The organism is Streptomyces sp. NPDC050704 (genome assembly GCF_040654355.1).
GTDB lineage: Bacteria > Actinomycetota > Actinomycetes > Streptomycetales > Streptomycetaceae > Streptomyces.
Genome location: NZ_JBFAHW010000024.1, coordinates 1 through 115,343, shown reverse-complemented (window position 1 = coordinate 115,343; position 115,343 = coordinate 1). Strand labels below are relative to the sequence as shown.

Annotated in this window: 91 protein-coding genes, 1 pseudogene and 1 riboswitch; of the genes and pseudogenes, 68 read left to right on the top strand and 24 right to left on the bottom strand. The window is 70.7% G+C overall.

Translation table 11 applies throughout. The features are described from left to right. Positions 1 to 110 precede the first annotated feature (110 nt). From rpsP to AB0I18_RS16930, 16 genes are all read left to right on the top strand, one after another. Complete coding sequence (gene rpsP / locus AB0I18_RS17005; protein ID WP_363106268.1) at positions 111 to 530, top strand: 30S ribosomal protein S16; 420 nt, start codon at positions 111 to 113, stop codon at positions 528 to 530. A gap of 2 nt (positions 531 to 532) precedes the next feature. Continuing rightward, positions 533 to 772 carry an RNA-binding protein gene (locus tag AB0I18_RS17000; RefSeq protein ID WP_003973401.1) on the top strand — a complete coding sequence of 80 codons (240 nt, stop codon included), beginning with the start codon at positions 533 to 535 and terminating at the stop codon, positions 770 to 772. Positions 773 to 907: 135 nt separating this feature from the next. Beyond that, positions 908 to 1,525 (top strand): ribosome maturation factor RimM, encoded by a 618-nt coding sequence (gene rimM / locus AB0I18_RS16995; RefSeq protein ID WP_363106267.1) that lies wholly within the window; start codon positions 908 to 910, stop codon positions 1,523 to 1,525. Further along, positions 1,525 to 2,358 (top strand): tRNA (guanosine(37)-N1)-methyltransferase TrmD, encoded by an 834-nt coding sequence (gene trmD / locus AB0I18_RS16990; protein ID WP_363106266.1) that lies wholly within the window; start codon positions 1,525 to 1,527, stop codon positions 2,356 to 2,358. The genes rimM and trmD overlap by 1 nt, the downstream gene beginning before the upstream one ends. A gap of 138 nt (positions 2,359 to 2,496) precedes the next feature. Next, a complete protein-coding gene (rplS, locus tag AB0I18_RS16985) occupies positions 2,497 to 2,847 on the top strand; it encodes a 50S ribosomal protein L19 (protein ID WP_363106265.1) in 351 nt (116 codons plus the stop codon). A gap of 44 nt (positions 2,848 to 2,891) precedes the next feature. Further along, positions 2,892 to 3,608, top strand: coding sequence for a signal peptidase I (gene lepB, locus AB0I18_RS16980; RefSeq protein WP_363106264.1), 717 nt, complete (start codon positions 2,892 to 2,894; stop codon positions 3,606 to 3,608). Further along, on the top strand, positions 3,601 to 4,692 hold the full coding sequence (gene lepB, locus AB0I18_RS16975) for a signal peptidase I (RefSeq protein ID WP_363106263.1): 1,092 nt from the start codon (positions 3,601 to 3,603) through the stop codon (positions 4,690 to 4,692). The genes lepB (AB0I18_RS16980) and lepB (AB0I18_RS16975) overlap by 8 nt, the downstream gene beginning before the upstream one ends. Next, positions 4,577 to 5,539 (top strand): signal peptidase I, encoded by a 963-nt coding sequence (gene lepB, locus AB0I18_RS16970; protein WP_363106262.1) that lies wholly within the window; start codon positions 4,577 to 4,579, stop codon positions 5,537 to 5,539. The genes lepB (AB0I18_RS16975) and lepB (AB0I18_RS16970) overlap by 116 nt, the downstream gene beginning before the upstream one ends. Before the next feature lie 81 nt (positions 5,540 to 5,620). Then, positions 5,621 to 6,367: a signal peptidase I gene (gene lepB / locus AB0I18_RS16965; RefSeq protein ID WP_363106261.1), complete on the top strand. Its 747-nt coding sequence runs from the start codon at positions 5,621 to 5,623 to the stop codon at positions 6,365 to 6,367. Between the two features lie 100 nt (positions 6,368 to 6,467). Beyond that, a complete protein-coding gene (locus tag AB0I18_RS16960; RefSeq protein ID WP_363106274.1) occupies positions 6,468 to 6,944 on the top strand; it encodes an NUDIX hydrolase in 477 nt (158 codons plus the stop codon). 55 nt (positions 6,945 to 6,999) lie between these two features. After that, positions 7,000 to 7,308 carry a DUF2469 domain-containing protein gene (locus tag AB0I18_RS16955; protein WP_003993268.1) on the top strand — a complete coding sequence of 103 codons (309 nt, stop codon included), beginning with the start codon at positions 7,000 to 7,002 and terminating at the stop codon, positions 7,306 to 7,308. 151 nt (positions 7,309 to 7,459) lie between these two features. Continuing rightward, positions 7,460 to 7,831: a YraN family protein gene (locus AB0I18_RS16950; protein ID WP_363106260.1), complete on the top strand. Its 372-nt coding sequence runs from the start codon at positions 7,460 to 7,462 to the stop codon at positions 7,829 to 7,831. Continuing rightward, positions 7,831 to 9,456 (top strand): YifB family Mg chelatase-like AAA ATPase, encoded by a 1,626-nt coding sequence (locus tag AB0I18_RS16945; protein WP_363106259.1) that lies wholly within the window; start codon positions 7,831 to 7,833, stop codon positions 9,454 to 9,456. The genes AB0I18_RS16950 and AB0I18_RS16945 overlap by 1 nt, the downstream gene beginning before the upstream one ends. After that, positions 9,453 to 10,601, top strand: a complete 1,149-nt coding sequence (dprA, locus tag AB0I18_RS16940) for a DNA-processing protein DprA (protein ID WP_363106258.1) — start codon at positions 9,453 to 9,455, stop codon at positions 10,599 to 10,601. The genes AB0I18_RS16945 and dprA overlap by 4 nt, the downstream gene beginning before the upstream one ends. Before the next feature lie 271 nt (positions 10,602 to 10,872). Beyond that, positions 10,873 to 11,709, top strand: coding sequence for an RNA polymerase sigma factor WhiG (gene whiG, locus AB0I18_RS16935; protein ID WP_363106257.1), 837 nt, complete (start codon positions 10,873 to 10,875; stop codon positions 11,707 to 11,709). 182 nt (positions 11,710 to 11,891) lie between these two features. Then, complete coding sequence (locus AB0I18_RS16930; protein ID WP_363106273.1) at positions 11,892 to 12,449, top strand: helix-turn-helix domain-containing protein; 558 nt, start codon at positions 11,892 to 11,894, stop codon at positions 12,447 to 12,449. A 23-nt stretch (positions 12,450 to 12,472) separates the two neighbouring features. On the opposite strand, the gene AB0I18_RS16925 is transcribed toward AB0I18_RS16930, so the two are convergent. After that, positions 12,473 to 13,099 carry a M23 family metallopeptidase gene (locus AB0I18_RS16925; protein WP_363106256.1) on the bottom strand — a complete coding sequence of 209 codons (627 nt, stop codon included), beginning with the start codon at positions 13,097 to 13,099 and terminating at the stop codon, positions 12,473 to 12,475. Between the two features lie 281 nt (positions 13,100 to 13,380). On the opposite strand from AB0I18_RS16925, the gene rpsB reads away from it, so the two are divergent. The 10 genes from rpsB (at position 13,381) to AB0I18_RS16875 (ending at position 24,228) form a co-directional block, all read left to right on the top strand. After that, positions 13,381 to 14,340: a 30S ribosomal protein S2 gene (rpsB, locus tag AB0I18_RS16920; RefSeq protein WP_363106255.1), complete on the top strand. Its 960-nt coding sequence runs from the start codon at positions 13,381 to 13,383 to the stop codon at positions 14,338 to 14,340. Between the two features lie 150 nt (positions 14,341 to 14,490). Beyond that, a complete protein-coding gene (gene tsf / locus AB0I18_RS16915; RefSeq protein WP_363106253.1) occupies positions 14,491 to 15,327 on the top strand; it encodes a translation elongation factor Ts in 837 nt (278 codons plus the stop codon). A gap of 199 nt (positions 15,328 to 15,526) precedes the next feature. Continuing rightward, positions 15,527 to 16,297: a UMP kinase gene (pyrH, locus tag AB0I18_RS16910; RefSeq protein WP_363106252.1), complete on the top strand. Its 771-nt coding sequence runs from the start codon at positions 15,527 to 15,529 to the stop codon at positions 16,295 to 16,297. A gap of 120 nt (positions 16,298 to 16,417) precedes the next feature. After that, positions 16,418 to 16,975: a ribosome recycling factor gene (gene frr, locus AB0I18_RS16905; RefSeq protein WP_363106251.1), complete on the top strand. Its 558-nt coding sequence runs from the start codon at positions 16,418 to 16,420 to the stop codon at positions 16,973 to 16,975. Then, positions 16,975 to 18,120: a phosphatidate cytidylyltransferase gene (locus tag AB0I18_RS16900; RefSeq protein ID WP_363106250.1), complete on the top strand. Its 1,146-nt coding sequence runs from the start codon at positions 16,975 to 16,977 to the stop codon at positions 18,118 to 18,120. Before frr ends, AB0I18_RS16900 begins: the two co-directional genes overlap by 1 nt. A gap of 113 nt (positions 18,121 to 18,233) precedes the next feature. Beyond that, positions 18,234 to 19,340 (top strand): 23S rRNA (adenine(2503)-C(2))-methyltransferase RlmN, encoded by a 1,107-nt coding sequence (rlmN, locus tag AB0I18_RS16895; protein ID WP_363106249.1) that lies wholly within the window; start codon positions 18,234 to 18,236, stop codon positions 19,338 to 19,340. Positions 19,341 to 19,371: 31 nt separating this feature from the next. Further along, a riboswitch (TPP riboswitch) is annotated at positions 19,372 to 19,503 on the top strand. A 79-nt stretch (positions 19,504 to 19,582) separates the two neighbouring features. Further along, positions 19,583 to 20,674 (top strand): thiamine ABC transporter substrate-binding protein, encoded by a 1,092-nt coding sequence (locus tag AB0I18_RS16890; RefSeq protein ID WP_363106248.1) that lies wholly within the window; start codon positions 19,583 to 19,585, stop codon positions 20,672 to 20,674. Between the two features lie 116 nt (positions 20,675 to 20,790). Next, positions 20,791 to 22,392 carry an iron ABC transporter permease gene (locus AB0I18_RS16885; RefSeq protein ID WP_363106247.1) on the top strand — a complete coding sequence of 534 codons (1,602 nt, stop codon included), beginning with the start codon at positions 20,791 to 20,793 and terminating at the stop codon, positions 22,390 to 22,392. Next, positions 22,392 to 23,426 (top strand): ABC transporter ATP-binding protein, encoded by a 1,035-nt coding sequence (locus tag AB0I18_RS16880; protein WP_363106246.1) that lies wholly within the window; start codon positions 22,392 to 22,394, stop codon positions 23,424 to 23,426. Before AB0I18_RS16885 ends, AB0I18_RS16880 begins: the two co-directional genes overlap by 1 nt. A 10-nt stretch (positions 23,427 to 23,436) precedes the next feature. Continuing rightward, positions 23,437 to 24,228, top strand: a complete 792-nt coding sequence (locus AB0I18_RS16875) for a maleylpyruvate isomerase family mycothiol-dependent enzyme (protein WP_363106245.1) — start codon at positions 23,437 to 23,439, stop codon at positions 24,226 to 24,228. Positions 24,229 to 24,363: 135 nt separating this feature from the next. On the opposite strand, the gene AB0I18_RS16870 is transcribed toward AB0I18_RS16875, so the two are convergent. The 7 genes from AB0I18_RS16870 to AB0I18_RS16840 all read right to left on the bottom strand — a co-directional run bounded on the left by AB0I18_RS16870 (position 24,364) and on the right by AB0I18_RS16840 (position 31,739). Then, on the bottom strand, positions 24,364 to 25,041 hold the full coding sequence (locus tag AB0I18_RS16870; RefSeq protein ID WP_363106244.1) for an LAETG motif-containing sortase-dependent surface protein: 678 nt from the start codon (positions 25,039 to 25,041) through the stop codon (positions 24,364 to 24,366). A gap of 135 nt (positions 25,042 to 25,176) precedes the next feature. After that, a complete protein-coding gene (locus AB0I18_RS16865; RefSeq protein ID WP_363106243.1) occupies positions 25,177 to 26,313 on the bottom strand; it encodes a Rossmann fold nucleotide-binding protein in 1,137 nt (378 codons plus the stop codon). 97 nt (positions 26,314 to 26,410) lie between these two features. After that, the gene (locus tag AB0I18_RS16860) at positions 26,411 to 26,818 is read right to left on the bottom strand and encodes a VOC family protein (protein WP_363106242.1); all 408 of its coding nucleotides are present in this window, start codon (positions 26,816 to 26,818) and stop codon (positions 26,411 to 26,413) included. A 145-nt stretch (positions 26,819 to 26,963) separates the two neighbouring features. Then, the gene (locus AB0I18_RS16855; protein ID WP_363106241.1) at positions 26,964 to 28,676 is read right to left on the bottom strand and encodes a hypothetical protein; all 1,713 of its coding nucleotides are present in this window, start codon (positions 28,674 to 28,676) and stop codon (positions 26,964 to 26,966) included. After that, positions 28,658 to 29,395 (bottom strand): ATP-binding cassette domain-containing protein, encoded by a 738-nt coding sequence (locus tag AB0I18_RS16850; RefSeq protein WP_363106240.1) that lies wholly within the window; start codon positions 29,393 to 29,395, stop codon positions 28,658 to 28,660. The genes AB0I18_RS16855 and AB0I18_RS16850 overlap by 19 nt, the downstream gene beginning before the upstream one ends. 422 nt (positions 29,396 to 29,817) lie before the next feature. Next, positions 29,818 to 31,221, bottom strand: coding sequence for an aspartate aminotransferase family protein (locus AB0I18_RS16845; protein ID WP_363106239.1), 1,404 nt, complete (start codon positions 31,219 to 31,221; stop codon positions 29,818 to 29,820). After that, positions 31,206 to 31,739: an Lrp/AsnC family transcriptional regulator gene (locus tag AB0I18_RS16840; RefSeq protein ID WP_363106238.1), complete on the bottom strand. Its 534-nt coding sequence runs from the start codon at positions 31,737 to 31,739 to the stop codon at positions 31,206 to 31,208. The genes AB0I18_RS16845 and AB0I18_RS16840 overlap by 16 nt, the downstream gene beginning before the upstream one ends. 163 nt (positions 31,740 to 31,902) lie before the next feature. Between AB0I18_RS16840 and AB0I18_RS16835 the strand changes: the two genes are divergently transcribed. Further along, positions 31,903 to 33,342 carry a gamma-aminobutyraldehyde dehydrogenase gene (locus AB0I18_RS16835; RefSeq protein WP_363106237.1) on the top strand — a complete coding sequence of 480 codons (1,440 nt, stop codon included), beginning with the start codon at positions 31,903 to 31,905 and terminating at the stop codon, positions 33,340 to 33,342. Between the two features lie 114 nt (positions 33,343 to 33,456). Here the strand turns inward: AB0I18_RS16835 and AB0I18_RS16830 are convergent, their stop codons facing one another. Next, complete coding sequence (locus AB0I18_RS16830; protein WP_363106236.1) at positions 33,457 to 34,068, bottom strand: hypothetical protein; 612 nt, start codon at positions 34,066 to 34,068, stop codon at positions 33,457 to 33,459. 267 nt (positions 34,069 to 34,335) lie between these two features. Between AB0I18_RS16830 and AB0I18_RS16825 the strand changes: the two genes are divergently transcribed. Together AB0I18_RS16825 and AB0I18_RS16820 are read left to right on the top strand one after the other, a co-directional pair. Then, on the top strand, positions 34,336 to 34,989 hold the full coding sequence (locus tag AB0I18_RS16825; RefSeq protein WP_363106235.1) for a response regulator transcription factor: 654 nt from the start codon (positions 34,336 to 34,338) through the stop codon (positions 34,987 to 34,989). A gap of 8 nt (positions 34,990 to 34,997) precedes the next feature. Further along, positions 34,998 to 36,323: an ATP-binding protein gene (locus tag AB0I18_RS16820; protein ID WP_363106234.1), complete on the top strand. Its 1,326-nt coding sequence runs from the start codon at positions 34,998 to 35,000 to the stop codon at positions 36,321 to 36,323. Between the two features lie 33 nt (positions 36,324 to 36,356). Here the strand turns inward: AB0I18_RS16820 and AB0I18_RS16815 are convergent, their stop codons facing one another. Continuing rightward, positions 36,357 to 37,526: a serine hydrolase domain-containing protein gene (locus AB0I18_RS16815; protein ID WP_363106233.1), complete on the bottom strand. Its 1,170-nt coding sequence runs from the start codon at positions 37,524 to 37,526 to the stop codon at positions 36,357 to 36,359. 265 nt (positions 37,527 to 37,791) lie between these two features. Between AB0I18_RS16815 and AB0I18_RS16810 the strand changes: the two genes are divergently transcribed. Beyond that, complete coding sequence (locus AB0I18_RS16810) at positions 37,792 to 39,072, top strand: alginate lyase family protein (protein WP_363106232.1); 1,281 nt, start codon at positions 37,792 to 37,794, stop codon at positions 39,070 to 39,072. After that, positions 39,069 to 40,805 (top strand): sigma-70 family RNA polymerase sigma factor, encoded by a 1,737-nt coding sequence (locus AB0I18_RS16805; RefSeq protein ID WP_363106231.1) that lies wholly within the window; start codon positions 39,069 to 39,071, stop codon positions 40,803 to 40,805. The genes AB0I18_RS16810 and AB0I18_RS16805 overlap by 4 nt, the downstream gene beginning before the upstream one ends. A 51-nt stretch (positions 40,806 to 40,856) precedes the next feature. On the opposite strand, the gene AB0I18_RS16800 is transcribed toward AB0I18_RS16805, so the two are convergent. Beyond that, the gene (locus AB0I18_RS16800) at positions 40,857 to 41,540 is read right to left on the bottom strand and encodes a glycerophosphodiester phosphodiesterase (protein ID WP_363106230.1); all 684 of its coding nucleotides are present in this window, start codon (positions 41,538 to 41,540) and stop codon (positions 40,857 to 40,859) included. Between the two features lie 17 nt (positions 41,541 to 41,557). After that, a pseudogene (locus tag AB0I18_RS16795) lies at positions 41,558 to 42,650 on the bottom strand (adenosine deaminase). A gap of 112 nt (positions 42,651 to 42,762) precedes the next feature. On the opposite strand from AB0I18_RS16795, the gene AB0I18_RS16790 reads away from it, so the two are divergent. After that, a complete protein-coding gene (locus AB0I18_RS16790; protein ID WP_363106229.1) occupies positions 42,763 to 43,659 on the top strand; it encodes a DUF4190 domain-containing protein in 897 nt (298 codons plus the stop codon). A 99-nt stretch (positions 43,660 to 43,758) separates the two neighbouring features. Here AB0I18_RS16790 and AB0I18_RS16785 read toward each other — a convergent pair whose 3' ends face one another. Next, positions 43,759 to 44,325, bottom strand: coding sequence for an NADAR family protein (locus tag AB0I18_RS16785; protein WP_363106228.1), 567 nt, complete (start codon positions 44,323 to 44,325; stop codon positions 43,759 to 43,761). A gap of 221 nt (positions 44,326 to 44,546) precedes the next feature. On the opposite strand from AB0I18_RS16785, the gene AB0I18_RS16780 reads away from it, so the two are divergent. From AB0I18_RS16780 to AB0I18_RS16750, 7 genes are all read left to right on the top strand, one after another. Then, positions 44,547 to 46,085 carry a gamma-aminobutyraldehyde dehydrogenase gene (locus tag AB0I18_RS16780; protein WP_363106227.1) on the top strand — a complete coding sequence of 513 codons (1,539 nt, stop codon included), beginning with the start codon at positions 44,547 to 44,549 and terminating at the stop codon, positions 46,083 to 46,085. A gap of 77 nt (positions 46,086 to 46,162) precedes the next feature. Continuing rightward, entirely contained in the window at positions 46,163 to 47,407 is a 1,245-nt protein-coding gene (locus AB0I18_RS16775; protein WP_363106226.1) for a spermidine/putrescine ABC transporter substrate-binding protein, read from the top strand. A 159-nt stretch (positions 47,408 to 47,566) separates the two neighbouring features. Continuing rightward, positions 47,567 to 48,718, top strand: a complete 1,152-nt coding sequence (locus AB0I18_RS16770; RefSeq protein ID WP_363106225.1) for an ABC transporter ATP-binding protein — start codon at positions 47,567 to 47,569, stop codon at positions 48,716 to 48,718. After that, positions 48,718 to 49,647 carry an ABC transporter permease gene (locus AB0I18_RS16765; protein ID WP_363106224.1) on the top strand — a complete coding sequence of 310 codons (930 nt, stop codon included), beginning with the start codon at positions 48,718 to 48,720 and terminating at the stop codon, positions 49,645 to 49,647. The genes AB0I18_RS16770 and AB0I18_RS16765 overlap by 1 nt, the downstream gene beginning before the upstream one ends. Further along, entirely contained in the window at positions 49,648 to 50,448 is an 801-nt protein-coding gene (locus AB0I18_RS16760) for an ABC transporter permease (protein ID WP_363106223.1), read from the top strand. Beyond that, positions 50,445 to 51,848, top strand: a complete 1,404-nt coding sequence (locus AB0I18_RS16755; protein WP_363106222.1) for an FAD-dependent oxidoreductase — start codon at positions 50,445 to 50,447, stop codon at positions 51,846 to 51,848. Before AB0I18_RS16760 ends, AB0I18_RS16755 begins: the two co-directional genes overlap by 4 nt. Positions 51,849 to 52,005: 157 nt before the next feature. Then, entirely contained in the window at positions 52,006 to 52,458 is a 453-nt protein-coding gene (locus AB0I18_RS16750) for a hypothetical protein (protein ID WP_363106221.1), read from the top strand. A 244-nt stretch (positions 52,459 to 52,702) separates the two neighbouring features. On the opposite strand, the gene AB0I18_RS16745 is transcribed toward AB0I18_RS16750, so the two are convergent. The 4 genes from AB0I18_RS16745 to gabT all read right to left on the bottom strand — a co-directional run bounded on the left by AB0I18_RS16745 (position 52,703) and on the right by gabT (position 58,803). Next, positions 52,703 to 53,977 carry a hypothetical protein gene (locus AB0I18_RS16745; RefSeq protein WP_363106220.1) on the bottom strand — a complete coding sequence of 425 codons (1,275 nt, stop codon included), beginning with the start codon at positions 53,975 to 53,977 and terminating at the stop codon, positions 52,703 to 52,705. A 4-nt stretch (positions 53,978 to 53,981) separates the two neighbouring features. Then, complete coding sequence (locus AB0I18_RS16740; protein WP_363106219.1) at positions 53,982 to 56,468, bottom strand: AAA family ATPase; 2,487 nt, start codon at positions 56,466 to 56,468, stop codon at positions 53,982 to 53,984. Positions 56,469 to 56,503: 35 nt separating this feature from the next. Continuing rightward, the gene (locus AB0I18_RS16735) at positions 56,504 to 57,181 is read right to left on the bottom strand and encodes a phosphatase PAP2 family protein (RefSeq protein ID WP_363106218.1); all 678 of its coding nucleotides are present in this window, start codon (positions 57,179 to 57,181) and stop codon (positions 56,504 to 56,506) included. A gap of 287 nt (positions 57,182 to 57,468) precedes the next feature. Next, positions 57,469 to 58,803, bottom strand: a complete 1,335-nt coding sequence (gene gabT / locus AB0I18_RS16730) for a 4-aminobutyrate--2-oxoglutarate transaminase (protein WP_363106217.1) — start codon at positions 58,801 to 58,803, stop codon at positions 57,469 to 57,471. Between the two features lie 362 nt (positions 58,804 to 59,165). Between gabT and AB0I18_RS16725 the strand changes: the two genes are divergently transcribed. From AB0I18_RS16725 to rpmF, 4 genes are all read left to right on the top strand, one after another. Further along, positions 59,166 to 61,289 carry an ATP-binding protein gene (locus AB0I18_RS16725; protein ID WP_363106272.1) on the top strand — a complete coding sequence of 708 codons (2,124 nt, stop codon included), beginning with the start codon at positions 59,166 to 59,168 and terminating at the stop codon, positions 61,287 to 61,289. Positions 61,290 to 61,472: 183 nt separating this feature from the next. Beyond that, positions 61,473 to 63,296, top strand: coding sequence for a PucR family transcriptional regulator (locus AB0I18_RS16720; RefSeq protein WP_363106216.1), 1,824 nt, complete (start codon positions 61,473 to 61,475; stop codon positions 63,294 to 63,296). 323 nt (positions 63,297 to 63,619) lie between these two features. Next, a complete protein-coding gene (locus AB0I18_RS16715; RefSeq protein WP_363106215.1) occupies positions 63,620 to 65,065 on the top strand; it encodes an aldehyde dehydrogenase family protein in 1,446 nt (481 codons plus the stop codon). 133 nt (positions 65,066 to 65,198) lie between these two features. Beyond that, entirely contained in the window at positions 65,199 to 65,369 is a 171-nt protein-coding gene (rpmF, locus tag AB0I18_RS16710; RefSeq protein WP_363106214.1) for a 50S ribosomal protein L32, read from the top strand. Between the two features lie 126 nt (positions 65,370 to 65,495). Here the strand turns inward: rpmF and AB0I18_RS16705 are convergent, their stop codons facing one another. Then, on the bottom strand, positions 65,496 to 68,351 hold the full coding sequence (locus AB0I18_RS16705; RefSeq protein ID WP_363106213.1) for a glycoside hydrolase family 3 C-terminal domain-containing protein: 2,856 nt from the start codon (positions 68,349 to 68,351) through the stop codon (positions 65,496 to 65,498). A 372-nt stretch (positions 68,352 to 68,723) separates the two neighbouring features. On the opposite strand from AB0I18_RS16705, the gene AB0I18_RS16700 reads away from it, so the two are divergent. The 7 genes from AB0I18_RS16700 (at position 68,724) to AB0I18_RS16670 (ending at position 79,895) form a co-directional block, all read left to right on the top strand. After that, positions 68,724 to 70,415 carry an extracellular solute-binding protein gene (locus AB0I18_RS16700; protein WP_363106212.1) on the top strand — a complete coding sequence of 564 codons (1,692 nt, stop codon included), beginning with the start codon at positions 68,724 to 68,726 and terminating at the stop codon, positions 70,413 to 70,415. Positions 70,416 to 70,419: 4 nt separating this feature from the next. Continuing rightward, complete coding sequence (locus AB0I18_RS16695; RefSeq protein WP_363106211.1) at positions 70,420 to 71,526, top strand: ABC transporter permease subunit; 1,107 nt, start codon at positions 70,420 to 70,422, stop codon at positions 71,524 to 71,526. Continuing rightward, positions 71,523 to 72,473 (top strand): carbohydrate ABC transporter permease, encoded by a 951-nt coding sequence (locus tag AB0I18_RS16690; protein WP_363106210.1) that lies wholly within the window; start codon positions 71,523 to 71,525, stop codon positions 72,471 to 72,473. Before AB0I18_RS16695 ends, AB0I18_RS16690 begins: the two co-directional genes overlap by 4 nt. Positions 72,474 to 72,620: 147 nt before the next feature. Continuing rightward, on the top strand, positions 72,621 to 74,855 hold the full coding sequence (locus tag AB0I18_RS16685; protein WP_363106209.1) for a 1,4-beta-glucanase: 2,235 nt from the start codon (positions 72,621 to 72,623) through the stop codon (positions 74,853 to 74,855). Further along, positions 74,855 to 76,852 carry a beta-galactosidase gene (locus tag AB0I18_RS16680; protein ID WP_363106208.1) on the top strand — a complete coding sequence of 666 codons (1,998 nt, stop codon included), beginning with the start codon at positions 74,855 to 74,857 and terminating at the stop codon, positions 76,850 to 76,852. Before AB0I18_RS16685 ends, AB0I18_RS16680 begins: the two co-directional genes overlap by 1 nt. Then, entirely contained in the window at positions 76,849 to 79,137 is a 2,289-nt protein-coding gene (locus AB0I18_RS16675) for a glycoside hydrolase N-terminal domain-containing protein (protein ID WP_363106207.1), read from the top strand. Before AB0I18_RS16680 ends, AB0I18_RS16675 begins: the two co-directional genes overlap by 4 nt. 44 nt (positions 79,138 to 79,181) lie before the next feature. Next, positions 79,182 to 79,895, top strand: a complete 714-nt coding sequence (locus AB0I18_RS16670) for a hypothetical protein (protein WP_363106206.1) — start codon at positions 79,182 to 79,184, stop codon at positions 79,893 to 79,895. Between the two features lie 50 nt (positions 79,896 to 79,945). On the opposite strand, the gene AB0I18_RS16665 is transcribed toward AB0I18_RS16670, so the two are convergent. After that, the gene (locus AB0I18_RS16665; protein WP_363106205.1) at positions 79,946 to 81,136 is read right to left on the bottom strand and encodes a sulfotransferase; all 1,191 of its coding nucleotides are present in this window, start codon (positions 81,134 to 81,136) and stop codon (positions 79,946 to 79,948) included. Between the two features lie 321 nt (positions 81,137 to 81,457). Here AB0I18_RS16665 and AB0I18_RS16660 point away from each other — a divergent pair, with 321 nt between their 5' ends. Further along, positions 81,458 to 83,323 (top strand): rhamnogalacturonan lyase, encoded by a 1,866-nt coding sequence (locus AB0I18_RS16660; RefSeq protein ID WP_363106204.1) that lies wholly within the window; start codon positions 81,458 to 81,460, stop codon positions 83,321 to 83,323. Positions 83,324 to 83,398: 75 nt separating this feature from the next. Here AB0I18_RS16660 and AB0I18_RS16655 read toward each other — a convergent pair whose 3' ends face one another. Together AB0I18_RS16655 and AB0I18_RS16650 are read right to left on the bottom strand one after the other, a co-directional pair. Then, positions 83,399 to 85,468, bottom strand: coding sequence for a glycoside hydrolase family 31 protein (locus AB0I18_RS16655; RefSeq protein ID WP_363106203.1), 2,070 nt, complete (start codon positions 85,466 to 85,468; stop codon positions 83,399 to 83,401). Between the two features lie 158 nt (positions 85,469 to 85,626). Next, positions 85,627 to 86,646: a LacI family DNA-binding transcriptional regulator gene (locus tag AB0I18_RS16650; RefSeq protein WP_363106202.1), complete on the bottom strand. Its 1,020-nt coding sequence runs from the start codon at positions 86,644 to 86,646 to the stop codon at positions 85,627 to 85,629. 281 nt (positions 86,647 to 86,927) lie between these two features. On the opposite strand from AB0I18_RS16650, the gene AB0I18_RS16645 reads away from it, so the two are divergent. From AB0I18_RS16645 to AB0I18_RS16585, 13 genes are all read left to right on the top strand, one after another. Further along, positions 86,928 to 89,111: a serine/threonine-protein kinase gene (locus AB0I18_RS16645; RefSeq protein WP_363106201.1), complete on the top strand. Its 2,184-nt coding sequence runs from the start codon at positions 86,928 to 86,930 to the stop codon at positions 89,109 to 89,111. Positions 89,112 to 89,225: 114 nt separating this feature from the next. After that, complete coding sequence (locus tag AB0I18_RS16640; RefSeq protein WP_363106200.1) at positions 89,226 to 91,643, top strand: PQQ-binding-like beta-propeller repeat protein; 2,418 nt, start codon at positions 89,226 to 89,228, stop codon at positions 91,641 to 91,643. Between the two features lie 5 nt (positions 91,644 to 91,648). Then, entirely contained in the window at positions 91,649 to 93,862 is a 2,214-nt protein-coding gene (locus AB0I18_RS16635) for a protein kinase (protein WP_363106199.1), read from the top strand. 113 nt (positions 93,863 to 93,975) lie between these two features. Further along, positions 93,976 to 94,782: an endo-1,4-beta-glucanase gene (locus tag AB0I18_RS16630; protein WP_363106198.1), complete on the top strand. Its 807-nt coding sequence runs from the start codon at positions 93,976 to 93,978 to the stop codon at positions 94,780 to 94,782. A 124-nt stretch (positions 94,783 to 94,906) separates the two neighbouring features. After that, positions 94,907 to 96,853 (top strand): acyl-CoA dehydrogenase family protein, encoded by a 1,947-nt coding sequence (locus tag AB0I18_RS16625; RefSeq protein WP_363106197.1) that lies wholly within the window; start codon positions 94,907 to 94,909, stop codon positions 96,851 to 96,853. A gap of 219 nt (positions 96,854 to 97,072) precedes the next feature. Continuing rightward, positions 97,073 to 97,441, top strand: coding sequence for a hypothetical protein (locus tag AB0I18_RS16620; RefSeq protein WP_363106196.1), 369 nt, complete (start codon positions 97,073 to 97,075; stop codon positions 97,439 to 97,441). A gap of 35 nt (positions 97,442 to 97,476) precedes the next feature. Further along, complete coding sequence (secA, locus tag AB0I18_RS16615; RefSeq protein ID WP_363106195.1) at positions 97,477 to 100,245, top strand: preprotein translocase subunit SecA; 2,769 nt, start codon at positions 97,477 to 97,479, stop codon at positions 100,243 to 100,245. A gap of 100 nt (positions 100,246 to 100,345) precedes the next feature. Further along, entirely contained in the window at positions 100,346 to 101,626 is a 1,281-nt protein-coding gene (gene dxr, locus AB0I18_RS16610; protein WP_363106194.1) for a 1-deoxy-D-xylulose-5-phosphate reductoisomerase, read from the top strand. Then, positions 101,623 to 102,927: a site-2 protease family protein gene (locus AB0I18_RS16605; RefSeq protein ID WP_363106193.1), complete on the top strand. Its 1,305-nt coding sequence runs from the start codon at positions 101,623 to 101,625 to the stop codon at positions 102,925 to 102,927. Before dxr ends, AB0I18_RS16605 begins: the two co-directional genes overlap by 4 nt. Before the next feature lie 166 nt (positions 102,928 to 103,093). After that, positions 103,094 to 104,251: a flavodoxin-dependent (E)-4-hydroxy-3-methylbut-2-enyl-diphosphate synthase gene (gene ispG, locus AB0I18_RS16600; protein WP_363106192.1), complete on the top strand. Its 1,158-nt coding sequence runs from the start codon at positions 103,094 to 103,096 to the stop codon at positions 104,249 to 104,251. Between the two features lie 326 nt (positions 104,252 to 104,577). Beyond that, positions 104,578 to 105,426 (top strand): GNAT family N-acetyltransferase, encoded by an 849-nt coding sequence (locus AB0I18_RS16595; RefSeq protein WP_363106191.1) that lies wholly within the window; start codon positions 104,578 to 104,580, stop codon positions 105,424 to 105,426. Positions 105,427 to 105,456: 30 nt separating this feature from the next. Further along, positions 105,457 to 106,023, top strand: a complete 567-nt coding sequence (locus AB0I18_RS16590) for a GNAT family N-acetyltransferase (protein WP_363106190.1) — start codon at positions 105,457 to 105,459, stop codon at positions 106,021 to 106,023. Positions 106,024 to 106,127: 104 nt separating this feature from the next. After that, the gene (locus AB0I18_RS16585) at positions 106,128 to 107,825 is read left to right on the top strand and encodes a proline--tRNA ligase (RefSeq protein ID WP_363106189.1); all 1,698 of its coding nucleotides are present in this window, start codon (positions 106,128 to 106,130) and stop codon (positions 107,823 to 107,825) included. Positions 107,826 to 108,008: 183 nt separating this feature from the next. Here AB0I18_RS16585 and AB0I18_RS16580 read toward each other — a convergent pair whose 3' ends face one another. Genes AB0I18_RS16580 through AB0I18_RS16570 form a run of 3 tightly spaced genes read right to left on the bottom strand, consistent with a single transcriptional unit; the run spans position 108,009 to position 109,996 of the window. Further along, a complete protein-coding gene (locus AB0I18_RS16580) occupies positions 108,009 to 108,902 on the bottom strand; it encodes an aminoglycoside phosphotransferase family protein (RefSeq protein ID WP_363106188.1) in 894 nt (297 codons plus the stop codon). Between the two features lie 27 nt (positions 108,903 to 108,929). Continuing rightward, positions 108,930 to 109,421: a ferritin-like domain-containing protein gene (locus AB0I18_RS16575; RefSeq protein WP_363106271.1), complete on the bottom strand. Its 492-nt coding sequence runs from the start codon at positions 109,419 to 109,421 to the stop codon at positions 108,930 to 108,932. A gap of 11 nt (positions 109,422 to 109,432) precedes the next feature. Then, positions 109,433 to 109,996 carry a hypothetical protein gene (locus tag AB0I18_RS16570; RefSeq protein WP_363106187.1) on the bottom strand — a complete coding sequence of 188 codons (564 nt, stop codon included), beginning with the start codon at positions 109,994 to 109,996 and terminating at the stop codon, positions 109,433 to 109,435. A gap of 205 nt (positions 109,997 to 110,201) precedes the next feature. On the opposite strand from AB0I18_RS16570, the gene rimP reads away from it, so the two are divergent. The 4 genes from rimP to infB all read left to right on the top strand — a co-directional run. Further along, on the top strand, positions 110,202 to 110,720 hold the full coding sequence (gene rimP / locus AB0I18_RS16565) for a ribosome maturation factor RimP (protein WP_363106186.1): 519 nt from the start codon (positions 110,202 to 110,204) through the stop codon (positions 110,718 to 110,720). Between the two features lie 2 nt (positions 110,721 to 110,722). Next, entirely contained in the window at positions 110,723 to 111,745 is a 1,023-nt protein-coding gene (nusA, locus tag AB0I18_RS16560) for a transcription termination factor NusA (protein ID WP_363106185.1), read from the top strand. 102 nt (positions 111,746 to 111,847) lie between these two features. Next, the gene (locus AB0I18_RS16555; protein ID WP_363106184.1) at positions 111,848 to 112,129 is read left to right on the top strand and encodes a YlxR family RNase P modulator; all 282 of its coding nucleotides are present in this window, start codon (positions 111,848 to 111,850) and stop codon (positions 112,127 to 112,129) included. Positions 112,130 to 112,291: 162 nt separating this feature from the next. Then, on the top strand, positions 112,292 to 115,343 hold a 3,052-nt coding region (infB, locus tag AB0I18_RS16550; protein ID WP_363106183.1), incomplete at its 3' end, for a translation initiation factor IF-2.

Below are 115,343 nucleotides of genomic sequence, written 5' to 3'. Positions count from 1 at the left end.
AGGACCCCTCTCTCCTCCGGCTGACGCGTCCATCGGGCACTCGGGTACCGCAACCCCACGCGGCAATCTCGCCGTGCCCACCCACGTCAAGACCAGGAGACACCACTTCCGTGGCAGTCAAGATCAAGCTGAAGCGTCTGGGCAAGATCCGTTCGCCTCACTACCGCATTGTCGTCGCCGACTCCCGTACCCGCCGTGATGGCCGGGCCATCGAGGAGATCGGCCTGTACCACCCGGTGCAGAACCCGTCGCGTATCGAGGTCGACTCCGAGCGTGCGCAGTACTGGCTGGGTGTCGGCGCGCAGCCGACCGAGCCGGTTCTCGCCATCCTCAAGCTGACCGGCGACTGGCAGAAGCACAAGGGCGAGCCCGCCCCGCCGCCGCTGCTCGTGGCCGAGCCGAAGGCCACGCGCCCGGTGTTCGACGCCCTGGGCGGCGAGGACGAGGGCAAGGGTGAGGCCATCACCCAGAAGAAGAAGGCTGAGAAGAAGGACGAGGCTGCCGCCGAGTCCGCGTCGACCGAGGCCTGAGCATGCTCGAGGAGGCTCTCGAGCACCTCGTGAAGGGCATCGTCGACAACCCGGACGATGTGCAGGTCGCCTCGCGCAACCTGCGCCGTGGGCGCGTCCTCGAGGTCCGGGTTCACCCCGACGACCTCGGCAAGGTGATCGGCCGCAACGGCCGCACCGCGCGCGCCCTGCGTACCGTCGTGGGTGCCATCGGCGGCCGTGGTGTCCGCGTCGACCTCGTCGACGTGGATCACGTCCGCTGACGTAGAACGCAGCACCGGCTCGGGCCGGGGAGGGCCATTGGGCCGTCCCCGGCCCGTAGTCGTCCCCCGTGGTTCTCCACGAAGCAGTCCTCCACGAAGCAATGCCGGTAGGCACATGACAGGAGATCAGGCGAAGTGCAGCTGGTAGTCGCGCGGGTGGGCCGCGCCCACGGCATCAAGGGCGAGGTCACCGTCGAGGTACGTACCGACGAGCCGGAGCTGCGGCTCGCGCCCGGCGCCGTGCTGGCCACGGACCCCGCCTCGGCCGGTCCGCTGACCATCGAGACGGGCCGGGTGCACAGCGGCCGCCTCCTGCTGCGTTTCGAGGGTGTACGGGACCGCAACGCCGCCGAGGCACTGCGCAACACCCTGCTGATCGCCGACGTCGATCCGGAAGCGACGCCCGAGGACCCGGACGAGTACTACGACCACCAGCTGATGGACCTGGACGTCGTCACGAAGGACGGTGCCGAGGTCGGGCGGCTCACCGAGATCTCCCACCTGCCCTCGCAGGACCTCTTCGTGGTCGAGCGGGCGGACGGGACCGAGGTGCTGATCCCGTTCGTCGAGGAGATCGTCGTCGAGATCGACCTGGAGAAGCAGCGGGCGGTCATCGACCCGCCGCCCGGTCTGATCGACGACCAGGCCGTAATCGCGTCCTCCAGGGACGACGAGGACGAGGACGTGGACGGAGATGGGGGCGGGGGCGGGGACGACAAGGGCACCGGGTCCGGCTCGGGAGCCGACGCCTGATGCGGATCGACGTCGTCACGATCTTCCCGGAGTACCTGGAACCCCTGAACGTCTCCCTGGTCGGCAAGGCACGCGCGCGTGGACAGCTGAATGTGCACGTGCATGATCTGCGGGAGTGGACCTACGACCGGCACAACACGGTCGACGACACCCCCTATGGCGGCGGCCCCGGGATGGTCATGAAGACCGACCCCTGGGGCGACGCGCTGGACTCCGTCCTCGCGGACGGCTACGAGACAGGCTCAGACGGGCCCGTACTGGTCGTGCCCACCCCCAGCGGGCGCCCCTTCACCCAGGAACTCGCCGTCGAGCTCTCCGAGCGCCCCTGGCTGGTCTTCACGCCCGCCCGCTACGAGGGCATCGACCGCCGCGTCATCGACGAGTACGCGACCCGGATGCCCGTCTACGAGGTCTCCATCGGCGACTACGTCCTGGCCGGCGGCGAGGCGGCCGTCCTCGTCGTCACGGAGGCCGTGGCCCGGCTGCTGCCCGGTGTCCTCGGCAACGCCGAATCGCACCGGGACGACTCCTTCGCCCCGGGAGCCATGGCCAACCTCCAGGAGGGGCCGGTGTACACCAAGCCGCCCCGGTGGCGCGGCCGCGAGATCCCGGACGTGCTGCTCAGCGGCCACCATGGGAAGATCGCCCGGTGGCGCCGGGACGAGGCACTGAAGCGCACGGCGGCCAACAGGCCGGACCTCATCGAGCGCTGCGACCCCTCGGCCTTCGACAAGAAGGACCGCGAAATGCTCTCCATCCTGGGCTGGGCACCGGACCCGGACGGGGTGGCCCACGGCCGATTTTGGCGCAGGCCAGAGGGCATGGAAGAATAGGCCGCTGTTGTACGTCGTCCGGCGTGCGCCCCTGCCACAGGGGGACACGACGCCCGCCCCGACGCGGACAGCCTCCCTTTTTTTGGAACACCGACTTCCGTTGATGACCTGTGGCATCAGCGAAGAAAGCAGACGATCATGCCCAACCTGCTCGACACCGTCGATGCCGCGTCGCTGCGCAGCGACGTCCCGGCCTTCCGCCCGGGTGACACAGTCAACGTCCACGTCCGCGTCATCGAGGGCAACCGCTCCCGTGTGCAGCAGTTCAAGGGCGTAGTCATCCGTCGCCAGGGTGCCGGTGTCCGCGAGACCTTCACGGTCCGCAAGGTCTCGTTCTCCGTGGGCGTGGAGCGCACCTTCCCGGTGCACACCCCGATCGTCGAGAAGATCGAGCTCGTCACCCGCGGTGACGTGCGTCGCGCGAAGCTGTACTACCTCCGTGACCTGCGCGGCAAGGCCGCGAAGATCAAGGAGAAGCGCGACAACTGAGCTTACGCCGGGTCCACATGAGGGCCGGATAGCATCTGGCCCACATGGACGCCGAAGCACAGCAGACGGAGCGCGACCGCTCCTCCCACCCCGCCGCGTCCGAGGAGATCTCGGACACAGGAGGGGCGGAGGGGCGGTCGCGTTTCGCGTTGGTGGACCGGGTCGCCGCCTGGTTGCCCGGCGGCCGGATCAGCCTGACTCTGCTGTTCTGTCTGGTTTGTCTGCTGCTGCTCAGTCGCTTCGTGATCCAGCCGTTCCAGATTCCCAGCGGTTCGATGGAGCCCGGATTGAGGATCGGGGACCGCGTTCTCGTAAATAAGTTGGCGTACCGTTTCGGTGCTGAGCCGAGGCGCGGTGACGTCGTCGTGTTCGACGGCACCGGTTACTTCGGCGACGCCGACTACATCAAACGTGTCGTCGGCGTGGGGGGAGACCATGTGGTCTGCTGCGACAGGCAGGGGAGGATCGAGGTGAACGGCCGGTCGGTCGACGAGTCGACGTTTCTGTACCCCGGGAACAAGCCGTCCGAGGTGTCGTTCGATGTTGCCGTACCCGACGGCACCCTGTTTGTCCTCGGCGACCACCGCGGCGACTCCAGCGACTCCCGCGACCACCTGGGCTCCCCGGGTGGCGGCATGATCCCCCTCGGTGACGTGATCGGCAGAGCCGACTGGATCGCCTGGCCCGTCGGCCACTGGACCCGCCTGGAGCGCGCCGACGGCTACGCGCGCGTGCCGGCCGCGGATGGTGTCCATGGGTAACCGCGGCAAGCCCCGCGGCGCCCACAGCGCCGCCGAGGACCTTCTGCCCACGGGCACCCGGCGCACCGGCGGCCCCACCCTGCCGGGCCGCGCCGAGCGGCGCAAGCTCGCCCGCAGGGTCAAGCGGCGCAGGCAGCGTTCGGCGATCAAGGAGATACCCCTCCTGATCGGGGTCGCCCTGCTCATAGCGCTTGTCCTGAAAACGTTCCTCGTCCAGGCCTTCGTGATCCCGTCGGGCTCCATGGAGCAGACGATCAAGATCGGTGACCGGGTCCTGGTCGACAAGCTCACACCGTGGTTCGGCTCGAAGCCCGCGCGCGGTGACGTCGTCGTCTTCAAGGACCCCGGGGGATGGCTGGAGGACGAGCAGCCGACGACGCAGAAGGAAGACCCGATCGTCGTCAAGCAGGTCAAGGAGGGGCTGACCTTCATCGGCCTGCTGCCCTCCGACAACGAACGGGACCTGATCAAGCGGGTCGTCGCGACCGGCGGTGACACCGTCAAGTGCTGCGACGCCCAGGGCCGGGTGACCGTCAACGGCATGCCGCTCAACGAGCAGTTGTACATCCACCCCGGCAACAAGCCCTCGTCGTTCGCGTTCGAGGTGAAGGTCCCCGCGGGACGCCTCTTCGTCATGGGCGACCACCGGGCCAACTCCGCCGACTCCCGCTTTCACCGCACCGAGAAGTTCAGCGGCACCGTGTCCGAGGAGGAGGTCGTGGGCCGCGCCATGGTCATCGCCTGGCCCATCGGCCACTGGACCCGCCTCAAGGAACCGGACACCTTCGCGTCCGTGCCCGACGCGCCCGGCGGGGCGCCCACCGCCCTCGGCGCGTCGCATAGGGTGGCCACCGCGGATCGATACGGATTGATCCCGCTCCCGACCCCTGCGGAACTCCCGCTCGTTATGGGAGTGGTGGGCCTGCGTCGTATCCGTCGCAGGCGGCGGCACGGAGTGAGGAGTGGATGTGGGGGATTTGGCGGTCGGCGCACGATCCGGACACGAGGGCCCGGAGGAGCGACCGGAGCGACCCGACGACACGGTCCCCCCGGCCGTAGAGGACGTCGCGGTCTCCGGGGGTGACTCCGGTGGCGACGACGGCACGGACGAGCGGGACGAGCGGGGCGGTGACGACGACGCCCCCCGGCAGAAGAAACAGCGGTCCTTCTGGAAGGAACTCCCGCTGCTCATCGGCATCGCGCTGATTCTCGCGCTGCTGATCAAGACCTTCCTGGTGCAGGCGTTCTCGATCCCCTCGGACTCGATGCAGAACACCCTCCAGCAGGGTGACCGGGTCCTGGTCGACAAGCTGACCCCATGGTTCGGTTCGGAGCCGGAGCGCGGCGAGGTCGTCGTCTTCCACGATCCCGACAAGTGGCTGGCCGGCGAGCCGACCCCGAACCCGAACGCGCTCCAGAAGGGCCTCAGTTGGATCGGCCTGATGCCGTCCGCCGAGGAGAAGGACCTGATCAAGCGTGTCGTCGCGGTCGCCGGTGACACCATCGAGTGCAAGGGCACCGGCCCGCTGAAGGTCAACGGCAAGGCGCTGAACGAGACGTCCTACGTCTACGAAGGGAACACTCCCTGCACCGTGGACGACCTCGGCGGCCAGTTCAAGCTGAAGGTGCCCGAAGGCAAAATCTGGGTCATGGGTGATCACCGGCAGAACTCGCTGGACTCCCGCTACCACCAGCAGGACAAGTACAAGGGCTTCGTGCCCGTGGACAACGTCGTGGGCCGCGCCATCGTGGTCGCCTGGCCGCCGACCCGCTGGTCCACGCTGCCGGTGCCGGACACCTTCGACCAGAACCTCGGTGCCGCCGCTCCGGGTGCGCTCGGTCTCGCGGGTGCGGTGCCCCTGGTGCTGTGGCGCAGGCGCCGTCTCACCATCGGAAACACGAGGGTTTCTGGGTCGGGTACCGCCGGGTAGGGTGCCGTCCCAGATCGCCGATCTTCCGCGGCCCGGACCTGGGGCCGCGCGGTCGATTCTCCGAGTTGGGGGAGCACTGGGATGAGCCGGACAAGTCGTACGGAAGAGGGCCGCGGGCGGCTCGGCAGCGTGCTGTCGGGAGTGGCCGTGGCCCTCGGCTGTGTGCTCTTCCTCGGCGGCTTCGCCTGGGGCGCGATCGTGTACCAGCCGTACACCGTGCCGACCGACTCGATGTCGCCGACCATCGCGGCCGGGGACCGGGTGCTCGCCGAGCGGATCGACGGCTCCGAGGTCGAGCGCGGTGACGTCGTCGTCTTCAAGCAGGCCAGCTGGGGCAATCTCCCCATGGTCAAGCGGGTCGTCGCGGTGGGCGGCGACACCGTCGCCTGCTGCACGGACGGCAAGCTGACCGTCGACGGCAAGAAGATCGACGAACCGTATCTCCCCAAGGGCGCCGAGGCCGAAAGCACCACGATCCCGGCCATCGAGGTCCCGAAGGACCGGCTCTTCCTGCTCGGTGACGAGCGCAGCGGTTCCCTCGACTCCACCGCCCACCTCACGGAGGCCGGCAGCGGCACGGTGCCGCGCGGTGCGGTGAGCGCCCGGGTCGACGCGGTGGCGTGGCCCATGAACGGCATGCTGGCCCGCCCCACCGGCTTCGAGACGCTCGGCGGCATCTCCGACCCGGGCCCGCTGCGCCTGGTCCTCACGGCGGTCGTGGTAGGCGGGGTACTCGTCCTGGGCGGGGCGGCGTACGGGCCGATCGCCAACCGGGCGGGACGGCGGCGGGGGCGCACGGGAGCGAGGGAGCAAGCTCTTGCCGGCTGAGGCAGCAGGGGCAACAGAGGCAGCTGGGACCGGAGAGACAGCTGCGGCGGCTGAGGGAGCGGGCGAGCGGACGGCCGCAGGGCCCGAGACGCTCGGTGAGCTGCGAAAGGTCGCCCGGGTGGTCCTGCTCGACCCGCGGGACCGCATCCTGCTGCTGCACGGCCACGAGCCCGAGGACCCGTCGGACGACTGGTGGTTCACACCCGGTGGCGGCGTGGAGGGCGACGAGACGCGCGAGGAGGCCGCCGTGCGGGAACTCGCGGAGGAGACCGGCATCACGGAGGTCGAACTGGGTCCGGTGCTGTGGCGGCGGACCTGTTCGTTCCCCTTCGCGGGCCGCCGCTGGGACCAGGACGAGTGGTACTTCCTGGCCCGTACGACACAGACGGCGACCGAGGCCACCGGGCTGACGGAGCTGGAGCGGCGCAGTGTCGCCGGAGCGCGCTGGTGGACGTGCCGGGAACTTAACCAGGCACATGAGACGGTGTATCCGACCAGACTCGCCGAGCTGCTGCGCAGGCTGCTCGACGAAGGGCCCCCGGCCAGGCCCGAGACCCTCGACACGGAAATCGTCTAGGGGCTCGCGGGGCTGGCGCACAATAGGGGGACGCACGGCTGAAGGGGAACATGCCATGAGCGCCGAGGACCTCGAGAAGTACGAGACCGAGATGGAGCTGAAGCTCTACCGGGAGTACCGCGATGTCGTCGGTCTGTTCAAATATGTGATCGAGACCGAACGGCGCTTCTACCTCACCAATGACTACGAGATGCAGGTGCACTCGGTCCAGGGCGAGGTGTTTTTTGAGGTATCCATGGCAGATGCCTGGGTGTGGGACATGTACCGGCCTGCTCGGTTCGTCAAGCAGGTGCGCGTACTCACGTTCAAGGACGTGAATATCGAGGAGCTGAACAAGAGCGACCTCGAACTGCCGAGCGGCTGATGGGTTCGAGCGGTTGATGGGTCCGAGAGGCTGATGGATCGAGGCGGCCGCTCGTGTGGGTGACTGGGTTGTCCACAACGGAGCGGCTGTCCACCAAGATCCACAACTGAGCCGCCGCGGGCCCAGTGTTGGCGCCGGAGGTGGTGCCGACATGACTACGACCAAGGCACGCAGCGCACTCGGCAGGTACGGCGAGGACCTGGCCGCACGACGGCTGGGCGAGGCCGGAATGACGATCGTGGAGCGCAATTGGCGCTCCGGCAGGACCGGCGAGATCGACATCGTGGCCCGGGACGGCGACGCCCTCGTCATCTGCGAGGTCAAGACCCGCCGCGCGGGCGCTTTCGAACACCCGATGGCCGCCGTCACACCCATCAAGGCCGAGCGGCTGCGCGGCCTCGCCGAGCGCTGGGTGCAGGAACACGGCGGAGCCCCGCCCGGCGGCGTCCGCATCGACGTCGTCGGTGTCCTCCTGCCCGACCGCGGCGCCCCCGTGGTGGAGCACGTGCGGGGGGTGGCCTGATGGGATTCGCGCGTACGTGCTCGGTGGCACTCGTCGGTGTGGAGGGCGTCGTCGTCGAGGTCCAGGCGGACCTGGAGCCCGGGCTCGCGGCGTTCACCCTGGTCGGACTGCCCGACAAGAGCCTGACGGAGAGCAAGGACCGGGTGCGGGCGGCCGTGGTCAACTCCGGCGGCGACTGGCCGCAGAAGAAGCTCACGGTGGGGCTGAGCCCGGCCTCGGTGCCGAAGGGCGGCAGCGGATTCGATCTGGCCGTTGCCTGTGCCGTGCTCGGGGCTTCCGAGCGGATCGATCCACGGGTGCTCTGCGACATCGTGATGATCGGGGAGCTCGGCCTGGACGGGCGGGTGCGGCCGGTCCGGGGCGTACTGCCGGCCGTGCTGGCCGCTGCGGACGCGGGGTACGTACAGGTGGTGGTGCCCGAGTGCGCGGCCGCCGAGGCCTCACTGGTGCCCGGCGTGTCGGTGCTCGGTGTGCGCACCCTTCGACAGCTGATCGCCGTCCTCACGGACGAGCCGGTGCCCGATGAGGAGCCGGACGAGCAGGGCCGCCCCGATCCGCTGCTCGCCGGCCTGCGCATGCCCGGCACGGGCGCGGCCACCGGCATCCACAGCATGGGCGCCGCTCAGTACGACCAGGGACACGACCTCGCCGATGTCGTCGGCCAGCTCTCGGCCCGGACCGCCGTGGAGGTCTCCGCGGCCGGCGGCCACCATCTGTTCCTCGAAGGGCCACCGGGAGCGGGCAAAACGATGTTGGCCGAGCGGCTGCCGGCCATCCTGCCGCAGCTCAGCAGGGGCGAGTCCCTGGAGGTCACAGCCGTCCATTCGGTCGCGGGCCTGCTGCCACCGGGCAAACCGCTGGTCGACGTCGCCCCCTACTGCGCCCCGCACCACTCGGCGACCATGCAGGCGCTCGTCGGCGGCGGACAAGGGGTCGCACGGCCGGGCGCGGTGTCCCTCGCGCACCGGGGCGTGCTGTTCCTCGACGAGACACCGGAGTTCAGCAGCCAGGCCCTCGACGCGCTGCGCCAGCCCCTGGAGGCCGGGCACGTGGTGATCGCGCGCAGCGCCGGTGTTGTGCGGTTCCCGGCGCGGTTCCTCATGGTGCTTGCGGCGAATCCCTGCCCCTGTGGCCGCTTCTCGCAGCGGGACGAGCTGTGCGAATGCCTGCCCTCCGCGGTCCGCCGCTACCAGGCCCGGCTCTCAGGCCCGCTGCTCGACCGGGTCGACCTGAGGGTCGAGGTGGACCGAGTCACCCGCAGCCAGCTCACGGAGCGAGGTGCGCGGGGCGAATCCACCGAGGCGGTCGCCGACCGGGTGCGAGCGGCCAGGGAGCGGGCCGCCGCGCGGCTGACCGGCACCCCCTGGCGGACGAACAGCGAAGTTCCGGGACGGGAGCTGCGCAGCCGGTGGTACGCGTCCGTGGGCGCGATGGACGAAGCGGAACGGAGCCTGGAGCGCGGGGCACTGACCGCCCGCGGCCTCGACCGTGTCCTGCGTGTCGCCTGGACCGTCGCGGACCTCGTGGGGCACGACCGGCCCGGCGCGACGGACGTCGCGCTGGCTCTGCAGCTGCGCACCGGGGTCCCTCGGGGGGTGCCGATGGCGATCGGGGCGTTGACGTGAGTGAGGACGAGGAGCGACTGCACCGAGCCTTCCTCGCCCGTGTCGTCGAACCCGGCGACGAGGTCTGCGGGCGCTGGCTCCGCGAGATCGGGGCCGCCGAAGTGGTCCGGCGGCTCGTCGGAGGCGGGGAGCAGCTGGCGGGAGTGACGGACAAGAGGTGGGCAGGCCTGCGGGCCCGGGCCGAGCGGGCGGACCCGGAGCGGGACCTCGCGGTCGGACGGGACGCCGGCACGAGGTTCGTGTGTCCCGGGGACGCCGAGTGGCCCGCCCAGCTGGACGACCTGGGGGATGCGCGGCCCACCGGGCTGTGGGTACGAGGGCGGCCCAGCCTGCGGATATGGGCACTGCGATCCGTCGCGGTAGTGGGGGCCCGGGCCTGCACCGAGTACGGCGCCCACATGGCGGCCACGCTCGGTGCGGGGCTCGCGGAGCGAGGGTGGGTGGTGGTCTCCGGGGGCGCCTACGGGGTGGACGGCGCGGCGCATCGCGGGGCGCTCGGCGCGGGCGGGGCCACCGTCGCCGTGCTCGCCTGCGGGGTCGACCGGCCCTACCCGCGCGGGCACACGCAGTTGATCACCAGGATCGCAGAACAGGGTCTGGTAGTCGGGGAGTTGCCGCCCGGCGACCATCCGACACCGAGCAGATTCATCCTTCGCAACCGGGTCATCGCGGCGTTGACGCGCGGCACGGTGGTCGTCGAGGCGGCGTACCGGAGCGGCGCGTTGGTGACCGTCCGCGCGGCCCAGCGGTTGGGCCGCCACGCGATAGGAGTGCCGGGGCCGGCCACGAGCGCACTCTCAGCAGGCGTGCACGAACTCCTGCGCCAGGACGCGGTGCTCGTCACCGATGCCGCGGAAGTCGCCGAGCTGGTCGGCGACATGGGCGAGCTGGCACCGGACCGACGAGGGCCGGTGGTGCCACGCGACCTCCTGGACCCGGCTGCCGCGCGCGTGCTGGCCGCGCTGCCCGCCCAGGGGACCGCGTCGGCGGAGGAAACCGCCAGGGGTGCGGGGACCACAGGGGACGACGCGGTCGCGAGACTGTACGAACTCCGCTCACTTGGGTTCGTCGAACGACACGGCGACGGCTGGAAGTTGACACGCCAGGCGACGATGTCCGTCGGCACGGATCGGAGGCCGTGCTGACCGAGAGTGTTCGGCCGTCCGGGGGACCCCCGACAGCCTTGGTGTTTCCCGCAGTTGGCGTCCCGCGGAAGTTACGCACAGCGACTGTCGTGACCCTGAGGGGCGCTCAGCGGAACGTATCTGCGCACGGTCCATCCTCTACTGTTCGCACACTGCGACGCTTCAGTCACGCTACGCTCACAAGGATTCCGACTCAGACAGGCAACTCGACATCAGACCGACAGCTCACTCAGGTACCCACAGTTCACAGCAGAACGGCACAAGGCGACGAATGCCCCAGCACACCTCCGGGTCCGACCGGGCGGCTGCTCCCCCCGCTGCCCGCGGCGGCGTGCGGCCGCCCGCCCCCTCGACGCTCGACGAGCTGTGGAGGTCGTACAAGACCACGGGCGACGAGCGGCTGCGCGAGCAGCTGATCCTGCACTACTCACCGCTGGTGAAGTACGTCGCGGGCCGGGTGAGCGTGGGCCTGCCGCCCAACGTCGAGCAGGCGGACTTCGTCTCCTCGGGGGTGTTCGGGCTGATCGACGCGATCGAGAAGTTCGACATCGAGCGGGAGATCAAGTTCGAGACGTACGCGATCACGCGGATCCGGGGCGCGATGATCGACGAACTGCGGGCGCTGGACTGGATCCCGCGGTCGGTGCGGCAGAAGGCGCGGAATGTCGAGCGGGCCTACGCCACGCTGGAGGCGCGGCTGAGGCGCACGCCGTCGGAGGGCGAGGTGGCTTCCGAGATGGGCATCGGGGTGGACGAACTCCACGCGGTGTTCAGTCAGTTGTCGCTGGCGAACGTGGTGGCCCTGGAAGAGCTGCTGCATGTCGGGGGTGAGGGCGGTGACCGGCTGAGCCTGATGGACACCCTTGAGGACACCGCGGCCGACAACCCTGTGGAGGTCGCGGAGGACCGGGAGCTGCGGCGATTCCTGGCGCGGGCGATCAACACGCTGCCCGAGCGCGAGAAGACCGTCGTCACGCTCTACTACTACGAGGGACTCACGCTCGCGGAGATCGGCAACGTGCTCGGGGTGACCGAGAGCCGGGTCAGCCAGATCCACACGAAGTCCGTGCTCCAGCTGCGGGCGAAGCTCGCCAGTTTCGGGCGCTGACCTCGCTGAATCGTGTCTGGCTCCAGCCGGGCCGCCTGCCCGGACCCCTCGTGGTCGGAGGACCTTTCCTCGGGCTCCGGGCCGGCCCGGAGCCGCGGACCAAGCCCTGAAGGGCCGGGAGACTCCCCTCTTGGGCGGGGCATCCGTAAAGTGGGGGCGTGCCAAGGATTCGAGCGGCCTCCGTGGCCGAGCACCGGTCGATGCAGCGAGCCGCCCTGCTGGACGCGGCGCGGTCACTGTTGTCCGAGGGCGGGACGGAGGCGCTGACGTTCCCGGCCCTCGCCGAGCGGACGGGTCTAGCGCGGTCCTCCGTGTACGAGTACTTCCGGTCGCGGGCGGCCGTCGTCGAAGAGCTCTGCGAGGTCGACTTCCCCGTCTGGGCGGCCGAGGTCGAGGCGGCGATGTCGCTGGCCGGGACCCCCGAGGGCAAGGTCGAGGCGTATGTCCGGCAGCAGCTCGGGCTCGTGGGGGACCGGCGGCACCGGGCCGTTGTCGCGATCTCCGCGAGTGAACTCGACGCGGGCGCACGCGAGAAGATCCGCGCGGCGCACGGCGGCCTGGTCGCGATGATCGTGGAAGCGCTGAGGGACATGGGGCAGGAACAGCCGCGTATGGCGGCGATGCTCCTTCAGGGCATCGTGGACGCCGCGGTGCGAAGGATCGAGCTGGGCGCGGCCGAAGATCCCGACGTGATCACTGATGCGGCGGTTGCCATGGCTTTGGGGGGCGTACGGGGCTGAGGTGTTTTGCGGGCGTCCTGTCGCTACGGCAGGCTCGCGCTTCCCTCCGGCACACCGATCACCGGCAACAGTCGTGACGGTCCCCGGTTGAGCAGCCACGGGGGCAGCAGGGACAGCGGGTCCAGGTAGGTGTCCCCCCTGCGTAGGCCCCAGTGCAGGCAGGTTGTCGGGCAGTGGGCGGCCGTGGGTTCCAGTACGCCGATCACCTCGCCCGCCGTTACCTCCGCACCCTTCTTCAGCGTCGCCCGCACCGGCTCGTACGTCGTGCGCAGTGGGGGGTCCCCCGTGCCGTTCAGTTCCACCGAGACGACTCCGCGGCCCGCCACCCGGCCGGCGAAGGAGACGCGGCCCGGGGCGACGGCGCGGACCGGGGTGCCGGGAGCCGCGACGAGGTCCACGCCGCGGTGGCCGGGGCCGTAGGCGGTCGCCGGGGGTTCCCAGCCGCGTACCACTGATGGACGTAGGCCGACGGGCCAGGCGCGGCCGACGGCCGGCACAGGTGTGTCGGTGGGCGGGGACGGGGCCGCGGTGCCGTCGCGGGCGGTGGCCGAGGGCAGGGCCACGCCGAGGACGGTCACCGTCAGGCACCACAGCACCGTCCGGCACAGCAGCAACGTCGGCCACGTACGAAGAGATCGTTCAGCTCGCATGCGAGAACGGTCCCGTGAACGGCGCGAAAAAGTGGATCATGGCCGGGATCTGTGGAGTACCGATCGGTTGTGGACAGCGGCGTCACCCGGCGCCTCGCGGGTCCCGTACACTTCTTGTGGCGATCCGGGTCACCGGGTCGACTTCGCACGCCCCGACACCAGGCCATCAAACAGCCGGTGTCAGCGCCCCTCGGTCCCTAGTGGCAAGGCGCACAGCGGGCGTCAGGCGCGAGTGCCATCCGGCGCGCGCGGCACAACCGAGAACACCAAGGAGTACGGCCATGGCCGTCGTCACGATGCGGGAGCTGCTGGAAAGCGGCGTCCACTTCGGTCACCAGACCCGTCGTTGGAACCCGAAGATGAAGCGATTCATCTTCACGGAGCGCAACGGCATCTACATCATCGACCTGCTCCAGTCGCTGTCGTACATCGACCGCGCCTACGAGTTCGTCAAGGAGACCGTCGCCCACGGCGGCACGGTCATGTTCGTCGGCACGAAGAAGCAGGCGCAGGAGGCGATCGCCGAGCAGGCGACCCGCGTCGGCATGCCCTACGTCAACCAGCGCTGGCTGGGCGGCATGCTCACCAACTTCTCGACCGTCTACAAGCGTCTGCAGCGCCTCAAGGAGCTCGAGCAGATCGACTTCGAGGACGTCGCGGCGTCGGGTCTCACCAAGAAGGAGCTTCTCGTGCTCTCGCGCGAGAAGGCCAAGCTGGAGAAGACCCTCGGTGGTATCCGCGAGATGCAGAAGGTGCCCAGCGCCGTCTGGATCGTGGACACCAAGAAGGAGCACATCGCGGTCGGTGAGGCCCGGAAGCTCAACATTCCGGTCGTCGCCATCCTCGACACCAACTGCGACCCCGACGAGGTCGACTACAAGATCCCGGGCAACGACGACGCGATCCGCTCCGTCACCCTGCTCACCCGCGTGATCGCCGACGCCGTGGCCGAGGGCCTCATCTCCCGCTCCGGTGCCGGCAAGGCCGAGGGTGACAAGGCCGCGGGCGAGCCGCTCGCCGCGTGGGAGCGCGACCTGCTCGAGGGTGGCGAGAAGAAGGCCGACGAGGTCACCGAGGTTGCCGCCGAGGCTCCCGCGGCTGACGAGGCTCCGGTCGCCGAGGCCGCTGCCGAGGCCCCCGCCGCCGAGGCTCCGGTCGCCGACGAGGCGCCCGCCGCTGTCGAGGCTCCGGCCGCCGCTGAGGCCGAGGCCGAGAAGCCGGCCGACGCCGAGCAGGCCTGACGCTCTCCGTACGGCTGAAGTGACGGCGGGCGGCGCCGACCGCGCCGCCCGCCGTTCACCCATAGACCGTAGATCTTCGGTGGACGCCCGCCCGATCAGCGGCGGACGCCGACTTCGAGACTTCGACCTCCGAGAAGAGATTCACAGATCATGGCGAACTACACCGCCGCCGACGTCAAGAAGCTCCGTGAGCTCACGGGCGCCGGCATGATGGACTGCAAGAAGGCGCTGGACGAGGCCGACGGCGACGTCGACAAGGCCGTCGAGGCCCTGCGCATCAAGGGCCAGAAGGGCGTCGCCAAGCGCGAGGGCCGCTCCGCCGAGAACGGCGCCGTGGTCTCCGTCATCGCTGACGACAACACCTCCGGCGTCCTCGTCGAGCTGAAGTGCGAGACGGACTTCGTCGCCAAGGGCGACCGGTTCCAGGCCGTCGCCAACACGATCGCCGAGCACGTCGCGAAGACCTCCCCGGCCGACCTCGAGGCGCTGCTCGCCTCCGAGATCGAGTCCGGCAAGACGGTCCAGGCGTACGTCGACGAGGCGAACGCGAACCTGGGCGAGAAGATCGTCCTGGACCGCTTCGCCCAGTTCTCCGGCGCCTTCGTCGCCACGTACATGCACCGCACCATGCCCGACCTGCCCCCGCAGATCGGTGTCCTGGTCGAGCTGGACAAGGCCGACGCCGAGCTCGCCAGGGGCGTCGCTCAGCACATCGCCGCCTTCGCGCCGAAGTACCTCTCCAAGGAGGACGTACCGGCCGAGGTCGTCGAGACCGAGCGTCGCGTCGCCGAGGAGACCACGCGCGCCGAGGGCAAGCCGGAGGCCGCGCTCCCGAAGATCGTCGAAGGCCGCGTCAACGGCTTCTTCAAGGACGCCACGCTCCTTGGCCAGCCGTACGCGCTCGACCCGAAGAAGTCCGTCCAGAAGGTCCTGGACGAGGCCGGTGTCACCCTGAAGCGCTTCGTGCGCATCAAGGTCGGCATCTGAGTCCGTACCGCGATCGACGCTCGACCCCGCTAGGGTCGACAGCAGTCGTCCGTGTTGGTTGCGTATGCCGCCACGCACGTGTGCGTGTCGGACGACAGCAGATCTGACGAGGAGGCCATTGCCGCGCATGGGATGCGAACAACACCCCACCGGCAATGGCCTTCTTTGTATGTGCGACACGTAAAGAGGCGAGATCTCCATGACCACCACCAGGGCCGACAAGGACGACAAGAGCGATCACGGCAAGGGCGCCGGGCGCTTCATGCTGAAGCTTTCCGGTGAGGCGTTCGCCGGTGGCGGGGGACTCGGCGTGGACCCGGACGTGGTGCACGCCATCGCCCGGGAGATCGCCGCGGTGGTCCGCGGCGGTGCCCAGATCGCCGTCGTCATCGGCGGCGGCAACTTCTTTCGCGGCGCCGAGCTCCAGCAGCGCGGCATGGACCGGGCCCGCTCCGACTACATGGGCATGCTCGGCACGGTCATGAACTGCCTCGCCCTCCAGGACTTCCTGGAGAAGGAGGGCATCGACTCGCGCGTGCAGACCGCCATCACCATGGGGCAGGTCGCGGAGCCGTACATTCCGCTGCGCGCCGTACGGCACCTGGAGAAGGGCCGCGTGGTCATCTTCGGCGCCGGTATGGGCATGCCGTACTTCTCCACCGACACCACCGCCGCTCAGCGCGCCCTGGAGATCGACGCCGAGGCCCTGCTGATGGGTAAGAACGGCGTGGACGGGGTCTACGACTCCGACCCGAAGACCAACCCCGAAGCGGTGAAGTTCGACTCGCTCGGCTACGGCGAGGTCATCACGCGCGACCTGAAGGTCGCCGACATGACCGCGATCACCCTGTGCCGTGACAACAAGCTTCCGATCCTCGTCTTCGAGCTTCTGGCCGAGGGCAATATCGCTCGGGCCGTCAAGGGTGAGAAGATCGGCACGCTTGTGGGTGACCAGGGCGGTCGGGCCTGACCGGGGGATGGACAATGTCCTGCCGGTCGGGAACCGTGCAGGAATAAGACGCGACGCAGCCGGCCGCCGACGCCGACAGGAACAGCAGCCGGGCCTACTCAAGACACGCAGGAGCAAGTGGTGATCGAAGAGACCCTCCTCGAGGCCGAGGAGAAGATGGAGAAGGCCGTCGTGGTCGCCAAGGAGGACTTCGCCGCGATCCGCACCGGTCGTGCGCACCCGGCGATGTTCAACAAGATCGTGGCCGACTACTACGGCGCGCTGACGCCGATCAACCAGCTGGCCTCGTTCTCGGTGCCCGAGCCGCGCATGGCCGTGGTGACCCCGTTCGACAAGAGCGCGATGCGCAACATCGAGCAGGCGATCCGCGACTCCGACCTCGGCGTCAACCCGAGCAACGACGGCAATATCATCCGGGTGGTGTTCCCCGAGCTGACGCAGGACCGTCGCAAGGAGTACATCAAGGTCGCCAAGAGCAAGGCCGAGGACTCCAAGATCTCGATCCGCTCAGTCCGCCGCAAGGCCAAGGAAGCCATCGACAAGGCGATCAAGGACGGCGACATCGGCGAGGACGAGGGCCGCCGTGCCGAGAAGGAGCTCGACGACACCACCGCGAAGTACGTCGCCCAGGTGGACGAGCTGCTCAAGCACAAGGAAGCAGAGCTGCTCGAGGTCTGATGAACGACTCTTCCTGGGGGGCGCCGCCGCAAGCCGGGTACTGGGGGCCGTCCGACCAGGGGCCTGTCCAGGGGGCTGCCCCGGCGGGTCCCGCATACGATGCGCATGACGCGCAGCAGACTCGCCCCATGCCCATCGTGCCCGACGTACCCGCGCATGGCGGAGACCAGGATGACGACCGGGGGGCTGCTCGAACGGGCGGCCCCCTGTTCCGCGACGAGACGCCGCCACCGCCGCCGTACCGACCTTCGTCGCAGAACGCGCACAACGCGCAGAAGCCGCAGGAGCCCATGTCCAGCGCCGCACAGCCCGCACCCGCGCCGCAGAAGAAGAGCGCGGGCCGCGATCTGGGCGCGGCCATAGGGGTCGGGGTCGGTCTCGGCGCGGTGATCGTCGCGTCGCTGTTCGTCGTCAAGGCCGCCTTCGTCGGCGTGATAACGGTCGCCGTCGTGGTCGGTCTCTGGGAGCTCACCTCGCGGCTCGCGGAGCGCAAGGACATCAAGGCGCCGCTCGTGCCGTTGGCGCTCGGCGGTGCGGCGATGGTCGTCGCCGGATACGTCCGGGGTGCCGAGGGCGCCTGGGTGGCGATGGCGCTCACCGCGCTCGCGGTCCTGGTCTGGCGGATGACGGAACCACCGGAGGGCTACCTCAGGGACGTCACGGCCGGGGTCTTCGCGGCCTTCTACATCCCCTTCCTCGCCACCTTCGTGGCGCTGATGCTCACCGCCGACGACGGCGCGTGGCGGGTGCTGACGTTCCTGGTGCTGGCCGTCGTCAGCGACACCGGCGCGTACGCCATCGGCTGGCGCTTCGGCACGCACAAGCTCGCCCCGCGCATCAGCCCCGGCAAGACCCGCGAGGGCCTGCTCGGCGCGGTCGCCTTCGCGATGGTGGGGGGCGCACTGTGCATGGAGTTCCTCATCGACGACGGCACTTGGTGGCAGGGCCTGCTCGTCGGCTTCGCGGTCGCGGTCACCGCCACGCTCGGCGACCTCGGCGAGTCCATGATCAAGCGCGACCTCGGCATCAAGGACATGGGCACGCTGCTGCCGGGGCACGGCGGGATCATGGACCGCCTCGACTCGCTTCTGCCGACGGCTCCGGTGGTGTGGTTGTTGATGGTGATCTTCGTGGGGTCCGGCTGACCCGGCTGACCCATCGACCGGCTGACCGGTTGACCTGCATAAACGTACGTGAGGGGCCCGTTGTCCACAGGGTGGCGGGTCCCTCTTCGTATGTCTGCGACACTTGTATGGCTATGCCTAAGCCCGGAGAACTCACTTTCGTCGCCCCGCGCGGAGCCAAGAAGCCGCCGCGGCACCTTGCCGATCTCACGCCCGCCGAGCGTAAAGAGGCGGTTGCCGCGATCGGTGAGAAGCCGTTTCGCGCCAAGCAGCTCTCGCAGCACTACTTCGCGCGGTACGCGCACGATCCGGAGCAGTGGACCGACATCCCCGCGGGGTCGCGCGCCAAGCTCCAGGAGGCGCTGCTGCCCGAGCTGATGACGGTCGTGCGGCACCTGTCCACCGACGAGGGCACCACCCGCAAGACCCTGTGGCGGCTCTTCGACGGCACGCTCGTCGAGTCCGTGCTGATGCGGTACCCGGACCGGGTCACCATGTGCATCAGTTCGCAGGCCGGGTGCGGGATGAACTGCCCGTTCTGCGCCACCGGACAGGCCGGTCTCGACCGGAACCTGTCCACCGGCGAGATCGTGCACCAGATCGTGGACGGGATGCGGGCACTCCGGGACGGTGAGGTCCCCGGTGGCCCGGCGCGGCTGAGCAACATCGTGTTCATGGGTATGGGCGAGCCCCTCGCCAACTACAAGCGGGTCGTCCAGTCCATCCGGGCCCTCACCGACCCCGAGCCGGACGGGCTCGGGCTGTCGCAGCGCGGGATAACCGTGTCGACGGTGGGGCTTGTCCCTGCCATCAACCGGTTCTCCGACGAGGGCTTCAAGTGCCGCCTCGCCATCTCCCTGCACGCACCGGACGACGAGCTGCGCGACACCCTCGTCCCGGTCAACACGCGGTGGAACGTGCGTGAGGTCCTGGACGCCGGATGGGAGTACGCGGCCAAGTCGGGCCGTCGGCTCTCCATCGAGTACGCGCTCATCCGGGACATCAACGACCAGGCGTGGCGCGGTGACCGGCTCGGCCGGATGCTCAAGGGCAAGCCCGTGCACGTGAACCTGATCCCGCTGAACCCGACGCCCGGCTCCAAGTGGACCGCCTCGCGGCCCGAGGACGAGAAGGCGTTCGTCGAGGCCATCGCGGCGCACGGCGTGCCGGTGACCGTCCGGGACACCCGCGGCCAGGAGATCGACGGGGCGTGCGGGCAGCTCGCGGCCACCGAGCGATAGGGCGGTACGCTGGCCCCGTAAGCACATCTTCATATTCCGACAGGGGAGCGCCACAGCGCTGAGAGTGCGGTAGCCGGGTCACGGATGAAAGGACCTGGCGGGCCGCAGACCCTCTGAACCTTGCCCAGGTCATTCTGGGTAGGAAGTTCGGTCATTACTCGAGCTGTTGCGCCCTGCCCGGGAACTTTCAGAGGTTCCCGGGCAGGGCCGCGTCTCTTCCTGGTAACCCAGGAGGAAAGTCAGTGAGCACCACCAGGAAGTTCACGGCCGTGGCCGTCGGGCTGGGCCTTGTCACGCTCGCCGCGTGCGGTTCGTCCGACTCCGACGACCAGACCGGCGGCTCCGGCTCCGGATCCAAGACCGTGACCCTCGTCAGTCACGACTCCTTCGCCTACACCAAGGACGTGCTGACGGCGTTCGAGAAGGAGTCCGGGTACAAGGTCAGGGTCCTCAAGGACGGCGACGCCGGACAGGCCGTCAACAAGGCGATCCTCACCAAGGACAACCCGCAGGGCGACGTCTTCTTCGGCGTCGACAACACCCTGCTGTCACGGGCACTCGACAACGGGCTGTTCCAGTCGTACGAGGCCAAGGGCTCCGACCTGATCCTGCCGGAGTACCGGGCCGACCAGGACAAGCACCGGGTCACGCCCATCGACTCCGGAGACATCTGCGTCAACTACGACAAGGCCTACTTCAGCAAGCGCAAGCTGGCCCCGCCGACGTCCTTCGACGACCTGATCAAGCCCGCGTACAAGAACCTGCTCGTCACCGAGAACGCGTCCACCTCCTCGCCCGGACTCGGCTTCCTGCTCGGTACCGCCGCCAAGTACGGCGATGACGGCTGGCAGGACTACTGGAAGAAGCTCAAGGCCAACGGCGTGAAGGTCGTCGACGGGTGGGAGCAGGCCTACAACGAGGAGTTCTCGGGCTCCGCCGGCGGCAAGAAGGCCAAGGCGGACCGGCCGCTCGTCGTCTCGTACGCCTCCTCGCCGCCCGCCGAGGTCATCTACGCCGACCCGAAGCCGAAGACCGCACCGACCGGCGTCGCGGCCGGCACCTGCTTCCGGCAGGTCGAGTACGCGGGGCTGCTGAGCAACGCCAGGAACGAGAAGGGCGGCAAGGCGCTCGTCGACTTCCTGATCAGCAAGAAGTTCCAGGACGACATGCCGCTCAACATGTTCGTGTACCCGGTGCGCGAGGCCGCTCAGGTGCCCGCCGAGTTCACGAAGTTCGGACCGCAGGCCGAGGATCCCGAGACCCTGGACCCCGCCAAGATCGCCGACAACCGGGACCAGTGGGTCAAGTCGTGGACCTCGCTCGTACTGAAGTAGAGCCGCCCGAAGCAGAACCGCGCGGAGCGGAGCCGTCCGGAGCGGAGCTGTCCGGAGCGAAGTCGCCCGAGGCGAAGCCGCGCGCGCGTACGAACAGCGCGGCTCGGCTCGGTCTCATGGCCGTGCCCGTCGCGTTCTTCGCGGTCTTCTTCGCCTACCCGGTCGCGGCGATCGTGGCCCGCGGGCTGAAGATCGACGGGGTCTGGCAGTTCGGGCGGATCGGCGACGTACTCACCCAGTCCGACATCCGGCACGTCCTGTGGTTCACGACCTGGCAGGCGCTCGCCTCGACCGCGCTCACGCTGCTGATCGCGCTCCCCGGCGCGTATGTCTTCGCGCGCTTCGATTTCAGGGGCAAGCAAGTCCTGCGCGCGGTCGTGACCGTCCCGTTCGTGCTGCCCACGGTCGTCGTGGGCACCGCCTTCCTGGCGCTGCTCGGTCGTGGCGGGCTCCTCGACGAGCTGTGGGGCGTACGCCTGGACACGACCGTGTGGGCGATCCTGCTCGCGCACGTCTTCTTCAACTACGCGGTCGTCGTCCGTACGGTCGGCGGACTGTGGTCGCAGCTCGATCCGCGTCAGGAGGAGGCCGCGCGGGTACTGGGCGCCTCGCGGTTCGCGGCCTGGCGCAGGGTGACGCTCCCGGCGCTCGCCCCGGCCGTGGCCGCGGCCGCGCTCATGGTCTTCCTCTTCACCTTCACCTCGTTCGGTGTGGTGCAGATCCTCGGCGGCCCCACCTTCTCGACCCTCGAAGTCGAGATCTACCGGCAGACCTCGGAGATCTTCGACCTCTCGACGGCCGCAGTGCTCACCATGATCCAGTTCGTGGCGGTGGGCGCGATCCTGGCCGTGCACGCCTGGACCGTGCGCCGCCGGGAGACGGCGTTGCGCCTGGTGGACGCCGCCGGGACCGCGCGACGGCCGCACGGAGCCGGCCAGTGGGCGCTGCTCGCCGGCGTCCTCGGCACCATCGCCGTCCTGCTCGTGCTGCCGCTGGCCGTGCTGGTCGAGCGGTCCCTCGACGCCCCCGGATTCGGCTACTACAAGGAGCTGACCAGCGACGAGGGCGGCATCTTCCTCGTGCCGCCGATCGAGGCCGTCGGCAACTCGCTGCAGTACGCACTCGCCGCCACCGCCATCGCGCTGGTGATCGGCGGACTGGCCGCCGCGGCCCTCACCCGACGGGACGCGGGCCGTCTCGTCCGGGGCTTCGACGCCTTGCTCATGCTGCCGCTCGGCGTCTCCGCCGTGACCGTCGGCTTCGGCTTCCTGATCGCGCTCGACGAACCGCCGCTGGACCTCAGAAGCACCTGGATCCTCGTGCCGCTGGCGCAGGCCCTGGTGGGCGTCCCCTTCGTCGTACGGACCATGCTGCCCGTGCTGCGGGCGGTGGACGGACGACTGCGCGAGGCCGCGGCGGTGCTCGGGGCCTCGCCCTGGCGCGTGTGGCGCGAGGTCGATCTGCCGATGGTGCGGCGGGCGCTGCTGATCGCGGCCGGGTTCGCCTTCGCCGTGTCGCTGGGCGAGTTCGGCGCGACCGTCTTCATCGCCCGGCCCGACAACCCCACGCTGCCGGTCGCCGTGGCGCGGCTGCTGGGGCGCGCGGGCGACCTCAACTACGGGCAGGCGATGGCCCTTTCGACGATCTTGATGGTGGTGTGCGCGGTGGCGCTGCTCGTTCTCGAACGCCTTCGCACCGACCGGACGGGGGAGTTCTGATGATGTTGCGGCTGGCAGAGGCGACCGTACGGTTCGGCGGGCGGCCCGTGCTCGACGGCGTCGGCCTCGATGTCGGCGAGCACGAGATCGTGTGCGTGCTCGGGCCCAGCGGCAGCGGCAAGTCGACGCTGCTGCGGGCGGTGGCGGGGCTGCAGCCGCTCGACGAGGGGCGGGTGTACCTGGACGGCCGGGACCTCGCGGGTGTGCCCGCGCACAAGCGGGGTGTCGGGCTGATGTTCCAGGACCACCAGCTCTTCCCGCAGCGCGACGTCGGCGCGAACGTGGCCTTCGGGCTGCGGATGCACGGGGCTACGAAGGACCAACAGGCCGTACGCGTACGTGAGTTGCTGGAGCTCGTCGGGCTGCCGGGCTCGCACGGCCGCGCCGTCGCCTCGCTCTCCGGCGGTGAACAGCAGCGCGTGGCCCTGGCCCGCGCCCTCGCTCCCCGCCCCCGGCTGCTCATGCTCGACGAACCCCTCGGTCAGCTGGACCGCTCGCTGAGGGAACGGCTGGTGGTGGAACTGAGGGAACTCTTCGGCGAGTTGGGCACCACCGTGCTCGCGGTCACCCACGACCAGGGCGAGGCGTTCGCGCTCGCCGACCGGGTCGTGGTGATGCGGGACGGGCGGATCGCCCAGTCCGGTACGCCACTTGAGGTCTGGCTGCGACCGGCCGACGAGTTCGTGGCCCGTTTCCTCGGCTTCGAGAACGTCGTCGGGGCGACCGTCGCGGGGGAGGCAGCGGACACCCCGTGGGGCAAGGTGCCGGTGCCCGCCGACACTCCGCAGGGCGAGGTCACGCTGCTGGTCAGGCCGACGGGTGTACGGCTCGTGCCCGTCGCCGAGGGGCTGCCCTGCACGGTGGCCGCGCGGACGTTCCGGGGCACCCATGTCGCCGTACAACTGCAGCCTCGGGACGCGCCGCGCCTCGAAGCGGCCTGTGCGCTGCGGGACGCGCCGGAGACCGGGGACGAGGTCGGGGTGGTCTTCGACGCAGCCGAAATTGTCGTGCTCGGGAGTGCCCGAGAGGCTTAAGGTGCGCCTCATGACGTCACTCGGGCATGACCACTACTGCGACGAAATCGTCGGCCAGACCGCGCTGTTGAGGTCCCACCTCGCCGGAGCCGATCTCGCCGCGACCGTGCCGACCTGCCCGGACTGGACGCTGCGGCAGCTCGCCGTGCATGTGGGCGGCGCGCACCGCTGGGTCGAGCACATCGTGCGGACCAGGGCGACGGAGGCGGTGTCCGAGGAGCGGGTGGCCGGCACCGAGGGGCCGCAGGACGATGATCCCGCCGCCCTCGACGCCTGGCTCGCCGAGGGCGCCGCGAAGACCGCCGGCGTACTGCGCGCCGCCGGGCCCGACACCGCCGCCTGGACCTGGGCCTGGGAGCGTACGGCCGGTTTCTGGGCGCGGCGCATGGCACACGAGACGGTCATCCACCGGGCCGACGCGGCCATCGCCGCCGATGTGACGTACGAGGTCGCGCCGGAACTGGCGGCGGACGCGATCGACGAGTGGCTGCAGATCGTCCGGTTCGCGCAGGAGACGGACCCCGACGACGCCGCGCGGGAACTGCGTGGAGGGGGCCGCAGTATCCACCTCCACGCCACGGACACGGAGCCCGGCCTGGACGCCGAGTGGCTCATCGAGTTCGGCGACGAGGGCATCGGCTGGCGGCGCGGCCACGAGAAGGCGACCGTCGCGCTGCGCGGCCCGCTCACCGACATCCTGCTCGCCTTCTATCGCCGACTCCCGCCCGACGGCGGGAAGTTGGAGGTCCTGGGGGAGCGGGAGCTGCTGGACTTCTGGCTGGAGCGGGCCACGTTCGGCTGACGCCAGGGGACGCTTACGCCGGGGGGACGAGGACGGCCCGTCCCCTCCGTGAGGGAACGGGCCGCTACAAGGTCGTACTCGGTACTCGTTGCTCGGCTCAGGAGCCGTGCTCGGCGCTCAGCTCACGAGCCCTGCTCAGCGCTCGTCCGACGCGCCACGGCGCCGCAGTGCGAACACCACGCCGCCGCCCGCCACGACGAGTGCCGCCGCTATGCCGACGAGCGCGCCGGTGTTGGAGCCCGCGCCGGTCTCGGCGAGGTTCGAGCCGCCGCCCGCGGGGGACGGGGTGCTCGCACCGGCCGGTGCGGGCGCGGGGCTCTCCGGCTCCGGTGTCGGGCTCGCCTCGGGCTTCGCGGGAGTGGAGGCCTCGTCCGACGGCGACGGGGTCGCAGGGGGCGCCGGCGTCTCCTCGGACTTGCACGCCTTGGACGGCGTGGTCACGTTCGGCTTGATGTCCTCGTCGACCTGGTTGCCGGCCTTGACGTGGACGCGGTACGTCGCGTCCGCCTTCCAGTCCTCGGCGAAGTCGACGGTCACGCCCTCGCGGGAGCCCTTGACCTCCTGGCTGCCGACGATCTTCTCGTCCGCGCCGTTCAGCTGGAGGTAGACGGTGACCGTGGCCGGGACGCCGGTGGGGTCCTTGTCGGTGACGCTGATGACACCCTTGGCGCCGTCGCACTTGGCGACGGCCGAGAACTCACTGATGTTGCAGGCGAGCGCGTTGCCGGCGAGGCCGAGCGTGAGCGCGGCCGCGGCGGAGGCGACACCGAGAATGCGCACGGAACGTGCTGCGGTACGGCGAGATGTGGACACGATTGCCCTTCAAGGGATGCACAAACTGAGGGGGGTTGCGGGAGTGCCGTGAACCACGGCAGTCCCAGCTGCCTCACAGGTTTATGGGGCGCCGTCTCGTTGTGTCAATCCGTGTGTCCGTCTTGCCCGTTGGCTTTAGCTTTCGTTTGCCTGAGCCAGTCGGGCGAGGGCCTCCGGGGCATCCTCGACGTGGTCCACGAGGGCGATCCGCGGCTCCATCGAACGGTCCTCGGCCAGCGACCGGAGCAGCGGCCAGACCGGCAGGCGCTCGGTCCAGTGGACGCGGTCGACCAGGACCATGGGGGTGGGCTCGCCGCGCGACTCGTAGTAGTTCGGCGTCGCGTTGTCGAAGACCTCCTGGACCGTGCCGGCGGCACCGGGCAGGAAGACCACGCCCGCGTTCGACCGGGCCAGCAGGCCGTCCTCGCGGGTCGCGTTGGCGAAGTACTTGGCGATGTGGCCGGCGAAGGCGTTCGGCGGCTCGTGGCCGTAGAACCAGGTGGGGACCCCGACAGAGTCGCCACCGCCCGGCCAGCGGCCGCGCACGTCGAAGGCGGCGTCCGCCCATTCGGTGACCGAGGGCACGAACGACGGTGCCTTGGCGAGGAGTTTGAGTGCCTCGGCGAGCATGTCGTCGTCGAAGACCGAGGCGTACGCCCCGAGGTTCGCGGCCTCCATCGCGCCGGGACCGCCACCCGTGGCGACCGTGAACCCGGCCCGGGTCAGCGAGCGGCCGAGCCGCGCGGCACCCTCGTACGCGTCCGTGCCGCGCGCCATCGCGTGGCCGCCCATGACGCCCACCACCCGTGCCCCGACGAGGAGTTCGTCGAGGGCGTCCGACACCGCGTCGTCGTGGATCGCGCGGAGCATCGACCCGAAGACGTCACCGTCCGCCTTCGTCTGCTGGAACCAGGCGTACGCGAGGGCGTCCGGCGTCGCCTCGTAGCCCCGGTCGAGGGACTCGAAGAGTTCGTCGGGGGAGTAGAGCAGAGCCCGGTACGGGTCGAAGGGCAGACCGGGGACCGGCGGGAAGACCAGCGCTCCGGTGGCCCGGATCCCGGCCGCCGCGTCCGGGTGCATGGCACAGCCGAGGAAGACGGCTCCCGTGGTGTCCACGGAGAGCAACTCGGTCGTACGGGCCGTCAGATCGACCGCCTGCACGCGGTGCCGGGCGAGTGAGCCGCGCACCGAGACGACCTCGTCGAACTCGGCGAGGCACTCGATCTCGCGGTCATGGGACGTGTGGACTGGCTGGGCGGGTGTCGGCTGCACCCGCCCATGCTAGGCGCTCCGCTGAGGGCCGCGGTGATGAGGCTGCGGGCCGGTGGGGGCTGGTCGCGCAGTTCCCCGCGCCCCTTACGGGGCGCGTTCAGCCCTGGGCCGCTGTCGGGTCCATCCAGATGACCTCCCAGGTGTGGCCGTCCGGGTCGTCGAAGGAGCGGCCGTACATGAACCCGTGGTCCTGGGGCTCGCCGCTCGCCGAGCCGCCCGCGGCGAGCGCCTTGTCGACGAGTTCGTCCACTTTCTCGCGGCTCTCGGCGCTCAGCCCCAGCAGCACCTCGCTGGTCTTGGTCGCATCCGCGATCTCCTTCTTGGTGAAGCCCTGGTAGAACGGCTTGGCCAGGAGCATCGCGACGATCGTGTCGCTGATCACGATGCTCGCGGCGTTCTCGTCGGAGAACTGCGGGTTGATCGAGTAGCCGAGCTCCGTGAAGAACTTCTTCGAGGCGTCGAGGTTGTTCACGGGCAGGTTCACGAAGATCATCTGCTGGTACATACGAAGTCTCTCCCATCGGGTGATGTGCTGTTCGGAGGGGTAGACCGCGGGGTCTCCGGGAAATCATCGGCGACCCCGAACCTTTTTTCGTACGCGGAGCCAGCCATTCCTCGTATACGAAACCAGCCGCTTCGCGTACGGGACGTCAGCCGGTCAGCGGCAGCGCCGCGAGCTCCGCCACCGCCCAGGTCAGCGGGCCGAAGACGGCGAGCAGGGCGCCCGCGCGGAGTGCGGCGGTGGTACGCAGCATCGTGGCGGGTGCGCCGAGCCGCAGCAGGGCGGCCGTGGTGTCGGCGCGCGCGTTCCTGGCCTCGACCGCGGCGGTCAGCAGCGTCGCGACGGCGCAGCCCGCGACGAGGAGCGCGCCGAGGGTGGTGAGCGGCCCGATGCCGGGGCGTGCGCCGGTATAGAGCATGGCCATGGCGTACGCCCCCGACGCCACCGCGCACACCACGCCGAGCGGGCGTCCGAGGCGGCCCGCCTCCGCCATGAGCACGCGCCCGGCGAGCAGCCGCACGGCGCCCGGCCTGACCGCCTGGAGCAGCCTGCCGCACAGATGGGCGAGCCCGGGCCCGGCCAGCGCCAGCCCGACCGCGGTGAGCGCCCAGCCGACGAGCACACCGACGGGGCCGCCCGTGAAGCCGCCGGGCAGCGCGGGCCCATCGGGAGCGGAGCCGGTGCGACCGGCGTACGTCTCCACGGCGAGGCCCGCCGCCAGCACCGCCACGCCCCACGGGAGGCCGCTGGGGGAGGCGAGGGGGGCGGGGGGCTGATACGGGTCCAGCGGCTGGGCCGGGCCGCCGGGGCGCGCGGGGCCGTCAAACTGAGGAGGGCCGTCGAGCCGCGTTGGGCCGTCGAGGTGACCGGAGCTGTCGGGGTGGTCGGGTGCGCCGAACCCGTCGTACGAGGGCGAGGCGGCAGCGGCACGGGAGCCGGCGAGGTGGTGTCCGCCGCGACGGCCGTCGGCGCCTGCGCCTGCGCCGCCACGGGAGCCGGAACCGTCGAACTCGCCGTACGCGGCAGCGCTGTCGGGCGGCTCGGCGCCGCCGTGCCCGGGCTGTGCGCCGAGCACGGCGTGCGTGTCCCGAGCGCTGACGGCGGCGCCTCGCGCACCGTCCCGCCCGGAGCTCCCGGCCCCGTCGGCGTGGCCGCCGGGTACGCCGGATCGGCCGGACCCGCCCGGTCCGTCGCCGTCGCCGTGGCCGTCGGCCCGCGCGCCGGCGCGTGCCCCGAAGCGGCCGTACTCGCCGAAGCCGGCGCGCTCGCCGGGGCGGCTGTACGCACCGAACGTGCCGAAGGCGCCGAACCGGCCCTGGCGGGCCCGGGCCGGGGCGCCGCCCTGCTGTCCCTCGCGCGGACGGAGGATCAGGGCACTCGACACCGACGCGATGACCGGCACCAGCGTCAGCAGCGTGAGCGCGGCCGGGAGGGGCAACGGCTCGTCCGCGGCGAGGAGCCCGGCGGCGGCACCGTCGAAGGGGAGCCCGCTGAGGTCGCCGCGCAGGTGGAGGAAGAGGAGCAGCGCGACCATCGAGCCGAGCGTGCAGGCCACGGCGGTGGAGATCGCCGCCAGGACCATCAGATGACCGGGGCCCAGGCCGATCGCCGAGAGACCGGAGCGGGGGCGGGTGGCCGGGTCGGTGCGGGCCACCGCGACCGCGAACTGCACCGTGGCGGCGAGCGGCGCCACACACCAGGCGAGCCGGAGCGCGGCACTCTCGTACGCCTCCGGGTGCCCCATCGCGTAACCCAGGGTGCACAGGAGGAGGAAGCCCGTGCCGGCCGACGCCGCCGCGACCAGGAGTCTGCGCAGCTGGACGGCGGGGCGGGCGCCGCGGGCTAGACGGAGAGCGAGCACGCGGCCCGGCCTTCCGTCTCGGCGACCGGGGGCAGCTGGACGGTGTTCACGCGCCGCCCGTCGAGCAGCGAGACCGTGCGGTCGGCGAGGGCCGCGGTGTCCGCGTCGTGGGTGGCCAGGACGACGGTGATGCCGTGCGAGCGGGCCGCCGTGGTGAGCGTACGCAGCACGTGCGCGCGGTCGGCGCGGTGCAGCGGGGCGGTGGGCTCGTCGGCGAAGAGCACGGTGGGCGCCGGGACCAGGGCGCGGGCGATGGCCACGCGCTGCCGCTCGGCCTGGAGCAGGGCGTACGGGCGTTTGCGGGCGCAGGCACCGATGTCGAGGCGCTCCAGCCACTCCAGGGCGGTGGTCTTGGCCCGGCGCCGGTTGACGCCGCGCAGCAGCAGCGGCAGCGCGGCGTTCTCCCAGGCGTTCAGCTCGGGCACCAGCACCGGCGCGGGGTCGATCCAGCCGAAGCGGTCTCGGCGCAGCCGTTCGCGGGTCAGCGGGCCCATGGTGTGCACGGGCGTGCTGTTGAACCAGACCTCGCCCTGCTGCGGCAGCAACTGCCCGGACAGGCACCGGAGGAGAGTCGTCTTGCCGCTGCCGCGCGGGCCGCCGACGGCGAGGATCTCTCCCTCGCGAACCCCGAGCGAGACGCCGGTGAGCGCGGGCGAGCCGTTGTGCTTGACGTGCAGGGCGCGTGCCCAGAGCACGTCGTTGTCCGGCGGAGCGACCATCGCGTATACCTCGGTTCGATCAGAAATGCCGTGCTGAGTCCCCCGTACGGGGGAACGAAGGCGGAGGCATTCGGTCACGGTCCTGGTCACGCGTAGGGTGCGTCGCTGGTAGTGCGTAGCGAGAACCAAGCACGCGCTACCTCCTAGGCATTTCTGCCGTCCGGGCTGGTTTCAACCCGGCTGGTGCCGATCGCGTAAGACTCGATCGTTCGCAGAGCGACCGAGCGGCGTGAACCAGGAATCCCCCTCGGCCACGAGGGGGAGGATTCAATGGGCACGCTAGGGAGTCAGTGGCGTGAGTACAGACAGCACACGGCCCCGGGGCGCTCGTTCTCACTCGAACGGGCGCCCCGGGGCCGGTGTTGATCAGTCAGGCGGAACAGCTGAACAAACAGCTGGGCGAACAACCGGACAGCGGAGGATCAGAGCTTCGCCCAGGCCTCCGTCAGTACCTGGCGGACGATCCCCTCGATCTCGTCGAAGGTCGACTGGTCGGAGATCAGCGGCGGCGACAGCTGGATGACCGGGTCACCGCGGTCGTCGGCGCGGCAGTAGAGGCCGTACTCGAAGAGCTTCTTGGAGACGAAGCCGTAGAGCACGCGCTCCGACTCCTCGTCCGTGAAGGTCTCCTTGGTGGTCTTGTCCTTCACGAGCTCGATGCCGTAGAAGAAGCCGTTGCCGCGGACGTCGCCGACGATCGGCAGGTCGTGCAGCTTCTGGAGGGTGGTCAGGAACGCGCTCTCGTTGTCGAGCACGTGCTGGTTGAGGCCCTCGCGCTCGAACAGGTCGAGGTTGGCGATGCCCACGGCCGCGGACACCGGGTGACCGCCGAAGGTGTAGCCGTGCAGGAACATGTTGTCGCCCTGGTAGAACGGCTCGGCGAGCCGGTCCGAGATGATGCAGGCGCCGATCGGGGAGTAGCCCGAGGTCATGCCCTTGGCGCAGGTGATCATGTCCGGTACGTAGTCGAACTTGTCGCAGGCGAACATCGTGCCCAGGCGGCCGAAGGCGCAGATGACCTCGTCGGAGACGAGCAGCACGTCGTACTGGTCGCAGATCTCGCGGACCCGCTGGAAGTAGCCGGGCGGCGGCGGGAAGCAGCCGCCGGCGTTCTGCACGGGCTCCAGGAAGACGGCGGCGACCGTCTCGGGGCCCTCCATGAGGATCTGCTCCTCGATCTGGTCGGCGGCCCAGCGGCCGAAGGCCTCGGGGGAGACGCCGGAGCCCTGGTCGAGGAAGGCGGGTGCGCGGTAGATGTTGGTGTTCGGAACCTTGTGGGCCCCGGGGACGAGCGGCTCGAAGGGGGCCTTCAGGCCCGGCAGGCCGGTGATGGACAGGGCGCCCTGCGGGGTGCCGTGGTAGGCGACCGCGCGCGAGATGACCTTGTACTTGGTCGGCTTGCCGGTGAGCTTGAAGTACTGCTTCGCCAGCTTCCACGCGGTCTCGACGGCCTCGCCGCCGCCGGTGGTGAAGAAGACCTTGTTCAGGTCGCCCGGAGCGTAGTTCGCGAGGCGCTCGGCCAGCTCGACCGCCTTCGGGTGGGCGTAGGACCACACCGGGAAGAAGGCCAGCTCCTGGGCCTGCTTGAACGCCGTCTCGGCCAGCTCGGTGCGGCCGTGGCCCGCCTGGACCACGAACAGGCCCGCGAGACCGTCGAGGTAGCGCTTGCCCTTGTCGTCGTAGATGTAGGTGCCCTCACCCCGGACGATCGTGGGAACGGGCGCGTTCTCGTACGAGGACATGCGGGTGAAGTGCATCCACAGGTGGTCGTACGCGGTCCGGCTGAGGTCCTTCGGCTGGGTGCTCACGGCTATCGGGTTCCCCACATGTAGGTCTGCTTCTTGAGTTTCAGGTAGACGAAGCTCTCGGTGGAGCGCACGCCGGGCAGGGCCCTGATGCGTCTGTTGATGACGTCCAGCAGGTGGTCGTCGTCCTCGCAGACGATCTCGGCGAGGATGTCGAACGAGCCCGCGGTCATCACCACGTACTCGACTTCCGACATGGCCGTCAGGGCGTCCGCCACCGGGTCGAGGCCGCCCTCGACGTTGATGCCCACCATCGCCTGCCTGCGGAAGCCCACGGTGAGCGGGTCCGTGACGGCGACGATCTGCATCACGCCCTGGTCGAGCAGCTTCTGGACGCGCTGGCGCACGGCCGCCTCGGAGAGCCCGACGGCCTTGCCGATCGCGGCGTAGGGCCGCCGGCCGTCCTCCTGGAGCTGCTCGATGATGGCGAGGGAGACGCTGTCCAGGGCGGGAGTGCCGCTGCCCGCCCTGGACTCCGCCCTGGTCTCTCGGGAGCCCTTCGGCTCTGCGTTACGACTGGCCACGCGCTCACTGTGCATGAGGCCTCAGCAGTTCCGCAAGGGTCGATTGATGAAATTCGTTGTTTACAGGGCTGGCATGTGCGGATTTCGCAGTTCTGGTTCCGCTGGGGGTGTTGAAAACGTGGGGCGTCGGACTAGGGTGGGTGTCTCAGTAATTGGACACCCGACAGGAGGGCCGGCAGTGAGCACCGAGCTGCGTCGTCTGCGCAATTACATCGACGGAGAGTTCCGCGATGCCGCCGATGGACGGACCACAGAGGTGGTCAACCCCGCGACGGGCGAGGCCTACGCGACCGCGCCGCTGTCCGGCCAGGCCGACGTCGACGCCGCGATGGCGGCCGCCGCCGCTGCCTTCCCCGCCTGGCGCGACCAGACCCCCGCCGAGCGCCAGAAGGCCCTGCTCAAGATCGCCGACGCCTTCGAGGAGCGGGCCGAGGAGCTCATCGCCGCCGAGGTCGAGAACACGGGCAAGCCCATCGGCCTCACCCGGTCCGAGGAAATCCCGCCCATGGTCGACCAGATCCGCTTCTTCGCGGGCGCGGCGCGCATGCTGGAGGGCCGGTCGGCCGGTGAGTACATGGAGGGCCTGACCTCGATCGTCCGCCGTGAGCCGGTGGGCGTCTGCGCGCAGGTCGCGCCGTGGAACTACCCGATGATGATGGCCGTGTGGAAGTTCGCCCCGGCGCTCGCCGCGGGCAACACGGTGGTCCTGAAGCCGTCGGACACGACCCCCGCCTCCACCGTCCTGATCGCTGAGATCATCGGTTCGGTCGTCCCCAAGGGCGTCTTCAACGTCCTGTGCGGCGACCGTGACACCGGCCGCCTGATGGTCGAGCACAAGACCCCGGCGATGGCCTCGATCACCGGTTCCGTGCGCGCCGGCATGTCGGTGGCCGAGTCCGCCGCCAAGGACGTCAAGCGGGTCCACCTGGAGCTGGGCGGCAAGGCGCCGGTCGTCGTCTTCGAGGACACCGACATCCCCAAGGCCGTCGAGGACATCTCCGTCGCGGGCTACTTCAACGCGGGCCAGGACTGTACGGCCGCCACCCGTGTCCTCGTCCAGGAGTCCATCCACGACGAGTTCGTGACCGCGCTGGCCAAGGCCGCCGCCGACACCAAGACCGGCCAGCCGGACGACGAGGACGTGCTGTACGGGCCGCTCAACAACCCGAACCAGCTCAAGCAGGTGAGCGGTTTCATCGAGCGGCTGCCCGCGCACGCCAAGGTGGAGGCCGGTGGCCACCGGGTCGGCGAGAAGGGCTACTTCTACGCCCCGACCGTCGTGTCCGGCCTGAAGCAGGACGACGAGATCATCCAGAACGAGGTCTTCGGCCCGGTCATCACCGTCCAGTCCTTCACGGACGAGGCGCAGGCCGTCGAGTACGCGAACGGCGTCGAGTACGCGCTGGCCTCCTCCGTCTGGACGAAGGACCACTCGCGCGCGATGCGCATGTCCAAGGTCCTCGACTTCGGCTGCGTGTGGATCAACACGCACATCCCGCTGGTCGCGGAGATGCCCCACGGCGGCTTCAAGCAGTCCGGCTACGGCAAGGACCTGTCGGCGTACGGCTTCGACGACTACACGCGGATCAAGCACGTGATGACCTCGCTGGACGGCTAGTCCGTACGGCGAGTCGGTACGGCGAGTCCGTACGGCGTGCAGGGGGCGGCCGGCGTGGCCCCGGACGGGAGTTGGTCCGTCCGGGGCCACGCCGTTCCCCCCTCCGCGGTGGTCTCAGGTCTCCTTGACGGTGGTGACGAGGGAGGGGAGTCCCACTTCGGTGTTCTCGCCGTTCTCGTCGTTCCACTCGTGGTGCTTCGGCAGGCCGGGGCGGTCGGGGTGCTTCGGTACGTCGGGTCGGCCGGGCAGCTTCGGACGGTCGGGCAGGTCGTCCTTGTCCGGGAGGCTCAGGCCCGCCTCCTCCATGATCGGCGCGCACTTCAGGAGGGCCTCACGGAAGCCCTTGAGGCCGTCGTCGGAGAGCTTGTGGAGCCTGCCCTTCATTTTCACGTCCAGGCGGACCGAGCCGTCGTCGTCCTTGTAGGCGTGGAAGCTGGGGAAGACGCTCTGGTCCTCCTCTCGCATGCATGAGGCGAAGGCGCGGTTCGCCTCGTTGACGTCTTCGGGGGCCTCGTCCGTCGGCTCGTACTTCACAGCGAACATGCGCCCTCCGCGGGGCGGTTCGGGGTGCTCGGACGACTTGGACGCGGTGTCCGAGGCGGTACTTGTGCTGTCCGGTGTGTCGGACGCCGTGGCCGCCGACGCGCTGACCGTGCCGAGTGTGACGGCCGTGATCAGGGCGCAGGCCAGGGCGAGGCGCCGGGGCCGGGTCGCCGTTGCGGGCATGGGTTCCTCCTGCTGTTGCCGTGGGTGTGGTGGCGTGTTGTGCGGTGGTGTGGTGCTCACGGCGTCCACGGAACAGTGCGGGCGGTTACGGGAGGGGAACGGCCGGGCTTATCGGGCTGTAACCGGGTTCCGGGCCGGGCGCTCCGCGGGTTGGGCGGTTGTCGGCTGCGGGTTGTTTGTGGCTGGGCGCGCAGTTCCCCGCGCCGCTGACGGGGCGCCCGGCCGGACTTATCGTCGTGTAACCGGGGGCGCGCCACACTGGGGCGCATGCGTGTGCTGGTGGTCGAGGATCACGAAGAGCTCGCCGAGACCGTTGCCGCGGGACTGCGCCGGGAGGGGATGGCGGTCGACCTGGCCTTCGACGGCCCGACCGCGCTGGAGCGTGCCGAGATCAACGGCTACGACGTCGTCGTACTCGACCGCGATCTGCCCGGAATCCACGGCGACCAGGTGTGCCGGACGCTGGCCGCGGGCGGCAGCCGGGCACGGGTGCTGATGCTGACCGCGTCCGGAACGGTGGCCGACCGGGTCGCGGGGCTCGGTCTCGGGGCCGACGACTATCTGCCGAAGCCGTTCGCGTTCACCGAACTCGTGGCGCGGATACGGGCGTTGGCGCGTCGCGCGCAGCCCGCGCTGCCGCCCGTCCTGGTCTGCGGTGAGCTGCGGCTCGACCCGGCACGGCGGCTGGTCACCCGGGCGGGCTGTCAACTGCCGCTCAGCCCCAAGGAGTTCGCCGTACTCGAACTCCTCATGGCCGCACAGGGGAGCGTGGTCTCCACGGAGGAACTCCTCGAACGGGCCTGGGACGAGGCGGCGGATCCGTTCAGCCAGACGGTGAAGGTGACGATGAGCCGGCTGCGGCGGAAGCTCGGCGATCCGCCGCTGATCGAGACGGTCGAGCGGGCGGGGTACCGGGTCTGATGGTGGGCATGGGGTCGCTGATGAGGTCGGGTGCGGGACCGGGTGTGGGACCGGCGAAGGGCCTGTTGCGCGGGCCGCACAGCATCCGGTGGCGGCTCACGCTGCTCTACAGTGCGCTGTTCGCGGTTGCCGGGGCGGTGCTGCTGGCCTTCACCTACGTGCTCGCGGCGAGCACCGAGCCGTCGCTGACGCCGGGAACGCCCAAGATCGATTCGACCGGTCGGGAGGACGGCGGGAACACGGGCCCCGCCGGTCCCACCGGGCCCTCGGCACCGCTCATCGCCTCGTACGTCGAGGACCGGCTGGCCGTGCTGCGGGCCGAGCAGCTGCGACAGCTCCTGGTGGAGTCCGGTATCGCGCTGGCGGTGATGACCGTGGCGTCCGTGGCCCTCGGCTGGCTGATGGCCGGGCGCGTACTGGCGCCGTTGCGCACCATGACCGCGGCCGCCCGCCGTATCTCGGCCGACAACCTCCACGAGCGGCTCGCCGTGCCCGGTCCCGACGACGAGCTCAAGGCCATGGCCGACACCTTCGACGACGTACTCGCCCGGCTGGAGGGTTCGTTCGAGGCGCAGAAGCAGTTCGTCGCCAACGCGTCCCATGAGCTGCGTACGCCGCTGACGCTTCAACAGGCGCTGGTCGACGTCGCGTTGGCGGACCCCGATGCCTCCGTGGAGACGCTCCGGGCCACCTGCCTGCGGGTGCGGGCGGCCGGGCAGGAGCAGGAGCGTCTGATCGACGCCCTGTTGACGCTGGCGCGCAGCCAACGGGGGCTGCACAGAGGGGAGTACGTCGATCTCGCGGCCGTTGTCGGTGGGCTGTTGCCCGAGCCGGGGCAGGGCAGGGGGCGGGGGCCCTGTGTCTCGGCCGAGCTCACGCCCGCACCGCTGCTCGGAGACCCGCAGCTGGTCGAGCGGCTGGTGAGCAACCTGGTGGGGAACGCCGTCCGGCACAACGTGCCCGAGGGGGAGGGGAGTTGGATCAACGTCTGGACCGGGGTCGTCGAGGGGCGGGCCTCGTTGCGGATCACCAACAGTGGGCCGGTGGTGCCGGTGGACCAGATGGACGCCTTGTTCGAGCCTTTCCGGAGGTTGGGGGAGGGCCGGGTGCGGTCGCGGGACGGGCTGGGGCTTGGGCTGTCGATCGTGGCGGCGATCGCGGGGGCGCATGGCGGCGTGGTGCAGGCTCGGCCGCGGGAGGAGGGCGGGCTGTGGGTCGAGGTGGTGTTTCCGCCCCCGCCGCCCCTGCCTGTCCCCTCCCTCTCCCCGGGGGCTGTGCCCCCGGACCCCCGCTCCGGCCTGAACGGCCTTCTCCTCAAGCGCCGGACGGGCTGATCGTGATCGGTGTCGGCCCGGGCCGGCAGAGCCTCAGAGCCCGAACGTCGCCCGCAGGATCCGCTCGACCACCGGGTTCGGCGCCACCGCCTTCGCGTCGGTCGCGTTGACCGAGTACACGAGCGTGCGCGACAGATCGCGGGTGGCCGCGAGCCCCGTGCTGTATCCGGGCCGGGCGCCGCTCTTGAGCCACAGGACGGTGCCGTCGCCCGCGTCGTACCGCTGGAGACCGGCGCTCATCGTCGCGTTCGGCACGTCCGGGAGCGTGAACATCTCCTTCTCCAGCAGGGGTTGGGGTACCAACTCGCCGCGGAACAGCGCGAAGAGCAGGCGCTCCAGGTCGGCCGTCGTGGAGATCATGTCGCCCGCGGCCCACCGGTCCGACATGTTCCACTCGGTCGCGTCCACCAACCTGCCGTCCGCGAGCTTCTGGTAGCCGCGGTTGTGCGGGCCGTGGATACGGGGGTCCGGGCCACCGGGGAAGGACGTGTGATGCATCTTGGCCGGACGCAGGACTCGTAAGGCCGCCTGGTCCTCGTACGAATCGCCGGTGACCTTCTCGATGAGCAGGCCGAGCACGGTGTAGTCGATGTTGGCGTACTGCTGCCGTTCACCCGGGTCGAACTCGGGCCCCTGGGCCACGGACGAGGCCACGACCTCCTCCGGGGTCAGCGTCTCGAACCGCCGCTCGTACCCCTCCCCGTTCACCTCTCCCAGCGTCGCGCCCGGCTTCAGCCCGCTGGTGAAGGTCAGCAACTGCCGTACGGTGATGGGCTTCTTGAAGTCGTCGGACAGCAGGCCGGGCAGATACGTCTGCACGTGCCCGTCCAGGTCGATCAGGCCATCGGCGGCGAGGCTGAGCACGACGGCCGCCGTGACCACCTTGGTGGTGGAACCGGCTCTGAAGCGTGCGTGCTCCAGGGCCTTCCGGTTGCTGACCAGGTCGTGCACCCCGGCCCTGCCCCGCCAGCTGCCGTCCGTGCCGCCGACGCGTACGAGCGCGGCCGTCGCGTCCTTGTCCGGGAGCCCGGCGAGTGCGGCGCACAGGGCCTTGCGGTTCGGACCGTCGGCCTCCCGCACGACAGTCGTGGGGGAGGGGGCGGCGAGGGCCGTTCCGGCCAGGGGCCCGGCCGTCAGGCCCAGGACCACGAGGGCGGCGCAGGCGGTACGGACACGGACATGGACACGGTTACGGACATGCATCGGCTGACTCCCAGGGGTGATCGGTGACCCTCATCCTCTGGTCGCACGCCGTCGCCGCGGATCCTCTCCGAGGAGGGTGCCGACCCTGGCGCGGGCCCCGATCAACTGCCTTGCTGCGCAAGGGTGTTGTCAGGGATTCCACCTAGGGTGCACGGTTCGAAAGTTTCAGGGTGCGCGAAAAACTGTTATCGCCGGGGCTCGGCCTCCGTCTCCTCTGCACACGCGGTACACACCGCGCACACCCCCACCCGCACAGGAGCCACCCGTGGCAGAGCACAACAAGCACCGCATCAGCCGCCGCAGTGTCATCCAGATCGCCGGTGGCGTCGCCGCCGCCGGCGCGGTCGGCGGCATCGCGGTCTCGTTGAGCGGTGGTGACTCGGCCGACGCCGCGCAGGACGGTGCCTCCGAGGCGCCCAGCACCTCCAGCACCGCCGGCCCCAAGCCGGCCTTCGCGCACCCCGGGATGCTGCACAACGCCGGTGACCTCAACCGCGCCAAGGTGCGTGTCGCCGCGAAGAAGGACCCCTGGCTGGCGGGCTGGCAGCGGCTGACCGCCAACCGGCACTCCGCGAGCACCTGGAAGCCCAACCCGCAGGCCACCGTCATCCGCGGCGGTGAGGGCCAGAACTACGCCATCCTCTTCAACGACATCCACGCCGCCTACCAGAACGCCCTGCGGTGGAAGATCGCGGGCACGAAGGAGAACGCCGAGGCGGCCGTCGCGATCCTCAACGCCTGGTCGGCCACGCTCACCACGGTCACCGGGAACTCCGACCGCTTCCTGGCGTCCGGCATCTACGGCTACCAGTTCGCGAACGCCGCCGAACTCGTGCGCGGCTACCCGGGCTTCGAGCTCGCCCGCTTCAAGAAGATGCTGCTCAACGTCTTCCACCCGCTCAGCGACGACTTCCTGAAGCACCACAACGGCGCCGTGATCACCAACTACTGGGCGAACTGGGACCTCTGCAACATCGCCTCGATCATGGCGATCGGCATCCTGTGCGACGACAAGGCCAAGTTCGACCGCGCCGTGAAGTACTTCAAGAAGGGTGCGGGCAACGGTTCGATCAAGAACGCGGCCCCTTTCGTGTACGAGGACCAGGGCCTGGCCCAGTGGCAGGAGTCCGGCCGCGACCAGGGTCACACCGTGATGGGCATGGGCCTGCTCGGCTCGATCTGCGAGATGGCGTGGAACCAGGGCGTCGACCTCTACGGCTACGACGACAACCGCCTGATGAAGGGCGCCGAGTACGTCGCCAAGTACAACCTGGGGGGAGATGTCCCCTTCACCAAGTACTCCTGGCGCACCGGCACCTGGGGCGGCTATCGCGAGCAGACCGTGATCTCCGACATAGGCCGTGGGCAGATAAGGCCGGTTTGGGAGCTTTTGCATAACCACTATGCGCGCCGCCGCCGGCTCTCGGTCCCCCACGTGACAGCGATGGCTGAGAAAGTACGTGCCGAAGGCGGCGGCGGAGACTACGGCCCCAACAGCGGCGGCTTCGATCAGCTGGGCTTCGGGACGCTTCTCTACAGCAAGTGACATCCGCGCGGGAAGGGGCGTACGTGGACGGGCGGCAGTGGCGTACGACCATCGCGGCAGCGCAGGCCGGTGACCGGCGGGCGCTGGACGAGCTGGTCGAGGGCTGGCTGCCGCTGGTCTACAACATCGTCGGCCGCGCCCTGAACGGCCACGCGGACGTGGACGACGTCGTGCAGGAGACCATGCTGCGTGCCGTCGACAACCTCGGCACGCTGCGTGATCCGGACAGTTTCCGCTCCTGGCTGGTCGCGATCGTCATGCGGCAGATACGCGACCGGGCGCGGCGGCGTACCTCCGAGTCGCTGGCCTCCGCCGCCGACGACGCGGCGCAGGAGGTCACCGACTTCGCCGAACTCACCGTACTGCGGCTCCAGTTGGAGGGCCAGCGGCGCGAGGTCGCGGAGGCGGTGCGCTGGCTCGACGACGAGGACCGGCAGCTGCTGTCCCTGTGGTGGCTGGAGGTCGCGGGCGAGCTCAGCCGGCGTGAACTGGCGGCGGCCGTCGGCATCAGCCGCCAGCACACGGCCGTACGCGTCCAGCGGATGAAGGCCCGCCTGGAGGCCGCGCGCGGCATCGTGCGGGCCCTCGACCAGTCCTGCCCCGAGCTGCGCGAGCTGACCGCCCGCTGGGACCGGCGGCCCGACTCGGTGTGGCGCAAACGGCTGGCCCGGCACATCCGCGGCTGCCGTCACTGCGCCGCGCCCGGCGAGGCGGTCGTACCGGCCGAACGGCTGCTCGTCGGACTCGCGCTCGTCCCGATCCCGGTCGGCTTCACGCTCTCGCTCGTCCTCGGCGGCAAGACGGCGGTCGCCGCGACGGCAGCAACGGCAACCACGGCGGCCACGACCGCAGGCTGGTCCGCCAAGGTCGTCGCCGCACTCACCAAACCCGCGGTGGCCCTGACGGCCGGGGCGACCATCGTCGCGGGCGGCGCGTACGTCGTGACCCGGCCGGACGCGTCGCCGCCCCCGGCCGCCGCGCCGCCCACGGCATCGAGTACCTCACGGCCGAAGGCGCAGAGCCCTCCGGCGCCCAGCCCTTCCGCGTCCCCCAGCAAGACCCCCGAGACCCCGAAGAAGAACCTCTACGGCACGGTCGTCGACGCCGTCGATCAGGCGCCGGCCCCTGGGACCCGCCCGGGGGCCCTGCCCCGCCGTCCCGAGGGGACGGTGACACTGGCCGGGGCGCCGCCGACCGGCCTGACCCACCGCGGCGAGACGGTCACCTTCACCGGCAGGGGATACGTCCGGCTCCTCTGGCAGGTCCTGCCCAAGGAACGGCCCGGCAGCCTGGTCATGCCCGCCTGGACCGGTCTGAAGGGCAGGCTCTTCCACGTGGCCTCCGGCGGCGGCCACCGTATGGACGACGTTCAGCCCGGCTCGACGGACGGCACGACCTGGATGGGTGGCCCGGCCACCGGCGTCACGTTCCTCCCGGCCGGCACCCAGCAGATGTGGCAGGTCGAGTACTTCTGGATCGACGGCACGGTCACGCTCCGCCAGAACGAGCGGGGCGCCGACTACAACCTCTTCGCCGAACCGTCGACCTGGCAGAAGGTCACGGACGACATCACCAGGGCACCCGGCGGTGACATCCTCCGCTACGGCCTCGTACGCGACAACGGCAAGGACACCGCTCCCGTACCGCAGTACCTCACGCGCACGACCCCGGCCGATCCGGCGACGGTCCGTCAGGAATCCCGGGTGACGGTCCCGGGGGAAAGTCCCGGGTGACTGAGCAGTCGACGTAGAAGGCCGTCCCCCCGCCCCTGTGGTTCGAGCGGCCTAGACCCTGCGCAGCGCGCACAGCGTGTCGATGCGGTTGGTCGTGATCGAGTCGACCCCCGCGTCGAGCAGCCGCCGCATGGACCGCCGGGTGTCGGGCGTCCACACCGACATCAGGTGACCGCCGCGGTGGACGCGGGCGACGAGGCCGCGGTCGACCAGGCCGAAGCGGTAGTTGAGCCAGCGCGGCCGCACCGCGTCGAGCAGTACGGGCCGTGGGGGCGCGAGCGTGGTCCAGGTGAGGGCGATCTCCGCGGCGGGGTCGGCCGCGCGCACGGCGAGCATGGTCTCGGCGCCGGCGCAGTAGTACACGCGCTCGTCGGCCCCGAGGTCACGGATGACGTCGACGATCCGGCGCACGGCGCGCGCGTTCGCGCGACCCGGCAGATCGACCATGAACCGGCCGTCGTCGGCCGACTTCAGGGCCTCTTGAAGGGTGGGAACCCCGCCGGAGGTGAGCCCGCGCACCTCGTCCGAGGAGAGCGACAGCAACGGCCGGTCCTGTTCCCACAGCCGCTTCAGGGTCTCGTCGTGCAGCAGGACGGGCACGTCGTCGCGGGTCAGCCGGACGTCGATCTCGACGGCGTCCGCGCCCCGTTGGAGCGCGGAACGCAGCGAGTCGATCGTGTTCTCGCGGACGCGGTAGGGGTCGCCGCGATGGGCCACGGCAGTCACGGTGCGCATGGGCCCATTGTGCTGGCTCAGGGCGCGAGCCACGCAGACGTGTACGTGTCGATCTCCTCGGCGAGCTGCGCCTTGCCGGTGTCGTCCAGGAAGGACACGTCGACGGCGTTCTTGGCGAGCGAGGCCAGACCGCGCTCGTCGAGGTCGAGGAGGCGGGCGGCGACCGCGTACTCGTTGTTGAGGTCGGTGCCGAACATCGGCGGGTCGTCGGAGTTGATCGTGACGACGACCCCGGCCCGTACGAACTCCTTTATGGGGTGCTCGTCGAGGTCCAGGACCGCGCGGGTGGCGATGTTGGAGGTGGGGCAGACCTCCAGCGGGATCCGGTGCTCGGCGAGGTGCGCGAGCAGCTTCGGGTCCCGGGCGGAGCTGGTGCCGTGCCCGATGCGCTCGGCGCGCAGCTCGGTGAGGGCGTCCCAGACCGTCTCGGGGCCGGTGGTCTCGCCCGCGTGCGGTACGGAGTGCAGACCGGCCGCGATCGCACGGTCGAAGTACGGCTTGAACTGCGGCCGGGGTACGCCGATCTCGGGCCCGCCGAGCCCGAAGGACACCAGGCCCTCGGGGCGGATCTTGTCCGTGGTGGCGATCCGGACCGTCTCCTCGGCGGACTCGAGTCCCGCCTCGCCGGGGATGTCGAAGCACCAGCGCAGCACGGTCCCGAAGTCGGCCTCGGCGGCCTTGCGGGCGTCCTCGATGGCGTCCACGAAGGCACCCTCGTCGATGCCGCGGCGGGTCGAGGAGAAGGGGGTGACCGTCAGCTCGGCGTAGCGGATCTGCTGCCGGGCCATGTCACGGGCGACCTCGTACGTCAGGAGGCGTACGTCCTCCGGGGTGCGGATGAGGTCGACCACGGACAGGTACACGTCGATGAAGTGGGCGAAGTCCGTGAACGTGAAGTAGTCGACCAGGGCCTCGGGGTCGGTCGGCACCTTGGAGTCGGGGTGGCGGGCGGCCAGTTCGGAGACGATTCGGGGGGAGGCCGAGCCGACGTGGTGCACGTGGAGCTCTGCCTTGGGCAGTCCGGCGATGAAGGCGTGCAGGTCGCGATGGTAGGTCAAGGGTTCCTCCCCGGGAACGGCGCCCGGCGGTCTCCGGCGGGGCGCGGGTGATCGGCTGATCGGTGGTACGAGGATCATCGTAGGCCTCGACCTGTCAGCGGGAGGCTCGGGCCGTAGCATGACGGAACGTACGACAGGAACGTACGACAGAGGGGACTCCGCGCATGTCCGACGACGCGCAGCGGCCGGGTGCGCCGGACCACGAGGAACCGGACCCGTGGTCTCCGCCGGACCACTCCACGGCTCCCGGCCCCGTCGAGGGACCCCGCCCGCAGGACGCGGCTCCGGCCCCGAAGGTCCCGTTGGACAAGCCCGTGGACCAGCCCGCCGCGGAGACGAACCCCTGGGCTCCGCCGACGGACACGGGGCAGTCCGCCCCCGGTGCCGGTGCCGGTGCCGGTGCCGGTGCCCGGGGTGGTGGCGTCGGCTCTGCGCCAGTGCCTCCCGACGCCGGCTCCTCGATGCCCGCCGGCCCGCAGCCTTGGGCCGGTCCCTTCGGGCCGCCCGGCGGTCCTCCTGCTCAGCCCCCCGCGGGTGGCCCTTACCCGAACGGGTCCGGCAACCCCTTCGAGCCTCCGGGCGGCCCCGAGCCCGCCGCCGGTGTGCCCGGTGGCCCGGTCCCGCCGCCTCCCATCTCCCCCGACGGCCCCGGCCAGGTGCCGTACGGATACGGCTACCCGGGATACCCCGCCTACGGCGGAGCCGCCGGTGGCGGCCCGGGCCACGGCTGGCCCGGCATGCCCATGGCGCCCAACAACGGGCTGGGCACGGCGGGGCTCGTGCTCGGGATCATCGCGGCGGTCGGGTTCTGCCTCTGGCCGGTCGCCCTGGCCTGCGGGATCCTCGCGGTGGTCTTCGGTGTGATCGGCCGCGGCCGGGCCCGCCGGGGCGAGGCGACGAACCCCGGCCACGCCCTGGCCGGAATCATCTGCGGAGCCGTCGGCATCGCCCTGGCCATCGCCTTCGTCGTGGTCTTCCTGGTAGTCCCGGACGACACGGGATCCAGCGGCTCGGAGACAGGCACCGACGGCTTCAACACGTCACTGGTAACCGAGAGCTGATAGCCGCCCCGCCAGTGGCGCCCCTTTCAGGGGCGCGGGGAACTGCGCGACAAGCCCCCACCGGCCCGCAGCCAACGCACCGGCCTCAAGTACCCCGCCTCACCCAGCGACCCGCCCCCGGGCAACCATCAACGCGAACCCCAACAGATTCGCCCCCAACCACCGCTCCGGATCCCCCGCCCGCTCATCATCCGCAGCAAGCCCGATCCCCCACACCCGATCAACCGGACTGGCCTCAACAAGCACCCGCCCACCCGTGCCCACCAAAAACGCCGCCGGCCCGGCACCGGCGGCGAACTTGTGCACGCTGCCCTCGACAACGATCCCGAACCGCTCCCGCTCCCACACAGCCTCGTCGAACCCCCGCACCAGCCGCCCCGCCTTCTTGGCCTCGGCGGGATGCCCCGCGGCGAGCACCCGCCGCTCGGCCTCCGCGTCCTCGAACAGCCGGGCCTTGGCCGCCATCATCCAGTGCTCGGCCGTCCGGTACTCCACCCCGTCCACCGTGAACGGCGATGGCCACCACTGACTCAGACAGCTCGCCCCGACCCGGCCGTCGGGCAGCGGCCGGTGCCCCCAGAAGTGCAGGTACTTGACCTTCGCCCCCGCGCGGACCTCCCTGACCAGGGTTTCCCGCGACTCGATCTCCCCCGTGATCTTCCCCATGCACGCGAGTCTGGCACGCACCACTGACAGTCCGTCCGCCCTTTTCCCGGGGAACTCGACACCTGGTAGCCACCTGCTCGACAGATTCCGTCGCGTAACCAAAAGGCAACAACGGAATCACTTGTTGGGTGGGGTCAGCTCTGCCAGGATCGGCATTCAAATCGAGCTGGAGCTACGCCAGCCCCCGCGGGGGAACGCGGCCGGCGGCGGAGGAGAGCGACATGCACAACCCGGGTAACAGCATCCGCGCCCAGGCACAGCACCACGCGGAGGAACACTTCGCGGCCGGCGCGCAGTACATCGCGGGCCGCCCGGCGAAGGGCACCTCCGGGCACACCCACACGGTCGTCGACCCGTCCACCGGCGAGGACGTGTACGCGTACGAACTGGCCGGGACCGCCGACGTGGACGCCGCCGTCGCCGCGGCCCGCGCCGCCTTCCCCGGCTGGTCGGCCACGACCCCGGGCGAGCGCTCGGACGCCATGCACCGCTTCGCGGCCGTGCTCGCCGACCGGGCCGAGGAGTTCGCCCGCGCGGAGTCCCTGCAGTGCGGCAAGCCGATCAAGCTGACCCGGGAGTTCGACGTCCCGGGGACCATCGACAACACGGCCTATTTCGCGGGCGCGGCCCGGCACCTCCAGGGCCAGTCCGCGGGCGAGTACTCCGGCGACCACACCTCGTACGTACGCCGTGAGCCCATCGGTGTCGTCGGCTCCATCGCGCCCTGGAACTATCCCCTCCAGATGGCGGCCTGGAAGGTCCTCCCGGCGATCGCCGCGGGCAACACCATCGTCCTGAAGCCCGCCGAGCTCACCCCGCTCACCTCGCTCCTGTTCGCGGAGGCGGCCACCCAGGCGGGCATCCCGGACGGGGTCGTCAACATCATCACGGGCGCGGGCCGGGAGGCGGGCGAGCACCTGGTCGGCCACCCGGACGTGGCGATGACCTCCTTCACCGGGTCCACTGCCGTGGGGAAGCGCGTCGCCGAGATCGCCACCTCCACCGTCAAGCGGCTGCATCTGGAGCTCGGCGGCAAGGCGCCCTTCGTGGTCTTCGACGACGCCGACCTGGAGGCCGCCGTGCACGGCGCGGTGGCGGGCGCGCTCATCAACACGGGCCAGGACTGCACGGCCGCCACGCGCGCGTACGTGCAAAGGCCCCTCTACGAAGAGTTCGTCTCGAAGACGGCCGACCTGATGGCGACCGTCCGGCTCGGCGATCCCTTCGCGCCGGACACCGACCTCGGCCCGCTGATCTCGTACGCCCAGCGCGACCGGGTGGCCGGTTTCGTCGACCGGGCCCGGTCCTACGCGCGCGTGGTCACCGGCGGCGAGATCCCACAGGAGCTGAAGCACGGCGCTTACTACCGGCCCACCCTCGTCGCCGGCGCCGCCCAGGACAGCGAGATCGTGCAGTCCGAGATCTTCGGGCCTGTCCTGGTCGTGCTGCCCTTCGACAGCGACGACGAGGGCATCCGGCTCGCGAACGACACCCCGTACGGCCTCGCCGCCTCCGCCTGGAGCCGTGACGTGTACCGCGCGAACCGCGCCACGCGTGAGATCAAGGCCGGCTGTGTGTGGGTCAACGACCACATTCCGATCATCAGTGAGATGCCGCACGGCGGGTACAAAGCGTCCGGCTTCGGCAAGGACATGTCGGCGTACTCGTTCGAGGAGTACACCCAGATCAAGCACGTCATGTTCGACAACACCGCGGTGGCCAGGAAGGACTGGCACCGCACGATCTTCGGGGACCGCTAGTCACCACCGGCCAGCCACCACGGGCCAGTCACCCCGGCCGCGACCAGGCCGAACCCTCCCGAAAGGGCACCACGAGCATGGAGCAGTACGAGCCCGACCGTCTGTCCCCGGCCCAAACGGCCGCCATGCGGCGCAGCCTCGCGGGCGGCAGGGCCTCCCTCAGCCGCCGCTCGCTGCTGCGCGCGAGCACCGGCGGCGCGCTCGCCCTCGGCGGCCTCGGGACGCTGAGCGCGTGCGGAATCCCCGCGGCGAAGAACACCTCGAGCGTCTCGTCCGAGGACCACTCGGCCAAGGAGAAGCGGATCGCCTTCTCCAACTGGACCGAGTACATGGACATCGACGAGAGCGAGAAGCACCACCCCACGCTCGACGCGTTCCGCGAGCGCACCGGCATCACGGTCAAGTACACCGAGGACATCAACGACAACGTCGAGTTCTTCGGGAAGATCAAGCCGCAGCTCGCGGCCGGTCAGGACACCGGGCGCGACCTGATCTGCGTCACCGACTGGCTGGCCGCCCGGCTGATCCGCTTCGGCTGGGTCCAGAAACTGGACCCGTCCAACCTGCCGCACGCGTACGCCAACCTGTCCCAGCAGTTCCGCACACCCGACTGGGACCCGGGACGCGCGTATTCGTACCCCTGGACCGGTATCTCCACGGTCATCGCCTTCAACAAGAAGGCACTGGACGGCGAGAAGGTCACCTCCGTCTCCGACATGCTCGACAACCCCAAGCTCAAGGGGCGTATCGGCTTCCTCTCCGAGATGCGCGACAGCATCGGCATGACGCTGCTCGACATGGGCAAGGACCCGGCGAAGTTCACGGACGACGACTACGACGCGGCGATCGCCCGCCTCCAGAAGGCCGTCGACAAGGGGCAGATACGCCGCTTCACCGGCAACGACTACACGGCCGACCTCACCAAGGGCGACCTCGCCGCCTGTATCGCCTGGGCCGGTGACGTCGTACAGCTGAAGGCGGACAGCCCGGACGTCGACTTCGTCATCCCGGACAGCGGTTACATGACGTCGACCGACAACCTGCTCGTCCCCAACAAGGCGCGCCACAAGACCAACGCCGAGCGGCTGATCGACTACTACTACGAGCCCCGCCCGGCCGCCCAACTCGCCGCCTACATCAACTACGTCTGCCCGGTCGACGGCGTGAAGGCCGAGCTCGCGAAGATCGACGAGGACGCGGCGAACAACCCGCTGATCATTCCCGACGCCGCCATGGCCGCCAAGTCCCGCTCCTTCCGCTCACTGAGCTCGAAGGAAGAGACCGCCTACGAAGAGAAGTTCGCCAAGCTGACAGGGGCGTAACGCCTCCGGCGGGAGCGGTTTCGGTGGCTCGGTCAGCCCGGGCGGTTGCCCGGCGACCCGGCGGACAACACACCGGCTCCGCCGCGCGGAACGCCCGACGGCGTGGCGTCCGCGGCCCGCACCGGACCACATACGGCCCCGACACCCAGGGATCACACCATGACGACAGACACCGGCGGCGATGTCCGCCTCTCGGGAATCAGCAAGACGTACGGGTCCTTCGCGGCCGTCCACCCGCTCGACCTGACCGTCCCGCAGGGGTCGTTCTTCGCCCTCCTGGGGGCCTCGGGCTGCGGCAAGACCACCACCCTGCGGATGATCGCAGGACTGGAGGAGCCCACCTCGGGCACCGTGTCGCTCGGTGAGCAGGACGTCACGAACCTGCCCCCGTACAAGCGGCCGGTGAACACGGTCTTCCAGTCGTACGCGCTCTTCCCGCACCTCGACATCTTCGAGAACGTCGCCTTCGGTCTGCGCCGGCGCGGCATCAGGTCGGTGAAGAAACAGGTCGAGGAGATGCTGGAGCTGGTCCAGCTCGGCGAGCAGGCGCGTAAGAAACCGCACCAGCTCTCCGGCGGCCAGCAGCAGCGTGTCGCCGTGGCCCGCGCGCTGATCAACCACCCCAAGGTGCTGCTCCTCGACGAGCCGCTCGGCGCCCTCGACCTCAAGCTGCGCCGCCAGATGCAGTTGGAGCTCAAGCGCATCCAGACCGAGGTCGGCATCACCTTCATCCACGTCACGCACGACCAGGAGGAGGCCATGACCATGGCCGACACGGTCGCCGTGATGAACGCGGGCCGTGTCGAGCAACTCGGCTCGCCCGCCGACCTCTACGAGAACCCGGACACCACCTTCGTCGCCAACTTCCTCGGCACCTCGAACCTCATAGAGGCCGAGGTCGACACGAGGACCGGCGGCGAGATCGTCCTCAAGGCGGGCGGCGGCAAACTCGTCCTGCCCGAGGCGCGCTGTTCGGCGCCGACGACGACCGGCGGCAAGGTCCTGGTGGGCGTGCGCCCCGAGAAGATATCCCTCACGCACGTGGACGACGCGGGCGAGATCCCGGCGGGCCGCAACCGGATCACCGGCACGATCGCCGACTCCAGCTTCATCGGCGTCTCCACCCAGTACGTCATCGACAGCCCGGTCTGCCCGGAGTTCGAGGTCTACGCCCAGAACATCGACCGCGACACCCGGCTCGTGCCCGGCGCCGAGGTCGTCCTGCACTGGAGCCCGGCGCACACCTTCGGCCTGGACGCCGCCCAAGACATCGACGCGGGTGTCGAGACAGTCGGGGAAGAGGCGGCCTGATGACGACCGTCACCGACGCGCCACCCCTGGCGCCGACGCCCGCCCCGAAAGAGCGCCCGCCTCGGAAAAGAGGCCGCCTCACCCCGTACTGGCTGCTGCTTCCCGGCATCCTGTGGCTGCTCGTCTTCTTCGCGCTGCCGATGGTCTACCAGGCCTCCACGTCCGTGCAGACGGGCTCCCTGGAGGAGGGCTACAAGGTCACCTGGCACTTCGCGACCTACTGGGACGCGCTGTCGGACTACTGGCCGCAGTTCCTGCGCTCCATCGCGTACGCCGGCACCGCCACGATCCTGTGCCTGCTGCTCGGCTACCCGCTCGCGTATCTGATCGCGTTCCGCGCGGGCCGCTGGCGCAACCTGATCCTGATCCTGGTCATCGCGCCGTTCTTCACCAGCTTCCTGATCCGCACGCTCGCCTGGAAGACGATCCTCGCGGACGGCGGCCCGGTCGTCGGCGCCCTCAACTCGCTGCACCTGCTGGACGTCACGAGCTGGCTCGGCATCACGGCCGGGGACCGCGTACTGGCCACGCCGCTCGCGGTGATCTGCGGTCTCACGTACAACTTCCTGCCGTTCATGATCCTGCCGCTCTACACCTCGCTGGAGCGCATCGACGGCCGCCTCCACGAGGCGGCGAACGACCTGTACGCCAAGCCGTTCACGACCTTCCGCAAGGTGACGTTCCCGCTGTCGATGCCGGGTGTCGTCTCCGGGACGCTGCTGACCTTCATCCCGGCGAGCGGCGACTACGTGAACGCCGACCTGCTCGGCTCCACCGACACCCGCATGGTCGGAAACGTCATCCAGACGCAGTTCCTGCGCATCCTCGACTACCCGACGGCCGCGGCCCTCTCCTTCATCCTCATGGCCGGAATCCTCGCCATCGTCACGCTCTACATCCGCAAGTCCGGGACGGAGGATCTGGTCTAAATGGCCCTCGTACGCTGGCTCAGACGCCATCTCATCGTCATCGCGGGTCTGCTGACCCTCGGCTATCTGCTCCTGCCGAACGTCGTCGTCACCGTGTTCTCCTTCAATAATCCGAAGGGGCGCTTCAACTACGAATGGCAGCAGTTCTCCACGGACGCCTGGACCGACCCGTGCGGCGTCGCCGACCTGTGCGGCTCGCTCTCGCTCAGCCTGCAGATCGCGGCCTGGGCGACGCTCGGCGCCACCGTCCTCGGCACATTGATCGCCTTCGCGCTCGTCCGCTACCGCTTCCGGGCGCGCGGCGCCGTGAACTCGCTGATCTTCCTGCCGATGGCGATGCCCGAGGTCGTGATGGCCGCCTCGCTGCTCACGCTCTTCCTCAACATGGGCGCGCAGCTGGGCTTCTGGACGATCCTGATCGCCCACATCATGTTCTGCCTCAGCTTCGTCGTCACCGCCGTCAAGGCACGCGTGATGTCGATGGACCCGAGACTGGAGGAAGCCGCGCGGGACCTGTACGCGGGCCCGCTCCAGACGTTCGTCCGGGTCACGCTGCCCATCGCGGCTCCCGGAATCGCCGCGGGCGCGCTGCTCGCCTTCGCGCTCTCCTTCGACGACTTCATCATCACCAACTTCAACGCCGGCTCGACCGTCACCTTCCCCATGTTCGTCTGGGGCTCGGCCCAGCGCGGAACACCCGTTCAGATCAACGTCATCGGGACGGCCATGTTCATCGTCGCCGTACTGTTCGTGCTGGCCGGAATGGTGATCAGCAACCGTCGGAACAGGCAGAAGGCATGACCCGTTGGACGAAGTCGCTCTCTGAAGCCCAGCCGATCTCCTACTGGCTGGACGACCCCGCCAAGCCCCGTCCCGAGCCCGCCCTCACCACCACCGAGACCTGCGACCTGCTCGTCGTCGGCGGCGGCTACAGCGGACTGTGGACCGCGCTCCTCGCCAAGGAGCGCGACCCGCTGCGCGAGGTGGTCCTGGTCGAGGGCCGCGAAGTGGGCTGGGCCGCCTCGGGCCGCAACGGCGGCTTCTGCGCCGCCTCCCTCACGCACGGGGTGGCCAACGGCCTGACCCGCTGGCCCGACGAGATCGACAAGCTGGAGGAGCTGGGCGCCCGCAACCTCGACGAGATCGAGGCGGCCGTCGCCCGCTACTCCCTCGACTGCGACTTCGAGCGCACCGGCGAGATCGACGTCGCCACCGAGCCGTACCAGGCCGCGGAACTGCGCGACTGGCACGCGGAGTTGGAACGCCGCGGTCTCGCCGACGGCGTCGAGTACCTGGACGCCGAAGCCGTCCGGGAACAAGTCGACTCACCGACATTCCTCGGCGGCCTCCACGACCGCCGCGGTGTCGCGCTCCTCCACCCCGCCAAGCTCGCCTGGGGCCTCAAGCGCGCCTGCCTCGACCTGGGCGTCCGCGTGTACGAGCACACGCCCGCGCTCGACCTGAAACCGTACGGCGCCGGAATGGCCGTACGCACCCCGTACGGCGGCGTCCGCGCCCGCCGGGTCGCCCTCGGCACGAACATCTTCCCGAACCTGGTCAGGCGCGTCCGCGCCTACACCGTCCCGGTCTACGACTACGCGCTGATGACCGAGCCGCTGACCGCGGACCAACTGGCGTCCATCGGCTGGAAGAACCGCCAGGGCCTCGGCGACTCGGCGAACCGGTTCCACTACTTCCGGCTCTCCGCCGACAACCGGATCCTGTGGGGCGGATACGACGCGGTCTACCCGTACGGCGGCCGGGTGCGCGCCGAGTACGACCACCGGCCGGAGACGTACGCGAAGCTCGCCGATCACTTCTTCACCTGCTTCCCGCAGCTGGCGGGCGTCCGCTTCACGCACGCGTGGGGCGGCGCGATCGACACCTGCTCCCGCTTCTCGGCCTTCTTCGGCACGGCCCACCAGGGCCGGGTCGCGTACGCGGCCGGCTATACGGGCCTCGGCGTCGGGGCGACCCGGTTCGGCGCCGACGTGATGCTCGACCTGCTGTCGGGGGAGCGCACGGAACGTACGTCCCTGGAAATGGTCCGCAAGAAGCCGCTGCCCTTCCCGCCGGAGCCCTTCGCCTGGACGGGGATCGCGCTCACCAAGTGGTCCCTCGCGCGGGCCGACGCCCACGACGGCCGGCGCAATCTGTGGCTGCGGACGATGGACCGGCTGGGCCTCGGCTTCGACAGCTGAGGGCGCGCGCGTACGCCTGTGATCCACAGGCGTACGCCCAGCTCATCCACGGTGACCCGGTTCACTACCAACTAGTAGCCGGAACCCGCGTAATGCTCGGCCCCGACCCCTCTCTCCCTTGTGACGCGACCCGCGTCCACACGAAAGGGAGGACCCCATGACTGGGGCGAAGACGGCGGTCGATTGGCTCGCTTCCGTGGCTCCGGATCCGGAGGCCTGCCGCTGGGAGTGGGAGCGCAACCCCCTCGGGGTCGCGCTGCTTCCGGCGGGCAGGCTCTGGGACGTACTCATCCTGCCGGGCGGGCTCGGCTATCCCACGCTCGACGTACTGACCCGGGTCATCGACCAACTCGGCCCGGTCCTCGTCGACTTCGGCGACGCCCGCATGGGCTTCTTCGTACCGCCGGGCACGGCCGCACGATGGCTCGGCACCGGCGTACGCTCCGCCGGGCTCGGCACCTGGATCGTCGTCCCGTACCCCGGCCGCTCCACCGGCGGCGTCCGCTGGCTGGTCCCCCCGGACGGCTCGGGCACCCTCACGGACCCGGCCCTGCTGGAACTGGCGATGCACGAGGCGGCGGCGGGGCTGGCGACGGGCGAAGGGACGTGACGGCCGTCGGACCCGATCAGAGGCCCTGACCACAGAGTCGCCGCCGACACCCCCGACAGCCCGACACCCCGACCGCGCTCTCGTCGGCCGCCCGTGCGGCCGACGCGGACCTGGGCGGGAACGGCGGGGCCGGAGCGGGCCTCGACGGCTGGACCTGCACGTCCACCTCGGCACCGGCGGCCCAGGCACCACCACGTCTCCATCCGGAAGGCAGCCCGCGACGGACCGACAGTAGCTCGCCACTTCAGTCCAGTGCCGCCGCGAACACCCCGGCGAGTACAGCCTCCCGCTCGGCGCCTGCCAGGGCGTCGAGCACCGACGGCAGGTCGAGGGCCACCGACCGGACCCGGGCCGAAGTGCTGCCGTCCCAGCGGCGCACGGCGACACTTTCGCGCGGCGCGGACACCCCACCGGGATGGAGCAGCACACAGGTGGGTGTGCCGCCCCGGGGCTGCCGGGCCAGGGCCTGCGCGTAGAGAAACGCCTGATACAGGTCCGGTGTGCCGAGCTTTCTGCCGTCGTACAGCTTGTACTTGATGTCGACGGGGCGGCTCACCGGCTCCCCGTCGCGGCTCCCCGAGATCAGGACGTCCGGGCGTACCTCGCTGTAGTGGCGGCCCGTTCGCTCGTCGCGCAGTACGCCGCGGTGCCGCGACTGGTCCCGGACGGTGAACCCGGTGCCGGCCGAGGCCTCCCGCAGCAACTGGGTGGCGAAGGACTCGAACAGGACGTTCATGTCGATGAGGAACGCCCGGGAGGCGAGCGGGCCCGAGGCGAAGAGGTCCGCGATGCCGCCACCCGACAGCAGCAGTGCCGCCCAGCGGTGTGCGCCCTCGTAGTGGCTGTTGTGCCGGTGGTAGTCGAGCCCCGCCAGAGCCGTCCGTAGATCGTCCAGCCGCGTCGGCGCCACCTGGGCGAACTGGGCGGCCGCCCGCCGGGCCCTGGCCCGTACGGCGGGGGAGCGCGCGGTGCGCGCCGCGAGGTCGACGGCCGCAGCGCACAGCCGGTTGTCCACGATGTCCGTATCGTGCTCGTCGAACCGGCAGGCCAGCAGGTCCAGCCGTCCGTAGTGCCGCAGAATCTGGCGATCGGCCAGCAGCCGGCCCCGGACCACCGGCAGTTCGTCCTCGGCCGTCACATAGTCGCGGCGCACCCCGTGCGCGAGCAGTCGCTCGCAGTGCTCCGTCACCAGGAGCGCGACCACGTCGCGCAGATGGGGAGCGCCCTCGCGTACCGTGCGTGCCGCGTCGAGCGCCGGCAGTCCGCGGCCCGCCGCGTACTCCAGCATGCGCAGTACGTCGAGCTCCTCGCCCAGGTATTTGGGCAGCACGCGGATCTCGCAGGCGTCGAGCCGGACGACCCCGACACACGGACCGGCGGTCAACTCCAGCCGTCCACCCGCGAGTTCCCGCACCTGGAGGCGCCTGGCCAGCTGTTCGCCCGCGCACAGCGCCCGGTCGGCGGCGCTCAGCCGGACCCCTTCGACGACCCGCGTCTCGTACTCCCGCAGCGTCACCACGGGCCTATTCCGCCGCCCCGCCCTTGATCTGCAGCTCGCTGTAGAGGGCGTTCACCAGCTCTTCGTCGCCGAGGTCGCGCAGGGTGTGCGTCTCGGGGTCGACCAGATCCTCGCCCAGGAAGGCCGCGAGCAGCGAGTAGTCGTCGTACGCGTACTCCTGGAGCAGGGGCAGGATCTCGCCGCGGACGATCGCGGCGAGGTCGGCGGCCGAGTCGACGGGAGCACCGTTCGGCAGGAAGAAGGCCTGGCCGATCTGCTTCTCGCGGTCGAGGTGGGTACGGATGCGCTGGTTGAGCGCGTCCAGCAGATCCGCGAGGTGCAACTGCTCCACATGGCAGCCCTGCAGCGGAGCCGAGTCGGGGAGCAGCTCGAGGAAGACGAAGCGGCGGCGGATCGCGGCGTCGAGCATCCGGATGGAACGGTCGGCGGTGTTCATGGTGCCGATGAGGTACACGTTGTCCGGCACGCTGAACTGCTCCTGGCTGAGCGGAAGCAGCACCGAGTAGCCCCGCTTGTCCTTTTCGAGGAGCGTGATCAACTCGCCGAAGATCTTGGGCAGGTTGCCGCGGTTCAGCTCGTCGACGACGACCAGGTACGGATGGCCCGGATCGGCGGCGGCCGCCGCGCACACCCGCTTGAACACGCCGTCGGTCCGGTCCAGTACGAGTCCGCCGGAGCCGCCCTTCACCGGGCGGAAACCCTCGACGAAGTCCTCGTACCCGTAGCCGGGATGGAAGGTCACCGTCGTCAGCCGTCCGGCCTCGGTCAGCGCGTCGAGTGTCCTGCCGAAGGCGGGCGTGCCCGGTCCCGCGTACGGATCCACCCCTGGCAGGCCGCCCGACAGCTCGCCGAGCCAGCGGGCGGCGAAACGCAGGGCCGTGTACGTCTTGCCTGTGCCCGGAGGCCCGAACAGGACGGCCTGACCGCGTCGCCGCAGTGCGTCGGCGACCGGCCGCAGCTCGGCGTCGAGAGGCTGGGCGGCCACCGCGACCGCGACTGCGACCTCCGCTTCCGCCGCGGTGTCGGTGTCGGCGGGTGTCTGCCCGGCCCGCCGGATCCTCGCCCACAGCTGAGCGGGTACGTCCTTCACGGTGACGGTCGCCCAGGACCGCTCGGGCTCCTCCAGCCGTCCCGAGTAGCTCTCGTCCCACTCCACCTCGACGGTGTGCCGATGCGTGTCGCGGTCCGCGCGCCAGACATAGCCGTCGCCCGTGACCTGGCCGACGCCGAGGATCTCACTCGTCCCCCTGTTGGCGACGACCAGATCGCCGGGACGCAGACTCAGCAGTTTCCAGACCTCGTTGGCCTTCGCGGTGATCTTGGACTTGGAGCCGTTGTACTCATCCGTGTAGGCGGCGGCGAAAGCGTCCCGGAACTCGTCGCTGTCCGCGTACGAGCGAAGATCCGGTACGTCGTCCCAGCCCACCGCGATGTACCCGCCAGTGCGGCACTCCTCCCACAGCCTGCCGCCCTCACCGGTCGCGATCTTCACTGTCTGCTGTGTCCGGTTCGGATCGGCCCACCAGTACAGGAACTCCACCACGAGGTCGTACGGCCAGTCGGCGAACCGCTCGTCGGAGTCGATGACCTCCTTGAGCCGGGCCTGCAGTGCGAACCGCTCCAGTTTGGGCACGGGCTGCCCGGTCAGCCGCTGGAGGAAGTGCCGCACGAAGTCCGTCGCGTACACCGCGAGTGAGCTCTCCGGTGCGTACACGCGCAGTGTCTTGGCGATCAGGGCGGGGCCCGAACGGATGGCGTCGATGGTGTCGATGTCGGCGATCCGGCCCTCGCGGGCGGCGGTCACCGCAGAGACGATCCCGGCACGCACGGCCTCCCACGCCTCCTCCTCGTCCGCGTACCGCGGGTCGTGCCACCAGGAACCGTCCTGGCTGCGCGCGAAGAGGAGGTGCTTCATCGCGGAGCCGCCGGCGATGCTGCCCAGCGCGTTGGTACCGAACTCCAGCAGATAGCAGTACGGCTTGGTCTGCGCGCTGTCGCCCTGGCCGAGGGCATAGCGTTCCAGGGGCATCGTGGGCCAGTCCTCCCAGGGGAAGTCCTGGCGGATCTGCTCCGCGGCCGCCTCCATCTCGCGAAGCCTTGCCGCGAACCGGTCGCGGTCGAACGCCGCGAGTGCTTCGTCGAGTGGCCAGGGGGGCAGCGCGGCGGCCTGAGTGGGTGAGACGGGGCGCAGAACACAGCTGCAAGGACTGACGAGCGGCCGCCCCGAGCCCCCCAGCAGACCGACGGACCGGGCGTACTCGGCACGCCCCGCGGTGTCGTCGGACGGGGCCGAGTCGATCAGCCTGCGCCACAGCAGCCGGTCCGGGTCGGGAAACCGGGGCAGCTGGTGAGAATCCGTCAGATGGAGGCAGGCCGGATCGTGGTGGATCATGCGGCCGTGCCCGGGGAGGATCACTTCACCCGGTGACGGGGTGAGCGCGTAGTCGCGGCGCTCGTAGGTGACGGCCACTTGTTGCTGCTCGTCCGCCATCGTGCTCCCTCTTGCCCCGGCCGGCTCGCGACCGGTTACTCCTCCGCCGACCCTCGACCGTATCGCGCGACGGCCAGCGCCATGAGGTGAAGAAGCATCAGGGACAGACACCAACTCCCCACCACATCCAGCGGCCAGTGATAACCGCGCCGGACCAGGCCGACTCCGACGGCCCCCGCCAGTACGAGATATCCGATGACGAGCGTGCGCCGGAGCCACCGGCCGTGGAGCCAGGGGAGTAGGAGGAGGACGGCCGCACCGTAGGCGACGGCGGCCGTGGCCGTGTGGCCCGACGGGTAGTAGCCGTCGCCTGCCATGCCGGGTGGGCCGGTGCGGCCGACGGCTTCCTTCAGAGGTACGACCAGGGCGGGGACGGCCGACATGGTGACCAGGGCCGCGAGGGGTGGGAGCCACCAGCGGGGCAGGGGCGCGCGCCGGGCGCGCCAGGAGACGTACGCGAGGACCGCGAGCAGGACCGGGACGGCGACCGTGATGTTGCCGAGGTCCGCGAGGAGTTCGGCGGCGCCGTCCGGGAAGCGGCTGTCCGCGATCGACCGGCCGAGGCGCTCGTCGGCCCGGCGCAGCGGCGTGTCGACGGCGGCCTGCCAGGTGAGAAGCGCGAAGAGGAGAGCCGACAGGCCCAGAAAGCAGGTCGGCCGCCCGGGAGCAGGGGGGGTAGCTCCGGGGCGGCCGATCAGATCGGGTCGTCGCACGCCCCGGGGGGTTTGGGGCGAGCGACTGTCCGACCGGTGAGGAGACCCGGAGCCGGAAGCTCCGGTTGTGTGCGCGATGGCACGACCAGGGCGAAGCTGGGGAAGCCCCGTCCTGATGTCACCCACAGTCCCCTGTGGGCGGGGTGTATCTCTCATCTGCCTAGAACCTACGACAGGGGCGGGGCGTCCGACAGTCGGAATGGCCTCCTGTCATGCACCTCGCACACCTTCTTCACACGCCCCGCCCTTGGTCACCGCGCCACCGGAACCGATGAGACGGACTCCGCTCAGATGCGGGCAAAAGCCTGCTCGATGATGTCGAGACCTTCGTTGAGGAGGTCCTCGCCGATGACCAGCGGAGGCAGGAAACGCAGCACGTTGCCGTAGGTGCCACAGGTCAGGACCAGTAGGCCTTCCTGGTGGCAGGCCTTGGCGAGCGCGGCGGTGGCCGCCGGGTTCGGCTCCTTGGTGTCGCGGTCCTTCACCAGCTCGATGGCGAGCATCGCGCCGCGGCCCCGGATGTCGCCGATGACGTCGAACTTCTCCGCCATCGCGGCCAGCCGGGCCTTCATGACCGACTCGATGTTCTTCGCCTTGGCGTTGAGGTCGAACTCCTTCATCGTCTCGATCGAGCCGAGGGCGGCCGCGCAGGCCACCGGGTTGCCGCCGTAGGTGCCGCCCAGGCCGCCCGCGTGTGCGGCGTCCATGATCTCGGCGCGGCCGGTGACCGCGGCGAGCGGCAGACCGCCCGCGATGCCCTTGGCGGTGGTGATCAGGTCCGGGACGATGCCCTCGTCCTCGCACGCGAACCACTGGCCCGTACGGCAGAAGCCCGACTGGATCTCGTCGGCCACGAAGACGATGCCGTTGTCCGAGGCGAACCTGCTGATCGCCGGCAGGAAACCCTTCGCCGGCTCGATGAAGCCGCCCTCGCCGAGCACCGGCTCGATGATGATCGCGGCCACGTTCTCCGGACCGACCTGCTTGCTGATCTGGTCGATGGCCTGCGCGGCGGCCTCGGAACCCGCGTTCTCCGGACCGGTCGGCCAGCGGTAGCCGTACGCCACCGGTACGCGGTAGACCTCGGGCGCGAACGGCCCGAAGCCGTGCTTGTACGGCATGTTCTTCGCGGTCAGCGCCATCGTCAGGTTGGTGCGCCCGTGGTAACCGTGGTCGAACACGACGACGGCCTGCCGCTTGGTGTGGGCGCGGGCGATCTTGACGGCGTTCTCGACGGCCTCGGCGCCCGAGTTGAACAGGGCGCTCTTCTTGGCGTGGTCGCCCGGGGTCAGCTCGGCCAGCGCCTCGGCGACCGCGACGTATCCCTCGTACGGCGTGACCATGAAACAGGTGTGGGTGAAGTCCTGGAGCTGGGCGCTCGCCCGGCGTACGACGGCCTCGGCGGAGGAGCCCACCGAGGTCACGGCGATACCCGACCCGAAGTCGATCAGCCGGTTCCCGTCGACGTCCTCGACGATCCCGCCGGCCGCGCGCGCGGCGAACACGGGCAGCACGGACCCCACACCGGCCGCGACCGCGGCGGTGCGGCGGGCCTGCAACTCCTGCGACTTCGGACCCGGAATGGCGGTGACGAGGCGGCGCTCCTGCGGAAGTGCGCTCATGAGGGGCTCCCTGGGGGGCTTGCGAACGGCTGAGGACGACTTGCGAACGACTGAAGACGGCTCGCGAACGGCTCGCGAACGGATCTTTCGGACGCTCGGCTTCCTTCTTCGCAGGCTAGGGCCGGGAACGGAGGGTGGGCATGCTCCATCTGGGCGTTGTCGGGGATTCCCGTTGTACGCGGTGGACAGGGCGCGACGGTCGCGGGGCGGGCGCCGTCGGGCGTTGAGACGACGCAGCGGGGGGTGGGGATGACCCGCCGTTGTCCGAAGCCCGGCCCGGTAAGCGGTGAACTCCCCTTGTGAGGGAGTTAGATTGACTCGCAAACGACGTATGGAGCGGCTGGTCAGGGGTGGCAGAGGCGATGGACAGCGACGGCACGCAGGACGCACGGGGCACACACGCCGATCGTGTGCCGCGGCCGGCGGGACCGCCGCAGGTGCCGCCGCGGCCCGCGCAGGCGCCCGGTGCGGCGCCCCTGCCTGACGGGTCGGCCTTTCTGACCTGGCTGCGGACTCCGCGGCCCGAGGCCGCGCCGGGCGTGTGGCGGTTCGGGCACCGGCCCCGGCCGGACGTGGAGCCCGAGCAGATTCCGGCCCGGCAGCTGATCAGCGGGGCGCTGATCGCCTTTCTGGTGGGGTGGCTGATCTGGTCGCTGCTGCAGAACCGCTACCTGGGCGACTGGTGGTGGGTGCCGCTCTACCTGCTCACCCCCGACTCCTGGCGCGGCAACGACAGTGACATCGGCGAGGTCGGCACACTCATCGTGTTCCGGGGCTACGAGCTGCTGGTCGCCCTGGCCATCATGGTCATGGTCGGGCGGCTCGGCCGCTGGGCCGAGGTCTGGCGGCGCTTCGGCGCCCCCCGCTTCCGGCGCCGGGAGCCCGAGCAGGCGGCTCCCGAGCCCCAGGACGACCCCGCCCAGTGGAACCAGCTCCGCGCCGCCGGTGCCGCCGACGCCGCCGAACGGCTCGCCGCGGAGGCGCGGTCCGGGCTCATGCGGGACGTCGACCAGGCCCGGATCGCCCGGGCCTGGCAGGGCGTGCGGAGCGGACGGCACAGTCTCGCCACCTTCACCGGAGCCGTGCTGCGGGACGGCTCCGCCGCCTGTCTGCATCCGTCCGGGGAGCGGGATCTTCCCGGCCGGCTCGCGAAGCACGACCTCGTCACCGGCCAGGTGCGGCTCGGTACGACCGCCGACGACCCGCGGAATCCGTACGCCTATCGCGGTACCGGCCTCGGACTCGGCCCCGAACTGCTCGGCACCTCGCTGCTCGCCGTCGGGCCCGCCGGATCGGGCAAGACCGGCGGTGTCGTGTGGCCGGTCGTCGAGTCGCTGTGCCTGCACGCGCTCGCCGGGCGGGCCGCCGTCGTCGTGATCGGGGCCGCGGGCGCGGGGCTCGGGCCGGTCGACGCGTACGACGTCGTCGTACGGGTGGGGAATCCGGAGTCCGTGTACGACCTCGACCTGTACGGCGGCACCACCGATCCGGACGAGGCGGCGGCCGTACTCGCCGAAGCCCTCGTCGGCGACCTCGCCGACCCGCATCCGGGCGGGGACAGCCGGCGGTCCACCACCGTCCTCGCCCAACTGCTCGGCCCGTACCGGGCGGTGCACGGGCGCTTTCCTTCGGTGCCCGAGCTGCGGCAGCTGCTCGACGGGGCGCCCGGCCCGCTCGGCGCGTTGCGCAAGGCGCTGACGGAGGCAGGGCAGGAGTCGTTGCTCCGGGAACTCGACGCCCGCGAACGGCAGTTGGGGCACCCGGGAGACGCGGGAGGTGTGCTCGCCGATCGGATCGCGCTGCTGGACCGACCGGCCTTCGCCGGCTTCTTCGACACGTCGGGGCAGTCCCGGCCCTTCTCGCTGCGCGCCCTCGACCATCCCGTACGCGTGCGGATCGACCTGCCCGAGCGCGGGCACGCCGACGCCTCACGGATTCTCGCGCGGCTCGTGCTCGCGCAGTTCGCGGCCAGTGTCGCCGTACGCGAGGACCGGTCGCTGTTCGCCTGCCTGGTGCTCGACGACGCGACGGGGGTCGTCACGCCGGACGCGGTACGGGGCATTCAGCGGCTGCGGTCGGCCAACGCCGGGGTCGTCCTGACCCTTCGTACGCTCGACGACGTGCCGCGCGCGCTGCGGTCACCGCTGCTCGGTGCCATCGGGTGCCGGATGGCGCTGTCCGGGCTCACGCCGTGGGACGGGCAGGACTTCGCGGAGGTCTGGGGCAAGGAGTGGATCGAGGCGCGGGACGTCACCGACCGGCAGATCATCGCCGAGAGCCCGGCCGGGAAGGCCGTGCACATGCTGCGGCGGGTGATCACCGGAAACGCGCCGACCGCCCGGGCCGTCACCGTGCGGCAGGTCGAGCGGGAGCGGTGGTCCGCGTCCGAGCTGGCGCACGGGGTGCCGCCGGGGCATGCCGTGCTCTCGCTGACCAGCGTGCGCGGGGAGTATGCGCCGCCGCTGCTGGTGGATCTGCGTAGTTGAGGTGGGTGGGACCCGTGAGGTTCCAGGTGTCCCGGTTGAAGGGCAGTTGAGCAAGACGTCTGGACATATGGTCACGGTCTGACCGTACGGTGAGGCAGAATCGACATAGGTCGTTCATACGCCACGGCCAAAAGATCACACTTTCCGTGACCGTCGAAGAACCTGTGAAGACGTGAAGGTCTCATGCCCCCCACGCTCGCCTCGCTCGTCCACCACTCGGCGCTCAAGCTCTCCGTGCGCGCCGGCGAGGAACGTCTGGACACCGTCGTCCGCTGGGTCCATGCCAGCGAACTCACCGACCCCGTGCCGTACATGGAGGGCGGGGAACTGCTCCTCATCACCGCGCTCAAGCTGGACGCGGAGGATCCGGACGCCATGCGGCGGTACGTGAAGCGGCTGGCCGGGGCCGGGGTCGCCGGGCTCGGCTTCGCCGTCGGCGTCCACTACGAGGACATTCCCAAGGCGCTGCTCGACGCCGCCTCCGAGGAGGGGCTGCCGCTGCTGGAGGTGCCCCGGCGGACGCCCTTTCTCGCCATCAGCAAAGCCGTCTCCGCCGCCATCGCCGCCGACCGGTACCGGGCCGTGACCGCCGGGTTCGCCGCGCAGCGCGAGCTGACCCGGCAGGCGCTGAACGAAGGGCCCGAGGGGCTGCTCACCTCGCTCGCCTCGCAGGTCGACGGCTGGGCCGCGCTGTACGACGCGTCCGGGGCCGTCGTCGCCACCGCGCCCGAGTGGGCGGGGCGGCGGGCCGCCCGGCTCACCGCCGACGTGGAGCGGCTGCGGGAGCGGGCCGCGCCCGCGAGTTCCGTGGTGGGCGGGGGTGGGGACGGGGCGTCGGAGGGCGGTTCGGTTGACGGCCCGGGAGACGGTGAGGACCGGGTCGAGTTGCACTCGCTGGGGAGCGGGCGGCGGCCGCGGGGTGCGCTCGCCGTCGGGACCGCGGCCGCGCTCGGTACCGCCGAGCGGTACGCCGTGCACTCGGCCATCGCCCTGCTGACGCTCACCACGGAGCGGTCGCGGTCGTTGCAGGCCGCCGAGCAGCGGATCGGGGCGGCCGTGTTGCGGATGCTGCTGGCCGGGCAGCCCGATCACGCGCGGGGAGTGGCCGGGGATCTGTACGGGGGGCTGCTCGATGCGCCGTACCGGATGATCCTCGCCGAGGCCGCGTCTGCTTCCGCCGGTCGGGCGCGGGCCGGGGTGCGGACTGAGGGACGGGCTGAGGCGCCGGCCGAAGGACGGTCAGAGGGACGGGTCGGCGGACAGGCTGGGAGTGGCGGCGCGTCCGCCGGCCAGAAGGCCGCGGTTGCGGTTGCGGCTGCGGCCTCGGCTGCGGCTTCGGCTTCGGTGGCGGCCGTGCTTGCCGACGCGGGTGAGGCCGGCGGTGATCTGGTGGGCGGGTTCGCCGAGGTGGTGGAGGCCGCGGCCGCTCGGTCCGGTGAGGCCGTGCTCGTCGTGCCCGACGGGGAGCGGCTGGTCGTGCTCGCCGCGGACGGGGGTGCGGTGGTTGCCTCCTGTGTGCGGTACGCGGAGGCGCTCGGGGGTGCGCGGGCCGCCGCGGAGCAGGGGGCGGCTGTCGATGAGGACGAGCTGGTGGTGGGGCTTTCGGCTCCCGCCGGGCCCATCGCCGCGGCCGGTGCCTACAAGCAGGCCGAGCAGGCGTTGTCGGTTGCCCGGCGGCGGGGGCGGGTGCTTGTCGAGCACGAGGAGCTGGCTGCGGGGTCGGTGTTGCCGTTGCTTGCCGATGATGCGGTGCGGGCCTTCGCGGACGGGTTGTTGCGGGCGCTGTACGAGCATGACGCGACGGGGCGTGGGGATCTGGTGGCCTCGTTGCGGGCCTGGTTGTCGCGGCACGGGCAGTGGGATGCGGCCGCGGCGGATCTTGGGGTGCATCGGCATACGTTGCGGTACCGGATGCGGCGGGTCGAGGAGATCCTCGGGCGGTCGTTGGACGATCCGGATGTGCGGATGGAGTTGTGGCTGGCGTTGAAGACTACGGCGGGGGTGTAGCGAGGCTGTTTGGCTGTGGGTTCGGTGGGGGCTGGTCGCGCCCACGCGGCGGAGCCGCACAGTGTCACAGCCCCGCGCCCCTGGGTGGGTGGGGGCTTGGGGTGGTGTGCGATCTGCGGCGCGTATTGGGCTGAGCGCGCAGTTCCCCGCGCCCCTGAAGGGGCGCCTGCCTGCGGGTGGGTCCGAGCAGTGGTGCCCGTTGCCGTGTGCCAAAGCGGAGTGCTCTTCTTGGGGAGTGGGACGGGGCGGACAAGGGACCGGAGCGTGGGGCGGGCCTAACGTGGGTCTGGAAACACCCAGACAACGGAAGGGCCGGAAACTCGATGACTTCCACCCATGCCTTCTGGCTCGCCGGTCGTCAGGCCAGTGGTGAGACCACCCTCGATGTCACCTCGCCGTGGGACGGGCGAGTCGTCGGCAAGGTCAGTGTGCCGACCGACGAGCAGGTCGAGGAGGCGGTCGCCGCCGCGTACGCCGTACGGGACGAGTTCGCCGCCACGCCCGCCCACGTACGGGCCGCCGCTCTCGATCATGTGAGCCGGCGGCTGGTGGAGCGGACCGAGGAGATCGCCCGGCTGATCTCCGCCGAGAACGGGAAGCCGGTCAAGTGGGCCCGGGGCGAGGTCGGCCGGGCCGTGTCCGTGTTCCGGTTCGCGGCTGAGGAGGCGCGGCGGTTCAACGGGGGAGAGGCTCAGCGGCTCGACACCGATCTCGGTGGTCAGGGGCGGCTCGCCTTCACCCGGCGGTTCCCGAAGGGGGTCGTCCTCGGGATCGCGCCCTTCAACTTCCCGCTGAACCTGTGCGCCCACAAGATCGCTCCGGCGATCGCGGCCGGCACGCCGATCATCCTGAAGCCCGCGCCCGCCACACCGCTGTCGGGCCTGCTCATCGGCGAACTGCTCGCCGAGACCGAGCTGCCGGCCGGGGCGTGGAGCATCCTGCCCGTGTCCAACGAGCGGATGCCCGCACTGGTCCAGGACGAGCGGCTGCCCGTCATCTCCTTCACCGGGTCCGAGAAGGTCGGTTACTCGATCATGGACTCGGTGCCGCGCAAGCACTGCACCCTGGAGCTGGGCGGCAACGGGGCGGCCGTCGTGCTCGCCGACTTCGCGAGTGACGAGGACCTGGACTGGGCCGCCACCCGTATCGCCACCTTCAGCAACTACCAGGGCGGGCAGTCCTGCATCTCCGTGCAGCGGGTGATCGCCGACGAGTCGGTGTACGAGCGGCTGCTGCCGCGCATCGTCGCCGCGGTCGAGGCGCAGGTGACCGGGGACCCGGCCGATGACGCGACCGACGTCGGACCGCTGGTGAGCGAGGACGCCGCCAGGCGGGTGGAGGCCTGGGTCGAGGAGGCCGTCGGGGCCGGCGCCAGGCTGCTGGCCGGTGGCAAGCGGGACGGGGCCTCGTACGCGCCGACCGTGCTCGTCGATGTGCCGGGGGATGTGAAGGTCTCCTGCGAGGAGGTCTTCGGGCCCGTCCTCACCGTGCGCAAGGTGACGGGGGAGGCTGCCGCCTTCGCCGCCGTCAACGAGTCCAAGTACGGGCTTCAGGCAGGTGTGTTCACCCATGATCTGCAGGCCGCCTTCCGGGCGCACCGTGCGCTGGAGGTGGGCGGAGTGGTCGTCGGGGACGTTCCCTCGTACCGCGCCGACCAGATGCCGTACGGCGGGGTGAAGCAGTCCGGTGTCGGGCGTGAAGGCGTGAAGTTCGCGATGGACGACTACACCTACGAGCGGGTGATGGTGCTGACGGGGCTCGATCTCTGAGTTCTGATCGACGCGTCCAACGGCCGGAGCCCGCTGTGTGGGGGCTCCGGCCGTTCTTCGTGTGACGGAGGCCCTACGACTCCCTGCCGACCTCTATGGATAGCGACAATCGTTTTCATGTAGAGTGCCGATCATGGCCGTCCCGAAGCGCAAGATGTCCCGCTCCAACACCCGTCACCGCAGGTCCCAGTGGAAGGCGACGACGCCCGATCTCATCCCCTTCTTCGCCGACGGGCGTGAGTACGCGGTGCCCCGCCGGTTGATCCGCGCCTACGAGCGCGGGCTCATCAAGCCCGAGGGGTGACCCACCACCCACCCCCGGACGAAGGGGCCCGGCACCGATGCCTTCCGGTGCCGGGCCCCTTCATTTTTTCCGTTTCCTTTTCCGGCGGGTTCCTTTTCCGCCGGGCCGGTCCAGCCCTTCAGTCCCTCAGCCGGAGAAGCCGACGTGCGCGAGCCGCAGCGGGCCGCGCAGCCTGATGTGCAGGTCCTGGACCCCGGTGGCGGGGAACGGGGCGGTGACGGTGGTGTAGTCGTAAGGTCCGGCTGTCGGCGGGATGTCGATGCGGGCGAGCACCGGTCCGTTGTCGTTCAGGGTCAGTTCGACCGCGCCCTCGCCTGCCGCTTCGACGGTGACGGCCCGGGTGCCGGGTGTGAAGTCGCAGGCGCGGAAGGTCAGTTCGGCTTCACCGGCCTGTGCGGGGGTCATCGCGTCGCCCGACGTCTTCGTGCGGTCGACGATCTCGGCGCCCCGCTGTTCGTCGAAGTCGGCGGCGTTCAGGCCGAGTTCGAGGACCGGGCGCGGGGCGGTGGGCGGGCCGTCGAGCTCGATCGTCCCGCGCAGGCGGATGTCCTCGCTGGACGCGCCGAGGAGGAGCTCGTACGCGCCGGGCTCCAGGCGCCGGACGCCGTGCGCCACGTCCCAGAACTCGAAGGCGGAGAGCGGGAGTTCGAAGGCCAGCTCGGCCGACGCGCCCGGCGCCAGATGTACGCGGCGGTAGGCGGCGAGTTCGCGTCGGGGGCGGGGGACGGACGGGTTCACCGCGCGGGTGTAGAGCTGGGCCACCTCGTCGGCCGGCACGTCCCCGGTGTTGGTGACCGTGAAGGTGACGTGCACCGACGTCTCTCCGGTGCGTGCCGCGAAGTCGGCGTAGTCGAAGGACGCGTACGACAGGCCGTGGCCGAACGGGAAGAGCGGGGCGCCCTCGAAGTACAGGTACGTCTGGCGCGAGCCGATCACGTCGTAGTCGAGGAGGTCCGGAAGATCCGCGTCCGCGGCGTACCAGGTCTGGGGGAGGCGGCCCGCGGGGGAGACGCCGCCCGCCAGGACGCGGGCCAGCGCGGTGCCGGCCGCCTGGCCGCCGTGGGCCGTCCAGAGGACGGCCGGGAGATCGGTGGGGTCGACCGCGTACGGGTACGCGGAGGCGATGATCAGTGCCGTACGCGGGTTCGCGGCGCGGGCCGCGTCCACGAGGCGCTGCTGGTGGGCGGGGAGGAGGAGGGTCGTGCGGTCCTCCGTCTCACGGCCGTTGATGTGCGGGTCGTTGCCCGCGACGACGAGGACGACATCGGCGGCGGCCGCCGCGCGGGCCACCGCGTCCTCGCCGCGCTCGGTGATCTCCAGTTCGAAGATCTCCGGGTGCTCCGCGGCAACCCGCACGCCGTCGGCGGCGACAGAGACGTGGCGACCCGTACCGACGTGCTTGAGGAGGTGGCCGTTCGCATGGGAGTGAGGGGAATCAGGGGAGTCATGGGGTTCCAGGCGGAACGTCTCCTGGACCACCCAGCCGCCGGGCTGGTCCGCCGACGCGCGTACGAAGCCGTCGTCGGCCACCGAGAGGTAGCGGCCGTCGGGGGCGCGGAGGGTGAGGACGCCCTCGCCCCAGTCGATCAGCGCGAACTCGGTGCCGACGGCGTCGGTGGTGAGCGGGGGCAGGTCCGTGCGGCCCGCGAGGAGGGCCGGGTCCAGCGCGCCTTCGGCACCGCGGACCTCGTCGGTCGCGTCGTCCGCACGCGGGACGCTGAGATACGTACCGGCCGAGGTCTTCAGGCGTACGCGGTCCACGCCCTCGGCGAAGTCCACGCGCTCGGCGCCGAAGCGCTCGTACAGGCCCTCCAGCGGGGTCGAGCGGTGGATGAGGGTGCCGCTGTACCAGTCGAGCTTGCACTCGTCGGCGAGCAGGCCGACCACCGCGATCCGGGTGTCCGCGGGGAGGGGGAGCAGGTCGTCGTTCTTGAGCAGGACGATCGCCTGTTCCGCGGCCTCCTGGGCGAGGGCGCGGTGGGCCGGGGTGTCGAAGTCCTTGAGGTCGGCGTACGGGTCGAGGCGCGGGTCGAACTCGCCGAGCCGGAAGCGGATCGCGAGCTGGCGGCGGACCGCCGTGTCGATGTCGCTCTCGCTCAGCAGGCCCTGGTCCAGGGCGCCCTGGATACGTCCGATCATCGTCGAACTCTCCGTGCCGTGGTCCGTGAAGCTGTCGACGCCGGCGATCAGCGAGGCGGCCGTCGCCTCCTCGTGCGTGTCGAAGTAGTGCTCGGAGTCGACCAGGTTGGAGGGCGCGCCCGCGTCCGAGCAGACCAGGAGTTCCTGGTCCGTCCAGGTGCGCAGGTGCTCGCGCAGATACGGCGAGACGTGGTTGGGGCGGCCGTTGACCAGGTTGTACGCGGGCATCACGCCGGCCACCGTGCCCGCCTCGACCGTCTCGCGGAAGGCGCGCAGATCGTACTCGTGCAGCACGCGCGGGCGGACCGAGCTCGAAGTCGTGGACCGGTCCGTCTCGTTGTTGTGGGCGAGCCAGTGCTTGAGGACGGGGGCCGTGCGCCAGTACGCGGGGTGGTCGCCGCGCAGGCCACGGGTGTAGGCGGTGGCGATGGCCGAGGTCAGCTTCGGGTCCTCCGAGTAGCCCTCCTCGTTGCGGCCCCACAGCGGGTGGCGCAGGAGGTTCACCGTCGGCGCCCAGACGTTGAGGCCGATCCGGTCGTCGCGCGAGCGCATCGCGCGGACCTCGGTGGAGACCGCCTCGCCGACCCGGCGCACCAGGTCGTCGTTCCAGGTCGCGCCGAGGCCCACCGACTGCGGGAACACCGTCGCCGGGCCCATCCAGGCCACGCCGTGCAGCGCCTCCTGGCCGGTGCGGAACGCGGCGACACCGAGTCGTTCCACCGCGGGCGCGAACTGGTGCAGCAGAGCGACCCGTTCGTCCAGGGTGAGCCGCGACAGAAGATCGTCGATGCGCTTCGCGAACGGCAGCTGCGAATCGCGGAATGGCGGCGTTTGTGCGGGCACGGGGAGATCCCTTTGCGGAAGATGCGGAAAAACGGTGGAGAGCTTTCGAAGCGCTTCGATGCTCATTCGACGGAGGGGTGGGTGTCAAGACACCCCGTGGCAACAACTCCGTATCCTCACCGGCATCCCAAGGGTGGGAAGCGACCGGTTCAGACCTTTATAGCTCCGAGGAATGTTGGAATCGGCTCTTGTGCGCCCTCGGGTGTTCACTTAACCTCGCAGCAACATCGAAGCGCTTCGACTGTCGAATGTGCCACTCCTGGGTGTGCATAACTCCGAGGACCGCTTCGGCTCAGCCAGTTCCACTCAAGACACCGCAGCCGACGGCCACACCGCCGGGTGTCCTGCTGTGCGCCATGAAGGGTTGACGCAATGACGCCGAACACCTCCGCCTCCAGCGGCTCCGCTCCCAGTCGGAGAAGCTTCCTCGCCTCGACGGCGGTCGCCACCGTCGCTGTGGCGGGCGGTATGCCCCTGTTGGCCGCCTGCGGCGGCTCGGACAGCGGCTCCAAGGAGGGCACGACCTCGGGCAAGGACGCGAAGAAGATCCTTCCCGCCTTCGTGGCGCAGAACGTGGTGACGCCGGACATCGCGGCGAAGAACGGCTCCGCCAGCGGCTTCACCAGCAAGCTCTCGCTCGCCGACCTGAAGACCTCGGTGCCGCAGAAGCTCGGCAAGGGCAGCACCATCAAGATCATGTCGCCGTTCTGGGGCACGCCGCCGAAGGGCGGCAACCCGTACTACTCGGCGATGAACGCGATGATCGGCGCCAACGTCACCTGGCAGAACCAGGACGGCAACACCTACGACGAGAAGCTGGGCGCGGTCCTCGCCTCCAGTGACATGCCGGACGTCGTGGTGATCCCCGGCTGGAACATGGGCGGCAAGATACCTAGCGCCATCATCAGCAAGATGGCGGACCTCGGCCCGTACCTCTCGGGCGACAAGGTCAAGGAGTACCCGAACCTCGCGGCCATCCCGACCGATGCCTGGCAGCGCTCCATCTTCGGCGGCAAGCTGTGCGGCCTGCCCATGCCCGCCCCCACCGTCACCGGCATCGTGCCCTTCTACCGCAAGGACGTCTTCGACAAGGAGGGGTACGAACTCCCCACCACCGCCGACGAGTTCCTGGCCCTCGCCAAGGAGATCACCAACGCCAGGGCGAAGGTGTGGGCCTGCGACGACATGAAGTGGACCGCCTTCAACATCTTCGGCGTAAGGTCCGGAAGCGAGAAGCCGCTCGGCTGGAACAGCGTCGACGGCAAGCTGGTCTACCGGGTCGAGACCGACGAGTACCTCGAAGCGCTGGAGTGGATGCGCAAGCTGTACGCGGCGGGTGTCGTCCACCCCGACGCCAGGGCGGCGAACCAGGGCAACGCGGGCCAGCGCTTCACCGACGGCCAGGTGATGATGTACAACCAGAACATCGCGGACTGGTGGGGCAAGATGGCCGAACAGACCGGTCAGAACAAGGACTTCCGCATTTCCGGCATGGACATCTTCGGCCATGACGGGGGCGACCCCCAACTGTGGGCCGAATCGCCGGCGGGCATCTTCGCCTTCATCAACAAGAAGGCGTCGAAGGCCAAGATCCAGGACGTGCTGGCCGCGGCGAACGTCACCGCCGCCCCGTACGGCACCAAGGAGTACATGCTCACCAACTTCGGGGTGGAGGGCACGCACTACACCATCAAGGACGGCGTGCCCACCAAGAACGACAAGGGCAACCAGGAGGTCCTGAACGCCTTCGTCATGCTGGCCAGCCCCGCCCCGACCATCGCGCACCCCGACTTCCCGGAGATCGCGAAGGAGCAGGTGGAGTGGCAGCAGCGGATGGGCGCCTTCACCAAGAAGTCCTCCTTCTTCGGACTCCAGATCACCGAACCCGCCCGCTACACCAGCCTCTCCAACGACTTCGAGGACCTGGAGGACTCGGTCGTCCGCGGGCGCAAGAAGATCAGCGACATGCAGCAGGCGGTGGCGGAGTGGAAGAGCCAGGGCGGCGACAAGCTGCGCGACTGGTACCAGAAGCTGCTGGACGACAGCGGATCCGCGCAGGGGTGACGAAGTGGCACACAGCACCACTCCGGGCGCCGCCGCACGCACGGCGCCGTCGTCGACGACCGACGACACCGCCGAACCCTCCGCCGGAGGGGGCAGGTCCACCAAGGCCGCCAAGTCCAGCAAGTCCCCCAAACCGGCCGGGGTCTCCAAGGCCGAGAAGAAGGCCCTGAAGAAGGCCGCGAACGGCGGCACCCTCAGGACCCGCCTCAAGCGGGACCGCACGCTGATCCTGATGACCCTGCCGGCGATCCTGCTGGTCCTGGTCTTCAACTACATACCGATCCTGGGCAACGTCGTCGCCTTCCAGGAGTACGACCCGTACATCAGCGACAACGGCTTCGTCGCCATCTTCAACAGCCCCTGGGTCGGCTTCGAGCAGTTCTCGCGGATCTTCGAGGACTCGGCGTTCTGGGACGCCGTCCAGAACACCTTCGTGCTGTTCTCGCTTCAGCTGGTGCTCTTCTTCCCGATCCCGATCGTGCTCGCGCTGCTCATCAACAGCGTGGTCAGGCCCCGGGTGCGGGCGGTGTCGCAGGCGATCCTCTACCTGCCGCACTTCTTCTCCTGGGTGCTGGTCATCACCGTCTTCCAGCAGATCTTCGGCGGCGCCGGCATCATCGCGCAGACCCTGCGCCAGCACGGCCACGAGGGCTTCGACCTGATGACCGACCCGGGAATCTTCAAGTTCCTGGTGACGGCGGAGGGCGTCTGGAAGGACGCCGGCTGGGGCATCATCGTCTTCCTCGCGGCGCTGGCCTCCGTCAGCCCCGATCTCTACGAGGCCTCGGCGATGGACGGAGCCGGCCGGTGGCGCCGGATGTGGCACGTCACGCTGCCGGCGCTGCGTCCGGTGATCGCCCTGCTCCTGGTGCTGCGTGTCGGCGACGCGCTCACCGTCGGCTTCGAACAGATCCTGCTACAGAGAGACGCGGTGGGGCCGGGCGCGGCGGAAGTGCTCGACACCTTCGTGTGGTGGAACGGCGTCCGCAACCAGGAGTTCAGTTACGCGGCCGCGGCGGGCCTGATCAAGGGTGTGGTCAGTCTCGGACTCGTCCTCGCCGCGAACAAGGTCGCCCATCTCATGGGCGAGCAGGGGGTGTACAAGAAGTGAGCGCTGTCACCGACGAACGGCCGAAGGCCCCCGCCCCGAAGGTACCCGGACGCTGGGCCGCACCGCCGAGGCCCGTCTGGGAGGAGAAGCCCAACCCGGCCGGGCTCGCGAGCAAGGGCATCGTCCTCGCCATCGCCTGCTTCGCCGTCCTGTTCCCGCTGTGGATCGTCGTCGTCACCAGTCTGTCCTCGAAGCAGACCATCAGTGAGGCCGGCGGACTGGTGGTGATCCCCAGGGAGATCACCTTCATCGCCTACCAGGAGCTGCTGAGCGGAGGGCAGGTCACCCGCGCCACCATCGTCAGCCTGGGCGTCACCCTCGTCGGCACGGTGTTCTCGATGACGGTGTCCATCCTCTCCGCGTACGGGCTCTCCCGCATCGGGTCGGTCGGGCACCGCTGGTTCCTGATGATCCTGCTCGCCACGATGTTCTTCGGCGCCGGCCTCATCCCCACGTATCTGCTGGTGCAGTCGCTGGGGCTGACGGACACGTATCTCGCGCTGATCCTGCCGAGCGCGATCAGCGTCTTCAACATCCTGGTGCTGCGGGCCTTCTTCATGGGCATCTCGCCGGAGCTCACCGACAGCGCGCGGATCGACGGGGCCGGGGACTGGCGCATTCTCTGGCAGATCGTGATGCCGCTCTCCCGTGCCGTCATCGCGGTGATCACGCTCTTCTACGCCGTCGGCTACTGGAGCGCCTGGTTCAACGCGTCGATCTACCTGAGCGATCAGGACATGATGCCGCTGCAGAACGTCATGATCCAGCTCGTCCAGAAGCAGGAGCCGCCGGTCGGTATGGGCCAGGCCATCAAGACGGGCCAGCTCTCCGCGCTCGCCGTCCAGATGGCCGTCATGGTGCTGGCGCTGCTGCCCGTCGCCTTCCTGTCCCCCTTCGTCCAGAAGCACTTCAAGAAGGGCATGCTCACCGGTGCCGTGAAGGGGTGACCTGTCACCCCCGCTCGCATTAGCCCGGGAACTGCGGGCCGGCTGTTGACTGCGGGTCCGTTGTGGCTGGTCGCGCAGTTCCCCGCGCCCCTGAAGGGGCGCGCCCACTCACCCCTCTTCATCCCTCTCGCCAGAACGAGGTATGTCATGCGCACGTCCCGTCCGAGTAGACGCGCCGTTCTTGCCGGGACCGCTGCCACGGTCGCCCTCTCCGCCGTTTCCACCGCTGCCGCCGGCCCGGCGCTGGCGGCCACCGAGGCGGCCGGGGACGCCGACGCCTCCGGCTACCGCTGGCGCAACGTCGTCATCGGCGGTACCGGATTCGTCACCGGTGTGCTGTTCCACCCCTCCGTACGCGGTCTCGCCTACTCCCGTACCGACATCGGCGGGGCCTACCGCTGGGACGACCGGGCCGCCCGCTGGGTCCCGCTCACCGACCACCTCGGCTGGGACGACTGGAACCTGCTCGGTGTGGAGGCGATCGCCGTCGACCCGGCGCATCCCAACCGCGTGTACCTGTCGCTCGGTACGTACGCACAGGCGTGGGCCGGCAACGGCGCGGTGCTGCGCTCCGAGGACCGGGGCGCCACCTGGAAGCGCACGGACCTGGACGTGAAGCTCGGTGCCAACGAGGACGGCCGGGGCGCGGGGGAGCGCCTGCTGGTCGACCCGCGCGACAGCGACACCCTGTGGCTGGGGACCCGGCACGACGGGCTGCTCAAGTCGACCGACCGCGGCGCCACCTGGGCGGCCGCGACCGGCTTCCCGGCGAAGGCGAGCGCGACCGGTCAGGGCGTCATGTTCCTCGTCGCGGCCGGGCGCACCGTCTACGCCGGCTGGGGCGACGGCGACGGCACCCCAGGCACGGCGAACCTGTACCGCACGACCGACGGGAAGGCCTGGGAGGCCGTCCCGGGACAGCCGTCCGGCACCTCGGCGAAGGTCCCGATCCGTGCCGCGTACGACAAGGTCACCCGCGAGCTGTACGTGACGTACGGCAACGCGCCCGGGCCCAACGGCCAGTCCGACGGCAGTGTGCACAAGCTGCGCACCGCGACCGGCAAGTGGACCGCCGTGACCCCGGTGAAGCCGGGCGGCACCACGGCAGACGGCTCGGCCGACAGCTTCTCCTACGGCGGGGTCGCCGTCGACGCCTGCCGTCCGGGCACCGTCGTCGTGTCCACCAACAACCGCTGGGCGGACATCGACACGCTGTTCCGCTCCACCGACGGCGGCCGTACCTGGACGTCCCTCAAGGACGCCGCGGTCTTCGACGTATCTGAGACTCCCTTCCTCAACTGGGGCGGTGACAAGCCGAAGTTCGGGTGGTGGATCCAGGCGCTCGCCGTGGACCCGTACGACTCGAGGCACATCGTGTACGGGACCGGGGCGACCCTCTACGGCACCCGTGATCTGAAGCGCTGGGCGCCGCAGATCCGCGGTCTTGAGGAGACTGCCGTGCGCCAGCTGGTCTCGCCCCCGGTCGGGGAGGCGCACCTGCTGAGCGGGCTCGGGGACATCGGCGTGATGTACCACGAGCGGCTCACGGCGTCTCCGTCGCGCGGCATGGCGTCGAACCCCGTGTTCGGGTCGGCGACGGGACTCGCGCAGGCCGCGGCCAAGCCGTCGTACGTCGTCCGGTCGGGCTGGGGTGACAACGGCAACGGCGCGTACTCCAACGACGGCGGACAGAGCTGGGCGCCCTTCAAAGCGCAGCCCGACATCGCCAAGAGCGCACCGGGGCCGATCGCCGCCAACGCCGACGGCAGCGTGCTGCTGTGGTCCTTCGTGCACTGGGACGGCACGAAGTACGCAGCCCACCGCTCCACCGACAACGGCGCGACCTGGTCCGAGATCTCCTCCTTCCCGAAGGGCGCCACGCCGGTCGCCGACCCGGCCGACCCGACGCTCTTCTACGCATACGACACCGACACAGGAACGCTACTCGCCAGCACTGACAGTGGCCTCTCCTTCACCGAGCGTGCGGACGGACTGCCGACCGGGGACAGCCAGTTCAAGCTCGTCGCCGCGCCCGGCCGCTCCGGTGACCTGTGGGTGAGCACCAAGACGAACGGCCTCCACCGCTCCACCGACGGCGGGGCGACCTTCTCGAAGGTGGCCAGCTGCTGGGCCTCGCACACGCTCGGCTTCGGCAAGGCGGCCGAGGGCGCGGACTACCCGGCGATCTACCAGGTCGGCGCGACGGAGACGATCACCGCCGTCTACCGCTCCGACGACGAGGCGAAGACCTGGACGCGGATCAACGACGACGCCCACCAGTGGGGCTGGACCGGCGAGGTCATCGTCGGCGACCCGCGGGTGTACGGCCGGGTGTACCTCGGCACGAACGGGCGCGGCATCCAGTACGGAGAGCCCGTCTGATGACCGACAAGGAACCGAGCCGACCGACCCTCGCCGACGCCACCCGCGGCCGCATCCTCTTCGGCGGTGACTACAACCCCGAGCAGTGGCCCGAGGAGACCTGGCACGAGGACGTACGCCTCATGACGGAGGCCGGCGTCAACTCCGTCACGCTCGGTGTCTTCTCCTGGGCGAAGCTCGAACCAAAGCCAGGAGCAAGGGAGTTCGGCTGGCTGGACCGGCTGATGGACCTCATGCATGCGAACGGCATCGGCGTCGTCCTAGCCACGCCCACCTCCTCGCCCCCGCCCTGGATGGGCCGGCTCCACCCGGACACACTGCCCCGCGACGAGGGCGGCCGCACCGAGTGGTGGGGCGGCCGCCAGCACTTCTCGCACTCCAGCGCCACCTACCGCCGCTACGCCGCCGCCATCACCGAGGACCTGGCCGCCCGCTACGGGGGCCACCCCGCCCTCACCATGTGGCACATCAACAACGAGTACTGCACCTACGACTGGGGCGACGAGGCCGCCGTGACCTTCCGTCGCTGGCTCCAGGACAAGCACGGCACCCTCGACGCCCTCAACACCGCCTGGGGAACGGCCTTCTGGAGCCAGGGCTACGGCGACTGGGACGAGGTCCTCCCGCCGCGTCACGCCCACTACATGAAGAACCCCACGCAGGTGCTGGACTTCAAGCGCTACACCTCCGACATGCTCCTGGAGTGTTACGTCGCCGAGCGCGACATCGTCCGCCGGCACTCCCCGCACCTCCCGGTGACCAGCAACTTCATGCCGATGTGGGTCGGCCAGGACGCCTGGAAGTGGGTCGGTGAGGAGGACGTCGTCTCCGTCGACCTCTATCCCGACCCGCGCGACCCCTTCGGTGCTCAAAACGGCGCCCTCGTCCAGGACATGACGCGCTCGCAGGCCCGCGGGCCCTGGATGCTGATGGAGCAGGCCGCGGGCCCGGTCAACTGGCGGGGCGTCAACCACCCCAAGCCGCGCGGCCTCAACCGCCTCTGGTCCCTCCAGGCCGTCGCCCGCGGCGCCGACGCCGTCTGCTACTTCCAGTGGCGGCAGTCCCGGCAGGGCGCGGAGAAGTTCCACTCCGGCATGGTCAGTCACGCGGGCGAACAGGGCCGCACCTACCAGGAGATCAAGCAGCTCGGCGCCGAACTCGCCCGCATCGGTGCGGAGGTGACGGAGAGTCATTCGGCATCGAGCGTCGCGATTCTCCAGGAGTGGAACGCCTGGTGGGCGGGCGCGCAGGACGGCCGCCTCTCCCACGAGGTCGACTACCCGCAGGTCGTACGCGCCTGGCACCGCGCCCTGTGGGAGGCCCACGTCACCGCGGACTTCGCGCACCCCGAACACGACCTGTCCGCCTACAAGCTGGTCGTCGTGCCGCAGCTCTACCTGCTCACGGACGCGGCGGTCGACAACCTCGTCGCGTACGTACGAGGCGGCGGCACCCTCGTCAGCGGCTTCCTGACCGGGGTCGCCGACGAGGACGACCGGGTACGGCCGGGCGGCATGGACGAGCGGCTGCGGGAGCTCTTCGGTATCCGCACCCTGCACGAGTGGTGGCCGCTCGACGCGACGGAGACCGCCGAGTGCGACGGTTTCCGGGGCATGTTGTGGTCCGAGGAGATCGAGGCCGAGGACGCGGTCACCGGCGTCGTCGCGGAGGCCGTCTACAAGGGCGGCGAGCTCGACGGACTCCCGGCCGTGCTGCGCAAGGGGCGTGCCTGGTATGTCTCCACGCTGCCCGAACCCGCCGCGCTGCGGGACCTGTTGGCGGGCGTGGCCTCCGGCGCGGGCGTCCGGCCGGTGCTGGAGGGCCTGCCCGCCCAGGTCGAGGCCGTACGCCGGGGTGACCTGCTCTTCGTCCTCAACCACGGGCGCGAGAAGGTCACCGTGGAGGTGCCGGGCACCCACCGGGACCTGCTCACCGGCCAACAGATCGCCGAGTCCGTGGAGTTGGAGCGCTACGGAGCGGCGGTGCTCTCGCCGTGAATGCCCGCGGCCCGTCGACGCACGGGAGCTGGGAGCCGCTCCCGGCCGCCCGCTGGGAGGACGCCTTCCTGAGCGGCAACGGCCGCCACGGCGCCATGGTGTTCGGGGATGCCTACGACGACCAGGTCATCGTCACGCACCACACCCTGGTCCGCCCCAACGGCAGCGAGCACGCCAGGCCTCCGCGGCTGGCGGCCGAACTGCCCGCGCTCCAGGACCGGTTGCTCGCCTCAGAGGCCACGGCCGCCGAGAGCTTCACGGACGGGCGCGAACTCCAGTGGGTACAGCCCTTCCACCCCGCCTTCCAGGTCCGGTCGCGCCGGCCGTCCGGCGAGGGGCGCGACTACCGCCGTACGGTGGACTTCACCACGGGAGTGGTCGAGGCCAGGTGCACGGACTGGCACAGCCGAGTGTTCGTATCGCGGGCGGACGATGTGATCGTCCAGTACGTCACCGGCCCGGGGCTCACCCTCGATCTCTCCCTGGATCATCAACTCCCGGGTGCGCCCAGGGGCTTGGCAGTCGGGCACGGCACGGCTCTCACTCCCGAAGGCGCGCTCCTCTCCCTCCGTGCCCGCTACCCGGACAGCGACCGCGCGTACACCGGCGTGACCCTCGTCGTGGTCACGGGCGGCCGCACGACACTGGCTCCGCCCGGCGTACGGGTCGAGCGTGCCGAGTCGGTCCTGCTGCTGACGCGGGTCAGGCGGCACACCGGCGAGCTGGACGTGGTGGAGGAGACGCGGGCCCTGCGCGGCCTTCTGCCCGAAGAGCGGAATCGGGAGCGAGACGAAGACCGTGACCAGGGCCAGGACCAGGGCCACGAGGACCGAACCCCGTACGACCACCTCCTCGACCGCCACCTCTCCCTCCACCGCACCGCCTACCTCCGTGCCTCCCTCACCCTCGACGCCGACGACACCGAACGCGCCCTGCCCGGCTCGGAGTTGCTCAGGCGCCCCAAGAGCCCCGCGCTCCTTGAGCGGCTCTTCGCGGCCGGCCGCTACCACCTGCTGTCGTCCAGCGGGATGCTGCCGCCGAGGCTCACCGGCCTGTGGACCGGCGACTGGAACACGGCCTGGTCCGGGGCGTTCACCACCAACGCCAACCTCAACCTGCAGACCGCCTCGGCCGTCGCGGGGGCGCTGCCCGAGGTCGTCGAGGCCCACGCGGCCCTGGTGCACGGGCAGTTGCCGGACTGGCGGGACAACGCTCACGACATCTTCGGCGCCGGGGGCATCGTCGCGCCCTCCCACACCGACGGCGAGTCCGGGCACACGTACCACTTCAGCCGCGAATACCCGCTGCACCTGTGGACGGCCGGCGCCGACTGGCTGCTCAAGCCGCTCGTCGACCACGACGAGACACGGGGCGAGCGGGACCCGCGGCTCGCCGCCGCCCTCGCCGAAGTCGCCGAGTTCTACGAGGACTTCCTCACCCGGACCGACGAGCACGGCCACCTCGTCGTCGTGCCCTCCTACTCACCCGAGAACCGGCCCGCGAACGCGAGCTGGGGCGCACTCAACGCCGCCATGGACCTCTCGGCGGCCCGACACGCGCTGCTCACGGCGGCGGCGTACCACTCGGGACCGGGGCCGGGACCAGGGCCGGGACCGGACGCCGACCGCTGGCGTGCGCTCGCCGAGAAGCTGCCCCCGCACCGCGTCAACGACGACGGGGCGCTCGCCGAATGGGCGTGGCCCGGCCTCGACGACACGTACGACCACCGGCACCTCAGCCATCTGTACGGCGTGTGGCCGCTCGACGAGATCACCCCCTACGACACCCCGGACCTGGCGGCCGCCGCGCACCGCGCGCTCCGACTCCGGGGCGCCGAGAACGACTCGGCGCACGGCCACCTGCACCACGCCCTGGTCGCGGCCCGCCTCCGGGACGGCGAGCGGGTCGCGGCCGCCCTCGACAACGTCCTCACCGGCGACTTCTTCCACGCCTCCCTGATGAGCGCGCACTACCCCGGCCGCGACGTCTACAACGCGGACGCCGCCCACGCACTCCCCGCCCTGCTCATCGAGGCGCTGATCCAGTCGACCCCCGACCGGCTGGTCCTCCTGCCCGCGCTGCCCGCCGCGTACCCGAAGGGTGAACTCCGGGGCGTACGCACGAGGTTCGGCGCCGAGGTCGACCTCAGCTGGAGCCGGGAGGAAACCCGAGCGGTGATTCGGCCCACCCGGACCCACCGCATCGACCTCAGAACTCTCTCCGGAGCGAGATCGCTCTCGCTACGCGCCGGAGAGGACTGCGTCCTCACTTCGGGGCCGCAGTAGCAGTAGATCCCCCCGCATTTCCCCCCACCCATGGAAGGGACACCATGGCAACACGCACGCTCAACAGGATCACCAAGGCACTGCTGGCCCCCGCGCTCGCGCTCGGCGCCACCGTCGCCCTCGCCTCCGCACCGGCCCACGCGGCCGTCTGGAACTCCTGCGACAAGTGGGGCAACACCAGCCTCAACGGCTACACCCTCTACAACAACATCTGGGGCTCGGGCGCGGGCAGCCAGTGCATCTGGGCCAACTCCGGCACCAACTGGGGCGTCAACGCCAACCACCCCAACACCGGCGGCATCAAGTCCTACCCCAACTCCAAGAAGGTCATCAACAAGAGCATCACCTCGCTCGGTTCGCTCAGCAGCAGCTACAACGTCACCGTCCCGTCCTCGGGCGCGTACAACACCTCGTACGACATCTGGGACACGGACTACGACTACGAGATCATGCTCTGGGTGAACTACAACGGAGCCGTCGGTCCGATCGGCAGCTCGCAGGGCAGCGTCACCCTCGGCGGCCACACCTGGAACGTCTACAAGGGCAGCAACGGCGCCAACGAGGTCTTCTCGTTCCTGCGCACCTCGGACTCCAACTCCGGCACCGTCAACGCCCTGCCGATCCTGAAGTGGATCAAGGACACCAAGGGCTGGATGGGTAACGAGACCATCGGCGACGTCCAGTTCGGCTTCGAGATCACCTCGTCGTCCGGCGGTCTGGACTTCAGGACCAACAACCTGACGGTCTCCAGTAGTTGATCGCAGACCCGGGCCGGCGCCGCACCCCCACGCGGCGCCGGGCCGGGCCGTCAGGCCCGGTCGACCTCGGCCCGCAGCGCGTTGTAGTCGGCGAAGGCCGTCTCGACGTCGGCGCGGGTCAGTCCGTAGCGGGACAGGTCGTAGCCGTGCGGGCGGGTGCCCTTCGGGCGGGCCGTGACCGCGGGGAGCCGGGCCGCGTCGGCGTCGGTCCAGCGGGCGCCGATGGACTCGTAGAGCTTCGGTGCGCCGGTGGCCGGGTCGGACCCGAGCCAGGAGTACGGGACGTCCACCAGCGCCTCGCGGGGGATGGCGGCACGGGCCGCGAGGCCGCGCGTCATGGAGCGGCTCAGCAGTTCGAGCCAGGTGGCGCCGATGCCGTGCAGGTCCAGCGGGCGGACGCTGATGTTCATGCCGTGCTCGACCAGACTGCAGTACGACGCCATGACGGTGACCGGGTCGCGGTGCGTCCACACGATCGTGGCGTCGGGGAAGACCGTGCGCAGCGCGTCGAGGTTCTCGATGTGCATGGGGGACTTCAGCATCCAGCGGCGGCGCGGGCGGCCGTACTGGAGCACCTGGTAGACCCGCTTGAGGTGGCGGTAGTCGGGCACGAAGTCCCGCTCGTAGTGCCAGGCCTGGTACGCGGGTATGCGGGCCTGGGACAGCGGCATCATGGCGTGCGGCAGCGCGAAGGTGCACTCCTCGGGGCCCTCGGCGACCATGCGGTGGATGTCCTGGAAGCGCGGGGCGAGCAGTTCGGTGCCCTGGACCAGCCGTCGCGCGGGCGCGACCGCCTTCCGCCGCCGCCCGGGCGGTACGTCCAGGTCGGGCGTGAGCAGTTCCCACAGGAGGGGACAGCGGTGCTCGTCCGAGAGCGACAGCACGCCGTGGGTGAGCGTGGTGGCGGTGCGCGGCAGGCCCACCACGAACACCGGCTTCTCGATGGGCTCCCGCTCGATTTCGGGGTGCTCGGCGATCAGCCGCCGGATCCGGGCCCGGTTGGTGAGATGTCTGCGGACGTGCGTCTGCGCGGCCAGCCAGCCGACCGGGGTGAGCCTCTCGTCCTCGGCCCAGTGACGCAGCAGGAACCGGAAGTCGTCGACGAACCGCTGGTCCCCGCCGTCCGCCTGACCGGCCTCGGCGACGAGCCGGTCGAAGACCCGGTCGGGGGTACGCCGGGAGCCGAGCGCCGGCCGGAGCAGCAGGTTGGCCAGGGACAGGGCGAGGGGGGTGGAGGACACGGAGGTGGGGTTCCTTTCGGAGGCGGCGGCAGACGGCGGCGGACGGGGGAGCGCATCTCAGTGAACTGCATCTCGGCGGACCGCATCCCAGCTAACCGCATCCCGGCGAACTTGCTTGTTGTGCCCGGAAGTTGACAGGACTTCCCATCCTGCCGACCCGGCAACCTCCCCCCGCCCGGCGGCGACCCGAGAAGACAACCGTTCCCCACGGACGAGGCCTTGATGATCAGATTGAGCCGTACTTCGCCCCCTCACCGTCTCCGACGCCCCGGCAGGCTCCTCGCCGGAAGCCTCGCCGCGCTTCTCGTAGGCACCGGCGGGATGCTGACACTGCAGCACACGGCAGGCGCCGCACCGCAGCCCGTACGGCAGGCCGCAGCACAGGGCGTCCCGGAACCCGCCAACAAGGCCACCGCGGCGCTGGCCGCCGCCCGGGTCGCCGAGAAACTGGACCGCGGCCTGGTCGCGGTCCCCGCGAGTGGAGGCGTCCTCGTCACCTGGCGCATGCTCGGCGACGACCCGGAGGGCGTGACGTTCCGGCTCTACCGCGGCAGCACGCTCATCCAGGAGACGGCGAAGACCAACTACCTGGACGCAGGCGGTGGTTCGAGCTCGACCTACGAGATCCGGGCCGTCGTCAACGGGACGGAGACCAAGGGCGGCACGGCGTCGGTGTGGGCCGACGGGCGCCGCGACATCCCCCTGCAGAAGCCGCCGGGCGGCACCACCCGTGACGGCGTGGCCTACACCTACTCGGCGAACGACGCGAGCGTGGGCGACCTCGACGGCGACGGGCAGTACGAGCTTGTCCTCAAGTGGGTCCCGTCCAACGCCACCGACGTCGCCAACTCCGGTACGTGCACGGGCCCGACCGTCTTCGACGCGTACGAGCTGAGCGGCACCCGGCTGTGGCGGGTCAACCTCGGCACGAACGTGCGCAGCGGCTCGCACTACGACTCCTTCCAGGTCTACGACTACAACGGCGACGGCAAGGCGGAGATGGCCGTCCGCACCTCCGACGGCTCGCGGGACTCGGCGGGCACCGTCATCGGCAGCGCGAGCGCCTCCCACCTCGCCGACAACTGCGCGGTGATCAGCGGCGCCGAGTACCTGTCGGTCTTCAACGGCCAGACCGGCCGCGTCATGGACTCCGTCCCCTTCGAACCCGCCCGCGGCTCGGTCGCCGACTGGGGCGACACCTGGGGCAACCGCGAGGGCCGGCTGCTGTCCGCCACCGCGTACCTCAACGGCACCACGCCCAGCATGGTGTTCAGCCGCGGCATCTACGAGCGCATCGCGATCGCCTCGTACACCTGGAACGGCACGGACCTCGTCCGCGGCTGGAAGTTCGACACCAACTCCTCGACGAACTACGGCAAGGGCTACGACCAGCAGGGCAACCACAACCTCGCGGTCGCCGACGTCGACGCCGACGGCCGGGACGAGATCCTCTACGGGGCCATGGCCGTCGACGACAACGGCAGCGGCCTGTGGACCACCAAGCTCGGTCACGGCGACGCCCTGCACGTCGGCGACCTCGACCCGGCCCGCCCCGGCCTGGAGTCGTTCAACGTCCACGAGCACACCGACTCCGCCTACGGCTACGAGATGCACGACGCGCGCACCGGGCAGGTCCTCTGGGGCTCGCGCACCGGCACGGACGTCGGCCGCGGCCTGTGCGCGGACCTGACGCGCGACCACGCAGGCGCCGAGTGCTGGTCCAGCGGGGGCGGCCTCTACACGGCCAAGGGTACGAAGATCAGCGACAGCGTGCCCACGTTCGGCGGCGGAGCCTCGTACAACTCGGCGATCTGGTGGGACGGTGACGCGAACCGTGAACTCCTCGACCACCGCTGGTCCGGCTCGGCGGGTGTCGGCTACGGCCAGATCCTGAAGTACACCGGCTCCACCGACCTCACCCGTATCTGGCTCGACCAGGACGCCAAGTCCAACAACTGGACCAAGGGCAGCCCGGCACTCTCCGCCGACCTGCTCGGCGACTGGCGCGAGGAGATGCTGTGGCGCAACGCCGACTCCACTGCGCTGCGGCTCTACTCGACTCCGCATCCGACCGACTTCCGGCTTCCCACGCTGATGAGTGACCCGGTGTACCGGCTCGGCGTGGGCTGGCAGAACACCGGCTACAACCAGCCGCCGCAGGTGAGTTACTACCTCGGAACCAAGTAGCCCCACCGACAGTCGACAGAGGGGCGGCCGGAACCCTCACGGGCACCGGCCGCCCCCTCACACGCCGTCAGCCACCTACTCCGCCACCGGCAGTTGTGCTCCGTCCCGAAGGAACAGCGGGATGCGGTTCAGGGGGGCGTCGACCGTCACGGCGGCGCCTCCCTCGTACGTCTCGCCGGTCCACGCGTCCGTCCAGCGCGCGCCCGCCGGGAGGTAGGCGGTACGGGCCGTCGCGCCCGCCGTCAGGACCGGCGCGACCAGGAGGTCGGGGCCGAAGAGGTACGAGTCGTCCACCGACCAGGCCGTCTGGTCCTCGGGGAACTCCAGGAACAGCGGGCGCATGACCGGCAGCCCCTCCTCGTGGGCCTCCCGCATGACGTCCAGCACGTACGGCTTCAGACGCTCACGCAGCCGCAGGTAGTCCTCCATGATCGCGCCGGCCTCCTCGCCGTACGACCAGACCTCGTTCGGGCCGCCGGTCATCTCCGGGCCGAGCGGCGTGCCCGGGTCGCGGAAGCCGTGCAGGCGCATCAGCGGGGACAGGGCGCCGAACTGGAACCAGCGGATCATCACCTCGCGATACGCCGGGTCGTCCGGGTCGCCCCCGTGGAAGCCGCCGATGTCGGTGTTCCACCAGGGGATGCCGGAGAGCGAGGTGTTGAGCCCGGCCGCTATCTGGCGGCGCAGGGTCGCGAAGTCGGTGCCGATGTCGCCGGACCACAGGGCGGCGCCGTAGCGCTGACTGCCCGCCCACGCCGAGCGGTTGAGGGTGACGATCTCGGTCTCGCCGGCCGCCCGCATGCCCTCGTAGAAGGCGCGGGAGTTCTCGCGCGGGTACATGTTGCCGACTTCGAGACCGGGGCCCGCCCAGTAGCGCAGGTTCTCCTGGAAGCCCGGCTTCAGCTCCGGCTCGCAGGCGTCCAGCCAGAAGGCCTTGATCCCGTACGGCTCAAGGTAGTTGTCCTTCACACGCGACCACATGAAGTCGCGCGCCTCGGGGTTCGTGGCGTCGTAGAAGGCCACCTGGACCGTGGAGGCGACCTCCTTGTCGGGCCAGTCGGCGTGCGCCATCGGGCCGTACTGCGTACCGATGAAGTAGCCGCGCTGCTCCATGAGTTGGTGGTTCTCGGAGAGCGGGGACACCGACGGCCAGATGGACACGACGAGCTTGATGCCGAGTTCCGTCAGCTCCTGTTGCATGGCCGCAGGGTCGGGCCACTCCGCCGGGTCGAACTTCCACTCGCCCAGGTGAGTCCAGTGGAAGAAGTCGCAGACGATGGCGTCGATCGGCAGGCCGCGGCGCTTGTACTCCCGTGCCACGGCGAGGAGTTCGTCCTGGGTGCGGTAGCGCAGCTTGCACTGCCAGAAGCCCGCGGCCCACTCGGGCAGCATCGGCGTACGGCCCGTCGCCGCGCTGTAGCGGCGCTGGGCGTCGGCCGGCCGACCGGCGGTGATCCAGTAGTCGATCTGCCGGGCCGAGTCCGCCACCCAGCGCGTGCCGTTGCCCGCGAGCTCGACACGGCCGATGGCCGGGCTGTTCCACAGCAGGGTGTAGCCGCGGCTGGAGGTGAGCACCGGGATGGTCACCTCGGCGTTGCGCTGCACCAGATCGAGGACGGCGCCCTTCTGGTCGAGCAGCCCGTGCTGGTGCTGCCCGAGGCCGAACAGCTTCTCGCCCTCGTACGCGGCGAAGCGCTGCTCCAGCCGGTGGTAGCCGTTCCCGACGGGGGTGTAGAGGCGCGGTCCCGGCCACCAGAAGTGGGCGCGCTCCTCGGTGAGGAGTTCGCCGCCGTCGTCGGTGCGGACGAAGCGGACCAGGCCCTCGGCGCTGACCTCGACGGTCAGCGCGCCGACGGTCAACTGCCCGTGCCCGTCCTCGATCTTGACGGCGGACTCGGTGACGGGCGCCTCGTCGAGCAGCGCGCCCGGCAGGCCCTCCACGACAGGTCCGCCGAGCCGCGCCCGGACCCGTACCGCGTCCGGGCCCCACGGCTCGATGCGTACGGTCTCCTGGCGGCCGCTCCACTCCAGGGCGCCGTCGCGTTCGCGGAACGTGCCGATGGTCGGGGAGGACTGGGCGAGGGTGACGGAACCCTGGCCGGGCTGTCCGGACTGTCCGGGCTGGTTTTCGGCAGGCTGATTCACGTGGGGTGCTCCTGAGGGAAGGAGTGGCGACAGGACCCGGCGCGGCTCTGAGTGGCCGGGACAGCTAGGGGTGCCCCCAACGCCCGTGTCTCGTACGGAAGTCGGGGTGCCGATCGTGGGCGGTGCCGGTGGTGGCAGCGCCGGTGGTGCCGGTCGGTTCAGGCAGTGGCCGGGGCCGGTGCCGGCCCCGTGCTCGCCCGTACCGTCAACTCCGGTGCGAGGAGCTCGACTTCGTCCTTGCCGTGGCCCTCAAGCTTGGCGATCAGGTGCTCGACGGCATGCCGGCCCATCTCCTGTGCGGGGATGGCGACCGAGGTCAGCCGTACCGAGGCCTGGGTGGCGACCTGGTCCGGGCAGATCGCGATCACCGACACGTCCTCCGGAACGGCCCGGCCCTGCTGGCGCAGCAGCGCGAGCAGCGGCTCGACCGCCGACTCGTTCTGCACGACGAAGCCCGTGGTGCCCGGCCGCTCGTCGAAGACCCGGGCCAGCGTCAGCGACATGGCGTCGTAGCCGCCCTCGCACGGGCGGTGCAGCACCCGCAGGCCCAACTCCCGTGCCCTCGACCGGAGTCCGTCGAGCGTGCGCTCGGCGAAGCCCGTATGGCGCTCGTAGACCGCGGGCGCCTCGCCGATGACAGCGATGTCACGGTGACCGAGCATCGCGAGATGCTCGGTGCACAGCGCGCCCGTCGCGCCGAAGTCGAGATCGACGCAGGTCAGACCGCTGGTGTCGGCGGGCAGTCCGATGAGCACGGACGGCTGGTCGGTGCCGCGCAGCAGCGGCAGCCGCTCGTCGTCGAGTTCCACGTCCATCAGGATCATCGCGTCGGCGAGCCCGCTGCCGGTGACCCGGCGCACGGCGTCGGGGCCCTCCTCGCCGGTGAGCAGCAGCACGTCGTACCCGTGGGTGCGCGCCGCGGTGGCCACCGCGATGGCGATCTCCATCATCACGGGTACGTACATGTCCGTGCGGAGCGGGATCATCAGCGCGATGATGTTGGACCTGTTGCTCGCCAGTGCCCGGGCGCCGGCGTTGGGGTGGTATCCGAGCTCCTGGATGCTCTGCTCCACCCGCTGCCGGGTGCCCGTGGAAATGGACCGCTTGCCGCTGAGGACATAGCTCACCGTGCTGGCCGAGACTCCGGCGTGCTGGGCGACCTCGGCGAGGGTGACCATCCAGCTCTCCAAGCATTGTGTTCAAGCGCTTCGACAGTGCGCGGTACGGATAAGGGGCGAGTGAGGGGTGGCTCGACAGTAGCTTGACGGCGGGTGGGTGTCCATAGGTTGTCGAAGCGCTTCGACTCCGTCGGTTTGGCCGGGCGCCCATGGGGGTGGGGGGTGCGGGTGGTTGGGCGAGTGCGGGTTCGTGGGGGCTTGTCGCGCAGTTCCCCGCGCCCCTGGAAAAGGGCCTGCGGCCACTTTTCCGAGCTGGTAGTTCCTGCCTACCATGAGCGGCCGTGGGGGGCCATGGGTTGGGGGACGGCGAGGCGTGGGCCGGGGGCGGTGGGTCCGGGCAGTGGATTGGGCCGTACCGCGTTGTCGCGTTGCTGGGTGAAGGCGGTATGGGGGCCGTGTATCTGGGGCGGGATGTGCGGGGGCGGGTCGCTGCCGTGAAGGTGTTGCGGGTCGAGCTGGCCGCGGACGAGGGCATGGTGCGGCGGTTTCGGCGGGAGGCCGACGCGGCCGCGGCGGTGCGCGGGCGGGGGGTGGCCCGGGTGCTCGGGTACGACCTCGACGGTCCCGTGCCGTGGATCGCCGCCGCGTATCTGGCGGGGCCCACGCTGCACCAGGCGGTCGCGGCCTGCGGGGTGCTCGACGGGAACGGGACCAGGGCGCTGGGCGCCGAGCTGGCCCGGACGGTCGCGGAGATCCATGCCGCGGGCCTGGTCCACCGTGACCTCAAGCCCTCCAACATCGTGCTCACCCGGGCCGGGCCGTGCGTCATCGACTTCGGCATCGCCCGCCCCGAGTACGGCCTCACCCTCACCGAGCCGGGCCTGGTCCCGGCGACGCCCGGCTACGCGCCCCCGGAACAGGTCACAGGTCGCCGGGCGGGCCCGCCCGCCGACGTCTTCGCCCTCGGCGCCGTCCTGGCCTTCGCCTGCACCGGGCGCGGCCCGTTCGGGTCGGGGCATCCCGCGGCGGTGAGCTTCCGGGTCGTACACGAGGAGCCGTCACTGGACGGCGTACCGGAGACGCTGGTGCCGGTGGTGCGGGCCTGTCTGGAGAAGGATCCGGCGAGGCGGCCGACCCCGGGGGAGCTGGCCCGTGCTCTGGTGGGGGAGGGTGCGGCGCGGACCGCGGCCAGGCCCCCGCGCGCCGGGCGGCGGCTCACTGGCTCCTCCTCGGCCTCCGCGCCCCCCTGGCGGCATGGCCCTCTCGCCGACGAGATCGCCCGGCGAACGGACGAGGCCGCCGCGCTGCTGAAGGCGGAGGGTGGTCTCTCGCGGCGCGCCGTGTTCGCGGCGGGGGCGGGAGCGGTCGTCGCGGGCGGGGGAGGCGCCACTGGCTGGTGGCTGTCGCGGGACCGGGACCCGGGCGGCGGGGCGGCGCCGGTCACCGCGGACGGTGTTCCCGTCGCCGAGCCGCTGGCCCGGCCCACGGCGGGCACGGTTCCCCAACCGTTCTGGACGGCAGGGCAGTTGAGCGAGTCGGGACCGGGTCCGGTCACCGCGGACCGTGTCGTCGTCGTGGGCACGGGCGACGGGCTCGCCGCGTTCGCGCAGCACACCGGCGCACGGGCCTGGACCTGGGCGGGCGGGGCGGCGCCGGACCGCGCCGGGCCGCTCCTGGTGGCGGGCCGTACCGTCCTGGTGGTCACGGCGGACGGCCGGCTCACCGCGCTGGACGCGCGTCGCGGGGCCCGGCTGTGGAGCGTGCGCGCCGACGCGGAGCAGGCGCTCGCCCTCGACGCCGCGCACGTCTACGTGCTCGACGGCGACCGTCGGGTGAAGGCCCTCGCACGGGCGGACGGCGCCGAGCGCTGGACGGCCCGCCGCGCCCTCGGCTCCACGGGCGCCGTGTCCGGCGCGGCGGCGGGCGACCGGCTGATGGCCGTCGCCCGGGACGGTGGAACGCTCGTCCTCGACACGGAGAGCGGCGCCGTCCGCTGGGAGCGGGACATCGGACGCCCACGGCATGTCCTGCCGTCGGCCGGGCTGACGCCCGCCCCGGTGCGCGACGGCTTCTGCGTCGGCGGCGACACCCTCGCCCTGCTCGACGCGCGCGGCGGTGGCGAGCGCTGGTCGGTCCCGGCCGAGGACTCCTTCTGGGGCGCGCCCACCGTCGCGGACGGTCGGGTCTACGCGGCCCGGCTGTACACGGTCCGCAAGGACGAGCTCACCTGCCGGGACGCCGGAAACGGCGACCCCCGCTGGTCGGTCCCGTTCGATTTCGGCGCCGAACCCGTGCGCCCCGGCGTCGTCCTCGGCAACGCGCTGTACGGCGCACTCGGGCGACGTACCGGCCCCGCCCACGAGCGGCTGCAGGACCTGGGCGTCTACACGGCCGACATCCGTACCGGTCGGCTGCTGTGGACCTTCAACGACGATGTGGACCAGGCCGGTTGGCGCCTCGCGGGTGCGGCGGGGCGGGTGTTCGTGGCCCGCCGCACGACGCTGCGCGCGCTTCCCGTCTTCTGAATCGCCCGCTGGATCGCCCGCTGAACCGCCGTCCGCAACCGCCGTCTCACAAGGGACTCATGAACCGGACGTTCCGGGCTTACTCTGGCCGACTGGGGACGAACGGGGGTTCGTATGGACAGGCTGCGCGCCGATGACCCGCCGGTGCTGGGCCCGTACCGGCCGCTGGCCCGGCTCACGGCGGTGGGCGGGGAGCGGCGACTGCTGGCGCGCGGCCCCGACGACGGGCTCGCCGAGATCGTCCTGCTCACGTCCGGCACGCCGACGGACTCCGCAGCCGTAGCCGAGGCACTGCGCGCGGCTGCGGGCCCCGGCCTGCCCACACTGCTACACGACGGCACTGGCTCAGGCATCGGCCCCGGCCCCGGCCCCGGCCCCGGCCCCGGCCCCGGCCCCGGCATCGGCTCAGGCACTGGCCCCGGCCCCGGCACTGGCTCCGGCTCCAGCCCCGGCTCCAGCACCGGCCCCGGCCCCGGCCCCGGCTCCAGCACCGGTGCCGCGCCCGGCCCTGGCCCCGCTCCGGGACCGGCAACCGCGAGCCGACGCACTCTCCTGCTGTCCCGCGCCAAGAGGCGAAACGAGAAGCGTGCCGAGAAGCGGGACCGGCACCGGGAGGCCACGCCTGCCGTCTTTCCCGCCGACCCTCGCGCTATCTTTCCCGCCGACCCTCCCGCTGTCTCTCCCGACGGCCCTCCCGCGGTCCTTCCAGACGACCCTCCCGCAGTCCCGCCGGGACCCGCCTGGCTCGCCTTCCCGTACGTCCCCGCCCTCACCCTCGCCGAGGTCGGCGCCCTCATGTACGGCGGCCTCCCGGACGCGACGCTCCGCGCGATCCGTGCCGTGCTCAGCGGCGCGCTCGGCCGACTGCACGCCCAGGGTGTCTGCCACGGCGCGGTCACCGCGGACGCGGTACTGATCTGCGCCGACGGCCCCCGCCTCGCACCTCCCCGGCCACGGCAGGGGAGTCCGCGGGAGGATCTGGCGGCCCTGGACTCCGTACTCGCCCAGGTCTCACCCGCGGGCGCACCACCACCGGATGCACCGTCACCGGATGCACCACCACCGGACCCGGCGCCACCGGACGCAGCGGACGATCCTCAACTCCCGGGCGCCACAGCCCCGTTCCCCTTACCCGCCCGGCTGGTCACCGCGCTGGCCCGGCAGGCCGAGCGCGCCCTGGCGGCCGAGGGCGCCACCGATGCCGGGCAGGGCGGGCCGGGCGGGCAGCCAGGGCCTCGCCCGGCGGAGGGGCGGCGGCCGGGCCGCCGGGCCGTGCTGGTCGCCGCCGGGGCCGGGCTGCTCGCGGGGGCCGGCGGTGTCGCCGCGTTCACGATGCCAGGCCGGGACTCGGGCACCCGCACCCGGCCCACCGCGACCCGCGCCCGTGTCCCGGAGGGCATCGCACCGTCCGCTCTGTGGCGCTACGACGCCCGGCACAGTGGTCTGAGCTACGCGAACTCGACGGTGTGGGCCATCCGCGAAGGCAAGGCCGCTCTGCTGGCCGAGTCCGAGGAACTGACCGCGCTGCGCCTGTCCGACGGCCGTGTGCTGTGGCGCGCCGACCAGGAGGACGTCCACCTCACCAACGCGCCGAACCACTCGCTCATCCCCGGCGCGCCCGGCACCTTCGTCGTCGCGCGCGGCACCGACTTCGTCGCGGTGAGCACCGAGGACGGCACGCGTCTGTGGTCCGAGGACATGGGCATCGCCCCGGCACTCTCCTTCCGGCGGATGCTCGCCTTCGACAGACGCCGAGGCTTCGTGCTCTACCAGGCGGCGCTCACCACGGCGCCCCGGGGAGCCGATCCGGGCGAGCACGTCATCGCCTTCGACTACCGCAAGCGGACCGAGCGCTGGCGGCTGCACATCCCGGTCTCCAAGAGCGACGGCCTCGGCTTCGACGTGCGGGACGGCCGCGGGTTCGCGCTCGCCGCCCGTGACGGCACAGCCCATGTGATCCCCGTCGACCTCGACCGGGGCAGGGCGGGCACCGGCGTGGCCCACCACTGGATATCCAGGGGCCACCGGATGGCCGTGGACCCGGTCACGCGACTCGTCTACGCCACGGGTGACGGCCACCTCACCGCCGCCCGCCTCGACCAGGACGAACCGCTGTGGCGGCTCAACCTCAACGACGACGCCTCGCGCACCGAGGAGTCACTGATCAACACCCCCTCCACGACGGAGATCGCGGGACTGGGCAAGGTCGCCCTCACCAGTGACCAGGACCGCACCGTGTACGCCGTCGACCCGGTCCGGGGCCGTGAGCTGTGGCGCGTACGACTGCTCCCCGATCCGCCCGGCGACCACGTCCGGCTCGCCCCGGGACTGACCCTCAGCGACTCCCGCCGCACCCTGCTGGTGGCCGGCCGGGCGGCGGGCGTGGTGGCCCTCGATCCGCGCAACGGCACGGCTCTGTGGTCCTTCCAGGCGGGGCAGTCCGCCGAGGACCTCTACCGGGTTCACCGCATGCCCGGCGGCCGTGTCCTGGTCGTGAACCAGTCCTCCGTGTACGCACTCCCGGTGAGGTGAGACGTATGCAACCGCTGCTGGGTCTGAACGCCGACGATCCGGCCGAGGTCGGCGGCCACCGCCTGCTCGCCCGCGTCGGTTCCGGCGCCATGGGCACCGTCTACCTCGCCCGGACGCCGACCGGACGCACCGTCGCCCTGAAGCTGCTGCGTGCCGACCTGGCGGCCCAGGACCAGTCCGACGTCCCGTCGCATGCCCGGTTCGCCCGGGAGATCGAGGCCGTCGCCCGGCTCGGCACGCACCCGCACTTCCCCGGCTTTTTCGCCGCGGGCACGCGGGGGGAGCGGCCGTGGTTCGCCACGGAGTACGTCGTCGGGCCCTCGCTCGCCGAGGCGGTCACCGAACACGGGCCCTGGCCCGAGCAGTCCGTACGCGCCCTGGCCCGGCAGCTCGCCGACGCGCTGCGCACCCTGCACGGCGAGGGGTACGTCCACCGGGACCTCAAGCCGTCGAACATCCTGCTCGCCGCCGACGGGCCGTACGTCGTCGATGCCGGCCTCGCGCACGCCACCGGGTCCGAACACCTCACCGCCACCGGCGAGTTGCTCGGCACACCCGCCTACATGGCTCCCGAGCAGAGCGGCGGCGCGGACCCCGGCCCGCCCGGTGACGTGTTCTCGCTCGGCGCGGTCCTGTGCTTCGCGGCCTGTGGGCGTCCGCCGTTCGGCGAGGGCGAACCGGGCGAGGTCCTCTACCGGGTCGCCCACCAGGAGCCGGACCTCACCGACGTACCGCCGTCCCTGCGCCCGCTGCTCACCGACTGCCTGGCCAAGGACCCGGTCGCCCGGCCCGACGCCGCGGCCCTGGCCGGCCGGGCGGCACCGGCCGGGGCCCGGCGGACCGGCGGCGGCGCGTTCGCCGGGCTGCTGCCGCCGGCGGTCCTCGGGGACATCGCGGTCCGCACCGCCCGCGTGGGCGACCCTCCACCGCCCCGCGCCACGGCCGAGCGGCCCGCACACCCGGTCCGCGCCACCCGCCGGGGCCTGCTCACCGCGGGCGCCGCGGCGGCCGTGGCCGGGGTCGCGGGCACGGCCTGGTGGCTGACCTCGCGCGACGACGGCAGCGCCCCGGCGGCGAAGGCCGGCCCCCGCCCCACGCCGACGGCCACCCGGGCGGCGTCCGACGGCACCCCCAACCCCGTGTGGGAGCACGGCGGCAATTTCGAGAAGCTCGGCAAACGCGCCGTGCTCACCGACGGCGTCCTGGTCGTCCCGGGCGACGAGGGCCGGCTGCACGGTGTCGACGCCCGCCGCGGCACCCCGCTCTGGAGCGCCGGCGGCGAGATGGGCTCCTACCTCACGCTCTGCGCCGGGGCCGTCGTGCTCGCCACCCGGGACGACAGCGGACGGCTGGCGGTCGTGCAGCCCTCGGACGGCCGCAGCTGGCAGACCGCGCCACTCGGTCTGAACCTCGCCCTGATCAGCCGGCCGGTGTGCGCGGTCGACGGCAGCACCGTCTACGTCGTGGGCCACGCGCCCGGCTCGACCTTCCGGGACGAACGCGAGGACACCGACCGCCTCCTGGTCGCCTACGACATCGAGGCGCGCCGCGTGCTCTGGCGAAAGAAGCTCACCCGGGCCAGGGCGAGGACGGCCGCCGCGGGCGCCGCGCGCGGTCTGTTCGTCCTGCTCGACAACGACGCGGTCACCGCGTACCGCGCCGCCGACGGCGAGCAGGTGTGGCGGCGGGTGCTGAGCCTGGAGGCCGTTGAGATCATCGACCACGATGGCGCGACCCAGCGCGCGGTGGCCGTCTCCGACGACACCGTCGTCGTCTCCGGCCGGGGCATGCTCTGCCTCGACCTGCGCACCGGCCGCACACGCTGGAGCTTCGACCCCGAGGAGACGGGAGACGATCTCGCCGGGCGAGTGCTGTGGGGCGAGGCCGCGATCGACGGCGCGACCCTCTATTTCACACTGCTGGGACGGGAGCTCTGGGCCGTCGAGCGCGACCGGCGAAAGCAGCGCTGGCGATGGCAGTCCACGGTGCTCCTCGAATCACCCCCGGCCCGCCCGCCCCTGCTCGCCGGAGACCTGGTCTTTCCGACCCCGTACGAACTCGGCACGGATGCCGTCGCGATCGACCGCCGCACCCACAAAACCGCGTGGACCCTCAAGTCCGTGGAGAGCGCCGGCGGTTCGTCCCTGCAACTGCTCGCCGACGACGATCGGTTGTACGTCCTGCGCGGGACGTCCCTCAGAGCGTTTCCGCTGCGCTGAGCGCTCGCCCGGTGCTGAGCGTTTCCGGTGAACGCCCGGCGAGCTCCACGGCAACCTTCCGAAGGGCGGCGGCGACTGGGGAACGTAAGTGCCCGTCCCTGGAAGGACCCCCCATGCAGCACAGACGCCCCCGTCTCTCCCGCCGGGCGAAGATCGCCACCGCGGCCGTCGCCGCCCTCGCGGCCGGCGCGTCCGTCACCGTCGCGATGGCAGGCGAGGAGGCCAAGAAGTGCGGGGCCTTCGACACGGTCACGATGGGCAAGTACTACGTCAACAACAACCTCTGGGGCCAGGACGACGGCACCGGCACCCAGTGCGTCTGGGACACCTCGCGCAACGGCGACACCATCGCCTGGGGCACGGACTACACCTGGACGAGCAAGCCCGGCAAGGAGAACGCCGTCAAGTCCTACTCCAGCTCGGTGCTCGGCTGGCACTGGGGCTGGAAGGTCGACAAGGCGGCCACCGAGCTGCCCGTCCGGGTCGGCGACCGCAAGCCGGTCAGGACCAGCTGGGAGTTCGCCGTCAGCTCGAACCCGGGCACCATGAACGTCGCGTACGACCTGTGGCTGCACAGCAAGAACACCGCCGACTGGCAGGACCAGCCCACCGACGAGATCATGGTGTGGCTCAACCGGCAGGGCGGCGCGGGCCCGCTCGGCTCGAAGGTCGGCAGCGTCAGTCTCGGTGGCGCCATGTGGGATCTCTACGAGGGCGACATCGGCTGGAAGGTGCACTCCTTCGTCCGGCAGGCCAACACCACGAAGGCCACCCTCAACCTCGACGACTTCACTCAGGCACTCGTACGGCGGAACCTGCTGAGCAACGACAAGTTCGTCTCGGGCATCGAGTCGGGCACCGAGGTGTTCCGCGGTTCCGGGCGGCTCGACACCAGGTCGTACTCGGTCGACATCGGCTGAACCGACGTAAACGCATCGGCCGAACGGTCGCGCGAGGACTGGTGGGGTCGCCCGGAATCGGGTACATACGATCGAGTAGCACCGGTCGGTAACGTACCGGACCAAGATCCCTATTCGCGGCGAGGTGAGCCTCTTGTCCGCAACACCCCACCAGCCCGCTGTCACCGAACGCGAGGCCCGAAAGGTCGCCGAGGCCGCGCGGGAGCAGGACTGGCGCAAGCCCAGCTTCGCCAAGGAGCTGTTCCTCGGCCGCTTCCGGCTCGATCTGATCCACCCGCACCCGATGCCCGCCGACGAGCACGCGCAGCGCGGTGAGGAGTTCCTCGCCAAACTGCACGACTTCTGCGAGACGAAGATCGACTCGGCCCGGATCGAGCGCGAGGCGCGGATCCCCGACGAGACGATCAACGGGCTCAAGGAACTCGGCGCCTTCGGCATGAAGATCGACACCAAGTACGGCGGCCTCGGTCTGACGCAGGTGTACTACAACAAGGCGCTCGCCCTGGTCGGCTCGGCGAGCCCGGCCATCGGCGCGCTGCTCTCCGCGCACCAGTCGATCGGCGTACCGCAGCCGCTGAAACTCTTCGGCACGCAGGAGCAGAAGGACGTCTTCCTGCCGCGCTGCGCCCGTACCGACATCTCGGCCTTCCTGCTCACCGAGCCGGACGTGGGCTCCGACCCGGCGCGGCTCGCCACCACGGCGGTCCCGGACGGGGACTCGTACGTCGTCGACGGGGTGAAGCTCTGGACGACCAACGGCGTCGTCGCGGACCTCCTGGTCGTGATGGCGCGGGTGCCGAAATCCGAGGGCCACAAGGGCGGCATCACCGCCTTCGTCGTGGAGGCCGCCTCGGAGGGCGTCACGGTCGAGAACCGCAACGCCTTCATGGGGCTGCGCGGCCTGGAGAACGGCGTGACGCGCTTCCACCAGGTCCGCGTCCCGGCCGCGAACCGCATCGGCGCCGAGGGCGCCGGGCTCAAGATCGCCCTCACCACGCTCAACACCGGGCGGCTCTCGCTGCCCGCCATGTGCGTCGGTGCGGGCAAGTGGTGTCTGAAGATCGCCCGCGAGTGGTCGGCCGCCCGCGAGCAGTGGGGCAAGCCGGTCGCCTTCCACGAGGCCGTGGGCGCGAAGATCTCCTTCATCGCGGCGACGACCTTCGCCCTGGAGGCCGTCCTCGACCTGTCCTCGCAGATGGCCGACGAGGACCGCAACGACATCCGCATCGAGGCGGCCCTCGCCAAGCTGTTCGGCTCCGAGATGGCCTGCCTGATGGCCGACGAGCTGGTCCAGATCCGCGGCGGCCGAGGCTTCGAGACCGCCGAGTCGCTCGCCGCCCGCGGCGAACGGGCCGTCCCCGCCGAGCAGGTGCTGCGCGATCTGCGCATCAACCGCATCTTCGAGGGCTCGACCGAGATCATGCACCTGCTGATCGCCCGCGAGGCGGTCGACGCCCACCTCTCCGTCGCCGGCGACCTCATCGACCCGGAGAAGTCCCTCCAGGACAAGGCGAAGGCGGGCGCCAACGCCGGCGTCTTCTACGCCAAGTGGCTGCCCAAGCTGGTGACGGGCGCCGGTCAACTCCCGCGCTCGTACGGGGAATTCCACCCGGCGGGCCACGTCGACCTGTCCGGCCACCTCCGTTACGCGGAGCGGTCGGCCCGCAAGCTGGCCCGGTCCACCTTCTACGCCATGTCCCGCTGGCAGGGCCGGATGGAGACCAAGCAGGGCTTCCTCGGCCGGATCGTCGACATCGGCGCCGAACTGTTCGCGATGAGCGCGGCCTGCGTCCGCGCGGAACTCCTGCGCACCACCGAGGACCACGGCCGCGAGGCGTACCAGCTCGCCGACGCCTTCTGCCGGCAGTCCCGCATCCGTGTCGAGGAGCTCTTCGGCCGCCTGTGGTCCAACACCGACGACCTCGACCGCAAGGTGGTCAAGGGCGTCCTGTCCGGCACGTACACCTGGCTGGAGGAGGGCATCGTCGACCCGTCCGGAGAAGGGCCCTGGATCGCCGACGCGACTCCGGGCCCGTCCGCGAGGGAAAACGTCCACCGCCCCATTCGTTGACCTTTTCCCCAGAAACGCACTGCTGTCCCCGGCGTCATTCAGCTGCTTGCCGCATCGAAATCATGCGTCGACAATGAGTGGAATGGCGAACGGGGACAGTGGATGCGCCACGGGGTCGGGGAAGAATACAGTCAAGGAGTTTCCGTCCAGCTGACCCGTGCCCGAAGCGAGGCATGGGGCCGGCTGAACGAGACGGAATTGGTACAGGCGTTGCGGACGGTGCGCGATGAGGTTCTGCCACTGGCGGAGAAACTTCGCCAGAGTGCGCCGGAGACCTTCGGGCCCCATCGGGACGCGCTCGCCGTGCTGCTGAACGACTGCGCGCTCGCCCTGGTCGACGAGGCGCCGAAGCCCACCGTGGCCTCCTTCGATCCCGTACGGGCACGGAGACTCGACCTCCGGGACGTCGACACCCTGCTCGACGCGGGGCGGCCGGGCGAACGGCCCGTCATCCAGCAGCTTTTCCGCGGTGCGCTCGATGCGGTCGAGAACCCCGTACTGCGCGAGGTGATCAAAGCGAATCAGCAAGGCGTCCACATCCTCCAGCGGGCCAATCGCCGGATACGGATGCTTGAGGACGTGCTTTAGCCCTACCGGGCCGAGGGGGAATTTCCGTGGCCGCTATGGAACGCATCACCGGCAGGATCATGCGGGCCGGCGAGGGAAGAATTCTGCGCAGGCTGGAGCGTATCGCCGAACAGGTCAACTCCGTCGAGGAGGACTTCAAGGCGCTGACCGACGAGGAGCTCCAGGCCCTCACCCCGGAGTTCAAGGAGCGGTACGAGGAGGGCGAGAGCCTCGACGACCTGCTGCCGGAGGCCTTCGCCGCCATGCGCGAGGCCGCCCGCCGCACGCTCGGGATGCGCCACTTCGACGTACAGATCATGGGCGGCGCGGCACTCCACCTCGGCAACATCGCCGAGATGCAGACCGGCGAGGGCAAGACCCTGGTCGCGACCCTGCCCGTCTACCTGAACGCCCTGACCGGCAAGGGAGTCCACCTCGTCACGGTCAACGACTACCTCGCCCAGCGCGACGCCGAGTGGATGGGCCGCGCCTACCGCTTCCTCGGCCTGACCGTCGGCGTCATCAAGTCCCAGTCGACCCCGGCCGAGCGGCGCGAGCAGTACGCCCGCGACATCACGTACGGCACCAACACCGAGTTCGGCTTCGACTACCTCCGCGACAACATGGCCTGGTCGAAGGACGAACTCGTGCAGCGCGGCCACCACTTCGCGATCGTCGACGAGGCCGACTCGATCCTCATCGACGAGGCGCGCACCCCGCTGATCATCTCCGGCCCCGCCGACCAGCCCACGCACTGGTACGAGGCGTTCGCCAGGATGGTCACCCGGATGCGGGGCGTCGCCGTCCAGGACGAGAACTTCACCACCCCGGCCGACAAGGACCGCCTCGCCGGACTGCGGGCCACCCACGACTACGAGTACGACCCGAAGAAGCGCACCGTGGCGATCCTGGACCGCGGAGTGGAGTTCCTCCAGGACCAGCTCGGCATCGACAGCCTCTACGAGTCCGACCACACACCGCTCATCGGGCACCTGAACAACGCCCTCAAGGCCAAGGAGCACTTCAAGAAGGACAAGGACTACGTCGTCGTGAACGGCGAGGTCCTCATCGTCGACGAGCACACCGGCCGCATCCTCGCCGGCCGCCGCTACAACGAGGGGCTGCACCAGGCCATCGAGGCGAAGGAGGCGGTGACGGTCAAGGACGAGAACCAGACGCTCGCCACGATCACCCTGCAGAACTTCTTCCGGCTGTACGAGAAGCTCGCCGGGATGACAGGCACCGCCATGACCGAGGCGGCCGAGTTCCACCAGATCTACAAACTGCACGTGGTGCCGATCCCGACCAACCGGCCGATGGCCCGCGCGGACGACCCCGACCAGATCTACCGGAGCGTGGAGGCCAAGTACACGGCGATCCTGGACGACATCGCGGAGAAGCACGAGAACGGCCAGCCGGTCCTCGTCGGCACCACCTCCGTCGAGAAGTCCGAGATCCTCGCCGCGCGGCTGAAGAAGCGGGGCATCCGGCACGAGGTGCTCAACGCCAAGAACCACGAGCGCGAGGCGCAGATCGTGGCCCAGGCCGGGCGCAGGGGCGCGGTCACCGTGGCCACCAACATGGCAGGACGCGGCACCGACATCATGCTCGGCGGCAACCCGGAGGCCATGGCGCTCGCGGAACTGGCCGGGCGGGGCCTCACCCCGGAGGAGAACCCGGACAAGCACCGGGCGGCGCTCGACCGGATCACCGAGTCCGTCGCGGCCGAGCACGACGAGGTGGTGGCACTCGGCGGCCTGTACGTGCTCGGCACCGAGCGGCACGAGTCACGCCGCATCGACAACCAGCTGCGCGGCCGCTCCGGCCGCCAGGGCGACCCCGGCGCCTCCCGCTTCTACCTCTCCCTCGAAGACGACCTGATGCGGCTGTTCCGCGCCCAGGTCGTCGAGCGCGTGATGTCGATGGCGAACGTCCCCGACGACGTCCCCATCGAGAACAAGATGGTCACCCGCGCCATCGCCTCCGCCCAGTCCCAGCTGGAGCAGCAGCACTTCGAGTCCCGCAAGGACGTACTGAAGTTCGACGAGGTACTCAACCGGCAGCGCACCCTCATCTACGCGGAACGCCGCCGCGTCCTGGACGGCGAGGACCTGCGCGAACAGATCCTGCACTTCATGGACGACACGATCCGCGCGTACGTCACCGAGGAGACCGCCGAGGGCTTCCCCGAGGAGTGGAACCTGGAGCGGCTGTGGGGCGCCTTCAAACAGCTCTACCCGGTCCAGGCCACCATCGAGGACCTGGAGGACGCCGCGGGCGAGCGCGCCGCCCTGACCGCCGAGGACCTGATCGACGCCGTCACCGACGACATCCACGCCCGCTACGAGGAGCGCGAGACCGAACTCGGCGCGGACGCCCTGCGCGACCTGGAGCGCCTCGTCGTCCTCTCGGTCCTGGACCGCAAGTGGCGCGAGCACCTCTACGAGATGGACTACCTCCGCGACGGCATCGGCCTGCGCTGGACCCTCGGCCGCGAGCCGATCATCGAGTACGAGCGCGAGGGCTACGACATGTTCGTCGCGATGAACGACGCCATCAAGGAGGAATCCGTCGGCTACGTCTTCAACCTGGACGCCGCCGGCCGGGGCACCGGCGGCCAGGAGGACCTCGCACCGGGCCGCCGCACCGACGGCCTGCACTTCAGCGCCCCCACCCTGGACACGGCGGAGGGCGTCGTCGAGGGCGAGTTCGTCCCGGCCGACGCGGTCCCGGCGCCCCCGGCGGAGACCGTCACCGACCGCAAACCCGCGCGCGGCGGCACCCGGCCCAGCAGGTCCAAGGCCAAGCGCCGCCGCAAGCGGTGAGCCGGCCGGACATGGCCTTCCCGGGTGACACATGGGGGTGAGCGACGCGGGAATGGGACGCCCTGTCCTGCCGGAGACCCATTGCGGCAACAATGGGGGGATGAGCGACAGTCCAGCCCCCCTCGCCGATCCGCATCTCGTCTTCGATCCCGTGGTCGGAGTCCGGGATGTCGTGATCCTCGGTTCCACCGGGTCGATCGGCACCCAGGCCATCGACCTCGTACTGCGCAACCCCGACCGCTTCCGGGTCACCGCGCTCTCCGCCGCGGGCGGCCGGGTCGGACTGCTCGCGGAGCAGGCCCACCGGCTGCGCGTGAAGACGGTCGGCGTCGCGCGCGAGGATGTCGTACCAGCGCTGCGCGAGGCCCTGTCCGCGCAGTACGGAGCGGGGGAGCCGCTCCCCGAGATCCTCGCCGGAGCGGACGCCGCCACCCGGCTCGCCGCCTCCGAGTGCCACACCGTCCTGAACGGCATCACCGGCTCGATCGGCCTCGCCCCCACCCTCGCCGCCCTCGAAGCGGGCCGCACCCTCGCACTCGCCAACAAGGAGTCGCTCATCGTCGGCGGCCCCCTGGTGAAGGCCCTGGCCAAGCCGGGCCAGATCATCCCGGTCGACTCCGAGCACGCGGCCCTCTTCCAGGCACTGGCCTCGGGGACGAGAGCGGACGTACGCAAACTGGTCGTCACCGCCTCCGGCGGCCCCTTCCGTGGACGTACGAAGGCCGAACTGGCCGATGTCGCTCCCAAGGACGCCCTGGCCCACCCCACCTGGGCCATGGGCCCGGTCATCACCGTGAACTCCGCGACCCTGGTCAACAAGGGGCTCGAAGTCATCGAGGCGCACCTCCTCTACGACATTCCCTTCGAGCGGATTGAGGTGGTCGTGCACCCGCAGTCGTATGTCCACTCGATGGTGGAATTCACAGACGGATCGACGATCGCCCAGGCGACGCCCCCCGACATGAGCGGGCCGATCGCCATCGGCCTCGGCTGGCCCGAGCGCGTCCCCGACGCCGCGCCCGCCTTCGACTGGACGAAGGCGTCGAGCTGGGAGTTCTTCCCGCTCGACAACGACGCGTTTCCGTCGGTGGGGCTCGCCCGGCACGTCGGGAAGCTCGCGGGCACGGCCCCGGCGGTGTTCAATGCGGCCAACGAGGAGTGCGTGGACGCGTTCCTGAACGGCACCCTGCCGTTCAACGGCATCATGGAGACCGTCACGAAGGTCGTCGCCGAGCACGGCACACCCCGTACGGGAACCCCGCTCACCGTCGCGGACGTCCTCGAAGCCGAGACCTGGGCACGCGCCCGGGCCCGGGAACTGACAGCACAGACCGAACCACAGACCACACCACAGGCGACAACGGCGGAGGCTCGTGCATGACGACCTTGATGACGATCCTCGGCATAGTCGTCTTCGCAGTCGGCCTGCTCATCTCGATCGCCTGGCACGAGCTGGGGCATCTCTCCACGGCCAAGCTCTTCGGCATCCGGGTGCCGCAGTTCATGGTCGGCTTCGGCCCGACCATCTGGTCGCGCAAGAAGGGCGAGACCGAGTACGGGGTCAAGGCGATTCCGCTCGGCGGCTACATCCGCATGATCGGGATGTTCCCGCCGGGGCCCGACGGCCGCATCGAGGCGCGGTCCACCTCGCCGTGGCGCGGCATGGTCGAGGACGCCAGGGCGCAGTCCTTCGAGGAGCTGCGGCCCGGTGACGAGGAGCGCCTCTTCTACACGCGCAAGCCGTGGAAGCGCGTCATCGTGATGCTCGCCGGGCCGTTCATGAACCTGATCCTGGCCGTCGCGATCTTCCTCGGCGTGATGATGACCTTCGGCATCCAGACCCAGACCACCACGGTCGGCAAGGTCTCCGACTGCGTCATCGAGCAGAGCGAGAACCGCTCGAAGTGCGCGACGGGCGACCAGGCCGCACCCGCCAAGGCCGCCGGCCTCAAGCTCGGCGACAAGATCATCGCCTTCAACGGCGAGCCGATCGAGGACTGGTCCACGCTCCAGGCCGACATCCGCTCCAACCCCGGCAAGGACGTCACCCTCACCGTCGACCGCAAGGGCGAGCGCCTCGACCTGACCGCCCACCTGATCCGCAACCAGGTCAGCAAGACCGACGGCAACGGCGGTTATGTCGAGGGCAAGTACGTGTACGCCGGCTTCCTCGGCTTCACTCCCGCCTCCGGCATCGTCAAGCAGGGGTTCGCGGACTCCGTGGACCGCATGGGCGACATGATGGAGAACGGCGTCGAGTCGCTGATCGCCCTGCCCTCCAAGGTCCCCGCCCTGTGGGACGCCGCCTTCAGCGACGGTGAGCGCGAGGCGGACTCCCCGATGGGCGTGGTCGGCGCGGCGCGCGTCGGCGGCGAGGTCCTCACGCTCGACATCCCGCCGGAGAACCAGATCGCGATGATGCTGTTCCTCGTCGCGGGCTTCAACCTCTCCCTGTTCCTGTTCAACATGCTCCCGCTGCTCCCGCTCGACGGCGGGCATGCCGCGGGCGCCCTGTGGGAGGCGCTGCGACGCAACACGGCGAAGGTGCTGCGCCGGCCGGACCCCGGTCCGTTCGACGTGGCGAAGCTGATGCCGGTCGCGTATGTGGTGGCCGGGATCTTCATCTGCTTCACGATCTTGGTGTTGATCGCGGATGTCGTTAACCCGGTGAGAATCTCCTAGTCACACGGAGTTTGTGGCGGCCGGGCACCCTTTGTGTCCGGCCGTCCCTCATTGGGTGGACCTGCCCATGGAATGTGCTCCCGTGCACGAGGGTGCCGTAATCTCGATGGCTGGAGCCCGTCAGCTTTCGGGACCGACCGATCCTTACCTTGGGGTTGCACAGCAGATGACTGCGATTTCACTCGGCATGCCGGACGTTCCGACGAGGCTCGCCGAGCGCCGGAAGAGCCGACAGATCCAGGTCGGAACCGTGGCCGTGGGCGGAGACGCACCGGTGTCGGTGCAGTCGATGACGACGACGCGTACGTCGGACATCGGGGCGACGCTCCAGCAGATCGCCGAGCTGACCGCGTCCGGCTGCCAGATCGTGCGGGTGGCGTGCCCCACGCAGGACGACGCCGACGCACTGGCCACCATCGCCCGCAAGTCGCAGATCCCGGTGATCGCGGACATCCACTTCCAGCCGAAGTACGTCTTCGCGGCGATCAACGCCGGTTGCGCGGCGGTGCGCGTGAACCCCGGCAACATCAAGCAGTTCGACGACCAGGTCAAGGAGATCGCGCGGGCCGCCAAGGACACCGGCACGCCGATCCGGATCGGGGTCAACGCGGGCTCGCTGGACCGCCGGCTCCTCCAGAAGTACGGCAAGGCCACGCCCGAGGCGCTGGTGGAGTCCGCGCTGTGGGAGGCGTCCCTCTTCGAGGAGCACGACTTCCGGGACATCAAGATCTCGGTGAAGCACAACGACCCGGTGGTCATGGTCAACGCCTACCGACAGCTGGCGGCGGCCTGCGACTACCCCCTCCACCTCGGTGTGACGGAGGCAGGACCGGCCTTCCAGGGGACCATCAAGTCGGCCGTCGCCTTCGGCGCGCTGCTCTCCGAGGGCATCGGCGACACGATCCGCGTCTCGCTGTCGGCGCCGCCGGCCGAGGAGATCAAGGTCGGCATGCAGATCCTGGAGTCGCTGAACCTCAAGCAGCGCCGCCTGGAGATCGTCTCCTGCCCGTCCTGCGGGCGCGCCCAGGTCGACGTCTACAAACTGGCCGAAGAGGTCACCGCCGGTCTGGACGGCATGGAGGTCCCGCTGCGCGTCGCCGTCATGGGCTGCGTCGTGAACGGGCCCGGCGAGGCCCGCGAGGCCGACCTCGGCGTCGCCTCCGGCAACGGCAAGGGGCAGATCTTCGTCAAGGGCGAAGTCATCAAGACCGTGCCCGAGTCGAAGATCGTGGAGACCCTCATCGAGGAAGCCCTCAAGATCGCCGAGCAGATGGAGGCCGACGGCGTCGCCTCCGGCGAGCCGACGGTCGCGGTGGCGGGCTGAGGTTTCCTCGCCCCCGCCGCCCCTACCCGTCCCATCCCCTGGGGCTCTGCCCCAGACCCGGTGTTGTGTGTTGTCGGGTGCGGGTCCGCTGTGGCTGGTCGAGCAGTTCCCCGCGCCCCTGGAGGGCGGGGCTGCGCCCCTGCCCTCCAGCCCGGGACCATCAGCCCGTCCGGCGTTTGAGGACGAGGCCGTTCAGGCCGAAAGTGGGGGTCCGGGGGCGCAGCCCCCAGAGGTGCCGTCCGAGGCAACGCCATCGGGCGGCGCGGCACATTTTCGCCAGGTACAGTGCGGAGATCTAGCAGACTTTACGGTGAAGGCACCCGCACGTGTTGACGCAGACGACCACCAGGGTCCTCGAACCGAGTGACCTGGACGCCGCGCTCGCCGTCCTCGACCGCGAGCCGGTCGCGAACGCCTTCGTGACCTCCCGCGTACAGGTCGCGGGCCTCGACCCCTGGCGCCTCGGCGGCGAGATGTGGGGCTGGTACGAGGACGGCATGCTGACGTCCCTCTGCTACGCCGGCGCCAACCTGGTCCCGATCTGCGCCACCCCCCGCGCCGTACGGGCCTTCGCCGACCGCGCCCGCAGGGCCGGCCGCCGCTGCTCCTCCATCGTCGGCCCCGCTGAGGCCACCGCCCCGCTGTGGCGACTGCTCGAACCGAACTGGGGCCCCGCCCGCGAGGTCCGCTCCCACCAGCCGCTGATGGCCACCGACCGCCTGCCCGCCGGCACCGCCCCGGATCCGTACGTCCGCCGCATCCGCAAGGACGAGATGGAGACGATCATGCCGGCCTGCGTGGCGATGTTCACCGAGGAGGTCGGCGTCTCGCCGCTCGCCGGTGACGGCGGCCTGCTCTACCAGGCCCGGGTCGCCGAACTCGTCGGCTCCGGACGCTCGTTCGCCCGCCTGGACAGGTCAGGCCGGGTCGTCTTCAAAGCCGAGATCGGCGCCGCCACCCGGCACGCCTGCCAGATCCAGGGGGTGTGGGTCGCCCCCGAATACCGCGGCCAGGGCTACGCGGCCCCGGGCATGGCGGCGGTCCTGCGCTACGCCCTCACGGACATCGCCCCGGTCGCCAGCCTGTACGTCAACGACTTCAACACGGCCGGTCGGGCGACGTATCGCAGGGTCGGATTCCAGGAGGTCGGGGCGTTCATGAGCGTGCTGTTCTGACGCTCGTACACGACCTGTAGTCTCCCCGACATGCGCTTCCCCGGTCAGGGCCCCCGTACGCCCGACGACGTCGTCATCGGCCCGCTGGATCTGGCCGCGCGGGTCGACGAGGCGCTCGCCGTGCAGGCCGTGGCCTTCGGACTCGGCTCGGACGAGATCGCCGTACGGCGGCAGATCGTGCTGCGGCACCTCACCCACCCCGGGGCCCGCGCACTCGGCGCGACCACCGCCGACGGACGGCTCGTCGGCTTCGTCTACGGCATGCCCAACGACCGTACGCACTGGTGGTCGACCGTCGTCGAGCCCTATCTGCGCAGCCACGGCTACGACGAATGGCTGGACGACTCCTTCGTGATCACCGAGCTGCACGTCCACCCGCACTACCAGAACCGCGGCGTCGGCCGCGCCCTGATCACCGCCATCACGGACGGCGCCGCCGAGCCCCGCTCGATCCTCTCCGCCATCGACACGGAGAGCCCGGCCCGCGGGCTGTACCGCTCGCTGGGATACGAGGATCTGGCCAGGCAGGTCCTGTTCCCGAGCGCGCCGAAGCCGTACGCGGTGATGGGCGCTCCGCTGCCGCTCCGCCGCCGTTAGCGGACGCGGCCGAACGGGCTCGGCGGCCTAAACCGATTTCCGCCGCTCGGTGCCACCCGGCTAACCTCCTTGGCATCACCCTTACGCAGCAGGAGTCGAGAATCATGGCCCAGGTCCAGCGCATGTCCCGTTTGATGGTCAAGACACTGCGTGACGACCCGGCGGACGCCGAGACGCTCAACCACAAGCTGCTCGTCCGCGCCGGCTATGTGCGCCGCACCGCGGCCGGGATCTGGTCCTGGCTGCCGCTGGGCAAGAAGGTCCTGGACAACGTCGCCCGCGTGGTCCGCGAGGAGATGGACGCCATGGGCGGCCAGGAGGTCGTTCTCCCCGCCCTGCTGCCCAAGGAGCCCTACGAGGCGACCGGCCGCTGGGAGGAGTACGGCCCGGAGCTGTTCCGCCTCAAGGACCGCAAGGGCGCGGAGTACCTCCTCGGCCCGACCCACGAGGAGATCTTCACCCAGCTGGTGAAGGACCAGTGCTCGTCCTACAAGGACCTGCCGGTGATCCTGTACCAGATCCAGTCGAAGTACCGCGACGAGGCCCGTCCGCGCGCCGGCATCCTGCGCGGCCGCGAGTTCCTGATGAAGGACTCCTACTCCTTCGACACCACCGACGAGGGCTTGGCCCAGTCGTACGCCCTGCACCGTGAGACGTACATCAGGATCTTCGACCGTCTCGGCCTCGACCACCGCATCGTCTCCGCGGTCTCCGGCGCGATGGGCGGCTCGGCCTCCGAGGAGTTCCTCGCCCCGGCCCCCGCCGGCGAGGACACCTTCGTGGACTGTCCGGCCTGCGACTACGCCGCCAACACCGAGGCGGTCACCTTCGTCGCGCCGGCCGCCGAGAACGTCGAGCACCCGGCCGTCGAGGAGCTGGACACCCCCGACACCCCCACCATCGAGACACTGGCCGAGCACCTCGGCGTCGAGGCCTCCGCCACCCTCAAGAACCTCCTGGTCAAGGTCGACGGCGAGATCGTCGCCGTCGGCGTCCCCGGCGACCGCGAGGTCGACCTGGGCAAGCTCGGCGAGCACCTCTCCCCGGCCGTCGTCGAAATCGTCACGGCCGAGGACTTCGAGGGCCGCGAGGACCTGGTACGCGGCTATGTGGGCCCGCAGGGCCTGGACAAGGTCCGCTACATCGCCGACCCGCGCGTGTCCCCCGGCACGGCCTGGATCACCGGTGCGAACAAGGACGGCAAGCACGCGAAGAACGTCGTCGCGGGCCGTGACTTCGAGGTCGACGACTACCTCGACGTCGTCGTGGTGGAAGCGGGCGACCCCTGCCCCTCCTGCGGCACCGGCCTCAAGCTGGACCGCGCCATCGAGATCGGCCACATCTTCCAACTGGGCCGCAAGTACGCCGACGCCTTCCAGCTCGACGTCCTCGGCCAGCAGGGCAAGCCGGTCCGCGTGACCATGGGCTCGTACGGCGTCGGCGTCTCGCGCGCGGTGGCGGCGCTGGCCGAGCAGACGGCCGACGACCAGGGCCTGTGCTGGCCCAAGGAGATCGCCCCGGCCGACGTCCACGTCGTCGCGGCGGGCAAGGCCCTGCAGACCGAGCTGGCCCTCGACGTCTCCGAGAAGCTGGGCGCGGCGGGCGTCCGCGTCCTGGTGGACGACCGACCGGGTGTCTCGCCCGGCGTGAAGTTCACGGACGCCGAACTCATCGGCGTACCCCAGATCCTGGTGGCCGGCCGCCGCTCGGCCGAGGGCGTACTGGAACTCAAGGACCGCCGCACCGGCGAGCGAGAGGAACTGACGGTGGACGAGGCGATCGCCCGCCTGTCGGCGGAGTAAGCACCACCAGCCCGTCACGAGGTCCCCAGGCCCAGGCCCCTTCAGCCCGTCCGGCGTTTGAGGACGAGGCCGTTCAGGCCGATAGGGGGTCTGGGGGCGCAGCCCCCAGGGGACGGGACGGGTAGGGGCGGCGGGGGCGAAATCCCCGCCCCCGCAACCCCCGGGCAGTTCAAAAGCCCCCGGCTACAACCAGCTCGCGAACTCCAGCAACAGCTCCGCGTCCTGAGCACGCCTCACCCGCCGAGCCCGCACCCCCGACTCGACCGCCCGGAACAACGTCCACCCCCGCAACCGCTCCTGATCCACGTCCAGGGACTCCGCGAGGCGCTTCACCCGACGCCGGGTGGTGGCGGCGCCGGAGGGCGAGGCGATCAGATCCTCCACACGGTCGCGAACCAGCCGCGCCAGGTCGAAGGCGCACTCGCCGACGACGGGGTCAGGACCCACGGCCAGCCAGGGACTGCGCTCGCCCGCCAGCACCTTGCTCTGCCGGAACGTGCCGTGCAGCAGCCGCGCCGGAGGCGGCGCGGCCAGCAGCTCCTCACGCACCGCCAGCGCCGCGTCGACGAGCGGCAGCGCGTCCGCGTCCGCGCCCGCCCGCATCACCTCGGCCTGCCGTCCGGTCCGCTCGGCCACGGTCTCGAAGACCTGCCCGGCGGGCGGCTCGACCCACAGCCGGCGCAGCGCCCCCGCCGCCTCCAGCATCGACTTGGCCTCGGGCAGCGAACGCACCGACACATCGGGATGCAGCCGCTCCAGGAGCAGTACGCCCTCGGGTCCTGCCGTCTCGACGAGCCGTACCGCGCCCAGGCCGTCCCAGTGCGCCAGCGCGGCCCGCTCGCTCTCCGGGCGGGCCCGGCGCGGGGCGAGCTTGAGGACGGCGGGGGTGCCGTCCGGCAGCCGCACCAGGACCACCAGACTGCTGCGCCCGCCGGGAACCTGCACCCGCTCGATGGTCAACTCGCGTAGATCAGCGGCCTGTTGAGCCGCCTCGGGCAGCTTCTCCAGCCAGTCGTCACCGGCCGGTGCCGTCTCGCCGAGCGCCCTGACGAGACGCGGCGGCGGTTCGAAAGCCATGCGCGAGTCGGTCCCTTCCTGTGTGCGTTACGCCGTCGGTGTCGCCGGAGCGGTGGCGGTGGCCGACCGCTCGGCGAGACCAGGGAAGGCTACGCTCTCGCCGCGCCAGCGCACCGCCCGCACCGCCGCGTCCCGCAGCGCCTCCGCGGCCGCCCGGCGCCGGGTGCCCTCGGCGGCCCGGACCACGTCCGAGTAGACCCCGGCGACCCGGTCCTCCAGCTCGGCGGCGAGCCGGACGGCCGAGTCGGAGTCCGTCACCGGGAACGGCAGCGCGTACGCGGCCGCCGCCGGCTCGGGCTTCCCGCCCAGGTCACGCACGGCCCGCGCCAGCTCGTCCCGCCGTGCCCGGTGCGCGTCGTAGGCCGCGCGCGCCTCGCTCCGCCGAGCCTCCCCGATCTTCCCGCCGACAACCCCGTATCCGTACACGGCGGCATGCTCGGCCCCGAGCGCGGCCTGCACGGCCGTCAGCTCCGCCGACGCCTTCCCCGCTCTCCCGGAGGTTCCAGACCTCCCGGACATCCCCGTACCGCTCACTTCTCGCCCTCCGTCAGCAGAAACGCGTGCACGGCGCCGGCCGCCGCCACCGAGGCCAGCAGCCGGGCCAACTCTCCCGGTACCTCCAGAAGCGTCTTCGTACGCCGGTCCGCCAACGCCCGCTCGGCCGCGGCGAGTTCCGCGAGCGCGTCCTTCTCCTCGACCGGCACGTCCGGGGAGGAGGAGGCGGGGGAGGGCGACGGATCTGCGGAAGAGTCCCCGGAGGGAGACACCGAGGGAGACGCAGAGGCCGACGCCCGCTTCCCGCCCCCGAACGCCTCCGCATGCCGTACGACCTCCGCCCGCAGCGGTGACAGCCGCCCGGCCAGCGCCGGATGCACGGCGAGCACGGCCCCGTACCGCTCGGCGAGCCGCTCGCTGTCCAGGGCCGCACGCGCGCGTGCCCGGTCGGCGGCGGACGGGCTCCCCTTGGCGGTCTCGGAGGAGGAGTCGGAGGCGGAGCAGCCCGCGAGCAGCGCGGCGCCGACGCCGGCGGCCCCGGCGAGCAGGCTCCTTCGGCGCGGCCCCGAGGGGGTGCGCGACGGCAGGGTGAACGACACGGCAGACGTCCTCGGGAGGCTCGTACGAACGGAAGGGCGGCAGGCCCTTGATCACGGTACCCGCGCACCGCCCCCGCACTCACCAGCGGCGCCGATCCGGCTCCGGGCGAGCCACCGTGGACGGCAACACCCCTTGGGACCGGATACCCTTTGACCTGACACGCGACTTACCCACAACAGCACACGCGGCCGAGGAGTCACCCGGATGAGCACCACCCAGAGCGAGAGGCTGCGAGAGCTCCTGGAACCGCTCGTCAGCTCTCAGGGACTCGATCTCGAGGAGATCGAAGTGGACTCGGTGGGACGCAAGCGTGTGCTGCGTGTCGTCGTCGACTCCGACGAAGGGGCCGACCTCGACGCGATCGCCGATGTGAGCCGTGCGCTCTCGGCGAAGCTCGACGAGACGGACGCGATGGGCCAGGGCGAGTACACCCTTGAGGTGGGCACCCCCGGCGCCGAGCGCGAGCTCAGGGAACACCGTCACTACGTACGCGCCACGGACCGGCTGGTGAAGTTCCAGCTGAGAGACGGCGAGGAACTCGTCGCCCGGATCCTGGCCGTGGACGACGAAGGCACGGACGTCGAGGTGCCCGGCGTGAAGGGGCGAAAGCCCACCGCCAAGAGGCTCGCCTTCGCGGACATCGTCAAGGCACGCGTCCAGGTCGAGTTCAGCCGCAAGGACAAGCAGGACAAGCAAGACATGAAGGAAGAGGAGGAGGCGTAGCCGTGGACATCGACATGAGTGCCCTGCGGGGCCTGGTGCGGGAGAAGGAGATCTCCTTCGACCTGCTGGTCGAAGCGATCGAGTCGGCCCTCCTCATCGCCTACCACCGCACCGAGGGAAGCCGCCGCCACGCGCGCGTGGAGCTGAACCGGGAGACCGGTCACGTGACCGTGTGGGCGAAGGAGGACCCCGAGGACCTGGAGGAGGGGCAGGAGGCGCGCGAGTTCGACGACACTCCGTCCGGCTTCGGCCGTATCGCCGCCACCACCGCCAAGCAGGTCATCCTGCAGCGCCTGCGGGACGCGCAGGACGACGCGACACTCGGCGAGTACGCCGGCCGTGAGGGCGACATCGTCACCGGTGTGGTCCAGCAGGGCCGCGACCCGAAGAACGTGCTCGTCGACATCGGCAGGCTGGAGGCCATCCTGCCGGTGCAGGAGCAGGTCCCCGGCGAGTCGTACCAGCACGGGCTGCGGCTTCGGTCGTACGTCGTCCGGGTGGCGAAGGGCGTACGCGGCCCGTCCGTGACCCTTTCGCGTACGCACCCGAACCTGGTGAAGAAGCTGTTCGCGCTGGAGGTCCCGGAGATCGCCGACGGTTCCGTCGAGATCGCCGCGATCGCCCGGGAGGCCGGCCACCGCACGAAGATCGCCGTCCGGTCCACCCGGTCGGGTCTGAACGCCAAGGGCGCCTGTATCGGCCCCATGGGCGGCCGTGTGCGCAATGTCATGGCCGAGCTGAACGGCGAGAAGATCGACATCGTCGACTGGTCCGACGACCCGGCCGACATGGTCGCCAACGCGCTCTCGCCGGCCCGGGTCTCCAAGGTCGAGGTCGTCGACCTCGCGGCCCGCTCGGCGCGCGTGACGGTCCCCGACTACCAGCTGTCCCTGGCGATCGGCAAGGAAGGGCAGAACGCCCGGCTCGCCGCCCGGCTGACCGGCTGGCGCATCGACATCCGCCCGGACACCGAGCAGACGGGTGACCAGGGTGGTGAACGGCCCGGCGAACGGGCCGGGGAATAGATCCAAGCCGCAGGTGGCTTAGATCACGACAGTTTTGTGCGCGACAACTGTTCGATACTTGCCCCAAAGGGGTGAGGTCGGTGCAGGGAGGTAGACTTAAGAGTGTCTGGCCGGACGCAAGCCCGCGCATGCCCTGAGCGCACCTGTGTGGGGTGTCGGGAGCGAGCGGCCAAGGCCGATCTGCTGCGCACCGTGGTGGCCGAGGGCGAATGCGTCCCCGATCCTCGCGGTACGCTGCCCGGCCGGGGTGCGTATGTACACCCCGCCCTGGCCTGTCTTGACCTGGCGGTTCGCCGCCGGGCGTTCACGAGGGCGCTGCGTGCCCCGGGAGCGCTCGACACAAAGGCGTTGCGCCACTACGTCGAGCAGACAGACAGTTGCTGAGCAGGCAACACCGTAAAACGTGTCGCACGGAACCCCGTGCGGCCCTGGTACCCCGCGAGTTGGAAGTAGGTCGAGATTGCGATGAGCACTCGATGAGCACGCGATGAGTACGCCCATGAAGTAGCGACGGTCCGGACGCAACCCGGACCTAAAAGGAGCGAAGTGGCTAAGGTCCGGGTATACGAACTCGCCAAGGAGTTCGGGGTGGAGAGCAAGGTCGTCATGGCCAAGCTCCAAGAACTCGGTGAATTCGTCCGTTCGGCGTCCTCGACGATCGAGGCGCCCGTAGTACGCAAACTGACTGACGCCCTGCAGCAGGGCAACGGCGGCGGCAAGCCCGCCCCGCGCAAGGCCGCGCCCGCCAGGCCCGGCGCCCCCTCTCCGGCCCAGGCCGCCCGTCCGGGTCCGGCCGCGCCGCGCCCGCCGGCCCCGAAGCCGGCCGCCGCGGAGGCGCCCGCGTCTCCGGCCGCTCCGGCCGCAGGCCCGCGTCCGGGTCCCAAGCCGCCCACGCCGAAGCCCGCTCCGGCGTCTCCGGCTCCGGCCGCCCCCGAGTTCACGGCGCCGCCCGCGGCGCCGGCGGCTCCCGCCGAGTCTCCCGCGGCTCCGGCCGCAGGCCCGCGTCCGAGCGGTGCCCGTCCCGGCGCCCCGAAGCCCGGTGTCCGTCCGGCCGGTCCCGCACAGGGTGGCCAGGCTCCGGGTCAGGGCCGTGGTGACCGCCCCGAGCGTGGCGACCGTCAGGGCGCCCCGCGCCCCGGCGGCCAGGGCACGCGTCCCGGTGGTCGTCCCGCAGGTCCGCGCCCGGGCAACAACCCGTTCACCTCCGGTGGCTCCACCGGAATGGCGCGTCCGCAGTCGCCCCGTCCGGGCGGCGGCCGTCCCGGTCCCGGTGGACCGGGCGGTGCCGGTGCTCCCGGCGCTCCGCGTCCGCAGGGTGCGGGTCAGGACCGCGGTCCCCGTCCGCAGGGCGGTCCCGGCGGCGCTCCGCGTCCGCAGGGCGGCCCGGGCGGCTCCCGTCCGAGCCCCGGCGGCATGCCTCGCCCGCAGGGCGGTCCCGGTGGCGCTCCGCGTCCCGGCGGCGGCCCCGGCGGCAACCGTCCGAACCCCGGCATGATGCCGCAGCGTCCCGCTGCCGGTACCCCGCGTCCCGGTGGCGGTGGCCCCGGCGGCCGCGGTCCCGGCGGTGGCGGTCGTCCCGGCGGTGGCGGTGGCGGCGGTCGTCCCGGTGGCGGCGGTTTCGCAGGTCGTCCGGCCGGTCCCGGTGGCGGCGGTGGCGGTTTCGCCGGTCGTCCCGGTGGTCCCGGTGGCGGTGGCGGCGGTTTCGCCGGCCGTCCGGGTGGTCCCGGTGGCGGTGGCGGTCGTCCCGGCTTCGGTGGCCGTCCCGGTGGTCCGGGTGGCCGTGGTGGCACGCAGGGCGCCTTCGGTCGTCCCGGCGGTCCCGCGCGTCGTGGTCGCAAGTCGAAGCGGCAGAGGCGCCAGGAGTACGAGGCCATGCAGGCCCCGTCGGTCGGCGGTGTGATGCTGCCTCGTGGCAACGGACAGTCCGTCCGCCTGTCGCGCGGTGCCTCGCTCACCGACTTCGCCGAGAAGATCGGCGCCAACCCGGCGTCGCTCGTCGGCGTGATGATGAACCTCGGCGAGATGGTCACTGCCACGCAGTCCGTCTCCGACGAGACGCTGAAGCTCCTCGCGGACGAGATGAACTTCGTCCTCGAGATCGTCAGCCCCGAGGAGGAGGACCGCGAGCTGCTCGAGTCCTTCGACATCGAGTTCGGCGAGGACGAGGGTGGCGAGGAGTTCCTCGTCGCGCGTCCGCCGGTCGTGACCGTCATGGGTCACGTCGACCACGGTAAGACCCGCCTGCTCGACACCATCCGCAAGACGAACGTCGTCGCGGGCGAGGCCGGTGGCATCACCCAGCACATCGGTGCGTACCAGGTGGCGACCGAGGTCAACGGCGAAGAGCGCAGGATCACCTTCATCGACACCCCGGGTCACGAGGCGTTCACCGCCATGCGTGCCCGTGGTGCCAAGTCGACCGACATCGCGATCCTCGTGGTGGCGGCCAACGACGGTGTGATGCCCCAGACGATCGAGGCGCTGAACCACGCCAAGGCGGCCGAGGTGCCGATCGTGGTCGCGGTCAACAAGATCGACGTCGAGGGTGCCGACCCGACCAAGGTGCGCGGTCAGCTCACCGAGTTCGGTCTGGTGGCCGAGGAGTACGGCGGCGACACGATGTTCGTCGACATCTCCGCCAAGCAGGGCCTCAACATCGAGAGCCTGCTGGAGGCCGTGGTCCTCACCGCGGACGCCTCGCTCGACCTGCGGGCCAACCCGGAGCAGGACGCGCAGGGCATCGCGATCGAGTCCCACCTCGACCGTGGCCGTGGTGCCGTCTCGACGGTCCTGGTCCAGCGCGGCACGCTGCGCATCGGCGACACGATGGTGGTCGGCGACGCGTACGGCCGTGTCCGGGCGATGCTCGACGACAACGGCAACAACGTCGAGGAAGCGGGTCCGTCGACCCCCGTCCTGGTCCTGGGTCTCACCAACGTCCCGGGTGCCGGCGACAACTTCCTGGTCGTCGACGAGGACCGCACGGCGCGTCAGATCGCCGAGAAGCGCGCGGCGCGTGAGCGCAACGCCAACTTCGCCCGGCGCGGAGTCCGGTTCTCCCTGGAGAACCTGGACGAGGCGCTCAAGGCCGGTCTGGTGCAGGAACTCAACCTCATCATCAAGGGCGACGCGTCCGGTTCGGTGGAGGCTCTCGAGTCCTCGCTGCTCCAGCTCGACGTCGGCGAAGAGGTCGACATCCGCGTCCTGCACCGTGGTGTGGGTGCCGTCACCGAGTCGGACATCGACCTGGCGACCGGCTCCGACGCCATCGTCATCGGCTTCAACGTCCGGGCGGCCGGTCGTGCCGCGCAGATGGCGGAGCGCGAAGGCGTGGACGTCCGCTACTACTCGGTGATCTACCAGGCCATCGAGGAGATCGAGGCAGCCCTCAAGGGCATGCTCAAGCCGGAGTACGAAGAGGTCGAGCTCGGTACGGCGGAGATCCGCGAGGTCTTCCGCTCGTCCAAGCTGGGCAACATCGCCGGTGTGCTTGTTCGCTCCGGACCAGGCCCGCCGCAGCCAGTACGGGCTCAGCACCGCCGCGGCGACCGGGAGGAACGCGGGGTCCACCACGGCCATGAACGCCCACCCGGCCAAG

Coding starts and splice junctions, on each gene's coding strand:
- AB0I18_RS16670 (WP_363106206.1), top strand. CDS start 79,182: ATGGCAACACGCACGCTCAACAGGATCACCAAGGCACTGCTGGCCCCC.
- AB0I18_RS16720 (WP_363106216.1), top strand. CDS start 61,473: ATGCCCCCCACGCTCGCCTCGCTCGTCCACCACTCGGCGCTCAAGCTC.
- whiG (WP_363106257.1), top strand. CDS start 10,873: ATGCCCCAGCACACCTCCGGGTCCGACCGGGCGGCTGCTCCCCCCGCT.
- rimP (WP_363106186.1), top strand. CDS start 110,202: ATGAGCACCACCCAGAGCGAGAGGCTGCGAGAGCTCCTGGAACCGCTC.
- AB0I18_RS16950 (WP_363106260.1), top strand. CDS start 7,460: ATGACTACGACCAAGGCACGCAGCGCACTCGGCAGGTACGGCGAGGAC.
- AB0I18_RS16880 (WP_363106246.1), top strand. CDS start 22,392: ATGATGTTGCGGCTGGCAGAGGCGACCGTACGGTTCGGCGGGCGGCCC.
- AB0I18_RS16750 (WP_363106221.1), top strand. CDS start 52,006: ATGACTGGGGCGAAGACGGCGGTCGATTGGCTCGCTTCCGTGGCTCCG.
- AB0I18_RS16715 (WP_363106215.1), top strand. CDS start 63,620: ATGACTTCCACCCATGCCTTCTGGCTCGCCGGTCGTCAGGCCAGTGGT.
- ispG (WP_363106192.1), top strand. CDS start 103,094: ATGACTGCGATTTCACTCGGCATGCCGGACGTTCCGACGAGGCTCGCC.
- rlmN (WP_363106249.1), top strand. CDS start 18,234: ATGCCTAAGCCCGGAGAACTCACTTTCGTCGCCCCGCGCGGAGCCAAG.
- AB0I18_RS16660 (WP_363106204.1), top strand. CDS start 81,458: ATGCTGACACTGCAGCACACGGCAGGCGCCGCACCGCAGCCCGTACGG.
- AB0I18_RS16640 (WP_363106200.1), top strand. CDS start 89,226: ATGGACAGGCTGCGCGCCGATGACCCGCCGGTGCTGGGCCCGTACCGG.
- AB0I18_RS16925 (WP_363106256.1), bottom strand. CDS start 13,099: ATGCGAGCTGAACGATCTCTTCGTACGTGGCCGACGTTGCTGCTGTGC.
- AB0I18_RS16830 (WP_363106236.1), bottom strand. CDS start 34,068: ATGCCCGCAACGGCGACCCGGCCCCGGCGCCTCGCCCTGGCCTGCGCC.
- rplS (WP_363106265.1), top strand. CDS start 2,497: ATGCCCAACCTGCTCGACACCGTCGATGCCGCGTCGCTGCGCAGCGAC.
- lepB (WP_363106263.1), top strand. CDS start 3,601: ATGGGTAACCGCGGCAAGCCCCGCGGCGCCCACAGCGCCGCCGAGGAC.
- AB0I18_RS16785 (WP_363106228.1), bottom strand. CDS start 44,325: ATGGGGAAGATCACGGGGGAGATCGAGTCGCGGGAAACCCTGGTCAGG.
- AB0I18_RS16680 (WP_363106208.1), top strand. CDS start 74,855: ATGACCGACAAGGAACCGAGCCGACCGACCCTCGCCGACGCCACCCGC.
- AB0I18_RS16685 (WP_363106209.1), top strand. CDS start 72,621: ATGCGCACGTCCCGTCCGAGTAGACGCGCCGTTCTTGCCGGGACCGCT.
- AB0I18_RS16575 (WP_363106271.1), bottom strand. CDS start 109,421: ATGTCCGGGAGGTCTGGAACCTCCGGGAGAGCGGGGAAGGCGTCGGCG.
- AB0I18_RS16585 (WP_363106189.1), top strand. CDS start 106,128: ATGGCCCAGGTCCAGCGCATGTCCCGTTTGATGGTCAAGACACTGCGT.
- AB0I18_RS16765 (WP_363106224.1), top strand. CDS start 48,718: ATGACGACCGTCACCGACGCGCCACCCCTGGCGCCGACGCCCGCCCCG.
- AB0I18_RS16700 (WP_363106212.1), top strand. CDS start 68,724: ATGACGCCGAACACCTCCGCCTCCAGCGGCTCCGCTCCCAGTCGGAGA.
- AB0I18_RS16740 (WP_363106219.1), bottom strand. CDS start 56,468: ATGGCGGACGAGCAGCAACAAGTGGCCGTCACCTACGAGCGCCGCGAC.
- AB0I18_RS16630 (WP_363106198.1), top strand. CDS start 93,976: ATGCAGCACAGACGCCCCCGTCTCTCCCGCCGGGCGAAGATCGCCACC.
- AB0I18_RS16850 (WP_363106240.1), bottom strand. CDS start 29,395: ATGGTCGCTCCGCCGGACAACGACGTGCTCTGGGCACGCGCCCTGCAC.
- rpsB (WP_363106255.1), top strand. CDS start 13,381: ATGGCCGTCGTCACGATGCGGGAGCTGCTGGAAAGCGGCGTCCACTTC.
- AB0I18_RS16945 (WP_363106259.1), top strand. CDS start 7,831: ATGGGATTCGCGCGTACGTGCTCGGTGGCACTCGTCGGTGTGGAGGGC.
- AB0I18_RS16780 (WP_363106227.1), top strand. CDS start 44,547: ATGCACAACCCGGGTAACAGCATCCGCGCCCAGGCACAGCACCACGCG.
- AB0I18_RS16800 (WP_363106230.1), bottom strand. CDS start 41,540: ATGCGCACCGTGACTGCCGTGGCCCATCGCGGCGACCCCTACCGCGTC.
- AB0I18_RS16755 (WP_363106222.1), top strand. CDS start 50,445: ATGACCCGTTGGACGAAGTCGCTCTCTGAAGCCCAGCCGATCTCCTAC.
- pyrH (WP_363106252.1), top strand. CDS start 15,527: ATGACCACCACCAGGGCCGACAAGGACGACAAGAGCGATCACGGCAAG.
- rpmF (WP_363106214.1), top strand. CDS start 65,199: ATGGCCGTCCCGAAGCGCAAGATGTCCCGCTCCAACACCCGTCACCGC.
- AB0I18_RS16900 (WP_363106250.1), top strand. CDS start 16,975: ATGAACGACTCTTCCTGGGGGGCGCCGCCGCAAGCCGGGTACTGGGGG.
- AB0I18_RS17000 (WP_003973401.1), top strand. CDS start 533: ATGCTCGAGGAGGCTCTCGAGCACCTCGTGAAGGGCATCGTCGACAAC.
- AB0I18_RS16885 (WP_363106247.1), top strand. CDS start 20,791: ATGGCCGTGCCCGTCGCGTTCTTCGCGGTCTTCTTCGCCTACCCGGTC.
- trmD (WP_363106266.1), top strand. CDS start 1,525: ATGCGGATCGACGTCGTCACGATCTTCCCGGAGTACCTGGAACCCCTG.
- AB0I18_RS16635 (WP_363106199.1), top strand. CDS start 91,649: ATGCAACCGCTGCTGGGTCTGAACGCCGACGATCCGGCCGAGGTCGGC.
- AB0I18_RS16825 (WP_363106235.1), top strand. CDS start 34,336: ATGCGTGTGCTGGTGGTCGAGGATCACGAAGAGCTCGCCGAGACCGTT.
- gabT (WP_363106217.1), bottom strand. CDS start 58,803: ATGAGCGCACTTCCGCAGGAGCGCCGCCTCGTCACCGCCATTCCGGGT.
- lepB (WP_363106261.1), top strand. CDS start 5,621: ATGAGCCGGACAAGTCGTACGGAAGAGGGCCGCGGGCGGCTCGGCAGC.
- AB0I18_RS16955 (WP_003993268.1), top strand. CDS start 7,000: ATGAGCGCCGAGGACCTCGAGAAGTACGAGACCGAGATGGAGCTGAAG.
- AB0I18_RS16605 (WP_363106193.1), top strand. CDS start 101,623: ATGACGACCTTGATGACGATCCTCGGCATAGTCGTCTTCGCAGTCGGC.
- AB0I18_RS16815 (WP_363106233.1), bottom strand. CDS start 37,526: ATGCATGTCCGTAACCGTGTCCATGTCCGTGTCCGTACCGCCTGCGCC.
- AB0I18_RS16725 (WP_363106272.1), top strand. CDS start 59,166: ATGGACAGCGACGGCACGCAGGACGCACGGGGCACACACGCCGATCGT.
- AB0I18_RS16860 (WP_363106242.1), bottom strand. CDS start 26,818: ATGTACCAGCAGATGATCTTCGTGAACCTGCCCGTGAACAACCTCGAC.
- AB0I18_RS16580 (WP_363106188.1), bottom strand. CDS start 108,902: ATGGCTTTCGAACCGCCGCCGCGTCTCGTCAGGGCGCTCGGCGAGACG.
- lepB (WP_363106264.1), top strand. CDS start 2,892: ATGGACGCCGAAGCACAGCAGACGGAGCGCGACCGCTCCTCCCACCCC.
- AB0I18_RS16590 (WP_363106190.1), top strand. CDS start 105,457: ATGCGCTTCCCCGGTCAGGGCCCCCGTACGCCCGACGACGTCGTCATC.
- AB0I18_RS16650 (WP_363106202.1), bottom strand. CDS start 86,646: ATGGTCACCCTCGCCGAGGTCGCCCAGCACGCCGGAGTCTCGGCCAGC.
- tsf (WP_363106253.1), top strand. CDS start 14,491: ATGGCGAACTACACCGCCGCCGACGTCAAGAAGCTCCGTGAGCTCACG.
- AB0I18_RS16840 (WP_363106238.1), bottom strand. CDS start 31,739: ATGCACAGTGAGCGCGTGGCCAGTCGTAACGCAGAGCCGAAGGGCTCC.
- AB0I18_RS16770 (WP_363106225.1), top strand. CDS start 47,567: ATGACGACAGACACCGGCGGCGATGTCCGCCTCTCGGGAATCAGCAAG.
- AB0I18_RS16775 (WP_363106226.1), top strand. CDS start 46,163: ATGGAGCAGTACGAGCCCGACCGTCTGTCCCCGGCCCAAACGGCCGCC.
- AB0I18_RS16790 (WP_363106229.1), top strand. CDS start 42,763: ATGTCCGACGACGCGCAGCGGCCGGGTGCGCCGGACCACGAGGAACCG.
- AB0I18_RS16820 (WP_363106234.1), top strand. CDS start 34,998: ATGGGGTCGCTGATGAGGTCGGGTGCGGGACCGGGTGTGGGACCGGCG.
- AB0I18_RS16875 (WP_363106245.1), top strand. CDS start 23,437: ATGACGTCACTCGGGCATGACCACTACTGCGACGAAATCGTCGGCCAG.
- dxr (WP_363106194.1), top strand. CDS start 100,346: ATGAGCGACAGTCCAGCCCCCCTCGCCGATCCGCATCTCGTCTTCGAT.
- secA (WP_363106195.1), top strand. CDS start 97,477: ATGGAACGCATCACCGGCAGGATCATGCGGGCCGGCGAGGGAAGAATT.
- AB0I18_RS16760 (WP_363106223.1), top strand. CDS start 49,648: ATGGCCCTCGTACGCTGGCTCAGACGCCATCTCATCGTCATCGCGGGT.